The organism is Blautia sp. AF26-2, from assembly GCF_003460955.1.
GTDB lineage: Bacteria > Bacillota > Clostridia > Lachnospirales > Lachnospiraceae > Fusicatenibacter > Fusicatenibacter saccharivorans.
This window is the reverse complement of record NZ_QTWD01000004.1, coordinates 1-115,343: the sequence shown is the minus strand read 5'-3', so window position 1 is coordinate 115,343 and position 115,343 is coordinate 1. Positions and strand designations below refer to the sequence as shown.

The following is a 115,343-nucleotide window of genomic DNA, read 5'->3' as shown; positions in this document are numbered from 1 at the left end:
GGTATGATCAACATCCAGTTCATCGTATGCGGTGAGGATGTTTACGTCATCGAGGTCAACCCGCGTTCTTCTCGTACCGTGCCGTACATCAGCAAGGTAACCGGAATCCCGATCGTGCCGCTGGCAACGAAAGTCATCCTCGGCCACACGATCCGCGAGCTTGGCTACGAGCCGGGTCTGCAGAGAGAGGCAGATTACATTGCCATCAAGATGCCGGTATTCTCCTTCGAGAAGATCCGCGGCGCAGATATCGCCCTTGGACCGGAGATGAAATCCACCGGTGAGTGCCTGGGTATTGCAAAGACCTTCAACGAGGCTCTTTACAAAGCATTCCTCGGCGCCGGAATCAACCTGCCAAAAAATAAAAACATGATTATCACGGTAAAGGATGAGGATAAAAAGGATATCATTCCGATTGCGCAGAGATTCCAGGCTCTCGGCTACAAGATCTATGCGACGAGAAATACCGCGAAAGCCCTGAACGAGAACGGCGTCAATGCGATCCGCACCAACAAGATCGAGCAGCCGTCCCCGAACCTGATGGACCTGATCCTCGGCCACAAGATCGACCTCGTCATCGATACTCCGTCCCAGGGTGTTGAGCACTCCAAGGACGGATTCGTCATCCGCCGGAACGCGATCGAGACAGGTGTCAACGTACTGACCTCTCTGGATACCGCAACCGCACTCGTAACCAGTCTGGAAAATACAGATGTGAAGAAGCTGACCCTGATCGATATCGCAACGATCGACAAGAGATAAGCATGATAGAAGCATAAAGCAAAGAAAAGCTCTCTGCTGCAGAAACAAAGCGGCAGAGAGCTTTTTTGGCCGAATGTGGGTTTGAATGGATTTTACAAAAAAAGAAAACGTGACGCGCTTGTGTTTTTAGCATAAGTATGATAGATTTTTAATAGAATGCCAGAAAAGGGCATCCAATTCAAAAAGAGAAAGGTACATATCGTATGAACATCATTGAGTGGTTAAAGGTTATCCTGCTGGGTATCGTAGAGGGCATTACCGAGTGGCTTCCAATCAGCAGCACCGGCCACATGATTCTGGTAGATGAGTTTATTAAGCTGAATGTGACAGCTGATTTCAAGAATGTTTTTGAAGTTGTCATCCAGCTCGGTGCAATCCTTGCGGTTGTCGTCATCTATTTCTGGGATCTCTGGCCGTTTCATGGTAAAAGTAAAGCCAGAAGCCGGAGCTATTTTGCCAATCCAAGCGACAACAAGGTCTTTGCAGGTATTCAGAACTTTGTAGACAATTACTGTTATCTGGACAAAATCATCATGTGGTTTAAGATTGTTGTATCATGCCTGCCGGCAGCTGTCATTGGTCTGGCATTCAACGACTGGATCGAGGCACATCTGATGAATTACGTGGTTGTAGCCCTGATGCTGATTATCTATGGTGTGTTATTCATCGTTATTGAAAATTACAACAAGACGAGAACTCCGTCTGCAACGAAAATCAAAGAAATTACCTGGAAAAATGCACTGTATATCGGTGTTTTCCAGCTCCTTTCCATCGTACCGGGAACTTCCCGTTCGGGGGCAACCATCATCGGCGGTATCCTGCTGGGATGCTCGAGAGAGCTCGCATCGGAGTACACGTTTTTCCTTGCCGTTCCGGTTATGTTCGGCGCGAGCCTTTTAAAACTGGTAAAACACGGCTTTGCCTTTACCGGTGTTGAGGTGGCGATCATGATCGTCGGCATGCTGGTGGCATTTGCGGTATCGATTTTTGCCATCAAATTCCTGATGCAGTACATCAAGAAGCACGATTTCAAAGCCTTCGGCTGGTACCGTATCGTACTCGGTGTGATTGTGCTGCTGTATTTCGTAATCAAAACCGTAATTTTGAAAGCATAAAATCGAACAATTCCGAAAATTTACCGGGAAAAATAGAAGAAGAAGTATCGTAAAATGAAAAAAATTGTGCGATACTTCTTTTTTTACGCGAAAATTACAAAAAACCCTGTAAAAAGTAACCAAAAGCTGATATAATAAAACATAACAGGGGCACAGACGATACAGTTCACCCGCGCCATTCGCAAAACTGCGCTTTCAGCGCTTTCAGCGCTTTCCGCTGCTGCGCAGCTCCTTTTGCTCATTTCTCGGCGCTCCTTTCGTGTGTTCTTGCAAACAAATTTTCATGCAAGCATGAAATTTGCCCGCCAGAACACACGAGTGAACTGTAAATTAAAAAAAATACCGAAAATTTGCCATATTTTTATTGACTAAAGATATTCTTATGGTAAAATAAATGTGTGCGCCCGAGAATATCTTTCTTTTCGGTGCAATCAGTATAGGGTGAACGTATCATCCAGGGCAATCTGGAAATACTTTACTATAACCTATCAAAATTACAAGTAGGAGGAAAAGTAACAATGGCAAAATGGGTTTACATGTTCACTGAAGGTAATGCAGACATGCGTAACCTTCTCGGTGGAAAAGGCGCAAACCTGGCTGAGATGACAAACCTGGGACTTCCTGTACCACAGGGATTCACGGTAACAACCGAGGCTTGTACACAGTACTATGAGGATGGCAGACAGATCAACGACGAGATCATGGGTCAGATCATGGAAGCAATCGATAAAATGGAAGGAATCACAGGAAAGAAATTCGGAGACGCTAAGAATCCGCTGCTCGTTTCTGTACGTTCCGGAGCAAGAGCTTCCATGCCAGGTATGATGGATACCATCCTGAACCTTGGTCTGAACGAAGAGGTTGTTGAAACTCTGTCACAGGCTTCCGGCAACCCACGTTGGGCTTGGGACTGCTACAGAAGATTCATTCAGATGTTCTCTGACGTAGTTATGGAAGTTGGTAAAAAATACTTCGAAGAGCTGATCGACAAGATGAAAGAGGAGAAAGGCGTAAAACAGGACGTAGATCTTGACGCAGATGACCTCAAAAAACTGGCTGAGCAGTTCAAAGCTGAGTACAAAGCTAAAATCGGTGAGGATTTCCCGACCGATCCTAAGGTACAGCTGATGGAGGCTGTAAAAGCCGTATTCCGTTCCTGGGACAACCCGAGAGCAAACGTTTATCGTCGTGACAACGACATCCCGTATTCCTGGGGTACCGCTGTTAACGTACAGATGATGGCATTCGGAAACATGGGAGATGACTGTGGTACAGGTGTTGCTTTCACCCGTGATCCTGCTACAGGAGAGAACGGATTGTTCGGTGAGTTCCTTACCAACGCACAGGGCGAGGACGTAGTTGCCGGTGTTCGTACACCTATGCACATTTCTGAGATGGAAGAGAAATTCCCGGAAGCTTTCAAACAGTTCAAAGAAGTTTGCAAAACTCTGGAAACACACTACAGAGATATGCAGGACATGGAGTTCACTGTAGAGCACGGTAAACTGTACATGCTGCAGACACGTAACGGTAAGAGAACAGCAAAAGCTGCTCTGAAAATCGCCTGCGACCTTGTAGATGAGGGAATGAGAACAGAGGAAGAGGCAGTTGCAATGATCGATCCTCGTAACCTTGACTCTCTGCTTCATCCGCAGTTCGATGCAAAAGCACTGAAAGAGGCTACTCCAATGGCAAAAGCACTGGGAGCATCTCCGGGAGCTGCTTGCGGTAAAATCGTCTTCACAGCTGATGACGCTGTTGCATGGGCTGAAAGAGGAGAAAAAGTTGTTCTGGTTCGTCTTGAGACATCCCCAGAAGATATCACAGGTATGAAATCTGCACAGGGTATCCTGACTGTTCGTGGTGGTATGACTTCCCACGCAGCCGTAGTTGCCCGTGGTATGGGAACCTGCTGTGTATCCGGTTGCGGTGATATCGTAATGGACGAGGCAAACAAGAAATTCACACTGGCTGGCAAAGAGTTCCACGAGGGAGACTGCATCTCTCTGGATGGTTCTACAGGATGCATCTATGACGGACTGATCCCGACCGTAGACGCTACCATCGCTGGCGAGTTCGGAAGAATCATGGGCTGGGCAGATAAATACAGAACCATGAAAGTTCGTACAAACGCTGATACTCCGGCAGACGCTAAAAAAGCTCGTGAGCTTGGCGCAGAAGGTATTGGTCTTTGCCGTACAGAGCATATGTTCTTCGAAGGCAACAGAATCGATGCATTCCGTGAGATGATCTGTGCTGAGACCGTAGAAGAGAGAGAAGCAGCACTTGCTAAGATCCTTCCGGAGCAGCAGGGAGACTTCGAGAAGCTGTATGAAGCTCTGGAAGGCAACCCGGTTACCATCCGTTTCCTGGATCCGCCGCTTCATGAGTTCGTTCCGACTGAGGAAGAGGACATCAAGAAACTGGCTGACGCACAGGGCAAATCTGTTGAGCAGATCAAAGCAATCATCGCTGGTCTGCATGAGTTCAACCCGATGATGGGTCATCGTGGATGCCGTCTTGCTGTAACTTATCCGGAAATCGCTAAGATGCAGACAAGCGCAGTAATCCGCGCAGCCATCAACGTGAAGAAAGCTCATCCGGAGTGGAATGTAAAACCGGAAATCATGATTCCGCTTGTTGGCGATATCAAAGAGCTGAAATACGTTAAGAAATTCGTAGTAGAGACCGCTGACGCTGAAATCGCAGCAGCAGGCAGCGACCTTGAATACGAAGTTGGTACCATGATCGAGATCCCGAGAGCAGCTCTGACTGCAGATGAGATCGCAAAAGAGGCAGACTTCTTCTGCTTCGGAACCAACGACCTTACTCAGATGACTTACGGATTCTCCCGTGACGATGCTGGTAAATTCCTGAACGCTTACTATGACGCTAAGATCTTCGAGAACGATCCATTCGCAAAACTCGATCAGGACGGCGTTGGCAAGCTGATGAAGATGGCTATCGATCTTGGAAGACCGGTTAACTCTTCTCTGCACGTAGGTATCTGCGGTGAGCACGGTGGAGATCCGAGCTCCGTAGAGTTCTGCAACAAACTGGGTCTGGACTATGTTTCCTGCTCACCGTTCCGTGTGCCGATCGCCCGTCTGGCAGCAGCTCAGGCAGCTATCGCTCAGAAGAACGCTTAATTTAAGCAGAATCTGTCCGAATCAGGATTTTCATGCAGTAGCATGATTTGTGTTCAAACGTAAGGAGACCCCGGCGGTCTGTAGAAATACAGGCGCCGGGGTCTTTTTTATCAATCGTTTAAAATCAAAGTGGGAGGGAAAACGGATGCAGAATGAAACAGCCAAAGAAAACCTGCTGCGGCAGATCCGGGAATACCGTCCGTACAATGAGCAGGAAGAGCGGGATCGGGCGATTCTGCTGAAATGGATGGAGAGCGGATGCGATATTTTGACGCGGGAAAATGAGACCGCACATCTGACTGCCTCCGCCTGGGTCGTAAGCCCGGATCGGAAGCAGGTGCTGATGGCGTATCACAATATTTACCATTCCTGGGCATGGCTCGGCGGCCACGCGGACGGAGATGCGGATCTTTGCAGCGTGGCGGTAAGAGAAGTGAAGGAGGAATCCGGGATTGAAGAGGTGAAGCTCTTATCGGATCAGCCATTCTCGCTCGAAATCCTGTCGGTGGACGGCCATGTGAAGCGCGGAAAGTACGTGACGACACATCTCCATCTGAATGTGACATATCTCATGGAAGCAGACCCGGTACAGGAAATCCGCTGCAAGCCGGATGAAAACAGCGCAGTCGGCTGGATTCCGGTGGAGCGGATCGCAGAAAAATCGACAGAGCCGTGGTTTGTGGAGCGTGTGTATGGCAAGCTGTGTGAGAAAGTGAAAAGAGATTTCTGTGAAGTGTAATATGCAATCCGCGTATGAACTGCCATTTAGAATAAGCATTAGACAAATGAGCTGTTAGATGTCTAAAATAGAGACAGAAAGAAAAATGGCAGGAGGGGTTTTATGTTTACAAATCAGGATTTGAAAAAGCTGATTATTCCGCTTTTCCTAGAGCAGCTTCTGGTGGCTCTGGTCGGAATTGCGGACGTGTTTGTTATCGGATTTGTCGGAGAGGCGGCGGTTTCCGGTGTGTCACTGGTCAATGCGTTCAAAAGGTAGACTTAAGTTTCCAGAAAACGATCCTCTTTTTCTGACGACAGAAAAGTTGTTGGGAAAAGGGGATTTTTGGGGTAAAAGGGATTATTTCGGCGCGTTGAAAATCGTGCCGGGGTATGGTAAAATGGACTCCGAAAAACAGCAAAAGGAGGAAATGACAGAAGATGAATGATATGAAGCGTCTGCTCTCGTATGCAGGTCCCTACAAGCGGGATATGATTTTCGGAGCAGTGCTGGTATTGGTAGAAACGTGTTTTGAACTTTTTATTCCGATTCTGATTTCCAATCTGATTGACATCGGCGTTGCGAACGGCGATATCCCTTACATTTACCGCAAGGGAATCCAGATGGGAATCTGCGCGCTCTGTGCGCTTGTGACCGGAATTTTATACGCGCACTTTGCGGCGCGGGCGACGTACGGCTGGGGAGCTGAGATCCGGAAGGCGGAGTATGAGAAAATGCAGCAGTATGCATTTTCCAACCTCGACCACTTTGCGGTATCATCCCTGATCACCCGTATGACGACGGATGTTACCGTCATCCAGAATATGGTAAGCGCCGGCTTCCGCCCGATCACGCGCGGACCGTCGCTTCTGATTATGGGAGTCGGCCTTTCATTCTATATGAATCCGCGGCTGGCATTTGTATTCCTTGTATGTACCCCACTTCTTGGCTTTATTCTCTCCCTGATTGTGCGGAGAGTTGCCCCGATGTACACAAAACTGCAGTCCATGGTGGACCGCCTGAACAACGTTGTCCAGGAGGGGCTGACCGCGATCCGTGCCGTCAAAGCTTTCGTGCGGGATGAGTACGAGGAAGACAAATTCAACGAGGTCAACACCGACCTGACCGCAGCGAGCGAGCAGACGTTCCACTACGCCGTGCTGAATCTGCCGGCATTTCAGGGCGTCATGTATACCGCGATCGTGCTGATTCTGTGGTTCGGCGGAAATATGATTCTGAAAAAACAGCTTGCCGTCGGAAACCTGACCGGATTTCTAAGCTACGTCATGCAGGTCATGAACTCGATGATGATGATTGCAAACGTCTTCCTGCTTCTGACCCGTTCCATGGCGAGCGCACACCGGATTGTCGAGGTGCTCGATGAGAAAATCGTGCTCACCTCGCCGGAAAATGGTGTAACAGAAGTGACAGAGGGCAGCGTGGAGTTTGACAACGTATCGTTTAAATACAAAGAAGAAGCAAAAGAGTACGCACTCTCCGATGTTACGCTGAAGATCAAAGCTGGTCAGACGGTAGGAATCCTCGGAGGAACAGGTTCTTCGAAAACGACGCTGGTGCAGCTCATTCCGCGTCTGTATGATACCAGCCGCGGCACCGTCCGCGTCGGCGGAAAGGATGTGCGCGCGTACGATCTTGCCGCTCTCCGCGATGCAGTCAATATCATTCTGCAGAAAAACGTGCTGTTCTCCGGAACCGTGCGTGAAAACCTGAAATGGGGCAATGTGGATGCATCCGATGAGGAGATCTGGGAAGCATGCCGCGCGGCGTGTGCGGATGAATTTTTGAACCGCATGCCGGACGGCCTCGACACCGTGCTCGAGCAGGGCGCAAGCAACCTCTCCGGAGGCCAGAAGCAGCGTCTCTGCATCGCGCGTGCGCTGATCGGAAAGGCAAAAATCCTGATCTTCGATGATTCGACAAGTGCGGTCGACACGGCAACGGAGAAAAAGATCCGCGAGGCACTGGCGGCGCGGAAGAATGTCACAAAAATTATCATTGCGCAGAGAGTAACATCCGTCATGAATACGGATCAGATCATCATTCTTGATGACGGAAAAGTACACCGGATCGGCACGCACGCTGAACTGCTGGCGGATGACCCGATTTATCAGGAAATTTACGCCTCACAGATGAAAGGAGGAGACGAAAATGGCAGCGAGAGCTTATAGCGGAAAGAAACCAAAGAACCTGAAACACACGCTGCGCGTCTTCCTGTCTTATCTGGGACGGCACAAAAAAATGCTCGCAGTCGTAGCGGTACTGGTAACAATCAGCGCGGGAGCCAACCTCTTTGGAACGTATATGATCCGCCCGGTTGTCAACGGACTGGCGGACGGAGATGTGCACACACTGCTGCGCGGCGTGCTGATTACGGCACTCATTTTCGGGTGCGGCGCACTCGCAGCATACGGCTACACGCAGACCATGGTAAAAGCAGCACAGCAGGTTGTATTTGATATCCGCCGCGATCTGTTCGAACACGTCCAGACACTGCCGCTGCAGTTCTTCGACAGCAGACGCCACGGCGATATCATGAGTCTTTTCACGAACGATATCGACACGATGGCAGATGCCCTGAACAACAGTTTTGCGATGGTTATCCAGAGCTTCATCCAGATTGTGGGAACACTGACCTTGCTGTATATCCTAAACTGGCGGCTCTCGCTGATTGTAACGGTGTGCTACGGTATCATGTTCTGGTATATCAAGTTCAGCGGAAAGCGCAGCAAGGGTTATTATACGAAGCAGCAGAACAGCCTCGGAGAACTGAACGGCTATATTGAGGAGCTGATCACCGGACAGAAAGTCGTCAAGGTGTTCCACCACGAAGAAGAGAGCTTTACGGAATTCTGCAAAAAGAATGAGGAGCTCCGGAAAGCGGGAACCGGCGCGCAGGGGTATGCGGCGACGATGGTTCCTGTCGTTGTCAGCATTTCGTATGTCAATTATGCGATTGTGGCAGTGCTCGGCGGCCTTCTCGCCCTGCACGGAAAAGCCGATATCGGAAGCCTGGCAAGCTACCTTGTCTTTGTCCGCCAGGCGGCGCTTCCGATCAACCAGTTCACCCAGCAGAGCAACTTCCTTCTCTCAGCGCTCGCCGGTGCGGAGCGTGTCTTCGACGTGATGAGCCTGGAGCCGGAAATCGATGAGGGAAAAGTGGAACTGGTCAACGTAAAAGAAGAGAACGGCGCACTTGCCGTCTGCGAAGAGACAACAGGCCGCTGGGCATGGAAGCGCCCGGACGGAACGATGACGGAATTAAAGGGCGATGTGCGTTTTGAAAACGTGGATTTCGGCTACACGGCAGACCGTCTGATCTTAAAGAACATCAGCCTGTATGCCAAACCAGGCCAGAAAATTGCTTTTGTCGGTTCCACAGGAGCCGGAAAAACGACGATCACGAACCTGATCAACCGTTTCTACGACGTCCAGGGCGGCGCGGTTGTCTACGACGGCATTGACGTAAAAGATATCGAAAAAGACGCTCTGCGCCACTCCCTCGGTATCGTTCTGCAGGATACCCATCTGTTCACGGGAACCGTAGCAGAAAACATCCGTTTTGGAAAACTCGATGCCACGCAGGAAGAAATTGAACATGCGGCCAAAATTGCGAATGCGGATTCCTTCATCCGCCGTCTGCCGAATGGCTACGACACGATGCTGACCTCCGACGGAGCCAACCTCTCCCAGGGCCAGCGCCAGCTTCTCGCGATTGCCCGTGCCGCCGTTGCCGATCCGCCGGTGCTGATTCTTGACGAGGCAACATCCTCCGTTGACACCAGAACCGAGGCGCTGATCGAAAAAGGAATGGACCAGCTCATGGAGGGCAGAACCGTATTTGTCATCGCCCACCGCTTAAGCACCGTGCGAAACGCCAATGCGATCATGGTGCTGGAGCAGGGAAATATCGTAGAGCGCGGCGACCACGACGCACTTCTGGCACAGAAAGGAAAATATTATCAGCTCTATCATGGAATGTTTGAGCTGAGTTAAAAAGAAAGGAGTAAAGAGTATGAGAAAATATAACCGTATTTTTCTGATCGTCCTGGATTCTCTCGGAATCGGGGCGATGGCGGATTCGGAGAAGTTTGGGGATGTCGGTGTCAATACCTTCGGCCACATCTGGGAGAGTCAGGGAGGCCTTGAAATCCCGAACCTGCGCCGCCTTGGCATGGGAAATCTCTGCGGTGTGACAGAGGATGAGGCAAAGGGTTACGCCAGAAGGCTGAACGAGGCGAGCAACGGAAAAGACACCATGACCGGCCACTGGGAGATGATGGGAATTTACACGACAAAGCCGTTCGTTACGTTCACCGACCACGGATTTCCGAAAGAACTGATCGACGAGCTGGAAAAACGAACCGGCAGAAAGATCATCGGCAATAAGGCGGCGAGCGGAACGGAGATCCTCGATGAGCTGGCAGAGCGCGAGATCGAAAACGGAGAACTGATTGTCTATACCTCGGCGGATTCCGTACTGCAGATCTGCGGCAACGAGGAGACGATGGGACTGGAGACGCTGTATCATTACTGCGAGATTGCCCGTGAGCTGACCATGAAAGACGAGTGGAAAGTCGGCCGTGTCATTGCAAGACCGTACGTCGGAAAGAAAAAAGGAGAGTTCGTCCGCACCGCAAACCGTCACGACTACGCTGTCAAACCGACGGGAAAAACCGTGCTCAACGCGATGCAGGAGGCAGGATATGATGTCATCAGCATCGGAAAAATCAACGATATTTTCTGCGGCGAGGGCATCACGGAGAGTCTGAAATCCAAGAGCAGCGTCCACGGCATGGAGCAGACGATTGAGACGGCAGGAAAAGATTTTACCGGACTGTGCTTTGTCAACCTCGTCGATTTCGATGCACTCTGGGGCCACAGAAGAAACCCGGAAGGCTACGGAAAAGAGATTGAAAAATTCGATGTGAACCTTGGAAAGCTGCTGGAGCAGTTAAAAGACGACGATCTGCTCCTGATCACGGCAGACCACGGCAACGACCCGACTTATACCGGAACGGACCACACCAGAGAACAGGTGCCGCTCCTTGCGTACTCACCGTCTATGAAGGAGAGCGGCCTTCAGGAGACGAAGGACACCTTCGCTGTGATCGGCGCATCCGTTGCAGAGAACTTCGGCGTAAAAATGCCGGAGGGAACGATCGGAACATCGATCCTGGAATCGTGGAAATAAGGAAGCGATGGCGTTTTCAGCTGAGGCGGTAAGAACCTTTCGAAAGTTTCACAAGCTGTCCTTCTTCGAGCAGCTTCTTTAAAACTCGCTGGAGCTGGCGGCGGCTGCAGTGGAGCTGCATGGCCATCTTTTCCACGCCGGAAAACGTCTGATCCGGACAGCGCTCTGAGAGATAAGAGAGGAAGGATTCCTCGAGCGTGGAAAAATTCGACTGGGAGCTGGAATAAAGCATCAGCTTTTCGGTGACAGAGTTTAAAAGATATCGTAAAAAGCGGTTGTCGTTCAGCAGAAGCTCTTTCGTGGAAGCGAGCGGCAGAACAATACAAAGCGCGGTGGTGCGTGCCTCGATCTGGTGCGTATCATCGCGTTTTCCGCAGAATTCCATATCGCCGATGCAGGTAAAGCCGTCGAGATAGCCGATCGGGTAGCTCGTGCCGTCGGCGCGGTTGGCGCTGATCTCGATGGAACCGTCCACGAGGAACGAGAGGTATTCCTCCGGATTCAGCGTGTCGAGCCGTTCGCCTTTTTCAAACTGATACAGAGAAAATGCGAGATCCGGGGTATCGAAAAGAGATGAGATCTCATGTTTCTGAAGATAAAAGTCCAGCAGAGCCGGATCAAAAATTCGTTTCATAGGAAAATCCTTTCACAGAAAAATTTTTTGGAAAACTTTTTCTTTATTGTGACATATGACACAAGAAAAAGCAAGAAAGTCTGCTAAGATAAACCAGAATGAAAAAGGTTACTGTTCACTCAGCAGTGAAACACTTGCTGTTTCGCTGCGTAAGAAAGTGATTCAGGTGTGAGCAGTCCTCCTTTTGCACAGCAAAACTTTAAATGAGGGCTGCGAATGTTACAGTTCGCTGGGTACCAGTGAACTGTAACCGAAAAAGAGGAAAGGGGAGTTTTCAAAATGGAAAACGAATTATTTGAGAAAACAAAAGTGTCCAAAGCATATATGACGCTCGCACTTCCGGTCGTGCTCGGCATGGTCGTGTCGCTGATCTATAATATGGTAGATACTTTTTTCATCGCGCGGACCGGAAACACGGCACTGATTGCCGGCGTATCGCTCGGCACACCGATTTTCACGCTGATGATTGCACTCGGTGACATCTTCGGCGTCGGCGGCAGTTCCGTCATTTCGCGCCTCTTCGGTAAAAAAGAGTACGAGGACGGAAGACGGATCAGCGTATTCTGCTTTTACGCAGCGATTGCTGTCGGCATTGCGGTCAGCATCATCCTGCTTGCCGCCAAACAGCCGATCCTTGGCCTGCTTGGCTGTGATGAGACGACGTGGCAGTATGCGGGGGACTATTACCAGTGGATTGCACTCGGCGCACCGTTTATCATCCTGCAGCTGACGCCGAACAATCTTCTTCGGACCGAGGGCTTCGCAAAAGCCTCGATGATCGGAACAATGCTGGGAGCCGTTGTCAACATCATTTTTGACCCGATCTTTATTTACACGCTCGGCATGGGAGCAGCCGGAGCAGCGATTGCAACGGTGATCGGCAACATCTGCGGTGATATTTTCTATGTTATCTTTATGATAAAGAAATGCCGCTATCTCTCCGTCGATTTCCGAAAACTGAAAATGACCGGAGCAGAGGTGCTCGCCGTTCTTGCCATCGGCATTCCGGCATCCGTCACAAACTTCATGCAGAGCATCGGCGTGACGCTGACGAACCGATTTTTGCAGCCGTATGGAACGGACAAAGTTGCAGCGATGGGAATTGCTTTGAAAATTATTATGATTTCTGTTCTTGTGATGGTCGGTTTCGCTTTTGGCGGACAGCCGCTGGTCGGATACAATTATGGAGCGAAAAATAAAAAACGTCTCAGTGAGACGATCCGCTTTGCCTTCCTCCTGGAAGTGCTGACCGGTGCCGGAATGGCGGTTGTGCTCGGTGCGGCGGCTCCGCTTCTCGTGGGACTGTTCTTAAAAGAGGCGGATGTCATTGCAGTGGCCCAGCAGATCCTCCGCGTCCAGCTCATTGGTATGCCGTTTGTTGGTATCGTACTCGCATCGACCTGTATTTTCCAGGCGATCGGAAACGGGGCAGGAGCAATGATTCTTTCAGCAGGACGTCAGGGCGTGATTTTTGCCATTGTAATTTTCTGCGCTTCAAAACTTGCCGGTTTTTCCGGTGTTATTGCCTCCCAGCCGGTTTCTGATTTTCTGACCGCATTGGTGGCTGTGATGATTCTGCTTCAGTGGAAAAAGAAAGAATTTGCAAAATAAGAAAGAACAGCAAAGCGGCTGCGGCACAGCGTTCCGGAACGGGAACCTGCCGCAGCCGCTTTTGGCGTGCGCAAAAAAACAGAATTCCTGCACAGGCGGCCGCCATGTCAAAAACACGTAAAAGTGATGAAAAAACGTCTCTTAATTCGGCAGTATTACGGGATTGCATTCTGAGAAAACAAGATATAAAATGGCATGAGATTCGACAAAAAGGGGAAGCAAAAACATACGACAATAGGGAGGACATCACATGGCAACAAAGAAAAGTGCAGTAAAAGATCTGACAAACGGCAGCCCGGTAAAACTGATTCTGGGGTTTGCACTGCCGCTGCTGCTCGGCATGCTGTTCCAGCAGTTTTACAGCATGGTCGATACGATTATTGTAGGAAAATTCTTAGGCGCGAAAGCGCTCGCGGCTGTTGGAAGCACAGGTTCGATCAACTTTATGATCGTGGGATTCTGTATGGGAGTCTGCAGCGGATTTGCAATTCCGGTTGCGCAGATGTTCGGGGCAGGAGACCGGAAAGCGCTGTGCCGGTATGTAGGAAATGGAGCCGTCCTGGCCGGTATTCTTTCCGTGGTGATGACCGTTCTTGTCTGCATCTGGTGCCGCGACATTCTGATTCTGATGAAAACCCCGTCCGATATTCTGGACGGTGCATACGCTTACATCTTTGTTATTTTCCTCGGAATTCCGCTTATGGTGCTCTATAACCAGACATCAGCAATCATGCGGAGCCTCGGCGACAGCCGCTCCCCACTGATTTTCCTCGGTATCTCTTCAATACTGAATATCGTGCTAGATCTTGCGCTGGTCCGCCCGATGGGAGTAGCGGGAACCGCGTGGGCGACGATTATCGCGCAGGGAGTCTCTGGATTCCTGTGTCTCTTTTATATGAAGAAAAAATTCACCATCCTTGCTTTTACGAGAGAGGACTGGAAGCTGCACAAGCATTATGTGCTTAATCTGTGCAATATGGGAATCCCAATGGGACTGCAGTATTCAATCACCGCGATCGGAAGTGTTATTTTGCAGACCGCTGTCAACGGCCTTGGTTCCACTGCGGTTGCATCTGTTACGGCTGCCGGTAAAATTTCCATGTTCTGCTGCTGTCCGTTCGACGCGCTCGGCTCCACTATGGCGACGTATGCCGGACAGAACGTCGGTGCGAAGAAGATGGATCGTGTCAACACCGGTATTTTGACAAGTTCCATTATTGGAAGCGTGTATTCCGTGGTCATTTTAGGAGTCATGTTTCTGTGGTCCCGCCAGATTTCGCTTCTCTTTGTAGATGCATCTGAGACGGTCATCCTCGACCAGGCGCGTCAGATGCTGCTGATCAACATGGTATTTTACATTCCGCTGACCCTTGTCAATGTCGTACGCTTTACCGTGCAGGGCATGGGCTTCAGCAAATTTGCAATCCTTGCCGGCGTCTGCGAGATGATCGGCCGTTCGGTGGTAGCCTTTTTCCTGGTTCCGTATTTTGGTTACACCGCAGTCTGCTTCGCAAGCCCGGTGGCATGGATTCTCGCCGATCTGTTTCTCGTTCCGGCGTACCTGTACTGCGCAAAAACGCTTCGTTCTCTTTTTGAGAAAAATGCGCAGATGATGTAAGCCGTGCCGCAAGATGGACAAGCTGTTTCAATTCTGGTATAATGGAGCCTGGATTTTAGGAAAGCTGAAAAAGAATCCCATAGAAGAGAGGAAGATATCCTATGAAACAGTCGGTATTAGAATATAAGAAACTTCTGGAGCAGGAAGGCCTTCTGGTGGAATTTGCAGAGCCGGAAGGAAAAGAAGGAGAGGACAGACCCGTTACCCTCGTAACGTATTTTTCGGGCGGAGCTGATCAGGGAACGCTGTTTCTCTGCAAAGGAGCTGCATTCAAAGAGGCATACTTAAAAGACGCCGTAAACCGCGGTGCTGTTGCCTATGTAAGTGAAAAAAAATACGAAGCGGGAAAAGAAATTCCGGCGCTCATCGTCAACGATGCCAGAAAAGCACAGTTTGTGCTGGGTGAGGCGTTTTACGATTATCCGGCAAAGTCGCTGCATGTCACGGCGCTGACCGGAACAAAAGGAAAGACAACGACAGCCTACTACCTGCAGTCGATGCTCGATGCCTGCCTGAAAAAACAGGGCGGAAACGGATGTGCACTGTTAAGTTCGATTGAATATTACGACGGAAAGACGAGAGAAGCATCAACGCTCACCACGCCGGAATCCCTGGAGCTGTGCCGTCATATGCGCAATGCCGTAGATGCAGGCCTTTCCCATATGGTGATGGAAGTATCCTCCCAGGCGCTCAAATACGAGAGAGTCGGAAACACGCATTTTGATACCGCCATTTTCCTGAACATCTCCAAGGACCACATCAGCCCGACGGAGCACAAGGATTTTGATGATTATTTCCAGTCGAAATTAAAGATCTTCGACCGCTGCACCTGCGCCTGCGTGAACCTGGACAGCGACCATATCGGGGAAATCCTGAAAGCTGCGGCAAAATGTGAGCGCGTCGTTACGTTTGGATCGAAAGAAAATGCTGTAATCCGCGTGAGTGATATCAAGCCGGGCAGAGGAAAATTCTATTTCCATGTGGCAGGACCGGATTTCTCGGAAGATTTTACCCTGCCGGTGCACGGAGCCTTCAATGTGGAGAATGCCGTAGCTGCCATTGCGGCTGCCTGGTCGATGGGAATCCCGGTTTCGCTGATCAAGGAAAGCCTCCTTGGCGTCACCGTTCCGGGAAGGATGGAGACGTATGAGAGCAGCGCGGGCGAGGTCACGGCGATCGTGGATTTCGCGCACAATGGCCTGAGTTTTGAAAAAATGTTTGATACCGTAGCACTCGAATACCCGGGGAGCCGCGTAAGCGTTGTGTTCGGAACCCCGGGCGGAAAAGCATTCAACCGCAGAAAAGATATGGGTGAGATTTCCGGAAAACGGGCGGACCGGATTTTCCTCGTACCGGATGATCCGGGAAACGAAGATCCGCAGGCGATCTGTGAGGAGATCGGCGGGTACATAGCAAAGGAAGGTGCATCCTTCCAGATCCGCATGGACCGCGGAGCAGCAATCCGGGAGGCGATTCTTGGCGCCGTACCGGGAGAGGTTGTTCTGATCCTTGGAAAAGGCGCGGACGTGACGATGCACGTCGGAAACGGAAATGTGCCGTACCGGTCAGATGCCGTCTATGCAAAAGAGGCGCTTGCCGAATATGGAAATGCATTTGCCGAAGCGGCAACGGCTCGTGAAACAGAAGAATAGAAGCAAAAACAGAAAAAACAGAGCAAAAAAGACACGGAACAGAAAAATCCGTGTCTTTTTTGCGTCTGGCGGCAGCAGAAATGAAAATCAGACAGGAAATTTGGCGGATACATCCTACAAAATGTAGAAAAGAAGGACAGAAACTAGCCCGTATGACGAAAAGTTGTTAAAAATATAACGAACGAAAGTTAGACGTGTGAAACTAAACACAGAAAGCAAAAACCCGGGAACCATGCGGAAAAAGACGAATTCTGCGGGATGAAGGACAAAGCTGTAAGTTTTTGGAAAGAATTCTTGTGAAAAAGAACAAAAAATGGTATAATTGTATTGAAATATATCCAGAACACCCCTTCTGGAAGCGTACGGGCTCAGTGAGAAAAAAGATTTCACGAAAATGCTCGAAAAAAACACTTGTTAAATTCTTGTCATAGTGCTATGATAAGGAAAGTGAAAAATTTATCAATCACAAAAACCAACTAGGGGTATTTTAGAAAGGAGTATTTATGAGCAGCAAGATTACCATCATTGGAGCTGGAAGCGTTGGATCTACGATCGCCTATACACTGTCGAACGAAGACATCGCGTCTGAGATTGTTCTCATCGATATTAACAAGAAAAAAGTAGAGGGAGAGGTTATGGATATCGCGCAGGGTACCTGCTTCCGCGATCCGGTCTCCATCATCGCAGGTGAGTATGAGGATGCCAAGGACTCTGATATCGTAATTATTACTTCCGGTATTGCAAGAAAGCCTGGCCAGACCCGTATTGAGCTGACCCAGACCAACGTAAACATCTTAAAATCCATCACACCGGAAATCGTAAAAGCGGCTCCGAATGCCATCTATATCATTGTAAGCAACCCGGTTGACATCATGACCTATGTGTTTACAAAGATCTCCGGACTTCCGGAAAACCAGATCCTTGGTTCCGGTACTATGCTGGATTCCGCAAGACTTCGCTGCGGACTGTCTGAACACCTCAACATTGCACAGAAAAACATTCATGCTTACGTATTCGGTGAGCACGGTGATACTTCCTTCATTCCGTGGAGTGGTGCTTACGTTTCCGGTGTCAGCCTGGACGAGTACTACGACACCGTAGAAAAAATGGGCAGGAACGTAACCAAGATCGACAAAGATGCTATGCTGGAGTACGTAAGAACTTCCGGCGGACAGGTTATTGCAAACAAAGGAGCTACTTTCTATGCAGTATCTGTTGCAGTATGCAAACTGGTAGCAACCATTCTTTCTTCTTCCGATTCTGTAGCAACCGTATCTTCCATGATGCACGGTGAGTACGGCATCGAGGATGTATGCTTAAGCACACTGACCCTCGTTGGACCGAAAGGCGTACAGGGCAAGATTCCGATGCGTATGACAAAAGAGGAAGTAGAAAAACTCAAAGCAAGTGCCGACGCATTAAAAGCAGTTATCGCACAGATCGAGCACTAAGAGCGGGCAATAAGCTCAAAACATAAAATTTATGGCAGTGGCAGAAAGTGCGAAAGAGCGGTATCTCCCACTGCCTTAACGTGCGCCTGAAGAAATTTTCCGCCGGGTGTACATAAAAAGAGTACCGGAAACTTTTCCGGTGCCGGACAGAAGATACCGCAGGAAAAATGGAAACCAACAGGAGCAAGTAAGAAAGGAGCAATTCCATGACCTACAGTTATTTTCCGGGCTGTACGCTGAAGAACAAAGCAAAAGATCTGGATCATTATGCCAGAGAGTGCGCAAAAGTTCTGGGATTTGAACTGGAAGAAATTGAAAACTGGCAGTGCTGCGGAGCTGTGTATCCACAGGCATCCGATGAAATCGCCACAAAACTTTCTTCGGTTCGCGCCTTAGCAGACGCCAAAGAAAAAGGACAGGATCTGATCACAGTCTGTTCCGCCTGTCATCACGTGATCAAACGCGTAAACGATGACATGGCGAATGTAGAAGACATTCAGACAAAAGTAAACAACTACATGGCTCTTTCCGAGCCATATCTTGGCGAAACGAAAGTACTTCATTATCTGGAAGTGCTGCGTGACGTCGTTGGATTTGACAAGATCAAAGAGAAAGTGGTAAACCCATTAAGAGGAAGAAAAATCGGCGCATATTACGGCTGTATGCTGCTTCGTCCGAGCACCACAATGCAGTTTGACGATCCGGAAAATCCGACAATCATTGAAGACTTTATCAAGGCCCTTGGCGCAACACCGGTCGTATATCCGATGAGAAATGAGTGCTGCGGCGGCTACATATCCCTGAAAGAAAAGAAAATGGCATCCAACATGGTAGACCAGATCATGGCATCCGCATCCTACAAAGGAGCAGAAGAACTGATCACTGCATGTCCGCTTTGCATGTACAACCTGCGCAATAACGGAACAAAAGAAGGTCTTCCGGTTACCTACTTTACCGAGCTTCTTGCAGAAGCACTCGGCATCAAAGAGGAGGTGCAGGCATGAAAATTGCAACATCCGATGAAATCCGTGCCATCGCCGGTGTGGATACCAGAAAATGTATGAAATGCGGTAAATGTTCCGCATCCTGTCCTGCTTATAACGAAATGGACATCCGTCCGCATCAGTTTGTATCTTACGTACAGAACGGCGATGTGGAAGCACTGATGAACTCCAAGTCCATCTGGAAATGCCTCTCCTGCTTCGCATGTGTAGAGCGCTGTCCAAGAGACGTAAAACCTGCCAAACTGATCGAGGCAGTTCGTCTTTCCGTGATCCGTCAGAGAGGAGAGAATTATCTTTCTCCGGATGAAATTCCGGCTCTTCTGGATGATGAGACTCCGCAGCAGCTTTTGATGAGTGCATTCCGTAAATATAGAAAGTAAAAAACAACCCATCCACAGAAAGGTGAGAGAAAAGTGCAAAGAATAGGAGTATTTGTCTGCCACTGCGGTACAAATATTGCGGCTACCGTTGATGTCAAAAAAGTTGTTGACGTCATCAGCAAAGAGCCGGGTGTTGTACATGCAGAGGATTATCAGTATATGTGTTCCGAAACGGGTCAGCAGAAAGTAATCGATGCCATTCAGAACGAGCATCTGACCGGCGTTGTGATCTGTTCCTGCTCTCCGCGTATGCATGAAGGAACATTCCGCAAAGCAGCAGAAAAAGCGGGTCTGAACCCGTATCAGCTGGAGATTGCAAACATTCGTGAGCAGTGTTCCTGGATTCATAAAGACATGGAAGAGGCTACCGAGAAGGCCGTAATTCTGGCCCGTGCAGCCGTTGCTAAAGTTATGCTGGATACCCCGCTTACCCCGGGCGAGAGCCGCGTTGTAAAACGTGCGCTGGTGATCGGAGGCGGTATCGCAGGTATTCAGACTGCACTGGATATCGCAGATGCAGGCTATGAAGTAGATATCGTAGAGAAGACCCCGAGTATCGGCGGAAGAATGTCACAGCTTGACAAGACATTCCCGACCCTCGACTGTTCTTCCTGTATCCTGACTCCTCGTATGGGAGAGGTAAACGCGCATGAGAAGATTAACATCTATACCTACAGTGAGGTAGAGAGCGTTGGCGGATTCGTCGGTGATTTCAAAGTAGACATCCGTAAGAAAGCAAGATACGTAGATATGGACAAATGTACCGGATGCGGACTCTGTCAGGAGAAATGTCCTTCCAAGAAGAACCTGAGCGAGTTCAACAGAGGCCTGTCCAACCGTACTGCAATCTACACACCGTTCGCACAGGCAGTTCCGAACGTACCGGTTATTGATACTGCAAACTGTATCCACTTCAAAACCGGAAAATGCGGTATCTGCTCCAAAGTCTGTGCAGCAGGTGCAGTAAACTACGACCAGAAAGATGAAGTAATCACCAGAGAGTACGGCGCAATCGTTGTGGCAACTGGTTTTGATACCATCAGTCTGGACAAGTTTGACGAATATTATTACAACCAGAGCAAAGACGTAATTACCTCCCTTGAGATGGAGCGTCTGATGAATGCTGCCGGCCCGACAGGCGGTAAAGTAGTACGTCTTTCCAACGGCGAGCATCCGAAGGATATCGTGTTTATCCAGTGTGTCGGTTCCCGTGACGTGACCTGCAGAGGAAAGAGCTACTGCTCCAAGATCTGCTGTATGTACACCGCAAAACAGGCTATGCTGGTGCGTGACCATTATCCGGATGTCAACGTACATGTTTTCTACATTGATGTTCGTACTCCGGGTAAAAACTTCGATGAGTTCTATCGCCGTGCGGTAGAAGAGTTCGATGTAGACTACATCAAAGGCCAGGTAGGAAAAGTATCCGAGGCTCCGAACGGACGTCTTCTGGTACAGGGTTCCGACCTGCTTGACAACCGTCAGATCAAAATGGAAGCAGACCTTGTTGTCCTTGCAACTGCCATCGAGCCGAGCAAAGATGCAAGAAAACTGGCTACCATGCTGACCGCAAGTATGGATACCAATGATTTCTTTACTGAGGCACACGCAAAACTGCGTCCGGTAGAGTCCCCGACCGCAGGTGTCTTCCTCTCCGGCGTATGTCAGGGACCGAAAGATATCCCGGAGACCGTTGCACAGGCAGGAGCTGCTGCTGTCAAAGTAGTCGGACTGCTGGCAAAAGACAAACTGACCACCAACCCGTGTACAGCAGAATCCAATCCGCTGTTCTGTAATGGATGTGCATCCTGTGAAAAAGTCTGCCCATACGGCGCAATTTCCTACGAAGACCGTCAGGTCAACGACCATGGAATCCGTGAAACCAGACATGTGGCAGTCGTTAACGGCGCACTTTGCCATGGATGCGGTGCATGTACCGTTGCATGTCCGTCCGGCGCTATGGACCTGAAAGGATTCTCCAATAGACAAATTCTCGCGGAGGTAGATGCAATATGCCGATAGATAACAACGAAAACAAAGAATTTAAGCCAGTCATCGTGGCATTCTGCTGCAACTGGTGCTCCTACGCAGGAGCAGACCTGGCAGGTTCCAGCCGTCTTTCCTATCCGGCAGACGTAAAGATCATCCGTGTTCCATGTTCCTGCCGTGTCAATCCGCTCTTCATCTTAAGAGCATTCCAGAAGGGCGCTGACGGAGTCATCCTCTGCGGATGCCATCCGGGAGACTGCCATTACAGCACAGGAAACTATTATGCAAGAAGACGTATGACTCTGCTGTTCTCCATGCTGGATTACATGGGCATTGAGAACGGACGTACCCGTGTGGAATGGGTATCCGCCGCAGAAGGTGTGAAATTCTCCCAGACCATGAACGAGTTCATCGAGCAGGTTACAAGCCTTGGTAAGAATGTCAGATTGGAGGATTTACGATGCAAGAAAAATTAGTATCCCGCGCAAAAGAGCTTCTGTCTGACGGTACCGTAGTCCGTGTTCTTGGCTGGAGAAAAGGTGACACTGATTTCAGTGCAGAGCCTGCATTCTTCGAGACTGCCGAGAGCCTTTCCGAGTTTACCTACGACGGATTCTGCGGCGCAAATCTTAGCAAATACATGATTAAAGCATCGAAAGAAGAAGGAAAAACACTCGTTTTCTTAAAACCGTGTGATACTTACAGCTTTAATCAGTTAATCAAAGAGCATCGTGTGGATCGCGAGAAAACCTACATCGTCGGCATCGGCTGCGATGGAAAACTCGATATCGAAAAGATCCGTGAAGCAGGATGCAAGGGTATTACCGCTGTAACAGAAGACGGCGATACCATCAAAGTGGCAACTGTTTACGGCGACAAAGAGCTCGTAAGAGAGGATGTTATCCTGGAAAGATGCAAAGCCTGCAAGGGCGGAAAACACGTTGCCTACGACGAGCTGGCAGAGAACTGCGACGAAGAGAAGCCGGCAAAAGAAGGCCGTTTTGAACTGGTTGAGAAGCTCGAGGCAATGGCTCCGGAAGAGCGTTTCGCATTCTGGCAGAACGAACTGTCCCGCTGTATCCGCTGTAATGCATGCCGTAACGTATGTCCGGCCTGCAGCTGTATCAAATGTGTCTTCGATAATGACCGTTACGATACCGCACAGAAAGCAAATACGACTACATTTGAAGAGCAGATGTTCCACATTATCCGTGCATTCCACGTTGCCGGACGCTGCACCGACTGTGGCGAGTGTTCCCGTGTATGTCCGCAGCACATTCCGCTGCACCTGCTGAACCGTAAATTCATCAAAGATATCGACGAGTTCTACGGAGAGTATCAGGCAGGCGCCGATACCGACAGCCGTGCACCGCTCACCAACTTCACACAGGAAGATGTAGAGCCAAGTATCGTTAAGGAAAGGGGTTAAGGGATGTATCAGATTAGCAGAGAAAAAATGCCGGAGCTCCTTGCCGCTGTTGCAAAGGAGATGGATCTTTTCCTTCCGGTACAAAACAATGGAATTACCAATTTCGGTTTCTGGACCGAGGACGCAGACGTGGATCTCGATACCTTAAAAACCGTAAAATCCCCGAAAGATGCCTTTTTCCCGCAGAGTGAAATTCTTTACTCCTGCTATCAGAAGGCAAATAAAACCAGCATTGAACCGGCTGCATTAAAAGACGCACCGTTTGCTATCTTCGGCGTTCGTCCGTGCGATGTCAGAGCGTTCGATGTTCTGGACCGCGTTTTCTTAAGCGAGCCTGCAGACGTTTACTATGCAGCAAGAAGAGAGCACGGCATCGTTGTTTCCCTGGCTTGTCATGAGCCGGAAGACAGCTGCTTCTGTAAAACCTTCGGCATCGATGCTGCAGAACCGGCAGCAGATGTTGCTATGTGGCAGGTAGCTGACGGTTATGCATGGGAAGCAAAAACCGAAAAAGGCCAGAAACTGACCGAGCTTGTAAAAGCTTACCTGACCGAGCAGGATCTTACCAAAGAAGTAGAGGCTGAGAAAGAAGCAATCCGTACCCTGATCGACAAGATGCCAAACAGCAACCTTTCCCTCGAGGGATGGGGCGTAGGCAAGACAAAAGAGCGTTTCGATGATCCGAAGTGGAAAGAACTTTCCGATGCCTGCTTAGGCTGCGGAACCTGTACGTTCTCCTGTCCGACCTGCCAGTGCTACGATATCAAAGACTTTAACACCGGAAACGGTGTACAGCGTTACCGCTGCTGGGATTCCTGCATGTACTCTGATTTCACCATGATGGCAGCAGGAAACAACCGTACCACACAGCTGCAGCGTTTCCGTCAGCGTTTCATGCACAAACTGGTATACTTCCCGGACAACAACGACGGAATGTATTCCTGCGTCGGATGTGGACGCTGCGTAGAGAAATGCCCGCAGTCGCTGAACATTGTCAAAGTAATCAAACGCATGGGAGGTACCAAGTAAATGTGCAATTGTAGTTGTGGAAGCGAAGAAAAGAAAAACGCTTTGCTGCCGCAGGTCGGTATCATCACAGATATCCGCCGCGAAACACCGGACGTAAAAACATTCCGTATCGTTCGTCCGGACGGCACCAAGCTGTTTGAACATATGCCTGGCCAGTGCGCAATGCTCTGTGTACCGGGTGTCGGAGAGGCACTGTTTTCCATTACCTCTTCCCCGACAAACAAAGAGTACCAGGAGTTCTCCATCAAGGAGTGCGGTACTTTAACGAATTATCTTCACAACATGTCCGTAGGAGATGAAATCCTGGTTCGTGGACCGTACGGAAATCATTTTCCGGTAGAAACTGTATTAAAAGGACAGGACCTGCTGTTCATCGCCGGAGGTATCGGTCTTGCACCGCTGCGTTCCGTCATTAACTACGTACTGGACAACCGTGACAATTATGGAAAAGTAGATATCGTTTACGGTTCCCGTTCCAAAGACGATCTGGTACAGTTAAAAGAGATCCAGGAAGTATGGGCAAAAGCAAAAGATGTCAACGTACACCTGACGATTGACCGTGAACAGGAAGGCTGGGACGGCCATGTAGGATTCGTTCCGAACTATGTAAAAGAACTGAACATGTCCGTTGACAAAACAGCTCTGATCTGCGGACCGCCGATCATGATCAAATTTGTTCTTCAGGGACTTCAGGAGCTGGGCTATGAGAAAACACAGGTTTACACCACTTTGGAGCTTCGTATGAAATGCGGTATCGGAAAATGCGGCCGCTGCAACATCGGAGACAAATACGTCTGCAAAGACGGCCCGGTTTTCCGCTGCGACGAGATTGACGAATTACCGAACGAATATTAAACGGAGGTTGAAGAAAATGCAGGAAATGGTAAATATTTACGTTTACGGCAAAAAGTATTCCGTACCTGGCGATCTGACCATCATGACCGCTATGGAGTACGCCGGATATCAGTTAAAACGCGGATGCGGATGCCGTCACGGATTCTGCGGTGCATGTGCGACCATCTACAGAATCAAAGGAAAAAATGAACTGAAAACCTGTCTGGCATGTCAGACACAGGTAGAAGACGGCATGTATATCGCAAGCCTTCCGTTCTATCCGATCGACAAGAGAACCTACGATATTGAAGAGATCAGCGCAGAGCAGAGAGTCATGATGGATCTGTATCCGGAAATCTACAGCTGCGTTGGATGTAATGCATGTACCAAAGGATGTCCGCAGAGCCTGAACGTTATGCAGTATATTGCATATGCACAGAGAGGCGACTTCAAGAAATGTGCAGAAGAGTCCTTCGACTGCATCGGCTGCGGAATCTGTGCATCCCGCTGTCCGGCTGGTATCTCCCATCCGATGGTAGGAGAACTGGCAAGACGTCTGAACGGAAAATACATTGCTCCGAAGTCTGAACATGTAAAGAACCGTGTAGCAGAGATCAAAGAAGGAAAATTCGATGATCTGATCGAGCAGGTTATGCAGAAACCGATCGAAGAAATGCAGGAACTTTACAACAACCGTGAGATCGAGAAATAAGGAGGGAATTTCGAATGTATACACTGGCCAATATGCAGGACTCTATTAAAAAGGTAGAAGCTACCAGAGCCCAGAGAATGGCAACAGAGCCAAGAAGAATGACAGCGGATGAGAAAGATGCCCTTCTTGCAGCATATCATCCGGACTATAAAGAGGAAGGCTTCATCACCCTGAAAGTCGGTCCGAACAAAGGCGAGAAAGTTCCGACAGAGCTCGGCTATCTGCTGGAGTCCAACAGCCGTATCCTCGGTGTTGACATCGACCTTGACAAAGTAGATTATGACGTAGATGTACTGGTTATCGGTGCCGGTGGAGCAGGTTCTTCTGCAGCTATCGAGGCTCACGAGGCTGGCGCAAACGTTATGATTACCACCAAACTGAGAATTGGTGATGCAAACACCATGATGGCAGAAGGTGGAATCCAGGCAGCGGACAAAGAAAACGATTCCCCGGCACAGCATTATCTCGATGCGTTCGGCGGCGGACACTTTGCTGCAAGACCGGAACTGCTCCGCAAGCTCGTAATGGAAGCTCCGGATGCAATCTCCTGGCTGGAAAACCTCGGCGTTATGTTCGATAAAGATGAGAACGGCCGTATGGTAACTACGCACGGCGGCGGAACTTCCAGAAAACGTATGCATGCATGTCGTGACTACTCTGGAGCAGAGATCATGAGAACACTGCGTGATGAAGTCATCAACCGCGGTATTCCGGTAATCGAGTTCTCTTCCGCAGTAGAACTGATCAAAGACGATAAGGGACAGGTTGCAGGTGCTGTTCTCCAGAACATGGAGACTGGCGAGTACCAGGTAGCAAAGGCAAAAACCGTTATCATCGCAACCGGTGGTGCGGGACGTCTTCACTACAACAACTTCCCGACATCCAACCATTACGGTGCAACCGCTGACGGTCTGATCCTTGGATACCGTGCAGGCGCTCCGCTTCTGTATCAGGATACCATTCAGTACCATCCGACCGGAGCTGCTTACCCGGCTCAGATCTTCGGTGCTCTGGTAACCGAGAAAGTACGTTCTCTGGGCGCAATGCTCGTAAACGTAGACGGCGAAGCATTCATGCATCCGCTGGAAACCCGTGATGTATCTGCAGCAAGCATCATCCGCGAGTGCTCCGACGACCGCAACGAGGGCGTTGAGACTCCACAGGGCAAGGCTGTATGGCTGGATACTCCTATGATCGAGCTGATCCACGGAGAAGGCACCATTGAGAAGAGAATTCCGGCTATGTTCCGTATGTTCATGCAGTATGGTATCGATATGAGAAAAGAGCCGATTCTGGTTTATCCGACCCTGCATTATCAGAACGGCGGTCTGGAAATCAACGGCGAAGGCTTCACCAATACGGTAAACAACCTGCTTGTAGCAGGTGAGGCAGTTGGAGGAATCCACGGAAGAAACCGTCTGATGGGTAACTCTCTGCTGGACGTTATCGTATTTGGCCGTGATGCAGGAAAAGCTGCAGCAGCCAAAGCAAAAGACGTAACACTTGGAAAGATGAATCTGGATCATGTGGAGAAATATGCCGAGACCTTAAAAGAGGCAGGCATCGACACCGGTATGGTATCTCCGCAGCTTCTGCCGGATTATGCAGGTAAAAGACACCTGTAAAATGCAGTAACCGCGAAAAAGCGTGGCCCGGGGCAGAAATACTGTCCCTGGACACGCTTTCCGTGCTGAAAATCCATTGGATGATCGGTATGATAAAATAGCAAGGAAAGAAAGGTGGAGAATCCCATGCGTGAAATTCAGGCTAGTACCATTACGGATGTGGTAGAGAAACTTTGTATCGAAGCAAACTACCATCTTCCGGAAGACGTAAAATGTGCCATCACAGGCTGCCGTGCCTGCGAGGATGGCGAGATTGCAAAAGGTGTTCTGGACAAAATCGTAGAAAACTATGAGATCGCAGACGCACAGAACGTGCCGATCTGCCAGGATACCGGAATGGCATGTGTTTTCCTGGAAATCGGACAGGATGTGCACATTGCAGGAGGGGATCTTGCAGAGGCAGTCAACGAAGGTGTCAGAAGAGGATATGACAAAGGATACTTAAGAAAATCCGTTGTCAAAGATCCGGTCAGAAGAGGAAACACCGGCGACAATACACCGGCTATGCTCTACACCGAGATCGTTCCTGGCGAGCAGATCAAAGTTACCGTAGGCCCGAAAGGCTTCGGAAGCGAAAATATGAGTATGATCCGTATGTTCAAACCGTCCGCAGGTCTTCAGGGAATCAAGGATTTCATCCTGGAAGTTGTTGAGACAGCAGGCCCGAACCCATGCCCGCCTATGGTAGTCGGCGTTGGTATCGGCGGAACCTTCGATAAATGTGCACTGCTTGCGAAAAAAGCACTGATGCGCCCGATCGATTCCGAGAACCCGGATCCGTTCTACGCAGATCTGGAAAAAGAAATGCTGGAGAAAGTCAACAAACTCGGCATCGGACCGCAGGGCTTCGGCGGAAAAACCACAGCCATCGGCCTCAACATCGAGACAATGCCGACTCATATTGCGGGAATGCCGTGTGCAGTTAACATCAACTGCCATGTTACCCGTCATAAAACGGAGGTGATCTGATCATGGAAAAACATATTCAGCTGCCTTTAACAGAAGAACTGGCAAAAACACTGCATGCCGGAGATACCGTATATCTTTCCGGAACCATCTATACCTCCCGTGACGCAGGCCACAAGAGAATGTGTGAAGCGCTCGCAAGAGGAGAAAAAATCCCGTTTGATCCGACAGACGCTACGATTTACTACGTAGGACCGACCCCTGCAAAACCAGGCCAGGTCATCGGATCTGCAGGTCCTACCACCAGCGGCCGTATGGATGCGTATGCTCCGACCATGATGTCCGTAGGCGCAAGAGGAATGATCGGTAAGGGCGCACGTCTTCCGGAAGTTGTAGAAGCCATGAAGAAATATCATGGCGTATACTTCGGAGCCATCGGCGGAGCCGGCGCACTGCTTGCAAAATGCATCAAAAAAGCAGAGCTGATCGCATACGAAGATCTCGGTGCAGAGGCACTTCGCCGTCTGGAAGTAGAGGATATGCCGCTTTTCGTTATCATCGACTGTGAGGGAAATAACCTGTATGAGATGGGAAGAAAAGAATACTTAGAAGCGCATAAAGAAGACTAAAGGTTACATTTGTAACGACGAAATACAAGAGAGACCATAGACCCATCTGATTATTTCAGACAGGTCTCAAGCTGAAAAGACATCAGGGCATTAACACTTGCAAGCGACTTTCGGCAGAAAAAGAAATGAAAGAGGAAGAAAAACATGACTGTAGAAATGATAAGCCACTTACTGGAAGCACTGATGATCCTGTGCTTTGGCCTGTCCTGGCCGCTGTCCATTTATAAATCCTGGACTTCAAGAACAGCAAAAGGAAAGAGCCTTTACTTTGAGGTGTTCATCTGGATCGGATATATTTTCGGTATTGCCAACAAATTTATCAGCTATATGAACAACCCGGACAAAGACTGGATCTTTTTCCTTGCATGGGCTTTCTATTTCCTGAACATTGCAGAGATCACGGTAGATATGGTGCTGTACTTCCGCAATGTAAAACTGGATAAGAAAAGAGAAGCAGAGAAATAAGACAGCGGAATACAGTTAAACTTACAGAATCCCCGGCGGTGCGGCATTTGATGCGGCATCGGCGGGGATTCTTATTTCTATACGATGACTCACACTGCGAAAAGAAAACATTGCGGGAACGCAGAAAGCAGGGTATACTTGTGTATAGAATCTGCTTGACTTAAAGTGCACTTCATAGTTTAAAATAAAGAAAGCTGGAGATTTGCGGTGTCAGAAAAGAGAAGGTTCTGATAAAGCAGAGGTTTCGGCTTTCTTTTTATGTTGTATCGTATTTGGGTGTGAAAAAAAGGAAAAAACGAAAACGAGGTGAATGCTTTGGAGGCAAGAGAGGTATTAGAAAAAGTAAAAAACAACGAAATCTCGATCGAGGAGGCAGAGAAATATTTCAAAAAAGAGCCGTTCGAGGAGATGGGATATGCGAAGCTGGATACGCACCGTGAAATCCGGAGCGGATTTGCGGAGGTCATTTTCTGTGCACGGAAGGCGGATGAACATCTGCTGAAGATTTTTACGCGCCTGTATGAGCAGGACGGAGAGGTTTTCGGAACGAGAGCCAGTGAGCATCAGTATGAGCTGATCCGCGAAAAGTTTCCGGAAGTGGTGTATGATCCGCTGTCCCATATTTTAAAAATAGAAAAGAAAGACAAGAAGCGGATCGGAAAAATTGCGGTCTGTACGGCTGGAACTGCGGATATTTCCGTTGCCGAGGAGGCGGCGCAGACCGCAGAATACTTCGGTGCAAACGTTGAGCGTATCTACGATGTCGGTGTGAGCGGTATCCACCGCCTGCTGTCGCGTCTCGATACGATTCAGAGCGCCAACTGCGTTGTAGCCGTTGCCGGAATGGAGGGGGCGCTGGCGAGCGTGCTCGGCGGCTTGGTGGACAAGCCGGTGATTGCTGTTCCGACATCCGTTGGCTACGGGGCCAGCATGAACGGTCTTTCGGCGCTGCTTACGATGATCAATTCCTGCGCGAACGGAATTGCCGTCGTGAATATCGACAACGGCTATGGAGCCGGATATATTGCAACACAGATTAACAGAATGGGAGTACATCAAGATGAGTAAAAGTTTATATCTGGAGTGCGGGAGCGGAATCAGCGGAGATATGACCGTTGCAGCGCTGCTCGACCTGGGAGCAGACCGGGAAGTACTGGAGAAATCACTGGAAAGCCTGAAACTGCCGGGATACGAAATTGCGATTACAAGAGTGAAAAAGTCGGGGCTGGATGCCTGCGATTTCAATGTGATTCTGGATGCAGAGCATGAGAACCATGATCACGATATGGCGTATCTGCACGGGGATGGGGCGGAAGTGCATGACCATCCACATGATCACGAGCATCATCATGACCACGAGCATGCGCACAGCCATGACCACGATCACACAGGGGAGCATCATCACCATCATGAGCACCGCGGGCTGCCGGAGATTCTTGCGATTATCCGCAGCGGCGGTCTGACACCGGGAGCAAGAGCGCTGGCGGAGCGGATTTTCCAGATTCTTGCCGAAGCGGAAGCAAAAGCCCATGGCGTGCCGCTTGATCAGGTGCATTTCCATGAGGTGGGAGCTGTCGATTCCATCGTGGATATTGTGTCTGCCGCTGTCTGCCTGGATAACCTGGCGCCGGATGAAGTCATCGTGACGGGTCTCAGCGAGGGAAGCGGCTTTGTCAGATGCCAGCACGGCATGATCCCGGTTCCGGTACCGGCTGTTTTAAATATCGTACAGGCACATGGCCTGACCCTCGTTCCGACCGGAATCCAGGGTGAACTGGTCACACCGACCGGAGCAGCCATTGTTGCGGCAATCCGTACCAAAGAGACACTGCCGGCATCCTTCAAATGTACCAGAACAGGTCTTGGCGCCGGAAAACGGACGTATGAGCGCCCGTCACTGCTGCGTGCGATGATGCTCGAAACAGAAGAAAACGACGAGAAAGATACGATCTGGAAGCTGGAGTGCAACATTGATGACTGCACCGGCGAGGCGCTCGGCTACTGCATGGGAAAACTGCTGCGATCAGGCGCAAGAGATGTCCATTACATCCCGGTCTATATGAAGAAAAACCGCCCGGCTTACCAGCTGGATGTAATCTGTGATGATACAACGCGGGAGACGTTGGAAAATATCATATTCGCCGAGACCACCACAATCGGCATCCGCCGCTGCCGGATGGAGCGCACCGTGATGAAACGCGAGTTTGCGACAATCGCAACCGAGTACGGCCATGCGGCAGTCAAGATCTGCCGCCACGGCGAGATCGAAAAAATTTACCCAGAGTACGAGAGTGCCGCAGTAATTGCAGAAAAAAGCGGCATGCCGGTCGGCGAGGCTGGTGCGTGGATCGTACAGAAATATAAAGAAGGAAACAAAAAAGCATGAGATATTTAAAACCACATTTTTACGACCAGTTTGTATGCACCGCCGGAGACTGCCCGGATACGTGCTGTGCCGGCTGGCAGATCGTGATCGACGAGGATTCCCTGGAGCGGTATGGAAATGAGAAGAGTGAGTTTGGAAAGCGCCTGCGCAATTCGATCGACTGGGAGGAAGAGTGTTTTTACCAGAACAACCGCCGCTGTGCCTTTCTGAATGATGAAAATCTCTGCGATCTTTACAAGGAACTGGGGCCGGATTCCTTATGCGACACCTGCCGCCTTTACCCGCGCCATACGGAGGAGTATGAGGGTCTGCGTGAATTATCCCTGTCCCTTTCCTGCCCGGAAGCTGCACGGATTATCCTGTCCTGCAAAGAGCCGGTGCGCTTTCTGGAGGAGGAGACCGACGAGGAGGATGATTTTGAAGAGTTTGACTTCATGATGTTCTCCCAGCTGGAAGACACGAGAGATGTTTTGTTCCGGATTCTGCAGAACCGCGAACTGCCGCTGCAGGAGCGCATGACGGCGGCAGAGCAGCTCGCAGAACAGTATCAGATCTGTATGGAGGAGCAGCGGGAGTATGATATCGATGACCTGCTTCGGAAGTATGAAAAGCATCTGGAAGAGGGAACCTTAAGCGAGTGCGTGGCGGAGAGCCTTGCGGAAAAAGGTGTGGATGCTGCATCCTTTCATGCATATGACCGCCAGGTGAAGGAACTTGCCGTTCTCCGCGGTCTCGAGCGTCTTCGTCCGGAATGGGATACTGTGCTTGACGGCACAGAAAAAGCGCTGTATCAGAACGGAGAAACCGCTTATCAGGCCATCTGTGAAGAATTCCATCGCACCTGGGGCGCTGCAGGTGAACGCCGTGCAGAGTGGGAAAACATCGGTGAGCAGCTTCTGATGTTTTTCGTCTACACCTATTTTTGCGGCGCCGTCTACGACGATATGGTCTGTTCCAAAATGGAACTCGCGCTGTTCTCTGTCCGTTGGATTCAGGAAATCCTGGTTGCACGGTGGCTGGAAAATGGAAAAACGCTTTCCATGCACGACATCGAGGAGCTTTCCTGGCGCTATGCGCGTGAGGTCGAGCATTCCGATGATAATCTGAATGCGCTTGAGGACTGGCTTTTTGAAACTTATGCACCAGAAGGCTGTGTGCTGGAGGAGGAGTAATCCTGCATCCGATAGACTTACTGCACATTTTCCCTGATGTGTGTTAAGATAGAAGCGTTGTTACAGAAAGAAAAGAGGGAAAATTATGCAGGAAAAACAAAAGAAATGGATTCTGCGCATTGCGCTTTATCTGATTGGAATTATGGTGCTGGCACTCGGTATCACACTGAATACGAAGACGAACCTCGGCGTATCGCCCATCATCTCCATGCCGTACGCCGTGGCACAGATCTTCGGCTATGAAACAGGAACCGCCGTCTTCGTGGCGTATTTGATCTTCATCGTATTACAGATCGTACTGCTGAAAGGAAAATTCCCGCCGTTCCAGCTTCTGCAGGTTGCCGCAAGTTACCTGACGAGCGCCTTTATCACCATCTTCGACCGGATTTTCCCGGCACCTGACCAGATGGGAATGCGGCTTCTCGTTCTTGTCCTTGCCATCATTCTTACGGGAATCGGCGCCGCTGTGACCGTAGACGTCAACATCGTCCCAAACCCGGCCGACGGCCTGGCAAGAGTTCTCGGCGAGCGCTGCGGAAAGAACATGGGTTTCGGAAAAAATCTTTTTGATTTCTCCGCCATCGTCATTTCCCTTGCGATCGGCCTCATCGATGCCGGCCGCCCGGTAGGAATCGGAATCGGCACTGTTATAGCCATGGTCTGCACAGGAAGAGTCATCGCGGCATTCAATCATTTCGCAAAAAAGAAAATAGAAGAAATCACCATCGCCTGAGTGATCCATGCCCCTGTCGAAAAACCTTGAGTTTTCGGTGGGGGTTTGTTATAATAAAAGACAGCGAAAGAAAAATTTTTTGATTTGTCATAAGGCGTTTGTTTGCGTTATGAGAAGTGCGAAGGAGGAAGTGGCAAATGAACTTAGTTATTACGATGAGCCGCCGGTTTGGTACTGGGGCGAGTATTATTGCGAAAGAACTTTCCGAGAGACTGCATATCCCGGTATATGATAAGGACGATGTAGAGCACGGCATGCGTGAAAATGCCTTTGAATCTGAGGCGGATGCGATCCGCGAGCTGGCGAAACAGCCGTGTATTATCATTGGACGGTGTGCTTCGGAGTTTCTGAAAGATAAAAGCAACGTCATCAATATTTATGTCTGCGCGGACAAAGAGGACCGGATCAAACGTATCATGAAGCTGTTTTCCCTGACAAGAGAGGCGGCTGAGGTGATGCTGGAAGAGACAGACAAGCAGCGTGCCGAGTATTATTATAAAAATACCGGAAAGACATGGGGCGATGTCAATAACTACCATATGATCCTGAATACCTCGGATCTTGGCATCGAGAACTGTGCCGATATTCTGATGCGGTATTTTGAAATGAAAGATTATATCTAAGAGATATTTAAAAAGAAATACATAAAAAATCAGGTGCTTCCCGAAAAAGAGAAGCACCTGATTTTTTGTGCGGTTTAGTAAGCCTGATACGTATTGCCATAACTTCGGCTGGAGAAGTAATTCTGTTTCAGAACCAGGAACAGTTCGGCATCGGTTGCATATTTGTACGGATACAGATAGAAAATACCGACAAGATTGCAGGTGATTCCGGAAAGAATATACCATCCGATAAAGGAGAGATCAAGAATAAATGTATTCATCTTTTCACCGTTCATCATTTCACGGCTGATGCGGAATGCTTCTTCGGTCGAAAGTTCCGGGTAGTCGGCGAGAAGATAAGGAACCATGTGGTATTCATAAGCTTTCACAATTCCAGGAATCAGAAGAAGCAGCGACCAGAGGAATATATAAAGATTTTTTAAAAACAGAGTCCACACAGTTTTTCCATAGTAGCCGTTCTGGAATCCGAACAGTATGTTGCCAAGTCCCGCTTTTTCCATCGAGTTTTCAATGAAAAACCTCGAGCCTCCTACCTCAAATGGTGCAAGAACAAAAATACGGATCAGAATAAAGGCAAGACCAATGACAAGAAGTACAATGCCGCTGAAGACAGTAAAAACAAATTTAACCGGTCCAAGCGGGGTGAATCTTTCTGCAAAGGATTCCACATTGAAGTTATCGGAAGAAATCGTAAATCCAGATATACCGACCGAGTTAGTCTGATTGCTGTCATTGTTGGAATTTCCAGAATTAGAAGTACCGCTTCCGACCAGCAGAGTCAGAATCAGGGCGGCTACCACACAGATCCAGTAATTGCGTAAAAATGCGGCTTTTCCGCGGGTTTTCAGTTCCTCTCGAGTCCACATAAAAAAGACCTCCCTCTTAATGTAAGTGTAAACAGCAGATAATTCTGCTAAGTCACGATTATCTTACCATGGGGCAGGTGAAATATCAAGACAGCTTAAGGAAAGTTTAAGAAATTGGCAGAAAGATTAAAGTGGAAATGTGCATTCTTAAATAAAGATTTTACTTGTGAAGCGGGGATGAATGTGCTATAATCTCTCCGGTGCGTCAGAACGCAGCGGGGCCGGGTTTCTCCGGGGTGCGTTCTGAAAAAAAAGAAACCTGTACGTTGAATTGACAAAGAGAGCGAGGAATCTACGTGTATCTGACAAAGGGCGAGTTTCTGCAGAAATTTGGGATTCTGCCGCAGGAATTTGAAGAGGCAGATATTTCCTGGGAAGAACTGCTGGAAATTGCGGATGATTATGAACGGCGCCGGCCGACGCTGGAAAAGATCCGAAAAGAATTCGTAGCAGAATTTCTGCAGGACAAGGAAAAAGAGATCGGACTGCAGTCGTACCACAGCCGCCTGAAGGACACCGAACACCTGGTGGAAAAGCTGGTGCGCAAGCGTCTGGAAAATTATGCAAAATACCGGAAAATGGATGCGGCAAACTACATGCGTTATGTGACAGACCTGATCGGAATCCGGGGACTCTTGCTGTATCGGGAGGACTGGGTAAACTTCCATAAATACATTATCCACTGGTTTAAAAACGATCCGGAAAAATACATCCGTGATTACGGCCGTGACTACGACCAGAACGCATCGGGCTATATGGCAGAGCCGCCGAAAGTCCATACAAGACTTGGCGATTACGCCGATATTTATGTGAACTGGATTCCGGAGGAGAACATTCTGGACCGGAAACATTACCGTGCGGTGCATTACATTGTCGTTTACCGCGGCGTCTACATTGAAATTCAGATTAAGACGCTGTTCGAGGAGGGCTGGGGAGAGATTGACCACAGCATTCTTTATCCGCGGCGCAAGGGAAACGCCATGCTGACAGAGTTTTCCGAGCTGCTGAACCGTCTGGCGGGCATGGGAGATGAGATGGGATCGTTCTACCGCCGTCTCCAGGTTGTGCCGGATGAGAAGTTCCAGAGCAAGGAAACGATCGTGCGCAAGCGTGAATTAAAACCGCAGGTCAAGGCAGCGGTGGAAAAACGCGATCTGAACGAAATTCATACGATGGATGATGCCGTCTGGAGCATACTGAAAGAATAAAACTGCTTTTCAGACATGGGAAAGGATAAAAAATGGATGGAAGAAACACGGGCCGCATGGGCTTCTCTCATGCAGCAGAGGACTCTGCGGAGAATATGATGGCGGCAGTCAAAGCCGGAAAAATCCGAAAACATCTGATGGGAAATAACTCGCCGATCCGCTACGGAACAATGGAAAAACGCGAGATGACCGAATATACAGACTTTGTCCGGACGAAACTCTGCTATGAAATCCTGAATCTGCCCGGGGAGGAAAAATGAATACAATAGAAAAAATATACACAAACTACGACGGACTTCTGGAAGAATTTTCCGAGGAAGTAATCCAGAGCCGTTACGCTGTTTTTTACGAAGAAATCGAGGAATTTGCCAAGAGTCTCGGCATCCGCGAGAAAATTCAGATCAGCGAGTCGCTGTTGAGCCATGCAGTGCTGGACTATTTCACAGATATTTCCCGCCTGAAACATTTTCATCAGGCAAAGCATATCAATTCATTGAAAGTGATCTCCTATGAGACCTACTGGCTGCTGCGGAGAAAACCGATCCAGATCCTGGTGGAGGATGAGACATCGGATGCGATGGCATTTCTGAACGAAAAGTTCGTCTTTTCCCGGATTGCCAAATATCTGATGGGCGACGGAAAACGGGTGATTTTAAGTCCGGAGACGAAAAAAGGCTTTCTGAATTATCTCGATTCGCTGTTTTATTACCTGAAATACCGCAATTACGATGCGGAAATGCTCGAGATGATGCTGATGGGCTTCAAAGCGGGTGTTCTCGTGGCGGATGATTTAAAGGAGCAGGAGTCCTGAAAAACGGGCGGAAGCGGAATACAACAAAATAAGATGAAGATCGAAAGAACCGGACGGGTCGTAAGGCTGCTGTCGGGTTCTTTTTTTGTGCGGTGCTGCATAAAGTGCAGAGAAAACATTGCGATGCATGGACAGAAAACCGTTTAACAATGGAGGGACGGGAACTGCTTTCCTTTGGAACTTTGTACAGGGAGGAATGGATATGGCCACGCTCGAAAAAATCAATGCATTTCTAAAAGCGGTGAATGCAGCCGCCTGGGGACCGCCGCTTCTTTTTCTGCTGCTTGGGACAGGCATTTTTCTGACCATCCAGCTTCGCGCGCTACCCATTCGACGGTTGTTCTTTGCACTTCGTACAGCATTCGGCCGTGAGGCGAGGTACAGCGGGGAGAAAACAGAAGCGGGAGTTTCGCCGTTCGCATCGCTGATGACGGAACTTGCGGCGGAGATCGGGACGGGCAATATCGTGGGGGTTGCCTCCGCAATGGCGCTTGGAGGACCGGGAGCACTGGGATGGATGATGCTGGCGGCGGTTGTGGGACTTGCTTTGAAATTTTCTGAGAGTTTTCTCTCGGTGCAGTACCGGATGCAAAGAAAAGACGGAACATACTGCGGCGGTCCGATGGTGACGCTGACCAGAGCATTTCCGGGGGAGCGGCTGGCGAAGATGCTGGCTGTGTTTTTTGCCGGAAGCACCGTGCTGGTATCTCTCGGAATGGGCAATATGACGCAGGCAAACTCGATTGCGCTGGCGATGCAGGATACGTTTGGCGTGGCAAGAGAAAAAAGCGCGTTGGTGCTGACGATTCTTCTTCTGCTCGTGGTGACAGGCGGACTGCGTTCCATTGCAAAAGCGGCGGAGGTGCTGGTACCGGGAATGGCACTCTTTTATCTGGGCGGGGCAGGAATGGTAATCGGTCTGCACGCCGGAGAGCTTCCGCGGACACTGCTTGCGATAGTACGGGACGCGTTTTCTTTCCGGGCGGTATCGGGAGGAGCGGTGGGCGCGGGAATTTCCCTGCTGCCGCCGGCCTTGCGGTATGGAATTTCCCGCGGTGTGTTTTCGAATGAAGCAGGGCTTGGAGCAGGCGGAATCAGTGCTGCGGCGGCACAGACCGACGATCCCGTGCGGCAGGGGTACATCAGCATGACAGGTGTGTTCGTTGATACCATGGTGATCTGTCTTGTGACCGGCCTTGCCGTTGGAGTGACCGGGGCGGCAGAGGGGATACTGGAGGCGGAAAAAGCGGATGGAGCGGCGATGGTAATTCAGGCCTTTGAAAGTGTGTTCGGACCGGCGGGAGGCTATGTTGTCGCGGTCGGGATTCTGCTGTTCGCATTTGCAACGATGGCCGGCTGGGCATACCAGGGGGAGCAGGCGTTTCTCTGGCTGGTGAAAAAGGATAGCTTCGGAATGGTTTACCGTGTTTTCTTCTGCTTTGCAGCGTTTGCCGGGTGCGTCTGCATGGCGGAAACGGTCTGGAATTTTGCGGAGCTTGCCAATGCCTGCATGGCGGTGCCGAATCTGCTCTGTGTGCTGCGGCTCTGGAAGGAAGTAAAAGAGGAGGCATTCCGGTTTGAAAGCAGGATAAAAAAAGCAGAACAAAAGAAAGATAGAAATACATGAGAAACCGTATTTCCGGTCCTCAGGCAGATTTCGATGCGAGCTGATCGAGAGAGCCGAAAGAATATCCCATTTCTTCCCATTTCGTCAGCAGCTCATCGAGAATCTCCGCGTTGGTGGATGAGGTATTATGAAGCAGGACGATGGCACCGGGATGAATGCGTCCGGTCAACTTTTTGAAAGCCTCCTCGTGGGTTGGCTGCTGATCCTGGTACCAGTCTACATAGGCGAGACTCCAGAAAAACGTATGGTATCCGAGGTCCTTTGCCATCTGCAGGTTCTGTGTGCTGTATTTTCCCTGCGGCGGGCGGTAAAATTTCACCATTTCCTGGCCGGTGGTCTCCTGATAAAGAGTGGAGACTCGGTTCAGTTCTTCGGAGAAGGCTTCCTGCGTGGAGATTTTGGACATATCCGGGTGCGACCAGGTGTGGTTTCCGACGATATGGCCTTCTGCCGCCATGCGTTTGACAAGATCCGGCTGGTCGGAGAGAAAATTGCCGACGACAAAGAACGCTGCGGGTGCCTGATGCTTCTGGAGTGCGTCAAGGATCGCCGGGGTGTTGCCGTTTTCATAGCCGCAGTCAAACGTCAGATAGATGATGTTTTCTTCCGGTGAAGCGGCAAACCAGGCGTTGTAGGCGGCAAGCTCTTCGGATGTAGCATTGCCGACGGGAGTCTTCCCTTTTTCCGGGAAGGAGAGCCCCCAGTTTTCGGCAGCAGAGGAGAGGACGGGCATCGAAACGGAAGAAACAGGTGTCTCCGGCGCAGCAGAGAGAAAAACTGGGGCTGCCTTTCGGAGCGCGCGGCAGGTAAAGTGGGACAGAACAGAGCCAAAAAGGAAAGCGGAGCAGAAAAAAGCGGCGGCGATACCGGCTTTTTTCAGGATCCGGCGGGAAAGGGGTGAAAGAGAACGCATAAAATCCCCCTCCAGGACTTTTTGAGACAATATATGTATGGATGAAAGAAAACATGCGGCACACATCTGTTTGACTTTACCTGCAATCTATGTCACAATGGAGGTAGAGTGGATGGAAAGGGCAGAGAAAAACAAGATGACAAAATATGAGGTTTTAAAAAAGTACTTCGGTTACGATTCCTTCCGGGAGGGGCAGGAGATGCTGGTGGATGCGCTTCTGAACGGACAGGACGTGCTCGGCATCATGCCGACCGGAGCAGGAAAATCGCTGTGTTATCAGATTCCGGCGCTTCTGCTGCCAGGAATTACCCTGGTGGTATCACCGTTGATTTCTCTGATGAAGGATCAGGTATCGACCCTGAACCAGGCGGGGATTCACGCTGCGTTTCTGAACAGCTCCTTAAGTGCGGCGCAGTACCGGAAGGCACTCGGCTTTGCCATGGAGGGCCGGTACAAGATTATTTATGTCGCCCCGGAACGCCTTCTGACACCGGAATTTTTGTGCGCGGTGCAGTCGATGGAAATTTCGATGATTAGTGTTGATGAGGCACACTGTATTTCCCAGTGGGGTCAGGATTTCCGCCCAAGCTACCTGAAAATCACAGAGTTTGTCGAGCAGCTTCCCGCACGGCCGGTGATCGGTGCCTTTACGGCAACGGCAACAAAAGAGGTACGGGATGATATCGAAGCACTGCTGTCTTTGCGTGATCCGGTACGTCTGGTCACAGGCTTTGACCGGAAAAATCTGAAATTTACGGTACAGCAGCCGAAAGATAAATTCGCAGCCGTGGAATCATTCCTTGCAGAGCACGAGGCGGACTGCGGAATTATTTACTGTCTGACCAGAAAAAATGTGGAGGAGGTCTGTGAGAAACTCGAGCAGAAAGGATATTCTGTCACAAGATACCATGCGGGTCTCTCTGACCTGGAACGGAAGGAAAACCAGGAAGATTTTATTTATGACCGGAAGCAGATCATGGTAGCGACAAACGCTTTTGGTATGGGAATCGATAAATCGAATGTGCGGTACGTCATCCATTATAATATGCCGAAAAACATGGAAAGCTATTATCAGGAGGCCGGACGAGCAGGCAGGGACGGCCTTCCGGCGGAATGTATTCTGCTGTATGCGGGACAGGATGTGATCACAAACCAGTTTTTTATCGAAAACATGGCGCAGGAGAGTGAGGATCCCGAGACGACAGCGCTGATCCGTCAGCGGGAGGAGGAACGGCTGAAGAAAATGACGTTTTACTGTTTCACCCATGAGTGCCTCAGAGATTATATCCTGCGGTATTTCGGGGAATACGGTTCCAATTACTGTGGAAACTGTTCCAACTGCCTCTCGGAATTTGAAACGGTGGATGTGACAGCGGCGGCAAAGGCAATCCTTGGCTGTGTGCGGGAATGCCGTCAGCGCTACGGCACGACGGTGATTCTCGATACCCTGCACGGTGCGAATACCGCGAAAATCCGCCAGTACCGCATGGATGAAAACTCCCATTACGGGGAACTGGCAAAAGAGCCGGTCTACCGGCTGCGGCAGATCTTAAATGAACTGCAGGTCCGGGAATATCTCTATGTAACGGCCGACACATACAGCATTGTGCGCCTGTTGCCAAAAGCGGCGGAGCTGCTGGATGAGGACGGCACGATGCTGATGAAGATGGCAAAAGAAGAAAAACGGATTCCGAAAGCCGCAAAAGAGAAGACAAAGACAAAAACCTCGGCAGCGGCAAAGGATCTTTCCAACGAGGAGGCCGCGGTATTCGAAAAACTGCGGGCACTCCGGATGGAGCTTGCAAAGGAGCATAAAGTGCCTCCGTATATTATCTTCTCGGATAAAACACTGATCCAGATGGCGATGGAGAAACCGTCCAACAAAGAGGAAATGCTGGCGGTCTCTGGTGTCGGCGAGAGCAAATTTGAAAAGTACGGGGAACCGTTTCTTGCATGTCTTGCAGAAAGATAAAACAAGTCGTGTAAAAAAACGGGAAAACAACAGGAAAGGAAGAATACGCTTATGAAAAAAGAAAACGCAGTTATTTTTGGAGTGACCGGTGTTGTAGTTGCCGCCGTGCTGATTGGAGGCGGAATCTATATGAAAACGGAACGGGACCGAAATCTGAATGCAGATACAGCAAGTACTGCAGCGGACAGCAATAGGGCAGAAGAAGTACAGAAAGCCGTATTTCTTGCAGAAGATTCCGGGTTATGGTACCTGGGAGATCTGGAACACGGAAACATCTATGTGACACATACACCGTCCGACACACTTTACGATGAAAATGGAAATGCTATTGATCCGTCCGAGATCAAAAAAGGAGATTTTCTTCAAGTGGAGGGCGACGGTATTATGCTGAACTCCTATCCGGGACAATATCCGGGTATCAGCCGTATTATGAGAATCAGCGGCGGTACGGAGGCGGATGCAGAAAAATTCGATGAGGAACTTTCCCAGATTCTGCCGGAAAAGGATCCATCGGAAATTCCGTTTCTGAATCTGTGCTACACACAGCCAAATGCCCAGGTGACAGCTATGGCAACACAGGGAGGTTATACCTGGTCTTATGTTGATGAGGACGGCAATGGTCAGAACGTCGTTGCGGACAGTGCGTTCATTCTGGAATGGACGGAACTGAGTGATCTGCATACAGCAAATGACGAAGGAAAAACCGATCTGGAGCTTGTCTTCTCGGAGGAGCCGGATTCTGTCACAGCAGAAAGATGGCCGGCCGAAGACCGGGGGCAGAACTTTGGCAATGGTTACCCGGAGGGAGAAAGCGTTTCTGTGGAGCATGCGGAGAGCTGGAGCATTCCGGGAGCCGAGGCCGGCTACATCTACGAAGTGGACGCGGTATTCGAAAATGGAACCGTGTCATACGGATTTGAAGTGAAAAAGTAAAAAAAGACTTTCTTTTTCCGTGACATTATGCTATTTTTACTGTGAAAACAGAAAAATGCAATGTGCCATACGGCATAAGCAGCTGACTTTTCAAAAATCAGAATCCGTTTGACCGGAGGATGCGAGGAGGAATTTGTATGAAGTTAATTGTTGCTGTATTACGGAAAGAGGACGAGGCAGACACCATTGCCGAGTTGAACAAAAAAGGCTTTTTTGTGACGGAGCTTGCCACGACCGGCGGTTTCCTGAAGGAGAAGAACACAACACTGCTGATCGGAACCGATGATCATAAGCTCGACGCTGTGCTTGCGATCTTAAAACAGGAAGCAGGGCTTCGGAAAACAGTTACCTATGCGGCCACCCCGATGGAAAGCGGAAACTTCTGCCCGGGCGGAAATTACTCTGTTCCGATTGATACCCAGGCAGGAGGCTGTACTGTGTTTGTGCTGAACATGGAACAGCTGGAAAAATTCTAAGACTCTAAAGATTTTTAAATTCCGGCATATGATCCCGGTAGTGGAGCGGCAGATGCGTACGCTGACAGTCGGGATTGGAACGCTCTTTGATGGCAATTGCGGTGAAAAATCCTTTCCAGAGTTCTTCGTAAGGGTCCGAAGTGGATTCCGTGAGGGAAAGGCGTTCTATTTCATCCGGAGAAAGACGGGTCAGATAAAAGGGCCGGTCAGCGGGATGCACGACAGCAAGCTGCCGGTTATCATCGAGAATCATCCAGTTTTCTGAGGGGAGCCGGTCAGAAAAATGGGGAGCGACCAGGGTCAGCACATTGGCTTTCGGGGAAATATGCGAGACCAGGATCGGAAAACCGGAGGAAATATTTGCAAAACGGATAAATTCCCGGAACGAATGCGCTTCATTTGTGACCTGACGGGAAACTTCAAAAGCGTGGAATACCGCCGGTTCCTGCAGCATATGCAGGGTATCCTTTCCATAGGAAAAGCCGTAGAGCAGAAAACGATAAATGACGTCGGGAGCGTCGCTTCTCTCGGACATTGCACAGAGATAGACGAGCCGCCAGGCTGCTGCGCCGATCTTCTTTTGAATGGATTGCGTGACGCTGGCGGCTTTTTCTGTGTCCGGCTCAACATGGCAGTAATCGCAGAACAGCTCCAGATTGCCGACTGGTTCCGTCATCAGCCGTACATTGCGGTAGCCGAGACGGGAATTCCAGGCTTCATAGATGCAGGTCAGGATCGACGCAAGATCCGGACTGCAGGTGTAAACAGTCATAATAAAATCCTTTCTGAAATCAATTGATACAGACAACAGCCTTCTGCAAAAAAGCGCAGATACAGCAAAAAGGCTTTTCCGTGAGAAGAACGCCCGGGATTATATATGCCCAGGTACGGCAGCATCGAACAGAGAAAGCTGCTGATACTGTTCCGGATGGGAAACCTCCCAGTTGGAGGCGGCTTCCTCTCCCGTGAGCTGCCGGGTCAGAAACTGCTGTTCCAGCCGCATGTGATACATCATTTTTCCCTCGCAGGTGATAAAATATTTGGCGCGTTTCAGCACCACACCGATCTTTTTCAGGTGCTCAAAGGAAAGATGGGAGCTTCTGCGGCTCTTTACAATCCGCATGGCCGATTTCGGCCCGATGCCGGGAACGCGCAGAAGGTCGGCATACTCAGCCGTGTTGATCTCCACCGGAAACAGCTCCATATGGCGCAGTGCCCAGTCGCATTTCGGGTCGAGCTGTGCATGAAAGTTCGGGTGGGCTTCATCGAGCAGTTCATCCGCCTGAAAACCGTAGAAGCGGAGCAGCCAGTCTGCCTGATAAAGGCGGTGTTCCCGAAGAAGCGGCGGCTTGGTTTCACGTGAGGGCAGGGCGGAATCCTCGTTGACCGGAATGTAGGCGGAGTAAAAGACGCGCTTCAGGTCATACTGCTGGTAGAGAAGCTGTGAGGTGGAGAGAAGCTGGTAATCGTTTTCCTTTGTCGCACCGATGATCATCTGCGTGCTCTGGCCGGCAGGAACGAAGGGAGCAGAGCGTTCCTTTTCCGGCAGTGACCGCGCGGAGGAGGAAGAGATCCAGCCCAGATCGGCAGCGGAGGCGGAAATCTGCTTTCGTGTATCGAAAATGGAGTGGTAGAGATAGCGGTTTCCCGAGGAACGCTCTAAAAAAGCGCTTTTCCCTGCGGTCAGCCGGTAATCTACAATACCGGACTGGATCTGGCGCATGGGTTTTAAAATCGCTTTCTGTGTCTTCTGCGGGGCCAGTTTCTGCAGCCCTTCTCCGGTCGGGAGTTCCAGATTGACGCTCATGCGGTCGGCGAGATAGCCGGTCTTTTCGATCAGATCGGCGGGTGCGCCCGGGATAGCTTTGACGTGGATGTAGCCGTTAAAGCGGTAACGATTACGTAAAAGATGCAGAGTGCGGTACATGAGTTCCATCGTATGGGCAGGATTTTTGCAGACGGCGGAACTTAAAAAGAGTCCCTCAATATAGTTTCGGCGATAAAATTCCGTGACGAGTGTACAGACCTCCTCCGGTGTAAACGTGGCGCGCTGCCGGTCATTCCCGGCGCGGTTGACGCAGTATTTACAGTCGTAGATACAGTCGTTGCTCTGCAGAATTTTCAACAGAGAGATACAGCGTCCGTCGGAAGAAAAGCTGTGGCAGATACCGCAGGAGACCGAATTGCCGAGATGTCCCTGTTTTCCGGCACGGTTCACACCGCTGGAAGTGCACGCAACGTCGTATTTGGCCGCGTCAGCGAGAAGATTCAGCTTCTCGGAGAGAGAAAGTGTTTGTGATGATAACTGCATGGCAGAAAAATTCCTTTCTATGTCCAAATGAATACGAATAAAAGTAAAACAATAAGATAACAGGTATTTTATGAAAAGAACAACTGTTCGATAAAAGAAGTGTAACACAAATCGAACGAATGTTCAAGAGAAAAAATGAAAATAGTACAAGAAAATACTGGAAGAAAAGAAACAGAATTCGATCCGGAAAAACGTGAACAAGAAACAGCAGGGAAAATTTCTGTTAGAAAAAAGTTATACAAAAACAGCCGCACAGATCGGAAAAACAAATCTGTGCGGCTGTAAGCCAAATTTTATGGAATTGAAACGGAAGCAGAGCCGTTTACGCCAGAAGCGCCCCAATTGCCCCGAATACGCCGGAACTTGCAAGCAGCATGATGACGCTTGCAAGGAGAACACCGCCCATGACGGCGAGAACGCTGGTCTTAAAGTCCATATCGAGGATACTTGCGGCCAGTGTGCCAGTCCATGCGCCGGTTCCCGGGAGCGGGATGCCGACGAAGAGCAGCAGGGCGAGCGGAAGTCCGCGGCCGGCTTTTGCTTTCAGTTTTTCCCCGCCTTTTTCGCCTTTTTCCAGACACCAGGTGAAGAACTTTCCGATATACTTTTTATCACATCCCCAGACAAGAACCTTTCGAGCGAACAGGAAAATAACCGGAACCGGAAGCATATTTCCGATGACGGCGATCAGATAGGCCGGAAGCGTCGGAATATGGAAAGCTACCGCGTACGGAATCGCACCACGCAGCTCGATGAGCGGAACCATGGAAATCAAAAATACAATCAGATATTTGGTAATCATATACACCTCTCGTTTTTTACAAAGTGTTATCGTTTCTTAGTGCAACGCTCTTATTGTAGCGTGATGCCTGTCATTTGTCCAGTATAAAAAGAAAGAAAAGAGCGGGAGTAAAAGAAATCTTAAGAATTTCTGTATTTTTGTATAATTTTATAACCTTCAAAATTTGAATTTTAGAAAACGGTATGTTAGAATGAAGTGTACTGTTTGCAAAAGAACAGCAGAGATGCACCCAATGACAGGGGGCGTGGACTGAAATAACAAACGAGGAGGACCCACCTATGATTGCACTGATCGATTATGATGCCGGAAATATAAAAAGCGTGGAAAAAGCCTTTCAAAGCCTTGGAAAAGAGGTTGTACTGACCAGGGATCCAGACGTGTTAAAACGCGCAGATCACGTCGTTCTGCCGGGTGTCGGCAGCTTTGGAGATGCGATGGAAAATCTGAACCGCTATCATCTGGTGCCGGTTATTCATGAAATCGTAGAAAAAGGGACTCCGTTTCTTGGAATCTGTCTCGGGCTTCAGATCCTGTTTGAACGCAGCGAAGAGAGCCCGGGCGTTGCAGGCCTTGGTCTGTTAAAAGGAGAAATTCTCCGGATTCCGGACAAAGAGGGCTTAAAGATTCCGCACATGGGCTGGAATTCCATCCATCTGCAGAACGGTGGACGCTTATTCAAAGGCATCCCGCAGGAATCGTATGTTTACTTTGTCCACTCCTACTATCTGAAAGCAGAAGAGGAGGAAATTGTAAAAGCAACGACAGAGTACAGTACACACATCCATGCATCTGTGGAAAAAGAAAATCTGTTCGCCTGCCAGTTCCACCCGGAAAAGAGCTCAGATCTTGGGCTTGCCATTCTGAAAAATTTTGCGGAAATTGGAGAGGAGGACTGACGGATGTTTACAAAACGAATTATCCCATGCCTGGATGTAAAAAACGGAAGAGTCGTAAAAGGCGTTAATTTCGTCGATTTAAAAGATGCCGGTGACCCGGTGGAGATCGCAAAAGCGTACGACAAGGCAGGAGCCGATGAAGTTGTTTTTCTTGATATCACTGCTTCCTCCGATCAGAGAGGAACCGTCGTTGATATGGTACGCAAAGTAGCAGCAAACGTTTTTATCCCATTCACCGTTGGCGGCGGAATCCGTACCGTGGATGATTTCAAGATGCTGCTCCGCGAAGGAGCCGATAAAATCTCGATCAACTCCTCTGCCATCAACAATCCGCAGCTCATCCACGACGCGGCACAGAAATTCGGCAGCCAGTGCGTGGTCGTTGCGATCGATGCAAAGAAAAGAGCGGACGGAAGCGGCTGGAATATCTATAAAAACGGCGGCCGCATTGATGTCGGCATCGATGCCGTTGCGTGGGCAAAAAAAGCAGAAAGCCTTGGCGCCGGAGAAATCCTGCTCACCAGCATGGACTGTGACGGAACAAAGGCAGGGTATGATATTGAGCTGACAAGAACCATCGCAGAAAGTGTCGGCATTCCGGTCATCGCATCCGGCGGCGCAGGAACGCTGGAGCATTTCTATGACGCTTTAACCGAAGGAAAAGCCGATGCCGCACTTGCCGCATCTCTGTTCCACTACAAAGAACTGGAAATTCGTGAAGTCAAAGAATATCTGGCAGGCCGCAATGTGCCGGTCCGCCTGTAAAAGGAAGGGAGAAAACGATATGCCGCCTCTTAGCGGAAGCTGGGCCAATGCCCTGAAAGGAGAATTCTCCAAAGATTATTATAAAAAACTGTTTCAGACGGTGGGAGCGGAGTACAAAACCCGCACTATTTACCCGCCGGCTGATGATATTTTCAATGCGTTCCACTTTACCCCGCTCGAGCAGGTAAAAGTGGTCATCTTAGGCCAGGATCCGTACCACGAGCCGGGACAGGCGCACGGACTCTGCTTTTCCGTAAAACCGGAAGTAGACATTCCGCCGTCTCTGGTCAATATTTACAAGGAACTCGAAGACGATCTGGGATGCTACATCCCGAACAACGGTTATCTCGAAAAATGGGCACGGCAGGGTGTTCTGATGCTGAACACGGTGCTGACTGTGCGTGCGCATCAGGCAAATTCCCACAAGGAAATCGGCTGGGAGCAGTTCACGGACGCGGCAATCAAAGTGCTCGCCGGGCAGGACCGCCCGATGGTATTCATCCTCTGGGGACGTCCCGCACAGCGCAAAAAAGAGATGATCCACAATCCGAAACATCTGGTGCTGATGTCCGCTCATCCGAGTCCGCTCTCTGCATACCGTGGATTTTTCGGCAGCCATCCGTTTTCCAGAACAAACGAATATCTGGAAGAAAACGGTCTTGCGCCGATTGACTGGCAGATCGAAAACGTAATACGGGAGCAAAAGCATGAGTAAAAAGAAAAATACATTATTGAGAAATACTTCTATTTTAATGGCGGCAACGATTATCTCACGTGTGATCGGTCTTTTATACCGGTCACCGCTCGGCGAAACGATTGGAAATGAGGGACTTGGCTATTACAGTACGGCGAGTAATCTGTATACGATTCTGCTTCTGATCTCCTCCTATAGTATTCCGATGGCAGTGTCAAAAATCGTATCCGAACGTCTGGCATTAAAAGAGTACCGAAATGCACATCGCGTGTTCCACGGTGCCCTTCTTTACGCCGTGATCGTAGGTGGAGTTGCTGCACTGGTGGCATTCTTTGGCGGGAAATTCCTTCTGCCGTATAACCAGCAGAATGCACTCCTCGCCCTGCGTGTATTGGCGCCGACGATCTTTTTCTCGGCTGTTCTCGGCGTTCTGCGTGGCTATTTCCAGGCCCACAGCACGATGATTCCGACCTCAATTTCACAGATCATCGAGCAGGTATTCAACGCCGCATTCAGTATTGGCGCCGCCTGGTTCTTCATCCAGCAGTTCGCGACAAACGATACCGAACATGCCAAATTCGGTGCCGCCGGCGGAACCCTCGGAACAGGAGCCGGTGTCCTGGCAGGCCTCTGCTTCATGTTGATTGTCTATGGCGTAAATCGGAAAACCATTCTGCGGAAAGTGGCAAAGGACACGCGCCACCGCGAAGAATCCTACCGCGAAATTTTTCAGGTTCTTTTTCTGATGGTAACACCGGTTATCTTTACGACCTTTATTTATAACTGCAACGCTTACCTGGACAATTACCTGTTCTTCACCATCCTCGGATGGCACGGAGAGAATCAGAAAGCACTGAATGCCGCATATGGAGAGTTTTCCAACTATTATGTTACCCTGATCAACGTCCCGCTTGCTATGGCAAGTGCATCCGCATCCGCGATGATGCCGGAGGTATCCTCGTGTTATGCGACCGGTGATCTCGATGAGGCAAACGACAAGATTCTTGAGACGATCCGTCTGACGATGTTCATCTCCATCCCGGCAGCTGTCGGTCTTGGCGTCCTGGCATTCCCGATCACAGGAGTTCTGTTCCCGTCAAGCTCGAGCCTTTCCGGCAAACTGTTGATGATGGGTGCAGTCTCAGTTGTGTTTTCGGCACTGTCCACCATTACCAACAGCGTCCTGCAGTCCATCGGCCAGCAGAAAAAAGCCCTGCACAACGCTGCCATTTCCCTTGGAATGGATCTTGCCATCCTGGCTTTGATTCTCGCAGTCTTCCCGAAGACAAATATCTATGCTGTTGTCTTTGCGGGAATCCTGTTTTCCTTAAGCATGTGCATACTAAATAATCTATCAATCCGCAAACACTTGAATTTCCGCAACGAATTCAAAAACACCTACGTAAAACCATTGATTGCAGCTGCAATCATGGGCGTCGTAACCTGGGTTGTTTACTATGGGCTCTTTGCCATCACCAAACGCCCATCCATCAGCATGCTGATCGCAATCCTGATTGCAATTGTTGTATATTTGATTGCTTTTGTGGTTGTAACCGGGACAACCGAGGCCGAAATGCGCCGCATGCCAATGGGAACAAAACTGGTAAAGGTTCTCCGTATCCTGCGGATTTACCGCTAAAACCAATAGAAAAGGCGGTCAGAGTTTTTCGACTCTGACCGCCTTTTCGGTTAACTGAATCAAGCAAATAGCAAAGCGGATTGCGAATATCCGCTTTGCTTGAAACTATGTAAATTTACACGTCTTTTTCTTCACGCAATTTCTGCTTCAGATTCTTATTTGCAGTAGAAAGCATCAGTTTAATACGGTTCAGCTGATTCACCTCCGAAGCACCGGGATCGTAGTCGACAGCCACGATATTTGCCTTCGGATACTCCTTACGGATTGCCTTAATCACACCCTTACCAACAATGTGGTTCGGCAGGCATGCAAACGGCTGGATACAGACGATGTTGTAAACATCACTGTGAATCAGCTCCATCATCTCGCCCGTCAGGAACCATCCCTCACCGGTCTGGTTACCACAGGATACAATCGGGGAAGCATATTTTGCCAGATCCCGCACATCGGCCGGTGGATCAAAATGCTCACTCTTCTTGAACTCCGCAACCGCCGCACTGCGCAGCCAATTGATCAGTTTAATACCGGTATTTCCCAGCATCGAAGAACTTTTTTTGAATCCCAGGTGCTCTACCTTGAAGTTCGTATTGTAGAAGCAGTAACAGAAGAAGTCGATCAGATCCGGGACAACCGGTTCCGCGCCTTCACTCTCAAGCAGCTCCGCCAGATGGTTGTTAGCCGCCGGAAGGAACTTAACAAGAATCTCGCCGACAATACCGACACGCGGTTTCTTTTCATCGGTGATCGGAATGTGGTCGAAATCGCGAATCATCGTGCGGCAGATCTGTTTGAAGCGGGTATGGCTTAAGCGTTTTGCTGAAATAAAATCAATACAGATCTTTTCCCATTTCTGATGAATCCGGTCTGTTGTACCCTTCTTCTGCTCATAAGGACGCATCCGGTAAATACATTTCATCATGATATCGCCGAATTCTGCCGCATAGCAGAGACGGATCGCAAGATCCGGTGTAATCTTAAAGCCCGGATTTTCCTCCAGACCGCTCAAGTTAATCGAGATGACCGGAATCTGCGTCATATCGGCCTTCTCCAGCGCACGGCGGATAAATCCGATGTAGTTCGAAGCACGGCAGCCGCCGCCGGTCTGGCTCATGATGACAGCCACTTTGTTCAGGTCATACTTGCCGGAGAGCAGCGCCTGCATAATCTGTCCGACTACCATCAGAGACGGATAGCAGGCATCGTTGTTGACGTATTTCAGTCCGACATCAACCGCCTCTTTGTTGTCGTTCGGAAGCACTTCCAGATTGTATCCGGCTGCGTTGAACGCCGGCTGCAGAATCGAGAAGTGGATCGGTGACATCTGCGGGCAGAGGATGGTGTAGTCTTTCCGCATTTCTTTCGTGAAGACCGGTTTCTGGATCGAGGACGGAAGAATCTCGCGTACCGCCTGTTTCCGGTCATGTGCACGGAGGGCAGCGAGCAGAGAGCGGACACGGATTCTGGCAGCGCCGAGGTTGTTGACCTCATCAATCTTCAGGCAGGTATAAATCTTGCCGCTTCTGGTCAGAATCTCATAAACCTCATCGGTGGTAACGGCGTCGAGACCGCAGCCGAACGAGTTCAGCTGAATCAGGTCAAGATCGTCGCGTGTCTTTACATAGTTTGCAGCTGCATACAGACGGGTGTGGTACATCCACTGGTCATTGACACGGAGCGGACGCTCGAGCGGTGCCAGATGGGAAACAGAGTCCTCCGTCAACACGCACAGTCCGTAGGAGTTGATCATATCCGGGATACCGTGATGGATTTCCGGATCGATGTGGTACGGCCGGCCGGCAAGCACGATGCCTCTGCGGCCGGTTTCTTTCATATACTGAAGCGTTTCCTCGCCTTTTTTCTGCATATCGCGTCTTGCAGCGCCAAGCTCTTCCCATCCGGCATGAACAGCAACACGGACTTCATCCTCCGGCAGACCGGAGAACTCTTTGACAAGACCATCGGCAAGCACCTTTTCACTCGTAAACGCAAGGAACGGATTGCGGAACGTAATGGAATCGTCCTGCAGCTCGTCCACGTTGTTTTTGATATTTTCCGCATATGAGGTAACGATCGGGCAGTTGTAGTGGTTGATGGCTTCCGGGAACTCGGTGCGCTCGTACGGGATACACGGGTAGAAGATGAACTTCACACCGTGGCGTAAGAGCCAGGTCACATGGCCGTGCGCCAGTTTGGCCGGATAGCACTCGGATTCACTTGGAATCGACTCAATACCGAGCTCGTAGATCTTGCGGCTCGAGGTCGGAGAGAGTACCACGCGGTATTTCAGCCGCGTAAAGAAGGTGTACCAGAACGGATAATTCTCAAACATATTGAGGACTCTCGGAATGCCGACCTCTCCGCGGATCGCTTCATCCTGCGGCAGCGGCTGGTAGCCGAAGATCCGTTTGTATTTGTATTCGAACAGGTTCGGAATATGATCTTTGTTTTTCTCTTTTCCGATACCGCGCTCGCAGCGGTTTCCGCTGATGTACTGACGGCCGCCGGAGAATTTGTTGATGGTCAGACGGCAGCTGTTCGTACATCCCTTACAGTTTGCCATCGTGGTCGAATATTTCAGCTCGTTGATCTTTTCAATGGAGAGCATCGTGGTCTCCTGATCGGCGGAGTAGCGCTCTCTTGCGATCAGCGCCGCACCGAACGCACCCATGATGCCGGCGATGTCCGGGCGGATGGCTTCGCAGTTGGCGATCCGCTCAAAGCTTCGGAGAACAGCGTCGTTGTAGAACGTACCGCCCTGTACGACGATGTGGCGTCCCAGCTCGGTGGCATCCGAAACTTTAATTACCTTATATAATGCGTTTTTAATAACGGAGCAGGCAAGTCCGGCAGAAATATCGGCGACGGATGCGCCCTCTTTCTGCGCCTGTTTTACCTTGGAATTCATAAATACGGTACAGCGGGTACCAAGATCGATCGGGTGTTTTGCAAACAGCGCCTCATGCGCGAAATCCTGCACGCTGTAGTTCAGGGACTGCGCGAACGTCTCGATGAAGGAACCGCAGCCGGAGGAACATGCCTCGTTCAGCTGTACGCTGTCTACGGTGCCGTTTTTGATCTTGATGCACTTCATATCCTGGCCGCCGATGTCGAGAATACAGTCGACTTCCGGATCGAAGAATGCGGCAGCGTAATAATGGGAAATCGTCTCTACCTCACCCTCGTCCAGCATCAGTGCAGCTTTGATGAGCGCCTCGCCGTAACCGGTCGAACAGGACCAGGCGATCTGTGCGGAATCCGGCAGTTTGGAGTAGATCTCCTGGATCGCGCGGATCGATGTGCCGAGCGGATTTCCGTGGTTGTTGCTGTAGAAGGAATAGAGAAGAGCACCGTCTTCGCCGACGAGAGCAGCTTTGGTCGTCGTGGAACCGGCATCAATACCGAGATAGCAGTTTCCTTCGTAGGTGGAAAGATCGGCGGTCACGACGTTGTTGACACTCTGGCGCGCCAGAAATTCGTCATACTCGGCCTGATCTTTAAACAGCGGCTCAAGACGGGCAACCTCAAAATCGATAGCAACTTTCTCTTCGAGCCGTTTTTTCAGTGCGAGAAGGGAAATTTCGGTTTTTCCGTCTGCATTCATCGCAGAACCGATGGCTGCAAACAGGTGGGAGTTGTCCGGTACGATTGTATGCTCGTCATCCAGTTTTAAGGTACGGACGAATGCTGTCTTTAATTCCGAGAGGAAGTGCAGCGGGCCGCCGAGAAAGGCAACGTGGCCGCGGATCGGTTTACCGCAGGCAAGACCAGAAATGGTCTGGTTGACAACTGCCTGGAAAATGGAAGCGGAAAGATCCTCTTTTGTTGCACCATCGTTGATGAGCGGCTGGATATCGGTTTTTGCGAATACACCGCAGCGTGCTGCGATCGGATAAATCGCCTGGTAATGCTTCGCGTATTCGTTGAGTCCGGTTGCATCGGTCTGCAGAAGAGAAGCCATCTGGTCGATGAAAGAACCGGTGCCGCCGGCGCAGATACCGTTCATACGCTGCTCCACATTGCCGCCCTCAAAATAGATGATCTTGGCATCCTCACCGCCGAGCTCGATGGCAACGTCGGTCTGCGGAGCGAGTGCTTTTAACGAAGTGGAAACCGCGATAACTTCCTGCGTGAACGGGATGCCGAGGTGGTTGGCAAGCGCAAGTCCGCCGGAACCGGTGATGACCGGCTGCAGGGTCAGTTCGCCCAGCTTTTCGTGTGCTTCCCCGAGCAGGTGGGCAAGGGTTTCCTGAATGTTTGCAAAATGGCGCTCGTAATCGGCAAAGAGAAGCTGGTTCTCTTCGTCGAGAATCGCAATTTTAACAGTGGTGGAACCGATGTCGATTCCGAGAGTATATTTTTTATCAGTCATGAATCAAACTCCTTTTATAATAAGAAACAATCTCAACACATTATACGACAAAAAATAAGGAAATACAATTGGAAAAAGGGCGATGTCTTACGAAAAAAGTATAAAGTCCTTGTGAAAAATGGAGAAACCAGGAGGGAAAAAAGGCAGAAAAATAAAATTCAGGCATTGTCAAAAACGGGTTTTGCCTGTATACTAAAAATAGTATGCCCTGCATGAAAAACAGGCGGCAGGGATCATGAGAAAGGATGAAAAGCGTTATGTATAAAATTCTGAAAATGGAAGGAAGAGCGAAGCGCGCCCACATGGAAACCGTGCACGGCAATATTGAGACACCGGTATTCATGAATGTCGGAACCGCGGCAGCGATCAAGGGAGCCGTTTCCACTGAGGATCTCCAGCAGATCGGCACGCAGGTAGAGCTCTCCAACACGTACCACCTCCACGTGCGTCCGGGCGACGAGGTTGTAAAGAAGATGGGCGGACTCCACAAGTTTATGGTCTGGGATAAACCGATCCTGACCGACTCCGGCGGATTCCAGGTATTCTCTCTTGCAGGCCTTCGGAAAATCAAGGAGGAGGGTGTTTATTTCCACTCCCACGTAGACGGAAGAAAGATCTTCATGGGACCGGAGGAGAGTATGCAGATCCAGTCCAATCTGGCATCCACGATTGCGATGGCCTTCGACGAGTGCCCATCGAGTGTGGCAGACCGCCGTTATGTGCAGAATTCCGTGGACCGTACGGCAAGATGGCTGCAGCGATGTAAGGATAAAATGCAGGAACTGAACCAGAGAGAGGATACCATCAACAAGCACCAGCTGCTGTTTGGTATCAATCAGGGAGCAATCTATGAAGATATCCGTATCGATCATGCAAAACGGATTTCCGAGATGGATCTTGACGGATATGCCGTCGGCGGTCTTGCGGTAGGAGAGACACACGAGGAGATGTATCATATTCTCGATGAAGTGGTTCCGCATCTGCCAAAAGAAAAACCGACATATCTGATGGGTGTCGGAACACCGGCCAATATTCTCGAGGGTGTAGAGCGCGGCGTTGATTTCTTCGACTGTGTATATCCGAGCCGGAACGGACGTCACGGTCACGTTTATACAAATCATGGAAAAATGAATTTGTTCAACCAGAAATACGAATTGGATTCGCGTCCGATCGAGGAAGGCTGCCAGTGCCCGGCGTGCCGTCACTACAGCAGAGCCTACATCCGTCATCTGCTGAAAGCAAAAGAGATGCTCGGCATGCGGCTCTGTGTTCTGCACAACCTGTATTTCTACAACAATATGATGACAGAAATCCGGACCGCGCTGGACGAGGGCAATTTTGCTTCCTACAAACGGGCAAAACTCGCAGGATTTGAGGAATACGACAAAAAGTAATCGGGAAAGTATGAAATCTTTGGAAAATATCCGAAAAAGACTTGCCCATCGGTTCCGGATTGTGTATTATGATAGGTGTGTCTAAAGAACGGGATGTACTCTCGAATAACAGGAGGAAAGAAAATGTTTTTAGCAACAACAACAGCAGCAAACAGCGGTGTGATGAGCACTGGTATGTTAATTATGTGGCTGGTCATCATGTTCGGTATGATGTATTTCTTAATGATCCGCCCGCAGAAGAAAGAGCAGAAAAAACTGCAGGCAATGCTGAATGACCTCGCAGTCGGCGATGCAGTCATCACAACAAGCGGTTTCTACGGCGTAGTCATCGATATCACAGACGACGATGTCATCGTAGAGTTCGGAAACAACAAAAACTGCCGTATCCCGATGCGCAAAACAGCCATCACAGAGGTTGAAAAACCGGAGACAGCAGTCGTTGAAGAGAAAACAGAAAAGAAAAAATAATTTCACACGGCGAAAAGCCAGGAAAAACGCAGGTATTCAAAAAGAACGAATGCCTGCGTTTTTTTCGCCCCCGAAACTTCTTCGGCGGAACACGGCGAAAACGGGGAAAAATGCCGCGTATTTTTCTTTTAAATGGCAAAAAAGCAAAAAGATTATTGCGTTTCGTCCGATGCAAAGAAATTTCGTGTTGAAATTACCGGAAAAATGGCGTATAATTTAGAAATGCTATAGACGCAGAGAAAATAGAACGGTTTTTCAGCCGGAAGAAAAGAGGGAGAAAGATATGGAATACCGTATTGGATTAATTCACGGTGACGGAATCGGACCGGAAATTGTAAAGGAAGCAAAAAAAGTTCTGGACGCTGTCTGCGAGAAATATGGACATAAGTTTGAATATACCAACCTTCTGCTGGGCGGAGCCTCCATTGATGTGCACGGCGTGCCGCTGACAGATGAAACCATAGAAGAAGCAAAGAAATGCGACGCTGTCCTGATGGGCTCCATCGGGGGAGATGCAAAAACATCCCCATGGTACAAATTAAGCCCGGACAAGCGCCCGGAGGCAGGACTCTTAAAAATCCGGAAATCGTTAGGTCTGTTTGCAAACCTGCGTCCGGCTTACCTGTATCAGGAATTGAAAGATGCCTGCCCGTTAAAAGAAGAGATCATCGGCGAGGGCTTCGACATGCTGATTATGCGTGAGCTGACCGGCGGCCTGTACTTTGGAGAGCGCAGCACTGTAGAAGAAAACGGCATCCGGAAAGCAACCGATACGCTGACCTACAGCGAGACCGAAATCCGCCGCATTGCAATCCGTGCATTCGACATCGCCATGAAGAGAAAGAAAAAAGTAACGAGTGTAGATAAAGCAAACGTTCTCGATTCCTCCCGTCTGTGGAGATCCGTGGTAGAGGATGTTGCAAAAGATTACCCGGAAGTTACCTTAGAGCATATGCTGGTCGACAACTGTGCGATGCAGATCGTCCACAATCCGTGCCAGTTTGACGTCGTTCTGACCGAGAACATGTTCGGAGATATTCTTTCCGATGAGGCAAGTATGGTAGCAGGCTCGATCGGAATGCTTTCTTCCGCCAGCCTGAACGAGACAAAATTTGGTCTGTACGAGCCAAGCCACGGCTCTGCACCGGACATCGCAGGAAAGAACATCGCAAACCCGATTGCAACGGTTCTGTCCGCAGCCATGATGCTCCGCTATTCCCTGGATCTCGATCAGGAGGCAGAGGCAGTCGAAAATGCTGTACAGAAAATTTTAAAAGACGGATACCGCACCGTAGACATTATGTCTGAGGGATGTACCCAGGTATCTACATCCGAAATGGGAGATCTGCTGGTAAAAGCACTGGCATAAAACTGTAAGATAAGAAAAGAGGAAAAAATCATGAGAAGTGATGCTGTAAAAAAAGGAATCGCACAGGCGCCACAGCGTTCTCTGATGCGTGCGCTGGGTCTGACCGAAGAAGAAATGAAAAAACCGCTCGTAGGAATTGTAAGCTCCTACAATGAGATCGTACCGGGTCATATGAACCTGGATAAAATTACAGAAGCTGTAAAAATGGGCGTTGCCATGGCAGGCGGAACACCGATCGTGTTCCCGGCCATTGCAGTCTGTGACGGTATTGCCATGGGCCACATCGGAATGAAATATTCCCTCGTTACCCGTGACCTGATCGCCGATTCCACCGAGTGTATGGCAATGGCTCACCAGTTTGATGCACTGGTATGTATCCCGAACTGTGATAAGAACGTACCTGGCCTTCTGATGGCAGCAGCAAGAGTCAATGTTCCGACCGTATTTGTCAGCGGCGGTCCGATGCTTGCCGGCCATGTAAAAGGTGAGAAGAGAAGTCTTTCCAGCATGTTCGAGGCGGTTGGATCCTACGCAGCCGGAACTATGACAGAGGAAGATGTTTATGATTTTGAGTGCAATGCATGCCCGACCTGCGGTTCCTGCTCCGGTATGTACACGGCAAACAGCATGAACTGTCTGACCGAGGTTCTCGGCATGGGCTTGAAAGGAAACGGAACGATTCCGGCCGTATATTCCGAGCGTCTGCGCCTGGCCAAGAGAGCCGGTATGCAGGTTATGGAGCTGTTAAAACAGAATATCCGTCCAAGAGACATTATGACAAAAGAAGCATTCTTAAATGCGTTGACCGTCGATATGGCACTTGGATGTTCCACCAACAGTATGCTGCATCTGCCGGCCATCGCGCATGAGGCAGGCGTAGAGCTGAATCCGGAGATGGCAAATGCCATCAGTGAGAAGACCCCGAACCTCTGCCATCTGGCTCCGGCAGGATACCACTACATTGAGGAGCTGAACGAGGCCGGCGGTGTTTATGCCGTTATGAACGAGCTGAATAAACTGGGACTTCTGCACACCGAGTGCATGACCGCAACCGGAAAGACCGTTGGCGAGAATATCAAAGGCTGTGTCAACAAAAACCCGGAGATCATCCGTCCGGTAGAAAATCCATACAGCAAGACCGGCGGTATTGCTGTCCTGAAAGGAAACCTGGCACCGGATACCGCAGTCGTCAAACGTTCTGCCGTTGTACCGGAGATGCAGGTTCACGAAGGACCGGCCAGAGTCTTCGACTGTGAGGAGGATGCCATCGAGGCAATCCGCGGCGGCAAGATTGTGGCAGGCGACGTTGTTGTCATCCGTTATGAGGGACCAAAGGGAGGCCCTGGTATGCGTGAGATGCTGAATCCGACCTCTGCGATTGCAGGTATGGGACTTGGCTCTTCCGTAGCTCTGATTACAGACGGCCGTTTCTCCGGCGCATCCCGCGGTGCATCCATCGGTCATGTCAGCCCTGAGGCAGCAGAAGGCGGTCCGATCGCGCTCGTTGAGGAAGGCGACCTGATCCGCATCAATATTCCAGAGCACAAGCTGGAGCTTGCCGTATCGGATGAAGAGCTGGCACGCAGAAAAGCTGCATGGACTCCGAGAGAGCCGAAAGTAACCACAGGCTATCTGAAACGCTACGCAAAGATGGTTTCCAGCGCAAATAAGGGAGCCATTCTGGAGTTCTAATAGAAAAAAATCATATCAGCCGTCCGAACGTGCATTTTCATCGGATGGCTGATTTCATACACAAAGCCAAAAGATAAGGAAGGAATCATACAGACATGGAATTAACTGGATCACAGATTGTTATTGAGTGCCTGAAGGAGCAGGGCGTGGACACCGTGTTCGGCTATCCGGGGGGAACGATTTTGAATATCTATGATGAGCTTTACCGTCATCCGGAAATCCACCACATCCTGACCTCCCACGAGCAGGGTGCTGCCCATGCGGCAGACGGGTATGCGCGTGCGACCGGAAAAACAGGCGTATGTATGGCAACAAGCGGCCCTGGTGCGACAAATCTTGTCACTGGAATTGCAACTGCCTACATGGATTCCACCCCGATGGTAGCCATCACCTGCAACGTAGGAAAGGCACTGCTTGGAAAAGACAGCTTTCAGGAGATTGACATTGCAGGCGTTGCGATGCCGATCACAAAATACAGCGTGATCGTAAAAGATATCACGGTTCTCGCAGACACGCTGCGCCGTGCGTTTTCGATTGCAAAGAGCGGAAGACCGGGCCCGGTTCTGGTGGATATCACGAAAGATGTCACGGCGGCAACGTATGAATATGAGCCAAAGACACCGGAAGCAATCGCACCGTCTATCGAAAAAATCACAGAAGAAGGACTGGATCACGTTGTATCTCTGATTCGGGAGTCGAAAAAACCGTATATTTTCGTGGGCGGCGGCAGTATCATCTCCGGCGCGTCCGAGGAAGTGCGCGAACTGGCACACCATATACAGGCGCCGGTCTGCGATACCCTGATGGGAAAAGGCGCTTTCCCGGGAACTGATCAGCTGTACACCGGTATGCTCGGTATGCACGGAACAAAAACATCGAACTATGGCGTGACGAAGTGCGACCTGCTGATCGTGCTCGGTGCAAGATTTTCCGATCGTGTCACCGGAAACGCCGCAAAATTTGCAAACAACGCGAAAATCGTTCAGATCGATGTAGATGCGGCAGAAATCAACAAGAATGTTGTTGTCGAGTCGAGCATCATCGGAGACGTCAAAGAAGTCTTAAAACGCCTGAATGCGAAGCTGGAGCCGATGCATCATGACGAGTGGATTGCCGAAATCGAGGCAATGAAAGAAAAATTCCCGTTAAAGCATGAAGAAGGCCTTACCGGACCGTTTGTGATCGAGGAGATCTATAAGGCAACCGACGGCCAGGCTGTCATCACGACCGATGTCGGACAGCATCAGATGTGGGCGGCGCAGTATTACCGTTATACGAGCCCGAGAACGCTTCTGACCTCCGGCGGTCTTGGAACGATGGGATTCGGTCTTGGAGCAGCCATGGGCGCAAAAATGGGACGCCCGGACAAGGTTGTCATCAACATCGCAGGAGACGGCTGCTTCCGTATGAACATGAACGAGCTGGCAACCCTTTCCAGACATAACATTCCGGTCATTGAGGTTGTTGTCAATAACCACGTGCTCGGTATGGTGCGCCAGTGGCAGACTCTGTTCTACGGAAAGCGGTATTCCAACACGGTTCTGCAGGATCAGGCAGACTTTGTGAAGGTTGCCGAGGCGCTCGGTGTAAAGGGAATCCGTGTGACAAAAAAAGAGGAGATGGGTCCGGCGATCCGTGCAGCAATCGAGAGCGGAAAACCGGCGCTGATCGATGTGTGGATTGACTGTGATGAGAAGGTATTCCCGATGGTTCCGGCCGGAGCACCGATCGAGGATGTTTTCGATGCGGAGGATCTGGCAAAAAAGGAGCAAGAAAAGGATTGACAGATTTCTGACAAAGGGGTATCATAGTTTCAACGTGGTAAAGCAATACCGTATTACCATATGAATTGCAGACTTGTAAGAAAAGATGTAAAGGAAATACATAAGATTACAATGGAAACCACCGGTATAGAAACGGTGGTTTCCAAGTAATATAAAGCAGTAAGAGAAACAGGAGGACAAAAAAATGAGCAGAGTCTATAATTTTTCCGCAGGACCGGCGGTTCTGCCAGAGGAAGTGTTGAAAGAAGCCCAGGAGGAAATGCTGGATTACCGTGGATGCGGCATGTCCGTCATGGAGATGAGCCACCGTTCCAAAGTATTCCAGAACATCATCGATGAGGCAGAAGCAGATCTTCGTGACCTGATGGGAATCCCGTCAAATTACAAAGTTCTGTTTCTTCAGGGCGGTGCCTCCCTGCAGTTTTCCATGATTCCGATGAACCTGATGAAAAACGGTGTCGCTGATTACATCGTAACGGGCCAGTGGGCAAAGAAAGCATACGCAGAAGCACAGAAATACGGAAAGGCAAACAAAATTGCCTCCTCTGAGGATAAAACATTTTCCTACATCCCGGACTGCAGCGATCTTCCGATCAGCCCGGATGCCGATTATGTTTATATCTGTGAAAACAACACCATTTACGGAACCAAATACAAAAAACTGCCGAATACCAAGGGCAAAACCCTGGTGGCAGATGTCTCCTCCTGTTTCCTCTCCGAACCTGTTAATGTCTCCGATTACGGCATCATCTACGGCGGTGTCCAGAAAAACATCGGACCTGCCGGAATGGTCATCTCCATTGTCCGTGACGATCTGATTACCGACAATGTCCTGCCGGGAACACCGACCATGATGAAATTCAAAACGCATGCAGACGCAGGCTCTCTGTATAACACGCCGAACTGCTACTGCATCTACATGTGCGGCAAAGTGTTCAAATGGCTGAAGAAAATGGGCGGACTGGAAGTCATGAAACAGCGCAACGAAGAAAAAGCAAAACTGCTGTATGATTTCCTGGATCAGAGCAAGCTCTTCAAAGGAACCGTTGTACCGGAAGACCGTTCTCTAATGAACGTTCCGTTTATCACCGGAAATGCAGATCTGGATGCCAAATTCGTCAAAGAGTCCAAAGAAGCCGGACTTGAGAACCTGAAAGGTCACCGTACCGTCGGCGGTATGCGTGCAAGTATCTACAATGCAATGCCGAAAGAAGGTGTAGAAGCACTCGTAGCCTTCATGAAAAAGTTCGAGGAGGAAAATCTCTAATGTTTCAGTATCATTGCTTAAATCCGATTGCAGGCGTAGGCCTTGTAAATTTTAATGAAAACTATCAGCAGAGTGAAAGCCTGGAGGGAGCCGATGCGGTTCTCGTCAGAAGTGCAGCCATGCACGGTATGGAGCTGCCGAAAAGTCTTCTTGCCGTAGCAAGAGCAGGAGCCGGTGTCAACAACATTCCGCTTGCCGACTGCGCAGAGCAGGGTATCGTTGTATTCAACACACCGGGAGCCAATGCAAATGGCGTCAAAGAGCTGGTGCTTGCCGGCATGCTGCTTGCATCCCGCGATATCGCAGGCGGTATTGAGTGGGTGAAGAGCGACAAAGAAGACGGCGACATTGCAAAGACAGCAGAAAAACAGAAAAAGAAATTTGCCGGCTGTGAGATCAGCGGAAAGAAGCTCGGTATCATCGGACTTGGCGCGATCGGTCAGCTTGTAGCAAATGCAGCAACCCATCTTGGCATGGAAGTATACGGATACGATCCGTACATTTCTGTCGATGCGGCATGGAATCTGTCCCGTGACATCCATCACATCCAGAATGTAGAAGATATCTACCGTACCTGCGATTATATCACCATCCATGTTCCGCTGATGGACAGCACAAAAGGTATGATTAACAAGGCAGCGATCGATGAGATGAAAGACGGCGTGGTTCTTCTGAACTATGCAAGAGACCTCCTGGTTGATGAGGATGCTGTTCTGGAAGCATTAAAGGCCGGAAAAATGAAAAAATATGTGACTGACTTTGCAAACCCGAAGGTAGTCGGCGCAGAGGGAACCATCGTTACTCCGCATCTTGGAGCATCGACCAAAGAATCCGAAGATAACTGTGCTGTCATGGCGGTTAAAGAAATCCGTGATTTCCTGGAGAACGGAAACATCAAAAACTCCGTCAACTTCCCGAACTGTGATATGGGTGTATGCACAGGAGCAGGCCGTGTGACCATCTGCCATAAGAATATTCCTGGTATGCTGGGTGCATTTACCACCGTTATGGGTAACGCCGGTGTCAACATCAGCGACATGACAAACAAAGGTAAAGGCGATTACGCTTACACAATGATGGATCTGGAAAGCGAAGCAACAGAAGAGATCGTAAAAGCGCTGGAAGCAGTAGACGGCGTATTAAGGGTTCGTATTATTAAATAAAGAAACAGCCATCCGAAAGAAACAAAAAAGGCGGTATCCGGAAAATGGATGCCGTCTTTTTTTCGATGCCATGCATCCGAAGGAAGCCGCAAGCAGCAGGTGAAAAAGCATAAAAAAGAGAACTGCCGCATCAGAGCAGTTCTCTTTGGAAGAAGTTTAATAGAAAGTGCAGCCGCGTTTTCACAGGTAATATACTGGTCGGTTGTTGCTTTCAGCACATGAAATTCCCTGTTTCCTTCGTAGGAAATGAAGAAGAAAATCAGAGTTCCTCTTTCGTGCAGATCAGATCCGTTTCCAGACGGCTCCGCCGCGTACATCAGCAACTTCAATGCCCTGGGCTTTCAGGTCATCGCGGATTTTATCTGCTTCTGCAAAGTTTTTGGCTTTTTTTGCCTCATATCGTTTCAGAACGAGCGCATCAATTTCCGGATCTCCTTCACCGGTAATCTGATAGCCGGACGCGGTGGAAGCAGAAGTTGTCTTTGCAGCCTCCTTTCTCTTCGCATCTGCATGAGCGAGAAGGGAAAGACCGAGTACCTGATCGAAACTGTCGAGAAGCGCCAGCTTTGCAACATCATGCATGTCTGCTTTTAACACATCGTACAGCGTTGTGATGGCAAGCGAGGTGTTGAGGTCGGCATCGAGCGCTTTCTGGAATTTCTCTTTTAAAGCAGTCATAGAAGCTTCCTCGGCCGGTCCGTCTTTCGGGTCTAAAGCGGCGATGCGGGCGATCAGCTTGTCGTAGGCAATTTTGGCGTTGTCCAGGTTTTCCCAGGTGAAGACAAGCGCCTTACGGTAATGGGACTGGAGGCAGAAGAAACGGTAGACGAGAGGATCATAACCTTTTTCCTCAAGAAGAGAAACGGTTAAAAACTCACCTTTCGATTTCGACATCTTTCCAGTCGATGTATTCAGGTGATGCACATGGAACCACTGCGGGCACCAGGCGTGGCCAAGGTAGCTTTCGGACTGCGCAATCTCGTTGGTGTGGTGCGGGAATGCATTGTCTACGCCGCCGCAGTGCAGGTCAAGGTATTCGCCATTGTATTTCATGGAGATACCGGAGCACTCGATGTGCCATCCCGGATAACCGACGCCCCATGGAGAATCCCATTTGAGCGCCTGGTTCTCGAATTTTGATTTGGTAAACCAGAGAACGAAATCGTTTTTGTTGCGTTTGTTGGTATCTTCCTCTACGCCCTCGCGGACACCAACGGCAAGATCATCCTCATCGTGGTCGTTGAATACATAGTAGTGGTCGAGACGGCTGGTGTCAAAGTAAACATTTCCGCCGGCAAAGTAAGCGTAGCCGGTGTCCATCAGTTTTTCAATGATTTTGATATATTCGTCAATGCATCCCGTTGCCGGCTGTACGACATCCGGGCGCTTGATGTTCAGCTTTTTGCAATCCGCAAAGAATGCATCGGTGTAATACTGTGCGATTTCCATGACTGTTTTGTGCTCGCGCTTTGCACCTTTGACCATCTTGTCCTCGCCGGTGTCCGCATCGGAGCTTAAATGGCCGACATCGGTGATGTTCATGACACGGTTGACGTCGTAGCCTTCATAGCGGAGTGCCTTTTCCAGGACATCCTCCATAATATAACTGCGCAGGTTTCCGATGTGCGCAAAATGATAAACGGTAGGTCCGCAGGTGTACATTTCTACACGGCCCGGTGTGTGTGTCAGGAATTCAGCTTTTTTATGGGTTGCAGAATTATAAAGATACATAAAAGAAGTCTCCTTTTTTCTTTTCGTGCGGATACGGATGCAGAAGTGATGATACACAAGAAAGCAAAAAAGCAAAAAAGCGTCTGCTGTATCCGACAAGGATATCAGAGACGCCGCGTGCGGTGCCTGTTTTCCGTGTACTGCACTGGTTCCTTATTAAAATTAATATTAGCAGGATTTTTTTTTGATGTCAATAGTCCGGAGACTGTCGAAGACAAAAAGTAAGAAAGTGTTACTGTTCACACGCTACTATCCCGCGAGGCGTTTTGGCATGAATATGCCAAAATCCCGAGACATACAGCGCGAATTTATGCGGTTAGCATAAATTCTGTGCATCGCGAAGCGTGTTACTGAGAACGGAGTGAACAGTAACAAGAAAGTGATTTCGGTGTGAGCGGTCTTCATGGAAGGCTTTGCTTTGTAAAAGAAGGAAACGAAAGTAAAAAACGAAAGTAAAAAACAGTATGACGCTTTTAGATAAGAAGAAATGTGATTTTCAGAAGTCTGTTTTTTCGTCCAGCAGGATTCTTTCCCGGAGCAAAATCTGAAACAAATACAAAAAGACAGTGCTGCAGAACGCAAATGGAAAGAAACAATTATTTGTGTAATCTTTTTTTCATTATAAAACCGAAGAATACAGGAAAATAGAAAAACGGCATCAGAACAATACCCAAAAAGAGAAAAATAGAGGATTTTGATTACTTTAAATGCAGTTTATACACTTTTCCCCTGCATCGGATATTGACAAATGGAGCGAGTTCTGGTTATAATGAACCCAGTTGTTTTTGGACAAACGGACAAATGTACGGGCATGAGGGATGAAGAAAACAAATCTTGTTGGACGCATCTCCTTTTTGTACTATTCGTTTTAATGTGGTAAAGTGCCAAAATGAAAAACGGTGGAATGGCGAAGCCGTTCCGGTAAATGTCCGGATGATGCAAAACAACGCGAATCCATGAAAGGAGTTAGGAAGAAATTATGAAAAGAAAAATTGTAAGCGCATTACTTGTTATGAGTATGACTGCAAGCCTGGTTGCCTGTGGAAATTCCGGCAGCGGAAGTTCTGATCCGGCAGATGAGAGTGTAAGCGTAAGCAGCAGCGCATCTTCCGAAAGTGATGCAAGCGCATCTGCAAGCAGTGAGAGCGAAGCCGAGGCAGAGGAATCCGAAATGCCGGAAGGATACGACGAGACCAGCACAGAGCTCTACAATGAGGCACTGGGAGATTTCAACGATGCACTTGCTACTGCAAAGGAAGCAGAAACGGTGGATGAGAGATATGCCCTGATGGCAGTTGCCGAGGGAAAACTGATGGAGTCCGCCATGATGTACCCGCTCACCTCAAGAGGTGGTATGTACGCGATGTACAGAATGGCTCCGCGCACCAAGGACTATACACTTTGGGGAAGCGATAACGACCGTTATCATCAGTATGTTGTAACAACTGACTTTATCAAGGCAGAAGATTACAACGAAATGAGAGCAAAATGGGATGAGCTTAAAGGAACAGGAACCTATGAGAGCTGGGTAAAAGAATATCTGGCAGGAAAAGGTTACACCTTAAAAGACAGCTTCTCCATGCCGTATGCGAGCGATCCGGTAACATGGGACGGACTTGCAACTTCCCGTGCGGCAGATACCGATGCGATCATCAATACCTATGACGGACTGATGGAGTACGATGTAGAGGGAACTCTGCAGCCGGCACTGGCAGAATCCTATGAAGTATCCGATGACGGACTGACCTATACCTTCCACCTTCGTAAAGATGTAAAATGGACCGATTCCCAGGGACGTGAAGTGGATACTGTAAAAGCAGATGACTTCGTGGCCGGAATGCAGCACATGTGTGATGCACAGGGCGGTCTGGAATACCTGGTACAGGGCGTGATCAAAAACGTATCCCAGTACATCAGCGGTGAAGTTACCGATTTCGACGAGGTTGGTGTAAAAGCTGTTGATGACTATACCGTAGAGTACACACTGGAAGAGCCATGCAGCTACTTCATGACCATGCTGGGCTACACCATCTTCATGCCGATGAGCAGAAGCTACTATCAGTCCCAGGGTGGTAAATTCGGTGCTGAGTACGATTCTTCCGCAGCAGATTATCAGTACGGAAAAGATTCCAACTCCATCGCATACTGCGGACCGTACCTGGTAACCAACGCTACAGCGAAAAATACCATCGTATTTAAACTGAGCGATTCTTACTGGAACAAAGACAACGTAAACATTAAAACCCTGACCTGGCTGTTCAATGACCAGTCTGATGTTACCAAAATGTACACAGATGCAAAAGCAGGTACCGTTGACTATGTAAACCTGAACACCTCCACTATGGAGACAGCAAAATCCGAAGGTCTGTACGACCAGTACGCAGTAGTTTCAGATACCAACGCTACTTCCTTCATGGGATTCTACAATATCAACCGTACTGCGACTGCAAATGCCAACGACGGAACAACAGCAAAGAGTACAAAGTCTGACGAAGAAATCCAGAGAACAAACAAAGCACTGCAGAACGTTCACTTCAGAAGAGCGATCAGCTTTGCAGCAGATCGTGGCGCTTACAATGCACAGCAGGTTGGCGAGGATCTGAAGTATACTTCCCTTAGAAATACCTTTACCCCGGGATATTTCGTAAGCCTGTCAAAAGACACTACCATTCAGATCAACGGAACCGACACAACCTTCCCGGCAGGCACCTACTATGGTGAAATCGTACAGAAACAGATCGACGCCGACGGCGTGAAGATCAAAGTATGGGATGCCGAAAACAAGACCAGCGATGGTTTTGATGGATGGTACAATCCGGAAAACGCAGTAGAAGAACTGAATACCGCAATCGAGGAGCTCGCAGAAGACGGTATCACCATCGATGAGAGCAACCCGATCCAGATTGAGTATCCATATCCGTCTGCAGTAGAAGTTTACACCAACAAAGCAAACTCCTACAAGAAATCAGTAGAGGCTGCCCTTGGCGGAAAAGTTGTGATCAATCTGGTTGATGCCGTAGACCTGGATGGATGGTACTATGCAGGATACTATGTAAACTATGGTTATGAACAAAACTACGACGTATATGATGTCTCCGGATGGGGTCCGGACTTTGGTGATCCGTGCTCTTATCTGGATACCATGCTTCCGGACTACGAAGGATACATGACCAAATGTTTCGGTATCTTCTAATTTTGGAAAAGGTAAAATTGGAAAGACCAGAACAGTTGAAAGCCAATGAATAAACCGGCAGGGGGATGGGGACAAAAAAAGCCATTCCCCTGTCATATTGTGTTAAGGAATGAGAGAATATGACAAAATATCTTTTTAAGCGTTTGTTGCATGGCCTTGTTTCCGTAGTAATCGTCGTTGGATGCGTTATGACTATGATCTATTCTCTGATGGACCGAAATCTGATTTTCGCACAGGATACCACCTATTCCCATCAGAGCAATAACCAGAAAAAGGTGTACAAATATCAGAAGTGGGAGACATACGGATATCTTGATTATGTAACCTATGCAGATTATTTGAACGCTCTCAAAGCAAAAGGCGAAATTGACGAGGATACGAGATCCAAAGCAGTAGCATTCGGAAGAACGAAAGACCAGGATTCAGAACTGGTATCTGAATATGTAAAGGAATTTACAGCTTATTATAAAGCAAAAGGTTACACCGTAAGAAGATACGATGCGATCATGATGGGTAAGAAAAAATATGCCAACGGCGGACAGCAGCAGCTGTTTGCATACAGGGATATTCCGCTTGCAACACGTCTCGGAAAATATTTTTCCGGTTTGATTGACATCGACAGCATTCACGATGCTGCAAAGGTAGAAGGTAAGAGGGGGATTACATTTACCTTACACGATCCGGTATATGGGGGAAAGAAATTTTCACCGGCCATCATGGGAAATGGCACAACACACAAGTACCTGATGTACTTTGACTCAAAATTCCCATATTTCCATCAGAATATAATCACCATAAATTTAGGAAAGTCCTATTCCGTAAATGAGGGTGTGGATGTAGCACTGACCATGACCCGCGCGCAGGGATCCTACGTAAAATCGGAGATTACCTACCCAAGCGGTCTGGTGGAATACAGTGCAGACGATCTGCACAGCGCAACGTATATGAGCGAATCTCAGGATGCAAGCGCTGTTCATTCCGATCGGTTCACAGATGACTATACCAACGTGGATACAGTTAAGAGTGGTAAATCAAAAATCGGCTATTCCTTTGTGATCGGTATCATTGCCGTGATTCTTTCCTATCTCATCGCAGTGCCGCTTGGCATTCTGATGGCGAGAAAGAAAGACAAACTGGTTGACCAGCTTGGAACCATCTATATTGTATTCATTATAGCAGTACCTTCACTGGCCTATATCTTCCTGTTTAAGGCAATCGGAGGAAAAATGGGTCTGCCAACCACCTTTGACATGGATTCGAAGAGCAAGCTGATGTATATTCTGCCGATCGTTTCTCTGGCACTGCCGCAGGTGGCAAACCTGATGAAATGGCTGCGTCGATACATGATCGACCAGATGAACTCCGATTACGTAAAATTCGCAAGATCCGGTGGACTGACAGAGGGAGAAATCTTTACGAAACACATTTTGAAGAACGCAGCGATTCCGATCGTGCAGGGTGTTCCGGCGAGCGTACTGTTCGCACTGACCGGCGCCATCATCACCGAGCGTGTGTACGTAGTACCTGGTGCCGGTAATCTGCTGACGGAAGCAATCAGCAAATACGACAATGGTGTTATCGTAGGTGTTACACTGTTCTACGCAGTGCTCTCCGTGATTTCCATCATCCTGGGCGACGTTTTGATGTCCATGGTGGATCCTCGAATCTCATTCTCAACGAAAGACAGGTAGGGACTTATGAATTATGATTTAGATAAATTCGGTCTGTCTGAGGAAGAACTGTTTTCTCCTGTAGATAACAGCTCTCTGGAGTCTGAGAAAATTACGGCTCCGAGATATTCCTACTGGCATTCCGTGTTCCGCGTATTTTTTAAGAAAAAAATCAATATTGCCGTACTTTGCCTCCTGGGTGTGATTCTGCTGATGACGTATGTGTATCCGCTCTTTGTGGAGTACGACCGTTTCGCCAATCTGATGAACGGCGCGACAAAACATCTGTCTCCAGGCAAAGCATTGCAGCAGCTTGGATTCAATATTCACTGGATTTTAGGATCCGGTGCTTCCGGACAGTCGACCTTTGATGCTGTCTGGTTTGGTTCCAGAATTTCAGTTTCCCTGGCATTTATCTGTGCGCTCATCAACCTTTCGATTGGTGTGATTGTCGGATCTGTCTGGGGATTTTCGAAGAAGGTTGATGTCTTCATGATGGAGGTTTACAACATCATCGGGAATATTCCGTATGTACTTCTGATCTCCGTCCTGGTGCTTATCTTTTCTCCGAGCTTCTGGACCATGGTATTTGCACTGACCGTTACCGGATGGCTTGCCATCGCGTACTTTATCCGTACACAGGTCGTTATCATCCGTGACAGAGAGTATAATCTGGCATCAAAATGTCTCGGAACCTCGATTTTCCGCATTGCGATGAAGAATATTCTTCCGTTTATGACATCTGTCATTGTTACTCTGGCGGCAACTGAGATTCCGTCCTACATCTCTTACGAGGTGTTCCTGGCTTACATCGGTATGGGTCTTTCTGACATGTCTCTGGGAAGACTGATCTATGAGGCTGAGGGTGCCATGCTGACACCGGGATGGGGATTCGAGTTCTGGAGCCCGGTTGTTGTCGCTTCAATCATCACCGTAGTATTATATGTAGTTGGACAGAACCTTGGAGATGCGTCCGACCCGAGAACACATATGTAGGAAGGAAAGCCGCATGGAAGATAAAAAAGTATTATTATCGATTAAGGACTTACAGGTAAAATTCCGTGTCCGCGGCCGTATCCTGACGGCAATCCGGGGCGTAACGCTGGATATTTACGAGAATGAGTCCATTGCTATCGTAGGAGAGTCCGGTGCCGGTAAATCCGTATTCACAAAAGCGTTTGCGGGCATGCTGGACAGCAACGGTTTCATCGATCAGGGAGATATCGTTTTTCATGATGCCGAGCTGAGCGATACCGTTGTGCCGCTGAACTCTTATGCGAAAAAGACCATCGCATCCACCTGGGAAAAACTGAATGAGTATTCCAAACTGGAATATGGTTCAGAAGTATTCCTGAAAATGAAGGATCTGGAGCAGGAAAAAAAAGAAAAAATGACGCTGAGCGAGGAAGAGCGTGAGAAAGCAGATGCTGAAATCAAGGAACTCGTAGTAAAGAGAACCGAACTTTTCAACTATAAGCAGACACTCGATACTTCCAAAGAAAAAGCGAAAATCAAAGAGACATCTGCCGAGATTTCCAGACTGGATGGAGAGATTAAGGCTCTGCAGAAAGCAAAAGAAGAAAAAATTAAGGCACACAAACAGGCTGCCATGAACGATACGGCTTACAATCAGGCATATGATGCAAAGATGGCAGAGTACAAAAAAGAGTACGAAGGCCTGACAGCAAAAGAAATTACGGACGAGACAAGAAAGAGAAATGAGATTCTTGCCAAAGAGATCTATCTTTCCGTTGGACGTTACAAACTGCGCAAAAAAGTCCGCATGATCAAAAAGCTGCACGAGGCATTCAAAGCTGCAATGGAGCGCGGTGTGGATCTGAACGATGAGCAGAAGCGAAACGGCGTTTTTGACCAGGCTACCTTCCGCGTACGCTATCTGGATGAGACACCGGAGCAGCTTCATGGAACCTGTATCATCAATCTGGCAAAAATCCAGGATCCGAATGACTGGGGTCAGATCCGCGGTAAGAAAATTGCAACCGTATTCCAGGATCCGATGACTTCCCTGAACCCGATCATCACAATCGGAAAACAGATTACGTCTGTTATCATGAAGCATCAGCATGTCAGCGAAGTGGAAGCAAGGGCACAGGCGCTTGAGCTGATGGAAAAGGTTGGTATTCCGAACGCAGAGCAGCGTTTCGATGATTATCCGTTCCAGTATTCCGGCGGTATGAGACAGCGTATCGTTATCGCGATTGCACTTTCCTGCCGTCCGAAGATCCTCATCTGCGATGAGCCGACAACTGCGCTGGATGTTACGATTCAGGCGCAGATCCTGAAGCTGATCAAGGACCTTCAGAAAGAGTACAACTATACCATCGTGTTTATTACCCACGACCTTGGTGTCGTAGCGAATATCGCTGACCGTGTTGCCGTTCTGTACGCAGGACAGATCATCGAGTTTGCGAATGTAGAAGAGCTGTTCTACGACCCGCGCCATCCGTACACCTGGGCACTGCTTTCTTCCCTGCCGCAGCTTGCGGAGCGGAATACAAAGCTGTTCTCGATTACCGGTACCCCGCCGTCTCTGTACAACAAGATTATCGGAGACCCGTTCGCACCGCGTAACCAGTACTGTCTGAAAATCGACACACTGGAAGAGCCGCCGATGTTCAAAGTAACGGATACCCATTACGCCAAAACCTGGCTGCTGGATCCGAGAGCACCGAAGACGGAGAAGCCGGAGGCAATTCAGAATATTCACGAAAAATTATTAAAAGCATACAACTTATAGGAGAGTTTGAAAGTGTCTACAAAGCAGGAAAGCAAGACCACTGTTTCGCATCTGCCGGAGCATGGTCCGATTGACGAAAATGGAAGAGAAATCTTACTGCAGGTAAAAAATGTAGATATCACTTTCGGCAAGGGCGATGACGCAGTCAAAGCGGTAAAAAATGCTTCTTTTGACATCTACAAGGGAGAAACCTTCTCCCTCGTAGGCGAGTCCGGTTCCGGAAAGACCACGATCGGCCGTGCGGTCATTCGTGTCAACCCGTGTTCCGCAGGAGAGATCCTGTACAAGGGTGTTAAAATTTCCGGCAAGATTCCGCATTCCCTGGACCGGGAGGTTATCCGAAACATTCAGATGGTATTCCAGGATCCTGCCGCATCGTTAAATGAGCGTGCGACGGTCGATTACATCGTATCCGAGGGTCTTTACAACTTCCATCTGTACGAGAACGAGGCAGACCGTGTGAAAAAGGTAGAGAACATGATCAACGAAGTTGGTCTTCTGCCGGAGCACCTGACCCGTTACCCACATGAGTTCTCCGGCGGACAGCGCCAGCGTATCGGTCTGGCCCGTGCCATGGTTATGGAGCCGGAGCTGGTTGTAGCCGATGAGCCGATCTCCGCACTGGACGTATCGATTCGTGCCCAGGTCCTCAATCTGCTGAAGAAATTCCAGAGAGAAAAACAGGTTACTTATCTGTTTATCGCCCATGACCTTTCCATCGTACGGTTCATTTCCGACCGTATCGGTGTTATCTACAAAGGAAATATCGTAGAGGTTGCGGACGCAGAGGAGCTGTTTAACTTCCCGCTGCACCCATACACGCATTCTCTGATTTCTGCGATTCCGATTCCGGATCCGCAGCTCGAGAAGAATAAGGTGCTGTACACCTACGACCCGTCCATCCATGATTATTCCGTGGACAAACCGGAATTCGTGGATATCGGACACAACCACTTTGTATATGGAAATAAAAAAGAGATCGAAGAGTACAAGGCACTCCGTGAAAAGGGAGAGCCGCTGCAGCCGATCACCATCCGAAAGCCTGGCGAGGAAGTAAAAGAGGAGAACCACGAGGTTCATCTTTCCAAGGCAGAAGATGAATTCCTGAAAACTCCGGTTCACGATACCGGAAGCGTCTGGTACAAAGTGCTGTCATTCTTCTTCCCGATCATCGGTATCATCGCAGCGATGGTATACAAAAAGAAACAGTACTATCACAACTACAAAGCATGCAAGCAGGGCGCGCTGTACGGATTTGCCGTACTTGCCGTGATTCTCCTGATCTTTATCATTGCATTGATTTTAGTTGCCCTATAGTGGACAGGAAAGAAAAAGTGGCCCGGAACCAGAAAAAAGGTTCCGGTGCCGCTTTTTTTGATTTACGCGAGCAACGAGCCAAAGTCCGTGCTTGCACGAGACCTTGGCGACTGCCGCGATAACTTGAGAAACTCGCGGAGCGTGTTTCTCATAGTTTACAGGAAGCTTCGTTGAACTTTCCTGCAAATCAAAAAGCCTTCCGGGCAGAACGCTTTCTTATGCCGGTTCACAAAAGAGAAGCGTGAGAAGAATTCCGTTCCGATTTTACTTGACGGGAGATGTGTTTTTTGGGACAATAAATCACAGCAAAAAAGAAAATAAAAGGAAAGAGGAGCAACAGAATGGGAAGAACAGTAAAAGATCCGAACAGACGGCTGCCAAAGCCGGTACAGAAGGTCTGGCTTTCCGAAAAAAATGTCGGACGGCGCATCCTGCTTGTAGTACTGCTTCTGGCGATTGGATCCGGTTTTCTGGTGTATGGTTTTATGAACTTTCTGCACGGAGATTCCGGCTGGCGTGAGATCAGTGTAAAGGCAGGCGCGGATTTGAACTGCGGTGAGGATTTTACCTTGAAATATAACGTTGGCGCAAGCGGGGTTTCCGCAGGCGGGGAGGCAAAGGCACTTTCGCTGCTTTACACAGATGCGGCGGTGAAAGGCTACCGGCTTTTCAATATAGATGAGAGCTTTGAGGATGTGACAAACCTGTATGATATCAACCAACATCCAAATGAAGTGCTGACGGTAGATCCGGTTTTATACGATGCACTGAAAAAAGTATCCGATGCCAATTGCCGGGAAATTTATCTGGGACCGCTGTATGCGTCCCTGGAAAATCTCTGCGCCAGCAATGATGATGCGGCTGCAGCGCAGTTTGATCCGAACCGGAACGATGCGGCAGCAGAAGAAACGGCAGCAGTTGCTGCCTTTACACAGAACCCGGATGATATTTCACTGGAGCTGTCAGGGGAAAACCAGGTCTGTCTGCATGTGTCAGACGCGTATCAGGCGTATGCCGCAGAGATGGGCTATACCGCATATCTCGACTTTTTCTGGATGAAAAATGCTTTTTTGATTGATTATCTGGCGGATACGATTCGCGGCGAGGGCTATCAGCTCGGCATTATTTCCAGTAAGGACGGTTTCGTGCGCTGTCTCGATGAAACGGGAGAAAAAGAGTACCGGTATCCGCTGTATCATCTTTCCGGGAACGAAATCCAGTCATACGGAACAATGACGTATGAAGGACCGAAAAGCATCGTGTTTTTCCACGCTTACCAGGCGGGCAGCCCGGATACGTACCGCTATTATCAGTATCAGGACAAAACGATGTGCACGCCGTATCTTAGCGCGGCAGACGGAAAAGACCACACAGCAGCATCCGAACTGATTGCCTATTCCGGTGAATATGGCTGTGCCGATACGCTGCTTGCAGCATTTTCTGATTATCAGGCCGAATCGCTTTCCAGGGAGTCCCTGGAAACACTGACTTCACAGAACATTTACAGTATCTGGTTTGAGGACGATGAGATGCAGACGACAGATGAAGATCTTGCCGTAATCGTAGGAAATGAATAAAAAACAAACCAGATTTGCATTGTACAATCGCAGTTAGGATGGTAGAATAAAAACAGAATTTGAAAAATCATTTCCACAATCTGCAAGCCCCACTTCGCGATCTGTTTTGACCTTATCCGGTTGCTGCAGACCGTTTGGGCTGAAAATGGGACTCGCAGCTCACGAAAAGCTTTTTTCAAACACGCTCTGGCATGAATGAGTGCTTTTTTATGCGATTTTGTATGGGGGAAGCAGCAGCGAGAGCACGTAAAATAAAAAAGGAGGGGTTATAATTTTGAAAATGGAAGAAAAATTATACGATTATATGGATTGGGCGGAAATAGAAGCCGTGGTCTATTCCGAGGAAAATCATCCAAGAGACATCTTGGGACCGCGCGTAACGGAGGATGGTATTTTGATTCAGGCGTTTTTCCCGGGCGCAACCCGTGCAGCCGTACATACGATCCGCGACGGAAAACAGACCGAGATGGTTTGCGAGGATGAGGCGGGATTTTTCGCTGTGCTGCTTCCAGGGAAGAAAATTCCGTCCTATACGCTGATCTACTGGGACGGCGACGGAAACCAGATGGAGCATTACGATCCGTACGCCTATCCGATGCAGTTCACCGAGCAGGAACAGAAACAGTTTGAAAACGGTATCTGCTATTCCATCTATGAGAAGCTGGGTGCACACCCGGTCAAAATTGATGGGATCAGTGGCGTTTACTTCGCTGTCTGGGCACCGAATGCGATCCGTGTCAGTGTTGTCGGAAATTTCAATAACTGGGACGGAAGAGCATATCAGATGAATCTTCTGGAGTCCGGAATCTACGAGCTCTTTATCCCCGGTGTTCGCGCGGGCGACATCTATAAATATGAAATTAAGGCAAAGGGCGGTCTGACGTATCTGAAATCGGATCCATACGCGAATGCAGCACAGCTGCGTCCGAACAATGCGAGTGTTGTGGTTGATCTTGGAAAATATGCCTGGCAGGATGAGAACTGGATGAAGAAGCGTGGTGTCACACAGGGCGACAAAGCGCCGATTTCTGTTTATGAAGTGCATCTTGGCTCCTGGAAAAAACCGGACGATGGCCGTGAATTTTATAACTACCGTGAGATCGCTCCGATGCTGGCTTCTTATGTGAAAGAGCTCGGCTACACCCATGTTGAGCTGATGCCGGTGATGGAGCATCCACTCGATGAATCCTGGGGTTATCAGGTAACGGGCTATTACGCACCGACAGCACGATACGGAACGCCGGATGACTTCCGCTATTTTATGGATACGATGCACCAGAACGACATTGGTGTTATTCTCGACTGGGTACCGGCACACTTCCCGCGCGATACCTTCGGACTTTCTGCGTTTGATGGAACGTGTCTGTACGAGCATTTTGACCCGAGACAGGGATCCCATCCACACTGGGGCACGCTGATTTACAATTACGGCAGACCGGAAGTAAAGAACTTCCTGATCGCCAATGCGCTTTTCTGGGCAAAAGAGTACCATGCCGACGGAATCCGTATGGATGCGGTTGCATCGATGCTGTATCTTGATTATGGCAAGCAGGACGGGGAGTGGGTCGCAAATATCTACGGCGGAAATGAGAACCTTGAGGCAATCGAATTTTTAAAACATCTGAACTCCATCTTCAAAAAAGAGTTCCCGGATGCGCTTCTTATCGCAGAGGAATCGACCGCATGGCCGAAGGTGACGGGAGAACTCGACGATGAAGGACTTGGCTTCGACTACAAGTGGAACATGGGCTGGATGAATGATTTTACGGAATATATGAAAAACGATCCGGTATACCGCGGGGCACATCACGACCAGCTGACTTTTTCTATGGTATATGCATACTCGGAGAAATTCATGCTGAGTCTGTCGCACGATGAAGTGGTTCACCTGAAAGGGTCTATGTATACCAAAATGCCGGGTACACCGGAGCAGAAAATGGCAAATCTTCGTCTGGCGTACGCTTATCAGATGGTGCATCCCGGAAAGAAGCTTCTGTTTATGGGACAGGAATTTGGACAGGAAAAAGAGTGGAATGAGAAACAGTCCCTGTCCTGGGAGCTTCTTGAGGACAAGGAACATCTGCAGCTAAAAAACTATATGGCGGCACTTCATGCATTCTACAAAGCAAATCCGGCATTGTATCAGCTTGACGAAAAGCCGGAGGGCTTTGAGTGGATCAATGGCATGGAGTGGGAAAAGAATCTTCTGATCTTCCTTCGCAGAACAAGGAAGAAAGAAGACACGCTGCTTGTCGTATGCAACTTCTCGAATGTCGAGTACGATGATTTCCGCATTGGTGTGCCGTATCCAGGAAAGTACAAAGAGATGTTCAACAGCGATGCGGAAAGCTATGGCGGAACAGGCGTCGGAAATCCACGCGTGAAAATGTCGAAAAAGACAGAATGCGACGAACGGAAAAACTCGATTACCGTGAAACTCGCACCGCTTTCTGTTCAGGTATTTTCTTATACGAAGCCGGAGACGGGCGCTGCAAGCAATAAGAGCGCAAAGGCAAAAACTGCAGCGAAGGCGGCAGCAGAGAAGAAAACCGGAAAGAAGGGAAAACCGGCTGGAAAAACGGAAGAAGCAGTAAAAGCAGTAAAAGCAAAGAAAACAACAAAGACTGCCCAAAAAGCAGAGAAAAAGGTATCGGAAAAAACGGTGAAAACCGCAGAGAAAAAGCAGGGAACTACGACTGCGACAGAGAAGGTGGAGAAAGTCGTAAAGCAGGCGATCGACAGCAAACCGGTGAAAACGGTAGAGCAGACGGTGGACAAGCTGGTGAAAGCCGGAAAATCCGCAGCGGCAGAGGCAGCAAAAGCCGTGGAAAAATACCGCGCAGCCGCCGATCCGGAAAAGAAGCCGGCGACAAAGCCGGAAACCAAGTCAGAAGCAAAATCAGAGGCAAAACCAGAGACAAAAACGAAAAAAAGCACAGGCATGAGTGAACTCGGCGAGGAGCTGCAGAGAAAATTCGAGACAGAGGAGAGATAACACATGGTGAATCTGACAGCGGCGGAACGCGTCTATGAATACTGGATCGACAAGGCCTCTTCGGCTGCCGATCTGGTGCTGAAGATCGTGTTTGCAGTAATTCTGTTTCTGGTTGCACGCAAACTGATCCTGTGGCTCTGTGGTCTGATCCGGAAAAACATGCGGCGTTTTCACACGGAGGAGGCGGTGGTCAGTTTCACCGTTTCCATGGTGAAATACAGTCTGAACACGCTGCTGGTGCTGACCATTATCGTTCAGCTCGGTATCGTATCCGAAGCGTCGATCGCAGCAGCTATCGCCTCCGCCGGCGTTGCCGTATCCCTGGCATTGCAGGGCGGTCTCTCGAACTTTGCAGGCGGGGTGATGATTCTGCTGCTGAAGCCATTTAAGGTCGGTGACTACATTATCTTCCCGGGCGAAGGCCAGGAGGGAACGGTCAAAAAGATTGAGATGTATTACACGACAATCAACAGCATCGACAACCGTACCATCATGATCCCGAACGCCAATCTGACGAACCACACCATCATCAACGTGACGGCGATGGACCGGAGAAAGCTGGAGATCAAAGTCGGCATTTCTTATGAGTCCGATATCAGAAAAGCGAAGGACATCCTGCGCCGCCTCGTTGAGGAGGAGCCGCATTTTCAGTCGGAGGAACAGCAGTTTTTCGTAGATGAGCTGGGCGAGAGCGCGATTACGGTCGGTCTGCGCGCCTGGGTCGCAACGGAAAATTACTGGCCGGTCAAATGGAAAATGAATGAGCGCATCAAAGAAGAGTTTGACGCGGCGGGAATTTCCATCCCGTATAACCAGCTCGATGTCCACATCTGCCCGGAACCGGCGAACAAAAAAGCCGGAAAAGGCGATAAATAAAGGATATTTTGAAAATTAGCCCTTGCAATTGCACGGAAAAGGTGCTATAGTAAAGTTGTTAATAAGTGACTGTTAAGGAGTGGACGATTTCGTCCACTCTTTCTTGTGTACAGGGAAATGAAAGAATTTTTCGAAAGTTTCCCTGAATCAAAAAGGTGGTGAGGATTTGAGCAGAAGAGAAGAATACGAACAGAAGGCAGAAGAACTGATCACTCCGATTGTAGAAGCCAATGGTTTTGAACTGGTGGATGTGGAGTATGTCAAAGAGGGCGGTACCTGGTACCTGCGTGCTTACATCGACAAAGAAGGCGGAATTACCGTGGATGACTGCGAAATCGTCAGCCGTGCATTTTCTGACCGGCTGGACGCAGAGGACTTTATCGATGACGCCTATATCATGGAGGTCAGCTCCCCGGGTCTTGGACGTCCGCTGAAAAAAGAGAAAGACTACAAGAGAAGCATGGGAAAAGAGCTGGAAATCCGGACATACCGTGCGATCGAGAGAAACCGGGAATTTTACGGAATACTCACCGCATATGATGATAACAGTGTGACCATTTTGGAGGAGGACGGAACAGAGCGCGTCTTCCAGAAAAGCGATATTGCATTGATCCGTTTAGCATTTGATTTCTAAACAGACGCAGATACAGGAGGAAAAGAGAAAAATGAATACAGAATTAATGGAGGCCCTTGAAGTTCTTGAGAAAGAGAAGAATATCAGCAAAGATACCCTGCTTGAGGCAATTGAGCAGTCGCTGATCCAGGCCTGTAAAAACCATTTTGGCAAAGCAGATAATGTAAAGGTAAGCATTAACGCCCAGACTGGTGATTTCAAAGTCGTAGCAGAGAAAACCGTTGTTGATCTGGTACAGGATCCGATCATGGAGATCGCCCTTTCCGATGCAAAACGTGCAGACTCCCGCTATGAACTCGGCGATATCGTTCCGGTAGAAATCAAATCCAAAGAGTTCGGCCGTATTGCAACCCAGAATGCCAAAAACGTCATTCTTCAGAAGATCCGTGAGGAAGAGCGTAAAGTTCTGTTTGATCAGTACTTCGAGAAAGAGCACGATGTGGTTACCGGTGTGGTACAGCGCTATGTAGGACGCAACGTCAGCATCAACCTCGGTAAAGTAGACGCTCTGCTGACCGAGAACGAGCAGGTCAAAGGCGAGAAATTTGAGCCGACCCAGCGTGTGAAAGTATACGTTCTGGAAGTAAAGAATACAACCAAGGGACCGAAAGTCATGGTATCCCGTACCCATCCGGAACTCGTAAAACGTCTCTTTGAGTCTGAGGTTTCCGAGGTTGCAGAAGGCATCGTAGAGATCAAGAGCATTGCCCGTGAGGCAGGAAGCCGTACGAAAATGGCAGTATGGTCCAACGATCCGAACGTCGATGCAGTCGGCGCATGCGTCGGTATGAACGGAAGCCGTGTCAACGCGGTTGTCAATGAGCTGAACGGAGAGAAGATCGACATCATTACATGGGATGAGAACCCGGCACTCCTGATCGAGAACGCACTGAGCCCGGCAAAAGTTATCTCCGTTATGGCAGATCCGGATGAGAAGACCGCAAAAGTAATCGTTCCGGATTACCAGCTTTCCCTTGCCATCGGTAAAGAGGGACAGAACGCAAGACTTGCCGCACGTCTGACCGGATTCAAGATCGACATTAAGAGCGAGACCCAGGCACGCGAGGCAGGAGACTTCGACTACGTAGACGAAGAGGAATACGAGGAGGAGGACAATTACGATGAGTCCGCAGCAGAGGAGGAAACCATCTCTGCAGAAGAAAACTTCGACGAGAATGATGTAGAAACAGCAGAGAAAGCCGGAGACGAAGAGTAATTAAAATAAAAACAAAGGCGGGATGAGCATTTGAGTACAGTTCGTAAAGTGCCGCTGCGTAAATGCATTGGCTGCAATGAAATGAAAAACAAAAAAGAAATGATCCGCGTGGTGAAAACCACCGAAGGAACGATTGTTCCGGACACAACCGGAAGAATGAACGGACGCGGTGCTTATGTCTGCTCTCTGGAATGTCTGGGGAAAGCAATGAAAAACAAAGGACTTTCCCGTTCTCTGAAGGCAGAAATTCCATCAGAGGTTTATGAGCAGTTAAAGGAGGCATTTGCGAAGATTGAACAGTCAAAGTAAAGGATTATCCATGCTGGGCCTTGCCATGAAGGCGGGTAAGGTATCGAGCGGCGAATTTGCGACCGAGCAGGCCGTAAAGAGCGGCAGCGCATACCTTGTCATTCTGGCGGAAACGGCGTCGGCCAATACACAGAAGAAATTTCGCAATATGTGTGCATACTATAAAGTGCCATGCATTCTTTTTGGGGACAAAGAGCAGCTTGGAAGAGCCATCGGAAGAGAATACCGTTCTTCCCTTGCCGTATGTGAAGCGCATTTTGCAGAAAAAATAGCAGCATTGTTGGCAGAAGCGTAAGGCGTAAGGCCGGAAAGGTCGGTGGATGGATGCAGGAAACACGAAAACCGCAGAAAGAGGAGAAAAGATCATTGGAAAAGAAAGATACAGAAAATATGGAAATGAAGAAACCGGAAGAGCAGGCAAAACCGAAGAAAAAGAAAATTATTTCCGTTGTGCGTCCGCAGAACGCAACAAGTAAAGAAGCAAAAGAGTTCACAAAGAACCAGGGACAGAAAAAAGACCGTCCGTCCCGCGGAAACGGCCGTCCGGAAGGAAACCGCAATGGAAACGGAAGAAGCGAGGACCGTCCGAACCGTGGAAACGGAAACGGCGGAAATGGAGATCGTCCGAACCGCAATGGAGACCGTCCGCAGGGAGAGCGCCGTTTCAACAATAACGGAGACCGTCCGAACCGCAATGGAGACCGTCCGCAGGGAGAGCGCCGCTTCAACAATAACGGAGACCGCCCGAACCGCAGCGGAGACCGTCCGCAGGGAGAACGCCGCTTCGGCGGAAACAATGGAGACCGCCCGAACCGCAGCGGAGACCGTCCGGGAGGAGACCGCAATAACGGCGGAAGAAGCGGAAACGGTGAGAGAAGCGGAAGACCATTCGGTGAGCGTTCCGCACGTCCAAACGGAGGCAGACCGGGAAATAATGGCGGAAGACCGTTCGCAGGAAAGGATGATGATTCCCAGAATCAGAACCGCCGTCCGGGAGGAGACCGCCGCAGAACCGAGCATAAGAGCTCTGCAGGCGATACAATGAGCCTTGGCATCAAGAAGCCAGGCCGTGATACAGGAAGAAAAGAAAAAGACAAAAACAAAGATTCTTTAAGAGAAAATAAATTCAGTGAAGACAGAGGAAGAGGCGGAAACCGTCCGAACCAGGGACATCATCAGCAGTCCAGACTCCCGAAAGCGCTCCAGAAACCGGTCAACAAACCGAAACAGGAAGCTCCGAAGGATGAGGTAAAGGAGATTACCCTGCCGGAGAAAATGACTATCCGCGAGCTGGCTGAGAAGATGAAAATGCAGCCGGCAGTCATCGTAAAGAAACTGTTCATGGAAGGAACGATGGTTACCGTAAACCATGAGATCGATTTCGAAAAAGCACAGGAAATCGCGCTTGATTATAACATCATCGCTGAGCCGGAAGAGAAAGTCGATGTGATCGAAGAGCTCTTAAAAGAGGACGAAGAGGATGAAAAAGACATGGTTCCGCGTCCGCCGGTAGTCTGCGTTATGGGACACGTTGACCACGGTAAAACATCTCTTCTGGACTGCATCCGGAACACCCATGTCACCGACCGCGAGGCTGGCGGTATTACCCAGCACATCGGTGCATACACCGTTTCGATCAACAAACAGAAGATTACGTTCCTCGATACCCCGGGACATGAGGCATTCACTGCTATGCGTATGCGTGGAGCCAATGCAACGGATATCGCCATTCTCGTTGTCGCAGCAGACGACGGTGTGATGCCGCAGACCGTTGAGGCAATCAACCATGCAAAAGCAGCCGGCGTTGAGATCATCGTTGCGATCAATAAGATCGATAAACCAGGCGCAAACGTAGAGCGTGTAAAACAGGAGCTCTCCGAGTACGAACTGATTCCGGAGGACTGGGGCGGAAGCACCGTATTTGTTCCGGTATCTGCAAAGAACAACGAAGGTATCGACGATCTGCTGGAAATGATCCTTCTGACTTCCGAAGTGCTCGAGCTGAAAGCAAACCCGAACCGGAAAGCAAGAGGTCTTGTCATCGAGGCTGAGCTGGATAAAGGAAAAGGACCGGTTGCTACCATTCTGGTACAGAAAGGTACCCTGCATGTCGGCGATTACATCGCAGCAGGCGCATGCTCCGGTAAAGTCCGTGCGATGATGGATGATAAGGGACGCCGCGTCAAAGAGGCAGGCCCGTCTACTCCGGTTGAGATCCTCGGACTTTCCGATGTTCCGAACGCAGGAGAGATCCTCGTTCAGACCGATAACGATAAAGAAGCAAAGAACTTCGCAGCAACCTTCGTGGCAGAGAACAAGAAGAACCTGCTTGAGGAGACAAAAGCGAAGATGTCCCTGGATGATCTGTTCAACCAGATTCAGGAGGGTAACTTAAAAGAACTGGCACTCGTTGTCAAAGCCGATGTACAGGGATCTGTCGAGGCAGTAAAACAGAGTCTTGTCAAACTCTCCAACGAGGAAGTTGCCGTACGCGTCATCCACGGAGGTGTCGGTGCGATCAACGAGTCCGACGTTATGCTGGCAACCGCATCTTCCGCCATCATTATCGGATTTAACGTACGCCCGGATGCGAACGCAAAATCCATGGCAGAGCAGAACGGCGTAGACATCCGTCTGTACCGTGTCATCTACCAGGCAATTGAGGATGTTGAGGCAGCCATGAAGGGTATGCTTGAGCCGGTTTACGAAGAGAAAGTTATCGGCCATGCCGAGGTACGTCAGCTCTTCAAGGCATCCGGTGTCGGAACGATCGCCGGAAGCTATGTACTGGACGGAACGTTCCAGAGAGGCTGCAAAGTTCGAATCAGCCGCGAAGGAAACCAGATCTTCGAAGGAAATCTGGCATCCCTCAAACGTTTCAAAGACGATGTCAAAGAAGTGCGCTCCGGCTATGAGTGCGGTCTTGTATTTGAAGGATTCAACGATCTTCAGGAGTTCGATCAGGTCGAGGCTTATATCATGGTAGAAGTGCCGAGATAGAAATGAGGAATTAAGTTGAGAAAAAACAGTATTAAAAACACCAGGATCAACGGGGAAGTACAGAAAGAGCTTTCCAACATCATCCGGAACGAGATCAAGGATCCGCGCATCGGAATGATGACCTCTGTCACAGCGGCAGAGGTAGCGCCGGATCTGAAGACGTGTAAAGTATATATCAGTGTGTTTGGCGATGATGAGGCGAAGAAAGAAACCATCCGCGGCTTAAAGAGCGCGGAGGGCTTCATCCGCCGTATGCTGGCCAAGACCATTAACCTCCGCAATACACCGGAGCTGACCTTTGTCCTGGATGAGTCGATTGAATATGGCGTTACGATGTCGAAACTGATTGATGAAGTAACACACAAAGAAGACAAAAAGGATGAGGAAAATGAAGAAAATTGATGAAATTCTAAACGGAGTCTCCTGCATGGCCATCGCCGGACACGTTCGTCCGGACGGTGACTGCATCGGTTCCTGCCTGGGATTATACCAGTATCTTCGCGACAATCGGCCGGAGATTCAGGCAGATGTCTATCTTGAGGATCCACGGCCGGAATTTTCCTATCTTCCGGGCTTTTCTGAGGTAAAGACAAGCTGTGAAGAGAAAGCGTACGACCTTGTGGTCCTTCTGGATGTATCCAGCGAGGACCGCATCGGCGTTGCCGCACCGCTTCTTGCAAAAGCGGGAAAGACGATCTGCATCGATCACCATGTGACGAATACAGAATATTGCGAAATCAATCACGTAGAGCCGGATGCAAGCTCTGCCTGCGAGGTGCTGTTCGGACTTTTGGAGGAAGAAAAGATCTCCGAGCCGTGCGCCGAGGCGCTGTACACCGGTATTGTGACCGATTCCGGCGTATTCCAGTACAGCAGCACCTCTCCGCACACGATGCGGGTTGCGGCCGCTCTGATGGAAAAGGGAGTTCCGTTTACCAGAATCATCGAGGATGCATTCTTCAAGAAAACATACGTACAGAACCAGATTATGGGACGCACGCTGACAGAGAGCATCATGCTTCTCGACAAGCAGTGTATTGTCGGTATCGTGCGGAAGAAGGTCATGGACTTCTATGGCCTGACATCGGGAGATATGGACGGCATTGTCATCCAGTTAAAAAATACAGAAGGCGTTCACGTAGCGATTTTTCTGTATGAGCTGGAGCCGCAGGTCTTCAAAGTAAGCCTCCGCTCCGACGAGCTGGTTGATGTGAGCAAAATCGCAGCCGTATTCGGCGGCGGCGGCCATATCCGTGCGGCTGGCTGCACGATGTCAGGTTCTCCGTATGATGTAATCAACAATCTGACTCTGTATATCGAAAAACAGCTTCTTGCAGAAGAGGAAGAAGAGACGACAGAGGAAGAAGCATAAACAGGAAACAGCCGGGCGCAGAAAATATATCCACGCCCGGTTTTCTTGTGAAAAAGAGGGAGACAAAACAACATGATAAACGGAGTTCTGAACGTATGGAAAGAGGCGGGATTTACGTCGCATGACGTGGTTGCGAAGCTGCGCGGCATCCTGCACCAGAAAAAAATCGGCCACACCGGAACCCTAGACCCGGATGCGACGGGCGTGCTTCCGGTCTGCCTTGGAAAGGGAACGCGTCTCTGCGATATGCTGACCGATGAAACGAAGACGTATGAAGCGCTGCTTCACCTTGGAATCGCAACGGATACGCAGGACATGAGCGGAACCGTGACAGCAGAAGCGCCAGTGACCGTGACGGAAGAAGAGGTGCGGGACTGCATCGCCTCGTTTGTCGGGGAGCAGCAGCAGGTGCCGCCGATGTATTCCGCGCTGAAGGTTAATGGAAAGAAACTCTACGAGCTGGCGCGGGAAGGCATCGAGATCGAGAGGAAGGCCCGCACGGTGCACTTTTACGAGATCAGCATTCTGGAAGTGAAGCTTCCGCTGGTGCGCATGGAGGTAACGTGTTCGAAGGGAACGTATATCCGCACCCTGTGCCACGATATCGGCGAAAAACTGGGCTGCCACGGATGTATGGAGCAGCTGATCCGCACGAGAGTCGGCCAGTTTGACCGAAACGGAGCGCACACGCTTGACGAGATCGCAGCGATTGTCGGTGAGGGCCGCCTTTCGGAGATCCTCGTGCCGGTCGATGAAATGTTTGCCGCGCTGCGCAGCTTTGCGACAGCGGACGATCATGCGAAAAAGCTTGCGGAAAACGGAAATCCGCTGAAACCGGCGCAGATCCGCGAAATCGGGGAAACTGCTTCCGGCGGGGACTTCGCAGAAGACGAGGAGTTCCGCCTTTATCTCGATGGCGGAACGTTTGTCGGTATTTATCAATACAGACCATCACAAAACTTAACCAGACCGGTCAAGTTATTTCTGGAGAGAACATGAGATATCTAACAAAAACACTGGATTTTGATAGCAGAGGGGACAGCGTTGTAACCCTGGGAAAATTTGACGGCCTCCACCGGGGGCATATGCTTCTGATCCGTCGTGTCCTTGCAATCGGCAGAACGGAAGGACTGGAAACGGTTGTGTTTACGTTTGACGTGCCGCCGCAGTCGAAAGTGCAGCATGTCAAGCCGCATCAGCTGCTGACGAATGAGGAGAGAAGAGCCCGGCTCGAACAGCTTGGCATGGACTGCCTTGTGGAATGCCCGTTTGTGGATGAAGTGATGCACATGACGCCGGAAGCCTTTATCAAAGAGATTCTGGTGGATAAGCTGCACGCGAAAAAAGTTGTTGTGGGAAAGGATTTCGGTTTTGGCTACAAGAGAAGCGGCACAGCCGAAATGCTGAAAGAAATGGGCCCGTCCCTTGGTTTTGAAACCGAGATCATCGAAAAAGCAGAGGAAAACGGCCGCGAGATCAGCAGCACCTGGGCACGGGAAGAGCTGGAACAGGGCAATATGGAAGCCGTGAGCGGTCTGCTCGGCTACGATTACGCGGTTCACGGCGAGATTGTCCACGGTCATGCACTCGGCAGAACGATCGGCGTGCCGACCATCAATCAGATCCCGCCGGCAGAAAAGCTGCTTCCGCCGTTCGGCGTCTACGTTTCCGAGGTGAAAATCGAAGGAAAAATTTATTACGGTATCACAAACATCGGTGTTAAGCCGACGGTACAGGAAAAATTTACCGGCGTGGAGACGAATCTTTTTGACTGCAGCGAGGATCTCTATGGAAAACAGGCGGAGGTTTCTCTGTTAAAATTTCTGCGCCCGGAGCAGAAATTTGTTTCGATCGACGCGCTGAAAAACCAGCTCGATCATGATGTTGCGGCAGGAAAAAAATATGTAGAAAAAAAGTTCGCTCAGCAGTGAAACACTCGCTGTTTCGCTGCGTAAGAAAGTGATTCAGGTGTGAGCAGCTCTCCTTTTGCGAAGCAAAACTTAAAATGAGAGCTGCGAAAGTTACAGTTCGGAGAACTGTAACTACGTGAAAATTCATCGCGAAAACATCTGATTTTAGTATTTACAATTCGAAAAGCGTATGCTATACTAATCGAGTATGTGGGACAAAAAAGATCCCCGGACCCTGATTCAGAGGCAGGACACTCCGACCACTTCTTAGTCAGCGGTGCAATCAAAATAATAGGAGGAATTTAAAATGATTTCGAAAGAAAAAAAACAGGCAATCATCAAAGAGTATGCAAGAACTGAGGGAGATACAGGATCACCGGAAGTACAGGTAGCTGTTCTTACCGCAAGAATCGAGGAGCTCACTGAGCATCTGAAAGTTCACCACAAAGATCATCACTCCAGAAGAGGTCTTCTGAAAATGGTTGGTCAGAGACGTGGTCTGCTTGACTACTTAAAGAAAACTGATATTGAAAGATACCGTGCTTTAATCGAGAAGTTAGGAATCAGAAAATAATCAGCTTGGAACAACGGGCGGGATACATTTTCCGCCCGTTTCTTTGCTTGTAAGATCAAAGACAGCAAACGACATGGAGCCATTCTGGGCGCAGGAATTTTATCCGAGACCACTGAAAAACACATTGAAAGCTGCATCTTGTCCGTATTCCGGTGTGCTTTTCAGTTGTTTCGGAAATTCTGCTCAGAAGAAAAAAAGGAGATTATTTATGTACAAGAGTTTTTCTATGGAACTGGCAGGCAGAACCCTGACCGTAGACGTAGGCCGTGTAGCAAAACAGGCAAACGGCGCAGCATTTATGCATTATGGCGATACTGTAGTTCTTTCTACAGCAACCGCATCTGAGAAACCGCGTGATGGCATCGACTTCTTCCCATTAAGCGTTGAGTACGAAGAGAAGATGTACGCCGTTGGAAAAATCCCGGGCGGATTCAACAAAAGAGAAGGAAAAGCAAGCGAGCACGCAATTCTGACCAGCCGTGTCATTGACCGTCCGATGCGTCCGCTGTTCCCAAAAGATTACCGCAACGATGTTACCTTAAACAACATGGTAATGTCCGTAGATCCGGAGTGTGATCCGGAAGTAGTCGCAATGCTGGGTTCCGCAATCGCAACCTGCATTTCCGACATCCCGTTTGACGGTCCGTGTGCCATGACTCAGATCGGTATGATCGACGGCGAGTTCATCGTAAACCCGACTCTCGCACAGAAAGCAGTATCCGACCTGAAACTGACCGTAGCTTCCACCAGAGAGAAAGTCATCATGATCGAAGCCGGAGCAAAAGAGATTCCGGAAGCAAAAATGATCGACGCCATCTACAAAGCACACGAAGTAAACCAGGAAATCATCAAATTCATCGACAGCATCGTAGCAGAGGTTGGAAAACCGAAACACGCTTATGAGAGTTGCGCTATTCCGGAAGAGCTGTTTGCAGCGATCAAAGAGATCGTTCCTCCGGCCGAGATGGAAGAGGCTGTTTTCAGCGATGACAAACAGACAAGAGAAGAAAACATCCGTGTCATCACCGAGAAACTCGAGGAGGCATTTGCCGACAACGAAGAGTGGCTGGCAGTATTAGGCGAGGCTGTTTACCAGTATCAGAAAAAGACTGTTCGTAAGATGATCTTAAAAGACCACAAACGTCCGGACGGCCGTGCGATCACAGAAATCCGTCCTCTGGCAGCAGAGGTTGACATTATCCCGCGTGTTCATGGTTCCGCTATGTTCACCCGTGGACAGACTCAGATCTGCAACGTAACAACACTGGCTCCGCTTTCCGAAGCACAGAAACTGGACGGACTGGATGAGTTCGAGACCTCCAAACGTTACATGCATCAGTACAACTTCCCGTCCTACTCTGTAGGTGAGACAAAACCGTCCCGCGGACCGGGACGCCGTGAGATCGGCCATGGTGCTCTGGCAGAACGTGCCCTGGTTCCGGTACTTCCGACCGAGGAAGAGTTCCCGTACGCAATCCGTACCGTATCCGAGACCTTCGAGTCCAACGGTTCTACTTCCCAGGCAAGTATCTGTGCATCCACCATGTCTCTGATGGCTGCCGGTGTACCGATCAAAAAACCGGTTGCAGGTATCTCCTGCGGTCTGGTAACAGGCGAGACCGATGATGATTACCTCGTACTGACCGATATCCAGGGTCTCGAAGACTTCTTCGGCGACATGGACTTTAAGGTAGCTGGTACCCACGACGGAATCACTGCAATCCAGATGGATATCAAGATCCATGGACTGACCCGTCAGATCGTAGAAGAGGCGATTGCCAGAACGAAACAGGCAAGAGAGTACATCCTGACCGAGGTTATGGAGAAAGCGATCGCAGAGCCGCGTAAGACGGTCGGCGAGTTCGCTCCGAAGATCATCCAGATGATGATCGACCCGCAGAAGATCGGTGAAGTTGTCGGCCAGAGAGGAAAGACCATCAACGCCATCATCGATGAGACCGGCGTAAAGATCGACATCACAGATGACGGTGCAGTTTCCATCTGCGGAACCGAGCAGGCTATGATGGATCAGGCAAAGAAATATATCGAGATCATCGCAAGCGACTTTACCGAGGGACAGATCCTGACCGGAAAAGTTGTCAGCATCAAAGACTTCGGTGCTTTCCTTGAGTTCGCACCTGGAAAAGAAGGTCTGGTACACATCTCCAAGCTCGCCAAACAGCGTGTTGAGAAAGTAGAAGACGTTGTCAGCCTTGGCGATGTTGTAAAAGTAGTCTGCATGGGCAAAGATAAGATGGGCCGTGTAAGCTTCAGTATCAAGGATGTTCCGGCAGACGCGAAATAAATAGATCTGCCAGACGATAAAGAGCGGGGAACACAGAAAAAGGGATCTGCAAAACGGTTCGTTTTTCTGTGTTTTCTTATGTCCAATAGGAGTGAAAGCTATGAGATACCATAATATAACGAAAGACGATATGCTGAACGGAGACGGCCTGCGCGTCGTGCTCTGGGTCGCCGGATGCGGTCATCACTGCAAGGGATGTCAGAATCCGATTACCTGGGATCCAAATGGCGGCATCCCGTTTGATGACGCGGCAAAGGCAGAAATTTTTGAACAGCTGGACAAGGACTACATTTCCGGCATCACCTTTTCCGGCGGAGATCCGCTGCATGAGGCAAACCGGGCGGATGTGACGGCTCTGGCAAAAGAGATCAAGGAAAGATATCCGAAAAAAGATATCTGGGTTTACACCGGATATGAGTGGGAATCCGTCTGTGATCTGGAACTGATGGATTACACGGACGTGGTTGTGGACGGCCGCTTTATTCTTGCCCAGAGGGACGTTACCTTGGAATGGAAGGGCAGCCCGAATCAGAGAGTCATTGATGTGAAAAAGACGAGAGCACGCGGCGAAGTCGTACTGTTCGGCGAAAAGTAGTCACGCAAAAAGAAAAGGAGACGCTTTATGGAAACCATTAAAATTCAGTATTTAAACGATGAAATTGAGCGCCTGCGCTATATCGACGGAAAGTCCGACTGGATCGACCTGCGCGCGGCAGAAGAAGTAGAGTTAAAGGCCGGAGAATTCAAGCTGATCCACCTCGGCGTTGCCATGCAGCTGCCGGAGGGCTACGAGGCGCATATTGTGCCGAGAAGCAGCACCTTCAAGAACTTCGGTATTATCCAGACGAACCACTGCGGTATCATCGATGAGAGCTACTGCGGACCGAACGACTGGTTCTACATGCCGGCGTATGCCCTGCGCGACACCGTGATTCATGTGAATGACCGCATCTGCCAGTTCCGCATCGAGAAACACCAGCCGACCATCGGCTTTGAAGAAGTTGACCACTTAAACGGCGAGGACCGCGGCGGAATTGGAAGTACAGGAAAAAGATAACAACAGACGAAATAAAAAGAGCCTCCGGGTGTCAGAAAATCTGACATTTCCGGGGGCTTTTTGTTGCGGGCACACCAAACATGTACATGGTATATCAAGCACGATCCGGATCCGGCGAATCTGGTTTATGTTTTAAATGCTATTGTTTCATCTGTACCGTATTGTTTGTGATTTTGAATTTTTTGAAACTGTTGATAAAACTTGAAATCCTGCTATATCCATACTGCTTCACATCGAAGCCCGGGAAACGGTTCCGCAGGGCATCGTGAATAATGCTGAGGTTGTCGATATGGCCTCCGTTGGAGCAGATCAGATCCGTGATACATTTTTCAATCTGCTGGCGCGATACGGTGTTCTGGCGTTCCTTTACGAGGTAATTATGACCGGTTTTCAGCACTTCGATATCGTTCATGCTTTCTAGAAACGTGGAAAGTTTGGAATAACCGTAATTTCGAACGTCAAACTCTGAGAATTTCTTCTGCAGGATACTGCCGATCTCACTAAGTGTCGTATTTTTTCCGTGATCATTGTTCTCTGTCAGTACACGGGAAACCGTCCGCTCGATTTCTGCCTTGCTTGTAATGGAAGGGGGTTCGTCCTGAGAAGTGCCGTAGCGCGCCGGATTTTCCGAGACAGCGGTAATCGCAGGGGAGATATCGTCCTCGTTCTGGGAAATGATTTCGAGAATTTTAAAGGCATCGCACGCAACGCGGAAGGAAGAAGGGGTTTTCTGCTCGCCCATGCCGAGCACAAACATGCCGGATTCACGCAGACGCTGCGCCAGCTTGGTAAAATCAGAGTCCGAAGAAACCAGGCAGAAGCCCTCCACATTTCCGGAGTAGAGGATGTCCATGGCATCGATGATCATTGCGGAGTCGGTTGAGTTCTTTCCGTTCGTATTGCTATACTGCTGGATCGGGTTGATTGAGTAGCGTAAGAGCTGCTCCTTCCAGCTTTTCTTCGAGATATCGGTCCAGTCCCCGTAGATTCTCTTGTAAGTAGCGACGCCCTGGTCCGAAACCTCGTCCAGGATATATTTGATGTATTTCGGGGAAACATTGTCCGCATCGATCAATACGGCAAACCGGCTGTCTTTCTGTTCCATAGATTCTGTCCTTTCTGCGGCTTGAATAGTTACGAAAATAGATACCTCTAGTTTAGTACATTTCAGCCCACAAATCAACTGGGAGTTTAACCGAATCAAGTAAGTCCCCTGCTTCCATTGCGAATATCTGCTTGACAATGACAAAAAAACTTGTCAAAACTATTGACAAATAAAGTTGTCAATAGTAGAGTAGTAGATGACAAGAAAAGTTGTCAAATAGAGAGCTCATCTAAAAATAAAGTGAAAGGAGATACTGCGATGCCGCTGTACAATCAGTTAAAAGAGTACCGTTCGAAGCTTGGCATCAACCAAACCGACCTTGGAAAAATGGCGGGAGTATCGAGACAGACCATCAGCCTGATTGAGCGGGGAGACTATTCACCGTCGGTGACACTGGCATTAAAACTTGCAAAAATCTGTGAAGTAAAAGTAGAAGATATTTTTCAATATGAGGAGGATGAACCATGAAAGAAAAACAGGGGAACAAACCAAATTCCTACGGAAAGCTGACGAAGCGGATGCTGATTTATCTGGGAATCGGCGGAGTCTGCGGTTTTTTTGTCGGAATTTTTATGACGTTCGGTGTGAAAAATGGCATGAGTGATCTGAGCGATCTGGTCCGCCCGCTGGCACTGCCGATCATTGCGGTAATTTTCGTTGTAAGCATTGTCCTGATGGAATTTTACAGCCGGAAATTAAAGGATACGATGAAGCATCTCGAAGAAGCAGAGGATGAACAGTACGAAGTCTTAAGCTATGAAGAAGAGAAATACGGCGCGATGCTGATGAACTGCAATGTGATTTCGCAGGTCTGCGATATCATCGTGCTGACATTTACCTTTTCCCGTTCTTGGCTGGAAGAAGCATCGGGAAAAGAGCTCGCCGGATTCCTGGCAACCTGTGCTCTGTTTTGTATCAACTTCTTTCTCTATGGCTATTATCAGATGCGTTATGTAAAAATGGTTCAGGCAGCTCACCCGGAGAAGAGAGGCGATATGAACTCAAAAAACTTCCAGAAAGACTGGATGGCAAGTTGCGATGAGGCAGAAAAAGAGATGGTATATCAGAGTGCCTATAAGGCCTATATGGCGCTGGGCAAGATGATTCAGATCCTGCTGTGTGCGACGATGATCCTGCATCTGGTGTTCCATACCGGTATTCTCGCAGTCATTGTCGTGGGCGTCATTTATCTGACGATGACACTCACATATCATCGTTCCTGTGTAAGTCTGCAGAAAGCAAAACTGAATCTGTAATCCTGTAAATACAAAAAACTGCGTGGAATGCATTTCAGAATCGTGCATTCCGCGCAGTTTTGCGTTTGGTATGAAAAATGTCAGCTGATCGGAGCCGTCGGTATCTTTGAATTATACTTTTTGTCGATATCCTTCATGACAAACAGATACGAAACACCGGTAAAGACAGCTGCCGTCACCCAGGCTGCCGGGTCACAGAAGCAGGCGAGCGGATAGCTGATGACTTTTATGGCAATCACAGCTACAATAAGGCGCGCAAAGAGTTCAGAAACACCGCCCATCATAGGTAGAAAGCCGTAGCCGCAACCCTGCATTGCATTTCGGAAAATAAAGATGGTGCAGAGCGGTACATAAAAAAGAGCACACATATAGGAATAAGTCTTTGCCCATGGCATCATGGCGGCCATATCGACATCACCCGAGAAGAAGAGGGAAAGACATGGCTTCAGAAGAAGGAAGACGAGAACAGCGGCTGCGATCGAATATGTGATGGAAGTCAGAAGTGCAGCGCGAACTCCCTTTTTAATCCGTGGAATATCGCCCTTTCCGAAATTTTGCCCGCTGTAGGTTGCCATCGTCTGTCCCATTGCGGAAAAGCCCTGTGTGACCAGATTCTGCAGCTTACAGGCCGCCGTAAAAGCGGCAACTGCCTCCGAGCCGAACAGGTTAATGGCAGCCTGCATAATCATTGTACCGGATGCGGTGATGGCAAACTGGAGTGCCATCGGAATGCCCATCGAGAGCTGATGGCGGGAATCTGCCGCATGAAGCTTCCAGTGGTGTTTTTCCGGCCACATATCCGGCATGGAGCGATAAATATAAAAAAGACAGAGCACAGCAGAAATTCCCTGGGAGAAAACGGTTGCATATCCGGCTCCCGCAACGCCCATTTTAAAACGAATGATGAGAAGCAGATCCAGAAGAACATTTAATACAGCCGAAAAAATCAGGAACATCAGCGGAGTCTGGCTGTTTCCTACTGCACGCAGATAGGAGGAAAGCAGATTGTAAAAAATCGTAGCGATCAGGCCACCGCAGATAATCATAATATAGGTATAAGCGTCCTGAAAAATATTTTCCGGTGTGTTCATGAGATGCAGCAATGGCCGCATGGAGATCATGCTGAAGAATGTCAGGACAACTGTGAAAAGGAGAGCCAGTAGAATGCCGTTTGCCACACTTCGCTTTACTCCGCGCGTATCCTTTGCACCGAACCGTTGCGATGTCAGAACCGTAAAGCCTGCTGTGATGCCCTGCGCAAATCCAAGCACCAGGAACATAATCGTTCCCGTAGAACCAACTGCAGCCAGTGCATCCGCTCCGACATATCGGCCAACGATAATCGTGTCTGCCATGTTGTAGAGCTGCTGGAAAATATTTCCGATAATCAGCGGCAGCGTAAACTGCAGAATGACCGGAAGCGGACTTCCCTTTGTCATGTCTTTTTCCATGAGAAAACCTCCTCGAAATGATGGTAAAATAAGTTTTATCTTCGCTTAAAACGAAAGTTATTTTATCACATTCTGAAGAGGTTGTCATATCCTTATTTTGACATTTTTTCTGCGAAATTTGACGAAGGGAAAAGTGAACGACTTGAATAGACAGTTATAAAAATTTGTCATATGCAGACTTTATTTTTTCCGCCATTTGCTGCAGCCTTTGCGCGCGTAGACCGAAAATACGAACTGCAAGATCACCGCAGGAAAGTATAGTTGCGCCGCCGTCAATTTTCGGATCGGAGGCAAGAAATTCCCGGATTTCATCCAGAAGGGTATCTGCGTGCTCCGATCGTGAGAGAAAGAGATTTACGTCTCGAGTCCCTGCGAGTGTGAATACGTACCGATTGGAAATAAAGCATCGTTGATCTGAAGAAGATAAAAATTAAGTTCGGACATAAAAAGTCTCCTGAAAATCATAAGATACGGAATGAGCCTGCCCGCGAAAAGAGGTCGGCCCATTCTTCCGAAGGTACGGACAAAAACCGCATCAGTGATGATGGTTGTGGATGGATGCGGAAATCCGCTGGTCAAAATCGAGCTTTTTCACCTCTTTTTCTTCACCGGGCTCAAAACGGACCGAAGTTCCGGAGGGAAGAATCACCGGACTTATCGGAAAAAACGGAGCAGGAAAGAGCACGGCGATCCGCCTGATGCTCGGCCTTGTAAAAGCGGAGAGCGGAACGATCGAACTCTTTGGAAAACCGATCACAGAGATCACACTGCAGGACCTGCAGAAAATCGGTGTATCGCTGGCAGAGTCGGGCTTCAACGGGCAGTTTACGATCGCGGAGCTGCTTGGCACCATCACGGGAAACGTTCCTGGACAGGCGGGAATTTTTGCGGTAAGCATCGCAGTTGTGCTGATTTCGTATGGGATCAGTGTAAGATTTATGGAGAAACGGGAGATTTAGAGAAATTCAAAGACGCCGGATTTCATGTTTGTATGTGAAATCCGGCGTTTTTGACGTGAGGAAAAACAATACGGAAACTTGAAAAAACTGCCGTGATATGGTATTCTCATAGAGTCGTTGACTCGAAAATAATAGAAGAAACAAGAGGAAAAACATGAAGAAATTATTTGCACAGATTGTGAAATTCGGTATCGTCGGCGTTATCAGCTTCGGCATCGACTACGTGACCGGTCTTATTGTCCTGAATCTTGTGATGGCGCTGACTTCCAGCTCTTACTTTGAAGCGGCATCCCTCATCGGTTCCGTTGCCGGATTTACCGTATCGGTCATTGCAAATTACATTTTAAGCTTCAAATTTGTCTTTGAGCGGAAAGAAGAAATGAACAAAAAAGTCGAGTTCATCACCTTTGTCGTCCTTTCCCTGATCGGCATGCTGCTCAACAGTTTCCTGATCTGGATCGTCGTAGGCCCGATCTACGGCGGTAATGTTGCACTGCAGCAGAACATAGGCCATAACCTGATCTACACAATCGCGAAAGTATTCGCGACGGCGATTGTTATGGTATACAATTTTGTGACCAGAAAAATATTTCTGGAGAAAAAGTAATTTTGAAAAGAGTTTGAAAAAGGCAGCGCAGAAAAACGCTGCCTTTTTTGAAAAAAGAAAGGCTGGTGCGTAAAAAATGGAACATTCGATCTTACAGACAGTATTGTGGAGTTACCTGATTTGTATTAATATCATTACCATAGCAGTCTATGGAATCGACAAACGAAGTGCGGTGCGGGGAAAATGGAGAATCCGCGTTTCCACCTTGCTTGGACTTGCGGCAGCCGGCGGCTCGGTGGGAGCCTTGCTGGGCATGCACCTGTTTCATCACAAGACAAGAAAAAAGAAATTCACGATTGGAGTCCCGCTGATGCTGGCGGCGCAGATCCTTCTTCTTTTCTTTCTGGCAAAAGCAGGTCTGCTGTTTTTTGCATAGAGAGCAGCAGAATTTGAAAGAGGGTTAAAAAAATGAGAGAAGAACAAACGAAGGCGACAACAGAACGCCTGATTTTTCACGTAGATGTCAACAGCGCCTTTTTATCCTGGGAGTCGGTGCGGCGGATCAAAGAGGGACTGCCGGATCTGCGGGACATTCCTGCCTGTATCGGCGGCGATCCGACGAAGCGGACAGGAATCGTTGTGGCAAAGTCGATCCCGGCGAAAAAATGCGGTGTCCAGACCGGTGAACCTGTGGCAATGGCACTGCGGAAATGTCCGAACATGGTCATTGTCCCGAGTGATTTCGACCTCTACGTCAGGTGTTCCCGTGCCTTCAAGAAAATCTGCGCCGCCTACACCCCGGTCATGGAATCCTTTTCGATCGATGAGGTATTCCTCGATATGACGGGAACTTCCCTTCTGTATCCGGACCCGATTGCGGCGGCGCACGAAATCAAGGACCGGATTTACGAGGAGCTTGGATTTACCGTCAATATTGGAATCTCCACAAATAAACTCCTGGCCAAAATGGCATCTGATTTCGAAAAACCAAACAAAGTACACACTCTGTTCCCAGAAGAAATCCCCGAAAAAATGTGGCCGCTTCCGGTACGCGAGCTGTTGTTCCTCGGAAAAGCATCCGAAAAGAAACTGATCGAGGCCGGAATCCGCACAATCGGAGACTTGGCGCATGCGCGCGAAGCGGATATCCAGACGCTGATCGGCAAGAAAAACGGTCATCAGCTCTACCAGTACGCCCGCGGCATCGATGATTCCCCTGTAAAAGCGCAGCCCGACGAGGCCAAAGGCTTCAGCGCCGAGACGACCTTCAACGAGGACATCATCTCCATCGAACAGGTGAATCCGATCCTTCTCGCCCAGTGCGATATCGTAGCCGCCCGCATGCGTCGGAAAAAGAAAAAATGCACCTCCGTTTCCGTAACGTTTCGCACTCTCGAGTTTCGAAACCGTTCACACCAGACCAAACTCCCCAATGCGACAGATGTGACAGATGAAATCTACCGCTGCGCCAAACAGCTCTTCCGCGAATCCTGGAAAGGCGAGCCCCTCCGCCTGATCGGCGTCGCCGTGACCGGTCTTACCGAAGACGATTTCGAACAGCTCTCCCTCTTCGAAGATCCCGAAAAGAAGGAGAAAAGCCGTAAACTCGATGCCGCCCTCGACGCGATCCGCCAGAAATACGGCAACGACAAAGTCACCCGCGCGAGCATCCTGAACGGCACACAGGGGATTGCGAGAAAAGCGAAGGCAGAGATGAAAAATGATGACAATATTCGGAAAAATATAAAACATTAATTGATATATTTCCGAAAATAATATAGAATAATCAGAAAGAAGAATGCCGGAAAGGAGGATACAGATGAAAAGCTGTAAAGAAATGGCAAAACAGTGGGGCGTTACAGAGCGTACCGTAACAACTTTCTGTAAAACAGGTAAAATTCCAGGTGTCGTAAAAGAAGGAAAGAGCTGGCGGATTCCAGATGGAGCAGAAAAACCTGCAGACGGCAGAGTACTGTCAGGAAAGTATGTAAAAAAAGAGGAAAAAGAAGCAAGAAAGCCACTCCCGATCGGAATATCTGATTACGTACGGGCACAGTCGGAATATTATTATGTGGACAAGACAGGAATGATCAAAGAATTTCTGGATCGAAAACCACTGGTATCACTGTTTACGCGGCCGAGACGATTTGGAAAGACGTTGAATATGGATATGCTTCGCGTTTTCTTTGAAATTTCCGATACAGATACCAGCCAGTATTTCCGGGACAAAGAAATCTGGAAATGTGGAGAAGAATACCGAGAGCATCAGGGAAAATATCCGGTTATTTTTCTGACGTTTAAAGATATAAAATTTGCGTCCTGGGAACTGACTTTTGCAAAAATTGCAGAGCTGGTACAGGAAGAGTTTGGCAGACATAAGGAATTGGGGATGAGTGAGAAACTGGAACCATACGAGAAGGAGTATTTTCGGAAAATAATGGCAGGTCAGGCGAATGAAGTAGAGCTCTCCTCGTCTCTGCAGAAACTTTCCAAAATGCTTCATGAACATTATGGAAAAGCACCGATCATTATGATCGATGAATATGATGCACCGATTCAGGAAGGCTATTCGAAAAAGTTTTATGAAGAAATTGTTGGATTTATGCGGAATTTCTTTTCCGGCGCATTCAAAGACAACCGGCATCTGTCGTACGGTTTTTTAACTGGAATTCTGCGGATTGCACAGGAAAGTATATTCAGTGGTCTGAATAATCTGACGGTAAATTCCATTCTGGATGAGACATATGATAAATACTTTGGATTTACCCGTGCAGAAGTCCATAAAATGCTGCGGGATTACGGTGCTCTCGAAAAAGAAGCAGAGCTTAAAACCTGGTATGACGGATATCTTTTTGGCGCAGAAGAAATTTACAATCCCTGGTCCGTGGTCAACTATATTGCACAGGGGTGTATTCCAAAGGCATATTGGGTAAACACCGGAAAGAATGAAATTCTGGAAGAAGTTCTGAAGGCAGCGACAGAGGATGTCATAGAGAAATTGTATGCATTGCTGCAGGGAGAGCGAGTGGTTGCGAGAATCGATCAAAATGTAGTTTACCGGTCTCTGCTGGAAGAATCCTCCAGTATTTACAGTCTGCTTCTGGTTGCTGGATATCTGAAAACACCAAAAAAGGAGTTGCAGACAGACGGATCGTATCTGTGTGAGGTATCTATTCCCAACTGGGAGATTGCGGCAGTTTACAAAGCAGAGATTTTATCCCATCTGCTGCAGATTGGAGCAGTAACCAGAACGACAGCAGACCGGATTGCGGAAAGCCTGTATACGAATGATGTGAAAAAACTGCAGAGTGCGATTGCAGAGTATATGGACAAGTCGATCAGTTTTTACGATGCGGGCGCAGAAGGTTTTTACCATGGACTGGTACTGGGACTGATTGCATTGCTGGATCAACAGTATAAAATCACATCCAACTGGGAATTCGGAGTTTCCCCAACAAAAGGATATTAGAAACAATCCATGAAACACCTGCTTGCGTTAAAGGAATTACAATAGAATACTATATTTTTTAACATGCATTTCTATATTGATTTGCATGTTTTTAATTTCAAAAGAAAATTTAAAACAAACACTATATAACACTTGACAACAGTTTGTAACTGTTATATACTGTTATCAAGAAAAGAAGGAAGGATATAAAGAATGAAAATTATAATCAATACTTCCCTAATGGTTCCCATATATGAACAGATTGTTGACCAGATTAAAATGCTCATACGCAACGGGGAACTAAAGGAAAACGACAATCTTCCATCTGTCCGTACACTTTCTAAGGAACTAAAAATAAGTGCTTTAACTGTAAAAAAAGCTTACGACAATTTGGAAAGTGAGGGTTTTACGGTTACAGTACATGGAAAAGGCACTTATGTAGCGGCTACAAATACAGAACTGCTTTTGGAAGAACAGAAAAAAGAATTGGAAGCGGATTTGGAGCAGGCTATCCAAAAAGGCAGACGATGTGGTATTAGTGATGAAGATATAAAAAGTTTATTTGAGCTGATATTGGAGGGTTGATGTATGTTAAAAATTGAACACTTGAAAAAGCATTATGATAATTTTTCTCTTGATTGTTCATTAGAGCTTATGTCTGGATGTGTAACAGGCTTGATTGGACAAAATGGTGCTGGAAAAAGCACAACATTTAAGGCGATATTAGGTTTGATTTCAACTGACGGCGGAAATATTACCATACTTGGAAAGGACAGAAAAGACTTCACAGCAAAAGATAAAGAGGAATTGGGTGTAGTATTGTCGGATTCTGGTTTTAGTGGGTATCTGAAGATAAAAGATATTATCCCTATATTGCAGAATATGTACTCAAAATTCGACAAATCACTATTTATAGAACAGGTACAGAAATTTCAACTACCTATGAATAAACAGATAAAAGAATTTTCAACAGGAATGAAAGCAAAATTAAAAGTGCTGGTTGCAATTTCACACAATGCAAAACTGCTGATACTGGACGAACCGACAGCAGGTTTAGATGTAATCGCAAGAGACGAATTGCTTGAAATGTTAAGAGAATTTCTGGAAAAAGATGAAGAACGCTCCATTTTAATCAGCTCTCATATATCCAGTGATTTGGAGTCGCTATGTGATGACCTTTATATGATACATGACGGAAAAATTATTCTGCATGAAGATACGGACGTTCTTCTTAGTGACTATGCTTTATTAAAAGTAGACGCAGAACAATACAGCAAGCTGGATAAACAGTTTATATTGCGTTCCAAAAAAGAAACATATGGATATAGCTGTCTGACAAATCAGAAACAGTATTATATGGAGAATTATCCTAAAATTGCCATTGAAAAAGGTACAATAGATGAAGTCATTACCATGATGATAAGGGGGACAGAACAATGAAAGGCTTATTCGTAAAAGATTTGAAATTGATGATGTTACAGAAAGATTTTCTGTTGCTCATTTTGGCGATTGTAATCGGAATGATGATATTTACTGATGATGTGATATTCCCATTAGGTTTTCTGAGTTTCATTGTATCACTTTTTACAGTAAGCACAATCAGTTATGATGATTTTGATAATGGAAATGCGTTTCTGTTTACATTACCTATTACACGTAATCATTATGTGAGTGAAAAATACTTTCTTGGTCTATTATTGGGGTGTATGGCTTGGGTTTTGGCAACTGTTTTAGGAATAATTACAACTGTATTGAAAGATACATTACCTATTACAGACTTAGTACAGAATTCATTGATGATTTTACCTATTATGATTGTCGTTCAAGCAATCATGCTTCCTTTTCAGCTAAAATTCGGTGGAGATAAAGGAAGAATTGCTATGATTGGTGCATTTGGCGGTCTGGCAGTAATCACTCTCGTTATCGTGAAAGGAGCAGAAGCCATTTTCAATATTGATTTAGTTAGTCTGTTAGATAATATGCCAACTGTAAGCATGGGAGTTCTTATCGCTATTGCAATTATTATCGCTTTGTTGATGTTATTGGTTTCAATGAAAATCAGTTTGTCAATTATGAACAAAAAAGAATTTTAAAAAGGAGCAATTATATGGACTTTACAATATTGGCTGTTGTACTACTGCTGTGCGGTGGTATTCCTTTAAGGAATAAGATATATAAGGAACGCAAAAAGAAAAAAGAGGATAAAAAGAAAGGTATATAAAGTGGGTGATTTCATGGATAGTATTTTATGTGTTCTTGCCTTGATTGTATTTGCATATTGGTTTTTTATCAAACGTAACAAAAAATAATTGCTGTTGTGAGGAGAATATAAATGAAAAATACTAAATCATGTCCTAAATGTGGCTCAACCGATATTGTTCGTATTACAGATAACCCTAACCGCCATGCCAGCGGAAATAATATTTACACAAGCACTTATACGCTATTTGGGAAAATCCCTGTAATACGTTATGTTTGTTGTTCATGTGGATATGCAGAAAATTGGGTTGAAAACGAAGAAGAATTAGAAGAAATTAGAAAAACATTTAGATAATTGAAAGGCGGTATTGATGACTATGAAAGAATATAAGTATGTAGAAGTGAAATTTGAGGCAAAAGGTGTGCTATTCCATTCTGCTTCTGAACCAAAAGAAATAATCAACAAATATGCTAAAGAGGGATATTCCTATGTTGGTTTTATTCCTACTTTAATAGATGCACATGGCGGTTTTAGAAGAATTGATTTGATATTTGAAAAATAATCTTTAAAAGCGCAGGTGATACTATGGGAAGATATTAGTAGCAGAATTTTGGGATAATGAAGAACATTATTTCCAGCAAACAGTTGAATGGCTATCGAAAAAGATATGTACCACTCCTGCTTATATACAACAAGACAGGACAGATTTTATAATCAATCCTTTTACTCGTACTGTATCAAACAAAACAGGCAATATCATACAGCTTACAGCAAAAGAGTTTGATTTACTTTATTTTCTCATTTCTCATAAGGAGCAGGTTTTTACCAAAGAACAGATTTATGAAAATGTATGGGGATATGACTATCCGGAAGACCCTAATAATCTGACTTCATTCATACGAAAATTAAGAAAGAAGATTGAGCCGGAGCCGGACAGACCACGCTATATCGTCATTGTCAGAGGTGTTGGATATAAGTACACGGAAAATGAGGAAATGGTAGGCAAGACAGCAACACCGCCGGAGTGATCCAGACGTGGTGGCGGTCGTAAGACATCAAGCCATGCCAGTTTTGCTGGCAAACGGCTGGTTCACTCTGACGGTGGGGCGAGCGTCAGCGAGCCATAAAGCCCCCGTTATCTAACAGGGGGGTACTATTACAAAGGACAAGAGAAAAAATAAATACAAAACTGCTGATATGCAACGATTTATAAGGTTATAAGAACTTATTTCACTTCACACCATATTCTTTTTACCCGACAGGTCTAAAACAGCATATCAATAGAAAATAAATATAAGATACAAGGTGTATGCTCCTATGAGTATATGCCTTTTTTGATTGGAGGAATGAAGCATGAATGATATAGAATTTATTGAAACATTAAAGCAAAAGAGAAATGCCTGTGATTATTCTCAATCACGACTGGCACAGGAATTGCAAATTAGCAGGCAGAACTTAAATGAAATTGAAAACGGAAAAACAAAAGCCAGTAAAGAAATGAAACATATACTTTTACATTATCTTGATTATTGTAATTGTACACAGCCTTTCACTTTAACGATTGACTATCTGCGTGTTCGTTTTCCTACCACAGACGCATTGGAAATTATAAAAAATGTACTGGCAATGAAAAGCGAATATTTTATACATGAAGATTACGGAATGTTTGGTTATGAAGAACAGTATATCTATGGGGATATTAGTGTAAATGCTTCTAAAGATAGTTCTATGGGTGTTTTATTGGAATTAAGAGGTATGGGGTGTCGAAACTTGGAATATGTTTTACAGGCAAGAGGGATAGACTGGTATTACTTTTTAAGCAGTTGTATAGATTATCAAGGTGTTTTTAAACGCATAGATTTGGCGGTCAATGATATGGGCGGATTGCTGGATATAGAAATTCTAAGAGAACGTTATTATGCCAACAAGGTATGGAAACGTTCAAGAACCCATGAAGCAGTAGACAGCGGAAAATTATCGGGTACACATGGAGATACTGCAAAAACTTTTTATATCGGTTCAAAGAATAGTTCTATTTACTTTTGCTTGTATGAAAAAGAAAAGGAACAAAAAAGCAAAGGTATAAAAACAGACATTAAGAACCGATTTGAAATTCGTTTAAAAAGTGGAAAAGCAGAACAAACGATAGAACAACTTGTTTTTTCAAGAAATCCCGAACAGATCATAGCAAGCCTTATCCTCACACAGATAGATTTTCCCGTTTATATTTTATGGGATATATTTTTAGATAATGTAACGACTTCACTTCCGTTTATTATGACGCCTGTTGCTGTCAATATGGATAAAACAAAACGTTGGTTAGAAAGACAGGTCATGCCCTCTTTATTGATGATAAAAGAGATTGAAAAGCAAACAGGAGCAAATTATCTGGAAGAAATCGACAGACATACAAGACTAACAGAAAAGCAGGAATTAAAAATTAAACAAATGACAACAGACATAGCAGATATGATTGAGAAAGATACCGCTGTTCCACAAGGGAATGACGGTATTTTTTAATTTCTTCAAAAAATCTGCAACAAAACGGCTACTTGCGTACAGATATGGTGCGAGGAAAGGAAATCTAACTTTTTTTCAAAACTACTCATTAAATCGAGGTTTCCATTCCCTATATGGAGTGAAAGAAGAAAATATTTTCATTCTCAACTTAACCTTTGGCAGTTGCCGTTCCCTATATGGAGCAAAGAAAATCTTTCATTCCATAGTTGGCAATAACGGTGTTGCATGGGTAGTTAGGGTATGAAAAGAAGTTTTTTCATCAGCAACTTAGCAGAATGACACTTTCTTTCCCTATATGGTACAGGAAAAGAAAAAAGTTTTGAATATTGGTTACGCTTTTGCTCTTTTCCAACGCGATATATAGGAAAGACGATTTTCTTCTTTTGTGTTCTTTGACAACTGAATAAAGCAATTCAATACCTTAGACAGACAGCGAGCCGTTGAAACAGATACGCCATGACCTTTCTCCAGCAAAAGCGAGCGATAACCTATTTGTGTTCCTGTAAAAGATTTGTCCTCTTTTATCGCCATGACCTGTCCTGTCTGATAATGATACTCCCGTACAGCCACAGCTTGAGCGTTCAGAGCGTCGCACGCAATGGGTACGGCTACATAAGAACTATGCAGAGGTGGAACTCCTGTGGGCTATGACAAATGCCATTGAATTGTTTAGAAAAGATTTTTACAGAAAAGGGGGGGTATGTGTTATTGCTGATATTGTAAAAACAAGGCAAGAAAAGACAAATAATAAGCGTGGCATTGGCAACAGAGGAAAAACAAAGATTGTTGTAAAAGAGCATTTTTCTGAAAATGGAAAGACAATGGAAGAACTTCTGACTGATGTTATGCTTGAAAAGGCAAAGCAGACAATCGCATAAATTCGGTGCAGTTGTAAGAAATAGATTGAATGTGAAAAATAACCCATGTTATACTTTACTTGCAAGCAGGTATTGTAAACATGGGTTAGTTATAAAGGAGGATAACTGACAATGAAACAACAGATTTACAATACTGCACTTTATCTTAGGTTAAGCCGAGATGATGAATTACAGGGCGAAAGTTCCAGCATTACCACACAAAGAAGTATGTTGCATCTATATGCAAAAGAACATCATTTGAATGTGATTGATGAGTATATTGATGACGGCTGGTCGGGAACAAATTTTGAAAGACCGAGTTTTCAAAGAATGATTGAAGATATAGAGGCAGGAAAAATCAACTGTGTTGTAACGAAAGACCTTTCCCGACTTGGCAGAAATTATATTATGACAGGACAATATACAGAATTGTATTTTCCCAGCCATAATGTCCGTTACATAGCGATTGACGACGGGGTAGACAGCGAAAAAGGCGAAAGTGAGATTGCACCATTTAAAAATATCATCAATGAATGGGTGGCAAGAGATACAAGCCGTAAAGTGAAATCGGCATTTAAGACAAAATTTGCAGAGGGTGCGTATTATGGGGCTTATGCTCCGTTAGGATATAAGAAACACCCCGACATTAAAGGAAAACTGCTGGTTGATGAGGAAACAAAATGGATTGTTGAAAAAATCTTCTCCCTAGCCTATCAAGGTTACGGTAGTGCAAAAATCACAAAGGTACTGCGAGAAGAAAAAGTTCCGACAGCGTCTTGGCTGAATTTCACAAGGTACGGTACTTTTGCACATATCTTTGAGGGAAAGCCCGAAAGCAAGCGTTATGAGTGGACGATTGCTCATGTCAAGGCAATTTTAAAAAGTGAAGTCTATATCGGAAACAGCGTTCATAATCGACAATCAACAGTTTCATTCAAGAGCAAGAAAAAAGTGCGTAAGCCCGAAAGTGAATGGTTTCGAGTAGAAAATACCCACGAACCGATTATTGACAAAGAAGTGTTCTATCGTGTGCAGGAACAGATAAAATCAAGGCGTAGACAGACAAAGGAAAAAGCAACGCCGATATTTGCAGGGCTTGTCAAGTGTGCGGATTGTGGCTGGTCTATGCGGTTTGCGACAAATAAGGCAAATAAAACGCCATACAGTTATTATGCTTGCAGTTACTACGGACAGTTTGGCAAAGGTACTTGTTCTATGCACTATATCCGTTATGATGTGTTGTATCAAGCCGTATTGGAACGATTGCAGTATTGGGCTAAGGCAGTACAGCAAGACGAAGAAAAGGTGTTGAATAAGATACAAAAGGCTGGGAATGCAGAGCGAATACGGGAAAAGAAGAAAAAGGCAAGTGCCTTGAAGAAAGCCGAGAACCGACAAAATGAGATTGACCGCTTGTTTACGAAAATGTATGAAGATAGAGCCTGTGAGAAGATAACGGAACGAAACTTCATCATGCTGTCGGGGAAATATCAAAAAGAACAGATAGAACTGGAACAGCAGATAACCAACCTAAGAGAAGAATTAAGTAAAATGGAACAGGATATGATAGGTGCTGAAAAGTGGATTGAGTTAATTAAGGAGTATTCCGTACCAAAGGAACTGACAGCACCGTTGTTAAATGCAATGATAGAAAAAATCCTTATTCACGAAGCAACAACGAATGAGGATAACGAAAGAATACAGGAAATAGAGATATACTACCGATTTATTGGAAAAGTAGACTGATAATGAGGGGTCATATCTTTAACTAAGGGAAACTGGAGAGGGACGGTACGATATCAGCCTGTTCCCGCGAGAACTCCGGTATCCTGGCATTCTGATGGAACTAAAATGGAAAAAGGGGATTACAGAAGACACACTGAAAAAATTAGCGAAAGAAGCATTAAACCAGATTGAAACACAGCGATACGATACAGAAATGCGGCAGGAAGGGGTTACGGAAGTCATCAAACTTGGAATCGCCTTTTCTGGAAAAAATGTAAAAATTTGGACGGTATAAAAACAGGAGAAGACAAAACAGGGGGAAGCAAAATGAAAAAATTAACAACGGCAAAGATATGGCAGTTCGCAGCAGGCCAGTTTGGATGGGCGCTGCTGTCTGGTATCATATCGAACTGGCTGGTGTACTTTTATCAGCCGGATGAAACCGCAATCAGCCAGGGACAGACGGTATTCATTCCTCAGGGTCTGGTGATTTTCGGGGTTTTTACCATCATTGGAGGGATCACAGCCTTCGGAAGAATTTTTGATGCATTCACTGATCCGATGATTGCGTCCTGGTCAGACCGGTGCACTTCAAAAAACGGACGGCGGATCCCGTTCTTAAAAGGCGCGTCCCTGCCGCTGGCACTTTCCACCGTGCTGGTGTTCTGGTCACCGGCGAATGAAAACAGCTGGGTCAATGCTGCGTTCTTATTTGTGATGATTCTGGCATACTATCTTTCGATCACGGCATATTGTACCCCATACAATGCTCTGATTCCGGAGCTTGGCCACACACAGCAGGAACGCCTGAACATATCCACCATCATTTCCTTTACCTTTATCGCAGGAACAGCCGTGGCCTATCTGGCACCGACGATCTGGGGTGCGTTGATTCCTTCCTTTGGAAGAGTAAATGCGATCCGGGTCACCTTCACAGCCATGGCGCTGGCAGCTTTCGTATGCATGCTCGTGCCGGTATTCTGTATTCGGGAAAAAGATTACGTAGATACCGTTCCTTCGAAGGATTCCGCCTTCCGTTCCCTTGCGGCAACCTTTCGAAACGGAGAATTCCGAAAATTCGTGGGATCCGATATCTTTTACTGGATCGCACTTACCATGTTCCAGACGGGCCTTCCGTTTTTCGTTACCAGCCTGCTGAAACTCCCGGAGACGATGACAACGCTGTACTTTGTGGGAATGACGGCACTGTCGCTCGTCTTTTACATTCCGGTCAACAAACTGACACCGAAACTGGGCAAGAAAAAGATGATTCTGTTTGCCTTTGCTGTTTTCAGCCTTGCATATTTTTACACAGGCTTTATGGGAAACATCCCGTTCATCCCGGAAGCCGTACAGGGCCTGATTCTGACAGCCGCGGCAGCACTTCCCATGGCGATTTTCGGTATTCTGCCGCAGGCGGTTGTCGCAGATATTGCACAGAGCGATGCGATTACCTCGGGAAGCAGCCGCGAGGGAATGTTCTACGCAGCCAGAACTTTCGCCTTCAAGCTGGGGCAGAGCCTTTCCATGCTGATCTTTACGGCGGTCTCCACCATTGGAAACGGCAGTGGAGCCGGATACCGGATTGCAGCATTCGGTGCAGCTGTATTCTGCGGCGCAGGCGGACTGATACTGATGTTTTACGATGAGAAAAAGATTAACTGCGTGATGAACGGAAAAGCATAGGTCAGTACTCAGCACGGCGGCCTTTTTTATGTGTAGAAGCTATCTGGCATAAAGGAGAAAGGATCACAGGTGATACAGACCAGATGCTGCGGCAGCTGCAGTTTCACATTATCTCGAAATCAGCTCCTCCGCATGCTTTAATGCATCCGAAATATTTGAACAGAAATTTTCTTCCCCGACAAGCTCCACAAAGCCGGATTTTTTCATCACCTTCATCGGCTGCTCATTCACATGAGAGAAGACGAGGGTGATCCCTTTCGATTCGCAGAGCTTCGTCAGATTCTGGAGTGCATTCATGGCTGTACTGTCGATCGCCGGTACGCTCCGCATCCGGAGAACGAGACATTTTGTGAAATCCTTTACCACGATGTGCTCAATCGCATCCGCCGCGCCAAAGAAGAGCGGTCCTGTGATCTCGTATACACGGATTTCCAGCGGCAGCTTCTGCAGATGTTCATCCACCGCCGGGGAATCATCGTCTACATAGACCCAGCTGTCGGCGTGCGTTTCCTCGCTCATCCGCTTGATGAAAAGCAGGCAGGCCAGAACCATGCCGATCTCGATTGCGACAACGAGGTCAAACACAACGGTCAGCACAAACGTAGTAAAAAGAACGATAATATCACTCTTCGGAGCCGTGCGTACAAGATGCACGAAGGTTCTCCACTGGCACATATTGTAGGCAACAAGGAACAGAATCGCGGCAATCGTCGGCATCGGAATCATGCCCGCAAACGGCATCAGCACAACAAGAACGATGACGAGCGTAATGGAATGCACCATACCCGCAACCGGCGTGCGTCCGCCGTTTTTGATATTTGCCGCCGTTCTGGCAATCGCTCCCGTAGCCGGAATACCGCCGAAAAGCGCAGAAGCAATATTTCCGGCACCCTGTGCAATCAGCTCTGTATCCGAACGATGCTTGCTGTTGATCATGCCGTCTGCAACAACACAGGAGAGAAGCGACTCAATCGCCGCAAGCACCGCGATCGTAAACGCATTTGGAATCGCCGACTGAATCAGTTTCATGTCAAAAACCGGCAGATGAAGCGTCGGAAGCGCATTGCTGATTGTGTACAGATTTCCAATCGTAGAAACGTGCAGCGGCAGAAACTGAACCATCAGAATACCGGCAATAACAGCAATCAGCGATCCCGGGATTTTCTTGAAAATCAGCGGAGACACAATCAAAATGGCAAGGCTGACCCCTCCGACAATCAGCGCATCCGGTGAAATCGTGGAAAAATTCTCCGCAAATGCCTTTAGTTTTTCCATCGTTTCAATCGGCTTTACCCCGTCAGGATACGTAACGCCGCAGAAATCCTTCAGCTGTCCGATCACGATCGTCACCGCAATACCGGAAGTAAAACCCGTTGTAATCGTATAAGGAATAAACTTGATCAGACTTCCAAAATGACAGAAGCCCATGATAATAAGGAAGACACCGGCAAGAATGGTCGCTGTCATCAGCCCCTCGAGGCCGTCCCGCGCGACAATACCGGCAACAATCGTGGCAAACGCGGCCGTCGGACCGGCAATCTGGACACAGCTTCCGCCGAGCGCGGAAATCACAAAGCCCGCCACAATCGCGGTGAAAATACCAGCCTCCGGTCCCACGCCGGAAGCAAGAGCCAGTGCAATAGAAAGAGGAAGTGCAATGATCGCAACGATGATACCGGCAGTCACATCTTTGGCAAACTGCGCGCGGTCATAGGACTTCAGAGAAGTGAGTAGCATTGGTTTGAACGAATTCATTTGAAAAGCTCGCTTTCTGTATTAGATTTGTATTACTGTTAGAACAACCTTTCAAGTATAGCATAAGAGACGGGAAGCAGGAAACCTTAAAAGGAATTGTTTGCCTTTCTATACAATCATGTTATGCATGACATTGCACACAGCCGGCAGAAAAATCCGAATGGAAAATTTTTCTGTCACTTTTTTGATTTTTTCAGTGACTTTCCTCTATGATCTATGGTACACTAATCCATGCGCGTTAAAAACGAGAATAGAATATCAAATGGAGGAAATCTCAAAATATGAGCAAAAAGAAAGGCGAAGGCCTGAAATCATTCAACAGGGGATTTAACGTGCCGGATACCTACATTATCATCTTTTTTGTGGTGGTTATCGCGGCCGTCATGACTTTCCTCGTCCCGAAAGGCTATTACGAGACAGAAGATGTCACATACCTGATGAACGGGGTAGAAAAGACCCGTACCGTCATCAAAGACGGAAGCTTCCAGTATCTGACCGATGCTGCAGGAAAACCGGTCACAGAAGGCGTTTCACTGTTCAGCGGCGACGGCGGAACCGGATTTTTCAATTACATGTATAACGGAATTATCAGCATCTCCGCTATCGAAATCATCGCATTTCTGATGGTAGTCGGCGGTGCTTTTGGCATCATGATCCGCACCGGAGCCGTTGAAGCCGGTCTGATCGGCCTGATCCGTAAAGCAAAAGGAGCCGAAAAACTGCTGATCCCGGTCCTTTTCGTCCTGTTTTCCCTCGGCGGAGCCGTGTTCGGAATGGGAGAAGAGGCCCTTCCGTTCACCATGATCCTCTGCCCGCTGTTCGTCGCTGTCGGATACGACACGGTCATTGCCGTGCTTGTCACGTACGTCGCAACACAGATCGGCTTCGGATCCTCCTGGATGAACCCGTTCTCTGTCGGAATAGCACAGGGAATCGCCGGCGTTGACGTCTTCTCCGGCGCAGGTTTCCGTATGGTGATGTGGGTCGTATTCACCGCTCTTGGTTGCGGCATGACCATGTTCTATGCAGCGAAAGTCAAAAAGACCCCGGAAATCTCTGTTGCTTACGAAAGCGACCAGTATTTCCGTGATCAGAACGAAAAAACAGGCATCGACGAGGGCCATTCCTTCGGCATCGGCCATATCTTAGTTCTGGTAACACTGGCCGTTACCGTTGTCTGGGTCATCTGGGGCGTTATGGCAAAAGGCTATTACATGGCCGAAATCGCAACCCAGTTCTTCATCATGGGAATTGTGGCAGGTGTGATCGGTGTCATTTTCCATCTGAATGACATGAAAGTGAACGACATTGCCGTTTCCTTCAAAGACGGCGCAAAAGACCTGATCGGCGCAGCACTCGTTGTTGCGATGGCACAGGGCATCATGCAGGTGCTCGGCGGTTCCGATCCGACCACACCGACCGTTATCAACACCATTATGTACGGCATCTCACAGGCACTGGCCGGTCTTTCCGGTGCAGCCGCAGCCGTGCTGATGTACGTGTTCCAGTCGGTCTTCAACTTTTTCGTCGTGTCCGGCTCCGGCCAGGCGGCGATCACCATGCCGATCATGGCACCGCTCGCGGACCTTCTCGGCGTATCCCGCCAGACATCCGTCCTTGCGTTCCAGCTCGGTGATGCTTTCACAAATCTGATTGTCCCGACCTCCGGCTGTCTGATTGGCTCCCTGGCGATTGCAAAGATCGAGTGGTCGAACTGGATCAAATTCATGTGGAAATTCTTAGGGATACTGATGATTGGAGCAGTCATTACGATTCTGATTGCGGTTGCCATTGGATTTTAAGAGGAGTGAGAGAAAATGATATTATTTCAGAACATAGACGTCTATGCGCCGGAACACCTCGGAAGAAAAGACGTTCTTACTGTGTATGATAAAATTGTCAAGATCGCAGATGCCGGCACGATAACGGCAGACGGCCTGCTCTTTGACGCGGAGACCGTAGACGGAACCGGACTTGTCCTGACACCTGGTTTTGTTGACTGCCATGTTCACGTGCTCGGCGGAGGCGGTGAGGGCGGCTTTGCCAACCGCACCCCGGAGGCGACGATGGAAGGCCTGAACAAGTTCGGTGTGACAACCGTTGTCGGCTGCCTCGGAACTGACGGCATTGGCCGTGACATGTGCGCGCTCGTGGCAAAAACAAAAGGCCTCCGGGAGCAGGGCATGTCCGCCTGGTGCTACACCGGCAGCTATCAGGTTCCGGTGCGTACACTGACGGATGGAATTACGAAAGATATCATGATGATCGAAGAAATCATCGGAACCGGCGAAATCGCCATCTCGGACCACCGATCTTCACAGCCGACCTTCGAAGAATTCGCCCGACTGGCAGCAGACACGCGCCTCGGCGGTGTTCTTTCCGGGAAAGCGGGAGTGATCAATGTCCACCTTGGCGACGGTGCAAGATGTATGGAGCTGATCGAACGCGTCATCAGCGAAACCGAAATCCCGGCCAGCCAGTTCCTCCCGACCCATGTCAACCGGAACGAGAAGCTGTTCCAGAAGGCAATTGAATACGCCGTAAAGGGCGGTGCAGTCGATTTCACCGGAAATGAAGAGATCGATTACTGGGAAACTGTCTGTGATGAAGTCCGCGTGTGCAAAGGAATCCGCCGCATGCTGGATGCAGGCGTGAACCCGAAACACATCACCATCTCATCCGATGGTCAGGGCAGTCTGCCGATCTTTAATGAGAAGGGAGAATTTCTGCGGATGGGCATGGGCCAGTCGAGCTGTTTGCTGAAAGAAGTAAAAGAATGCGTGGAGAAAGCGGGAATTCCGCTGGAAACCGCAATTTCGACGATTACGGCAAACCCGGCAGAGATCCTGTCACTGAAAGGAAAAGGCAAGGTCCGGGAAGGATATGATGCGGATCTTTGCGTACTGGATCAGGGACTAGAGATTCAGGAAGTCGTTGCACGGGGGAAGACGGTGTATCGGAAATAGCATATTGGTAATATTGGGAAAAGGTCACAGCTTTGCGGAGCTGCGGCCTTTTTTGATGGGAATGCCTGCGGAAAGAATGTTTTACAATAGTATTTTGTAAGAAGGTACGATATAATGAACATATATCTTGCGACAGGGAAGGAGAAATTGCAGTGTCGGAAATAAAACTTTTTGAGGTCGGAACGGTTGTGAAAGAGCGCACCTCTTCCACGGTAGTATTGGAGAAACAACTGCAAACAACGATAGAGCAGAACATGGAGACATTTTTCGGCGTTCGTTTTCTGAAAAGTGAATATATGATCACATCCGGAAGAATGGACAGCATCGGAATTGATGAAAATAATAGCCCAGTGATTTTTGAGTATAAGAGAAGCTCGAGCGAGAACGTAATTAATCAGGGATTATTCTATCTGGATTGGCTTTTGGATCACAAAGCGGATTTCAAACTGCTTGTGATTGAAAAACTGGGTATGGAAGTAGCAGACCAGATTGATTGGTCGGTGCCTTGTGTGATTTGTATTGCAAATGATTTTACGAAATACGACGTGCATGCAGTGAATCAGATGCAGAGGAATATCAAGTTGGTGAAATATCGGAAATATGGGGAAGATCTGTTGCTGTTTGAACATCTGAACACACCGGTGGCAAAGCCAGTAACGGAAACATCAACCATTTCAACAACAAGTAGTACATACACACAGAAAACACATTTAGAGAAGCTGTCATCAGCAAGCAGCCATTTCAAAACATTATATACGGCGCTTTGTGACTACATCGAATCGCTGGGAGACGATCTTGTTCCAAACCAATTGAAGCTGTATTTGGCCTATAAGAAAGTGCAGAACATTTTCTGCATTGAAATTTATAACAAACAGATCCTGCTCCGAATGAAACTCGACCCGGACACTGTTGAACTGGAAGAAGGATTCACAAGAGATACCCGCGGGATTGGACATTACGGAACGGGGGAGCTAGAAGTGTCAATCAAGACGGCAGAAGACTTTCAGAAGGCAAAGAAGCTGATTGATCGGGCGTATCAGGAGACGTTATAAAGCATGGTAAAAACTGGACTGTGATAGAATGAGAATGGTGTCGCAAGCCAAACTCAAAATCAAAG

Annotated in this window: 103 protein-coding genes and 2 pseudogenes (1 of these 105 running past the window's edge); 92 read left to right on the top strand and 13 right to left on the bottom strand. The window is 48.3% G+C overall.

Annotation, left to right across the window (positions count from 1 at the left end; translation table 11 throughout):
- The 9 genes and pseudogenes from carB to DWY63_RS06880 form a co-directional block, all read left to right on the top strand.
- On the top strand, window positions 1–762 hold the 3' end of the coding sequence (gene carB, locus DWY63_RS06920; protein WP_117801708.1) for a carbamoyl-phosphate synthase large subunit. Its footprint begins 2,445 nt before the window's first position; the window shows 762 of its 3,207 coding nt (coding positions 2,446–3,207); its start codon lies off the left edge, out of view; it ends in the stop codon at window positions 760–762.
- 203 nt (window positions 763–965) lie between these two features.
- Complete coding sequence (locus DWY63_RS06915; RefSeq protein ID WP_117801707.1) at window positions 966–1,877, top strand: undecaprenyl-diphosphate phosphatase; 912 nt, start codon at window positions 966–968, stop codon at window positions 1,875–1,877.
- Between the two features lie 518 nt (window positions 1,878–2,395).
- Complete coding sequence (gene ppdK / locus DWY63_RS06910; RefSeq protein ID WP_117801706.1) at window positions 2,396–5,026, top strand: pyruvate, phosphate dikinase; 2,631 nt, start codon at window positions 2,396–2,398, stop codon at window positions 5,024–5,026.
- A gap of 145 nt (window positions 5,027–5,171) precedes the next feature.
- Window positions 5,172–5,765 carry an NUDIX hydrolase gene (locus DWY63_RS06905; protein ID WP_117801705.1) on the top strand — a complete coding sequence of 198 codons (594 nt, stop codon included), beginning with the start codon at window positions 5,172–5,174 and terminating at the stop codon, window positions 5,763–5,765.
- A 102-nt stretch (window positions 5,766–5,867) separates the two neighbouring features.
- Window positions 5,868–6,011 (top strand): annotated as a pseudogene (locus DWY63_RS06900) (MATE family efflux transporter); the annotation flags it as partial.
- Entirely contained in the window at window positions 6,007–6,192 is a 186-nt protein-coding gene (locus DWY63_RS17945; RefSeq protein ID WP_117801704.1) for a hypothetical protein, read from the top strand. The pseudogene DWY63_RS06900 and the gene DWY63_RS17945, both read left to right, overlap by 5 nt.
- 1 nt (window position 6,193) lies before the next feature.
- Window positions 6,194–7,933, top strand: coding sequence for an ABC transporter ATP-binding protein (locus DWY63_RS06890; protein ID WP_334294733.1), 1,740 nt, complete (start codon window positions 6,194–6,196; stop codon window positions 7,931–7,933).
- Entirely contained in the window at window positions 7,914–9,758 is a 1,845-nt protein-coding gene (locus DWY63_RS06885) for an ABC transporter ATP-binding protein (RefSeq protein WP_055219380.1), read from the top strand. The genes DWY63_RS06890 and DWY63_RS06885 overlap by 20 nt, the downstream gene beginning before the upstream one ends.
- A 19-nt stretch (window positions 9,759–9,777) precedes the next feature.
- The gene (locus DWY63_RS06880; RefSeq protein ID WP_055219378.1) at window positions 9,778–10,956 is read left to right on the top strand and encodes a phosphopentomutase; all 1,179 of its coding nucleotides are present in this window, start codon (window positions 9,778–9,780) and stop codon (window positions 10,954–10,956) included.
- Between the two features lie 16 nt (window positions 10,957–10,972).
- Here the strand turns inward: DWY63_RS06880 and DWY63_RS06875 are convergent, their stop codons facing one another.
- Window positions 10,973–11,590, bottom strand: a complete 618-nt coding sequence (locus DWY63_RS06875) for a hypothetical protein (RefSeq protein ID WP_117801702.1) — start codon at window positions 11,588–11,590, stop codon at window positions 10,973–10,975.
- Window positions 11,591–11,869: 279 nt separating this feature from the next.
- Between DWY63_RS06875 and DWY63_RS06870 the strand changes: the two genes are divergently transcribed.
- The 22 genes from DWY63_RS06870 (at window position 11,870) to DWY63_RS06770 (ending at window position 33,838) form a co-directional block, all read left to right on the top strand.
- Complete coding sequence (locus DWY63_RS06870) at window positions 11,870–13,201, top strand: MATE family efflux transporter (protein ID WP_117801701.1); 1,332 nt, start codon at window positions 11,870–11,872, stop codon at window positions 13,199–13,201.
- Window positions 13,174–13,476: a hypothetical protein gene (locus DWY63_RS17865; protein ID WP_147326094.1), complete on the top strand. Its 303-nt coding sequence runs from the start codon at window positions 13,174–13,176 to the stop codon at window positions 13,474–13,476. Before DWY63_RS06870 ends, DWY63_RS17865 begins: the two co-directional genes overlap by 28 nt.
- Window positions 13,452–14,819, top strand: coding sequence for an MATE family efflux transporter (locus DWY63_RS06865; RefSeq protein WP_055219374.1), 1,368 nt, complete (start codon window positions 13,452–13,454; stop codon window positions 14,817–14,819). Before DWY63_RS17865 ends, DWY63_RS06865 begins: the two co-directional genes overlap by 25 nt.
- Window positions 14,820–14,920: 101 nt before the next feature.
- The gene (locus tag DWY63_RS06860; protein WP_055219372.1) at window positions 14,921–16,471 is read left to right on the top strand and encodes a Mur ligase family protein; all 1,551 of its coding nucleotides are present in this window, start codon (window positions 14,921–14,923) and stop codon (window positions 16,469–16,471) included.
- A gap of 503 nt (window positions 16,472–16,974) precedes the next feature.
- Window positions 16,975–17,922 carry an L-lactate dehydrogenase gene (locus tag DWY63_RS06855; RefSeq protein ID WP_117801700.1) on the top strand — a complete coding sequence of 316 codons (948 nt, stop codon included), beginning with the start codon at window positions 16,975–16,977 and terminating at the stop codon, window positions 17,920–17,922.
- A gap of 206 nt (window positions 17,923–18,128) precedes the next feature.
- Window positions 18,129–18,926, top strand: a complete 798-nt coding sequence (locus tag DWY63_RS06850; protein WP_117801699.1) for a CoB--CoM heterodisulfide reductase iron-sulfur subunit B family protein — start codon at window positions 18,129–18,131, stop codon at window positions 18,924–18,926.
- Window positions 18,923–19,306 carry a 4Fe-4S dicluster domain-containing protein gene (locus DWY63_RS06845; RefSeq protein WP_055219367.1) on the top strand — a complete coding sequence of 128 codons (384 nt, stop codon included), beginning with the start codon at window positions 18,923–18,925 and terminating at the stop codon, window positions 19,304–19,306. Before DWY63_RS06850 ends, DWY63_RS06845 begins: the two co-directional genes overlap by 4 nt.
- 33 nt (window positions 19,307–19,339) lie before the next feature.
- Window positions 19,340–21,328: a CoB--CoM heterodisulfide reductase iron-sulfur subunit A family protein gene (locus DWY63_RS06840; protein ID WP_055265381.1), complete on the top strand. Its 1,989-nt coding sequence runs from the start codon at window positions 19,340–19,342 to the stop codon at window positions 21,326–21,328.
- Window positions 21,319–21,771, top strand: coding sequence for a hydrogenase iron-sulfur subunit (locus tag DWY63_RS06835; protein ID WP_117801698.1), 453 nt, complete (start codon window positions 21,319–21,321; stop codon window positions 21,769–21,771). Before DWY63_RS06840 ends, DWY63_RS06835 begins: the two co-directional genes overlap by 10 nt.
- Window positions 21,756–22,724 carry a 4Fe-4S dicluster domain-containing protein gene (locus DWY63_RS06830; RefSeq protein WP_117801697.1) on the top strand — a complete coding sequence of 323 codons (969 nt, stop codon included), beginning with the start codon at window positions 21,756–21,758 and terminating at the stop codon, window positions 22,722–22,724. Before DWY63_RS06835 ends, DWY63_RS06830 begins: the two co-directional genes overlap by 16 nt.
- Before the next feature lie 3 nt (window positions 22,725–22,727).
- Entirely contained in the window at window positions 22,728–23,753 is a 1,026-nt protein-coding gene (locus tag DWY63_RS06825) for a 4Fe-4S dicluster domain-containing protein (RefSeq protein ID WP_117801696.1), read from the top strand.
- Window positions 23,754–24,608 (top strand): FAD/NAD(P)-binding protein, encoded by an 855-nt coding sequence (locus DWY63_RS06820; RefSeq protein ID WP_117801695.1) that lies wholly within the window; start codon window positions 23,754–23,756, stop codon window positions 24,606–24,608. It begins immediately after the preceding gene.
- Window positions 24,609–24,624: 16 nt separating this feature from the next.
- The gene (locus DWY63_RS06815) at window positions 24,625–25,299 is read left to right on the top strand and encodes a 2Fe-2S iron-sulfur cluster binding domain-containing protein (RefSeq protein WP_055265389.1); all 675 of its coding nucleotides are present in this window, start codon (window positions 24,625–24,627) and stop codon (window positions 25,297–25,299) included.
- 14 nt (window positions 25,300–25,313) lie between these two features.
- Window positions 25,314–26,924: an FAD-binding protein gene (locus DWY63_RS06810; protein ID WP_117801694.1), complete on the top strand. Its 1,611-nt coding sequence runs from the start codon at window positions 25,314–25,316 to the stop codon at window positions 26,922–26,924.
- A gap of 126 nt (window positions 26,925–27,050) precedes the next feature.
- Window positions 27,051–27,893, top strand: a complete 843-nt coding sequence (locus DWY63_RS06805) for a fumarate hydratase (protein WP_022461177.1) — start codon at window positions 27,051–27,053, stop codon at window positions 27,891–27,893.
- 2 nt (window positions 27,894–27,895) lie between these two features.
- Window positions 27,896–28,459 (top strand): Fe-S-containing hydro-lyase, encoded by a 564-nt coding sequence (locus DWY63_RS06800; protein ID WP_117801693.1) that lies wholly within the window; start codon window positions 27,896–27,898, stop codon window positions 28,457–28,459.
- 144 nt (window positions 28,460–28,603) lie between these two features.
- Window positions 28,604–28,924, top strand: a complete 321-nt coding sequence (locus DWY63_RS06795) for a hypothetical protein (RefSeq protein WP_022461179.1) — start codon at window positions 28,604–28,606, stop codon at window positions 28,922–28,924.
- A gap of 315 nt (window positions 28,925–29,239) precedes the next feature.
- Complete coding sequence (gene larB / locus DWY63_RS06790; RefSeq protein ID WP_055219567.1) at window positions 29,240–29,992, top strand: nickel pincer cofactor biosynthesis protein LarB; 753 nt, start codon at window positions 29,240–29,242, stop codon at window positions 29,990–29,992.
- A complete protein-coding gene (gene larC, locus DWY63_RS06785) occupies window positions 29,985–31,310 on the top strand; it encodes a nickel pincer cofactor biosynthesis protein LarC (RefSeq protein WP_117801692.1) in 1,326 nt (441 codons plus the stop codon). Before larB ends, larC begins: the two co-directional genes overlap by 8 nt.
- Window positions 31,307–32,482, top strand: coding sequence for a flagellin lysine-N-methylase (fliB, locus tag DWY63_RS06780; RefSeq protein WP_055265399.1), 1,176 nt, complete (start codon window positions 31,307–31,309; stop codon window positions 32,480–32,482). Before larC ends, fliB begins: the two co-directional genes overlap by 4 nt.
- Window positions 32,483–32,567: 85 nt before the next feature.
- Window positions 32,568–33,215 (top strand): YczE/YyaS/YitT family protein, encoded by a 648-nt coding sequence (locus DWY63_RS06775; RefSeq protein ID WP_117509208.1) that lies wholly within the window; start codon window positions 32,568–32,570, stop codon window positions 33,213–33,215.
- A 137-nt stretch (window positions 33,216–33,352) separates the two neighbouring features.
- Entirely contained in the window at window positions 33,353–33,838 is a 486-nt protein-coding gene (locus DWY63_RS06770) for a cytidylate kinase-like family protein (RefSeq protein ID WP_022461910.1), read from the top strand.
- Window positions 33,839–33,912: 74 nt separating this feature from the next.
- Here DWY63_RS06770 and DWY63_RS06765 read toward each other — a convergent pair whose 3' ends face one another.
- On the bottom strand, window positions 33,913–34,704 hold the full coding sequence (locus DWY63_RS06765; RefSeq protein ID WP_117801691.1) for a DUF975 family protein: 792 nt from the start codon (window positions 34,702–34,704) through the stop codon (window positions 33,913–33,915).
- Window positions 34,705–35,000: 296 nt separating this feature from the next.
- Here DWY63_RS06765 and DWY63_RS06760 point away from each other — a divergent pair, with 296 nt between their 5' ends.
- The 4 genes from DWY63_RS06760 (at window position 35,001) to DWY63_RS06745 (ending at window position 38,350) form a co-directional block, all read left to right on the top strand.
- Complete coding sequence (locus DWY63_RS06760) at window positions 35,001–35,912, top strand: RelA/SpoT domain-containing protein (protein ID WP_227093914.1); 912 nt, start codon at window positions 35,001–35,003, stop codon at window positions 35,910–35,912.
- Window positions 35,913–35,944: 32 nt separating this feature from the next.
- On the top strand, window positions 35,945–36,172 hold the full coding sequence (locus DWY63_RS06755; RefSeq protein ID WP_117801690.1) for a hypothetical protein: 228 nt from the start codon (window positions 35,945–35,947) through the stop codon (window positions 36,170–36,172).
- The gene (locus DWY63_RS06750) at window positions 36,169–36,723 is read left to right on the top strand and encodes a hypothetical protein (protein ID WP_022461914.1); all 555 of its coding nucleotides are present in this window, start codon (window positions 36,169–36,171) and stop codon (window positions 36,721–36,723) included. The genes DWY63_RS06755 and DWY63_RS06750 overlap by 4 nt, the downstream gene beginning before the upstream one ends.
- A gap of 202 nt (window positions 36,724–36,925) precedes the next feature.
- Window positions 36,926–38,350 carry an alanine/glycine:cation symporter family protein gene (locus DWY63_RS06745; protein WP_158554960.1) on the top strand — a complete coding sequence of 475 codons (1,425 nt, stop codon included), beginning with the start codon at window positions 36,926–36,928 and terminating at the stop codon, window positions 38,348–38,350.
- 19 nt (window positions 38,351–38,369) lie between these two features.
- On the opposite strand, the gene DWY63_RS06740 is transcribed toward DWY63_RS06745, so the two are convergent.
- Entirely contained in the window at window positions 38,370–39,263 is an 894-nt protein-coding gene (locus DWY63_RS06740) for a polysaccharide deacetylase family protein (protein ID WP_243001856.1), read from the bottom strand.
- Window positions 39,264–39,399: 136 nt separating this feature from the next.
- Here DWY63_RS06740 and recQ point away from each other — a divergent pair, with 136 nt between their 5' ends.
- From recQ to DWY63_RS06725, 3 genes are all read left to right on the top strand, one after another.
- A complete protein-coding gene (gene recQ, locus DWY63_RS06735) occupies window positions 39,400–41,235 on the top strand; it encodes a DNA helicase RecQ (protein ID WP_117509420.1) in 1,836 nt (611 codons plus the stop codon).
- A gap of 51 nt (window positions 41,236–41,286) precedes the next feature.
- Window positions 41,287–42,168, top strand: a complete 882-nt coding sequence (locus DWY63_RS06730) for a hypothetical protein (RefSeq protein ID WP_117509205.1) — start codon at window positions 41,287–41,289, stop codon at window positions 42,166–42,168.
- Window positions 42,169–42,305: 137 nt separating this feature from the next.
- On the top strand, window positions 42,306–42,644 hold the full coding sequence (locus tag DWY63_RS06725) for a cyclic-di-AMP receptor (RefSeq protein ID WP_117801689.1): 339 nt from the start codon (window positions 42,306–42,308) through the stop codon (window positions 42,642–42,644).
- Window positions 42,645–42,648: 4 nt separating this feature from the next.
- On the opposite strand, the gene DWY63_RS06720 is transcribed toward DWY63_RS06725, so the two are convergent.
- The 3 genes from DWY63_RS06720 to DWY63_RS06710 all read right to left on the bottom strand — a co-directional run bounded on the left by DWY63_RS06720 (window position 42,649) and on the right by DWY63_RS06710 (window position 45,757).
- Window positions 42,649–43,416 carry a TIGR03915 family putative DNA repair protein gene (locus DWY63_RS06720; protein ID WP_117801688.1) on the bottom strand — a complete coding sequence of 256 codons (768 nt, stop codon included), beginning with the start codon at window positions 43,414–43,416 and terminating at the stop codon, window positions 42,649–42,651.
- Window positions 43,417–43,515: 99 nt separating this feature from the next.
- Window positions 43,516–44,955 carry a putative DNA modification/repair radical SAM protein gene (locus DWY63_RS06715; RefSeq protein WP_117801687.1) on the bottom strand — a complete coding sequence of 480 codons (1,440 nt, stop codon included), beginning with the start codon at window positions 44,953–44,955 and terminating at the stop codon, window positions 43,516–43,518.
- Between the two features lie 322 nt (window positions 44,956–45,277).
- Complete coding sequence (locus DWY63_RS06710; protein WP_055219345.1) at window positions 45,278–45,757, bottom strand: COG2426 family protein; 480 nt, start codon at window positions 45,755–45,757, stop codon at window positions 45,278–45,280.
- 278 nt (window positions 45,758–46,035) lie between these two features.
- Here DWY63_RS06710 and hisH point away from each other — a divergent pair, with 278 nt between their 5' ends.
- From hisH to DWY63_RS06690, 4 genes are read left to right on the top strand one after another with little or no spacing between them, the layout of a single operon-like run.
- A complete protein-coding gene (gene hisH / locus DWY63_RS06705; RefSeq protein ID WP_055265413.1) occupies window positions 46,036–46,653 on the top strand; it encodes an imidazole glycerol phosphate synthase subunit HisH in 618 nt (205 codons plus the stop codon).
- A 3-nt stretch (window positions 46,654–46,656) separates the two neighbouring features.
- Window positions 46,657–47,418, top strand: a complete 762-nt coding sequence (gene hisF, locus DWY63_RS06700) for an imidazole glycerol phosphate synthase subunit HisF (protein WP_055265415.1) — start codon at window positions 46,657–46,659, stop codon at window positions 47,416–47,418.
- A 19-nt stretch (window positions 47,419–47,437) separates the two neighbouring features.
- Window positions 47,438–48,133 carry a uracil-DNA glycosylase gene (locus DWY63_RS06695; RefSeq protein ID WP_055265417.1) on the top strand — a complete coding sequence of 232 codons (696 nt, stop codon included), beginning with the start codon at window positions 47,438–47,440 and terminating at the stop codon, window positions 48,131–48,133.
- Complete coding sequence (locus tag DWY63_RS06690; RefSeq protein WP_117801686.1) at window positions 48,126–49,751, top strand: putative polysaccharide biosynthesis protein; 1,626 nt, start codon at window positions 48,126–48,128, stop codon at window positions 49,749–49,751. Before DWY63_RS06695 ends, DWY63_RS06690 begins: the two co-directional genes overlap by 8 nt.
- Window positions 49,752–49,866: 115 nt before the next feature.
- Here DWY63_RS06690 and DWY63_RS06685 read toward each other — a convergent pair whose 3' ends face one another.
- Window positions 49,867–54,120 (bottom strand): 2-hydroxyacyl-CoA dehydratase, encoded by a 4,254-nt coding sequence (locus tag DWY63_RS06685; protein ID WP_117801685.1) that lies wholly within the window; start codon window positions 54,118–54,120, stop codon window positions 49,867–49,869.
- A gap of 257 nt (window positions 54,121–54,377) precedes the next feature.
- On the opposite strand from DWY63_RS06685, the gene tgt reads away from it, so the two are divergent.
- The 8 genes from tgt to DWY63_RS06645 all read left to right on the top strand — a co-directional run bounded on the left by tgt (window position 54,378) and on the right by DWY63_RS06645 (window position 63,257).
- Entirely contained in the window at window positions 54,378–55,514 is a 1,137-nt protein-coding gene (gene tgt / locus DWY63_RS06680) for a tRNA guanosine(34) transglycosylase Tgt (RefSeq protein WP_117801684.1), read from the top strand.
- 123 nt (window positions 55,515–55,637) lie between these two features.
- A complete protein-coding gene (gene yajC / locus DWY63_RS06675) occupies window positions 55,638–55,982 on the top strand; it encodes a preprotein translocase subunit YajC (RefSeq protein ID WP_117509198.1) in 345 nt (114 codons plus the stop codon).
- Window positions 55,954–56,202, top strand: a complete 249-nt coding sequence (locus DWY63_RS18140) for a hypothetical protein (protein WP_117509197.1) — start codon at window positions 55,954–55,956, stop codon at window positions 56,200–56,202. Before yajC ends, DWY63_RS18140 begins: the two co-directional genes overlap by 29 nt.
- Before the next feature lie 63 nt (window positions 56,203–56,265).
- On the top strand, window positions 56,266–57,351 hold the full coding sequence (leuB, locus tag DWY63_RS06665) for a 3-isopropylmalate dehydrogenase (protein ID WP_117801683.1): 1,086 nt from the start codon (window positions 56,266–56,268) through the stop codon (window positions 57,349–57,351).
- A 30-nt stretch (window positions 57,352–57,381) separates the two neighbouring features.
- Window positions 57,382–59,043: a dihydroxy-acid dehydratase gene (ilvD, locus tag DWY63_RS06660; RefSeq protein WP_117801682.1), complete on the top strand. Its 1,662-nt coding sequence runs from the start codon at window positions 57,382–57,384 to the stop codon at window positions 59,041–59,043.
- A gap of 95 nt (window positions 59,044–59,138) precedes the next feature.
- Complete coding sequence (ilvB, locus tag DWY63_RS06655) at window positions 59,139–60,827, top strand: biosynthetic-type acetolactate synthase large subunit (protein ID WP_117801681.1); 1,689 nt, start codon at window positions 59,139–59,141, stop codon at window positions 60,825–60,827.
- 184 nt (window positions 60,828–61,011) lie between these two features.
- A complete protein-coding gene (gene serC, locus DWY63_RS06650) occupies window positions 61,012–62,094 on the top strand; it encodes a 3-phosphoserine/phosphohydroxythreonine transaminase (protein WP_117801680.1) in 1,083 nt (360 codons plus the stop codon).
- Window positions 62,094–63,257: a phosphoglycerate dehydrogenase gene (locus DWY63_RS06645; protein ID WP_117509193.1), complete on the top strand. Its 1,164-nt coding sequence runs from the start codon at window positions 62,094–62,096 to the stop codon at window positions 63,255–63,257. Before serC ends, DWY63_RS06645 begins: the two co-directional genes overlap by 1 nt.
- 282 nt (window positions 63,258–63,539) lie before the next feature.
- On the opposite strand, the gene cysS is transcribed toward DWY63_RS06645, so the two are convergent.
- Complete coding sequence (cysS, locus tag DWY63_RS06640) at window positions 63,540–64,988, bottom strand: cysteine--tRNA ligase (RefSeq protein WP_117509192.1); 1,449 nt, start codon at window positions 64,986–64,988, stop codon at window positions 63,540–63,542.
- 979 nt (window positions 64,989–65,967) lie between these two features.
- Here cysS and DWY63_RS06635 point away from each other — a divergent pair.
- From DWY63_RS06635 to DWY63_RS06610, 6 genes are all read left to right on the top strand, one after another.
- Window positions 65,968–68,181: an ABC transporter substrate-binding protein gene (locus DWY63_RS06635; protein ID WP_117801679.1), complete on the top strand. Its 2,214-nt coding sequence runs from the start codon at window positions 65,968–65,970 to the stop codon at window positions 68,179–68,181.
- A gap of 119 nt (window positions 68,182–68,300) precedes the next feature.
- On the top strand, window positions 68,301–69,872 hold the full coding sequence (locus DWY63_RS06630) for an ABC transporter permease (protein ID WP_022461047.1): 1,572 nt from the start codon (window positions 68,301–68,303) through the stop codon (window positions 69,870–69,872).
- A gap of 6 nt (window positions 69,873–69,878) precedes the next feature.
- Window positions 69,879–70,847: an ABC transporter permease gene (locus DWY63_RS06625; protein ID WP_055228618.1), complete on the top strand. Its 969-nt coding sequence runs from the start codon at window positions 69,879–69,881 to the stop codon at window positions 70,845–70,847.
- A gap of 13 nt (window positions 70,848–70,860) precedes the next feature.
- Window positions 70,861–72,609 (top strand): oligopeptide ABC transporter ATP-binding protein OppD, encoded by a 1,749-nt coding sequence (gene oppD / locus DWY63_RS06620; protein ID WP_117801678.1) that lies wholly within the window; start codon window positions 70,861–70,863, stop codon window positions 72,607–72,609.
- Window positions 72,610–72,621: 12 nt separating this feature from the next.
- Window positions 72,622–73,926, top strand: coding sequence for an ATP-binding cassette domain-containing protein (locus tag DWY63_RS06615; protein ID WP_270423095.1), 1,305 nt, complete (start codon window positions 72,622–72,624; stop codon window positions 73,924–73,926).
- A 341-nt stretch (window positions 73,927–74,267) separates the two neighbouring features.
- Window positions 74,268–75,503: a hypothetical protein gene (locus DWY63_RS06610; RefSeq protein ID WP_117801677.1), complete on the top strand. Its 1,236-nt coding sequence runs from the start codon at window positions 74,268–74,270 to the stop codon at window positions 75,501–75,503.
- Here DWY63_RS06610 and DWY63_RS19065 read toward each other — a convergent pair.
- Complete coding sequence (locus tag DWY63_RS19065; RefSeq protein ID WP_442857751.1) at window positions 75,428–75,682, bottom strand: DUF6783 domain-containing protein; 255 nt, start codon at window positions 75,680–75,682, stop codon at window positions 75,428–75,430. The two genes, DWY63_RS06610 and DWY63_RS19065, sit on opposite strands and share 76 nt — an antisense overlap.
- Before the next feature lie 101 nt (window positions 75,683–75,783).
- Here DWY63_RS19065 and glgB point away from each other — a divergent pair, with 101 nt between their 5' ends.
- From glgB to DWY63_RS06535, 15 genes are all read left to right on the top strand, one after another.
- Window positions 75,784–78,498 (top strand): 1,4-alpha-glucan branching protein GlgB, encoded by a 2,715-nt coding sequence (gene glgB / locus DWY63_RS06605; RefSeq protein WP_117801765.1) that lies wholly within the window; start codon window positions 75,784–75,786, stop codon window positions 78,496–78,498.
- A 3-nt stretch (window positions 78,499–78,501) separates the two neighbouring features.
- The gene (locus DWY63_RS06600; protein WP_022462926.1) at window positions 78,502–79,374 is read left to right on the top strand and encodes a mechanosensitive ion channel family protein; all 873 of its coding nucleotides are present in this window, start codon (window positions 78,502–78,504) and stop codon (window positions 79,372–79,374) included.
- 166 nt (window positions 79,375–79,540) lie between these two features.
- Window positions 79,541–80,008, top strand: coding sequence for a ribosome maturation factor RimP (rimP, locus tag DWY63_RS06595; RefSeq protein ID WP_022462927.1), 468 nt, complete (start codon window positions 79,541–79,543; stop codon window positions 80,006–80,008).
- Between the two features lie 31 nt (window positions 80,009–80,039).
- Complete coding sequence (gene nusA / locus DWY63_RS06590) at window positions 80,040–81,224, top strand: transcription termination factor NusA (protein ID WP_117801676.1); 1,185 nt, start codon at window positions 80,040–80,042, stop codon at window positions 81,222–81,224.
- Window positions 81,225–81,254: 30 nt separating this feature from the next.
- On the top strand, window positions 81,255–81,533 hold the full coding sequence (rnpM, locus tag DWY63_RS06585; protein ID WP_022462929.1) for an RNase P modulator RnpM: 279 nt from the start codon (window positions 81,255–81,257) through the stop codon (window positions 81,531–81,533).
- Entirely contained in the window at window positions 81,517–81,828 is a 312-nt protein-coding gene (locus DWY63_RS06580) for a L7Ae/L30e/S12e/Gadd45 family ribosomal protein (protein WP_055221524.1), read from the top strand. Before rnpM ends, DWY63_RS06580 begins: the two co-directional genes overlap by 17 nt.
- 29 nt (window positions 81,829–81,857) lie before the next feature.
- Window positions 81,858–84,533 carry a translation initiation factor IF-2 gene (gene infB, locus DWY63_RS06575; RefSeq protein ID WP_082424733.1) on the top strand — a complete coding sequence of 892 codons (2,676 nt, stop codon included), beginning with the start codon at window positions 81,858–81,860 and terminating at the stop codon, window positions 84,531–84,533.
- 15 nt (window positions 84,534–84,548) lie between these two features.
- Window positions 84,549–84,935 carry a 30S ribosome-binding factor RbfA gene (rbfA, locus tag DWY63_RS06570; RefSeq protein ID WP_022462931.1) on the top strand — a complete coding sequence of 129 codons (387 nt, stop codon included), beginning with the start codon at window positions 84,549–84,551 and terminating at the stop codon, window positions 84,933–84,935.
- A complete protein-coding gene (locus tag DWY63_RS06565) occupies window positions 84,922–85,905 on the top strand; it encodes a DHH family phosphoesterase (RefSeq protein ID WP_117509186.1) in 984 nt (327 codons plus the stop codon). Before rbfA ends, DWY63_RS06565 begins: the two co-directional genes overlap by 14 nt.
- Before the next feature lie 72 nt (window positions 85,906–85,977).
- On the top strand, window positions 85,978–86,904 hold the full coding sequence (truB, locus tag DWY63_RS06560; RefSeq protein ID WP_117509185.1) for a tRNA pseudouridine(55) synthase TruB: 927 nt from the start codon (window positions 85,978–85,980) through the stop codon (window positions 86,902–86,904).
- On the top strand, window positions 86,901–87,836 hold the full coding sequence (locus tag DWY63_RS06555) for a bifunctional riboflavin kinase/FAD synthetase (RefSeq protein ID WP_117760893.1): 936 nt from the start codon (window positions 86,901–86,903) through the stop codon (window positions 87,834–87,836). Before truB ends, DWY63_RS06555 begins: the two co-directional genes overlap by 4 nt.
- A 286-nt stretch (window positions 87,837–88,122) precedes the next feature.
- Complete coding sequence (gene rpsO, locus DWY63_RS06550) at window positions 88,123–88,389, top strand: 30S ribosomal protein S15 (RefSeq protein ID WP_022462935.1); 267 nt, start codon at window positions 88,123–88,125, stop codon at window positions 88,387–88,389.
- Window positions 88,390–88,597: 208 nt separating this feature from the next.
- The gene (locus DWY63_RS06545) at window positions 88,598–90,694 is read left to right on the top strand and encodes a polyribonucleotide nucleotidyltransferase (protein ID WP_022462936.1); all 2,097 of its coding nucleotides are present in this window, start codon (window positions 88,598–88,600) and stop codon (window positions 90,692–90,694) included.
- Between the two features lie 100 nt (window positions 90,695–90,794).
- Complete coding sequence (gene nrdG / locus DWY63_RS06540; RefSeq protein WP_022462937.1) at window positions 90,795–91,289, top strand: anaerobic ribonucleoside-triphosphate reductase activating protein; 495 nt, start codon at window positions 90,795–90,797, stop codon at window positions 91,287–91,289.
- Between the two features lie 27 nt (window positions 91,290–91,316).
- Window positions 91,317–91,751 (top strand): dUTP diphosphatase, encoded by a 435-nt coding sequence (locus DWY63_RS06535; protein ID WP_022462938.1) that lies wholly within the window; start codon window positions 91,317–91,319, stop codon window positions 91,749–91,751.
- Between the two features lie 139 nt (window positions 91,752–91,890).
- Here DWY63_RS06535 and DWY63_RS06530 read toward each other — a convergent pair whose 3' ends face one another.
- Complete coding sequence (locus tag DWY63_RS06530; RefSeq protein ID WP_022462939.1) at window positions 91,891–92,856, bottom strand: NYN domain-containing protein; 966 nt, start codon at window positions 92,854–92,856, stop codon at window positions 91,891–91,893.
- A gap of 258 nt (window positions 92,857–93,114) precedes the next feature.
- Here DWY63_RS06530 and DWY63_RS06525 point away from each other — a divergent pair, with 258 nt between their 5' ends.
- Both DWY63_RS06525 and DWY63_RS06520 read left to right on the top strand, forming a co-directional pair.
- Window positions 93,115–93,324, top strand: a complete 210-nt coding sequence (locus tag DWY63_RS06525) for a helix-turn-helix transcriptional regulator (RefSeq protein ID WP_055228608.1) — start codon at window positions 93,115–93,117, stop codon at window positions 93,322–93,324.
- Window positions 93,321–94,112, top strand: coding sequence for a DUF3169 family protein (locus DWY63_RS06520; RefSeq protein ID WP_117509183.1), 792 nt, complete (start codon window positions 93,321–93,323; stop codon window positions 94,110–94,112). The genes DWY63_RS06525 and DWY63_RS06520 overlap by 4 nt, the downstream gene beginning before the upstream one ends.
- Window positions 94,113–94,192: 80 nt before the next feature.
- Here DWY63_RS06520 and DWY63_RS06515 read toward each other — a convergent pair whose 3' ends face one another.
- Complete coding sequence (locus tag DWY63_RS06515; RefSeq protein ID WP_117760895.1) at window positions 94,193–95,563, bottom strand: MATE family efflux transporter; 1,371 nt, start codon at window positions 95,561–95,563, stop codon at window positions 94,193–94,195.
- Window positions 95,564–96,117: 554 nt separating this feature from the next.
- Between DWY63_RS06515 and DWY63_RS06500 the strand changes: the two genes are divergently transcribed.
- The 12 genes from DWY63_RS06500 (at window position 96,118) to DWY63_RS06445 (ending at window position 105,237) form a co-directional block, all read left to right on the top strand.
- Entirely contained in the window at window positions 96,118–96,522 is a 405-nt protein-coding gene (locus tag DWY63_RS06500) for an ATP-binding cassette domain-containing protein (RefSeq protein ID WP_117760897.1), read from the top strand.
- A 154-nt stretch (window positions 96,523–96,676) separates the two neighbouring features.
- Entirely contained in the window at window positions 96,677–97,129 is a 453-nt protein-coding gene (locus DWY63_RS06495) for a GtrA family protein (protein ID WP_117509180.1), read from the top strand.
- 76 nt (window positions 97,130–97,205) lie between these two features.
- Window positions 97,206–97,505, top strand: coding sequence for a DUF1294 domain-containing protein (locus DWY63_RS06490; protein WP_055228600.1), 300 nt, complete (start codon window positions 97,206–97,208; stop codon window positions 97,503–97,505).
- Window positions 97,506–97,537: 32 nt separating this feature from the next.
- Window positions 97,538–98,824 carry a DNA polymerase Y family protein gene (locus tag DWY63_RS06485; RefSeq protein ID WP_117801675.1) on the top strand — a complete coding sequence of 429 codons (1,287 nt, stop codon included), beginning with the start codon at window positions 97,538–97,540 and terminating at the stop codon, window positions 98,822–98,824.
- 64 nt (window positions 98,825–98,888) lie between these two features.
- On the top strand, window positions 98,889–100,538 hold the full coding sequence (locus DWY63_RS06480; RefSeq protein WP_117801674.1) for an AAA family ATPase: 1,650 nt from the start codon (window positions 98,889–98,891) through the stop codon (window positions 100,536–100,538).
- Window positions 100,539–100,730: 192 nt separating this feature from the next.
- Window positions 100,731–101,102 carry a GntR family transcriptional regulator gene (locus tag DWY63_RS06475; RefSeq protein ID WP_004611555.1) on the top strand — a complete coding sequence of 124 codons (372 nt, stop codon included), beginning with the start codon at window positions 100,731–100,733 and terminating at the stop codon, window positions 101,100–101,102.
- Window positions 101,103–101,105: 3 nt separating this feature from the next.
- A complete protein-coding gene (locus DWY63_RS06470) occupies window positions 101,106–101,957 on the top strand; it encodes an ATP-binding cassette domain-containing protein (RefSeq protein WP_004611556.1) in 852 nt (283 codons plus the stop codon).
- Entirely contained in the window at window positions 101,954–102,610 is a 657-nt protein-coding gene (locus DWY63_RS06465) for an ABC-2 transporter permease (protein WP_117801673.1), read from the top strand. Before DWY63_RS06470 ends, DWY63_RS06465 begins: the two co-directional genes overlap by 4 nt.
- A 239-nt stretch (window positions 102,611–102,849) precedes the next feature.
- Window positions 102,850–103,071 (top strand): hypothetical protein, encoded by a 222-nt coding sequence (locus DWY63_RS06460; protein ID WP_117801672.1) that lies wholly within the window; start codon window positions 102,850–102,852, stop codon window positions 103,069–103,071.
- Between the two features lie 22 nt (window positions 103,072–103,093).
- Window positions 103,094–103,279 carry a DUF4177 domain-containing protein gene (locus DWY63_RS06455; RefSeq protein ID WP_044929481.1) on the top strand — a complete coding sequence of 62 codons (186 nt, stop codon included), beginning with the start codon at window positions 103,094–103,096 and terminating at the stop codon, window positions 103,277–103,279.
- 31 nt (window positions 103,280–103,310) lie between these two features.
- On the top strand, window positions 103,311–103,745 hold the full coding sequence (locus DWY63_RS18700; RefSeq protein ID WP_117801764.1) for a winged helix-turn-helix domain-containing protein: 435 nt from the start codon (window positions 103,311–103,313) through the stop codon (window positions 103,743–103,745).
- Between the two features lie 325 nt (window positions 103,746–104,070).
- On the top strand, window positions 104,071–105,237 hold the full coding sequence (locus DWY63_RS06445) for an XRE family transcriptional regulator (RefSeq protein WP_117801671.1): 1,167 nt from the start codon (window positions 104,071–104,073) through the stop codon (window positions 105,235–105,237).
- Between the two features lie 330 nt (window positions 105,238–105,567).
- Here DWY63_RS06445 and DWY63_RS06435 read toward each other — a convergent pair whose 3' ends face one another.
- A complete protein-coding gene (locus DWY63_RS06435; RefSeq protein WP_154266806.1) occupies window positions 105,568–105,768 on the bottom strand; it encodes a hypothetical protein in 201 nt (66 codons plus the stop codon).
- A gap of 116 nt (window positions 105,769–105,884) precedes the next feature.
- Between DWY63_RS06435 and DWY63_RS06430 the strand changes: the two genes are divergently transcribed.
- The 4 genes and pseudogenes from DWY63_RS06430 to DWY63_RS06415 all read left to right on the top strand — a co-directional run bounded on the left by DWY63_RS06430 (window position 105,885) and on the right by DWY63_RS06415 (window position 109,505).
- A complete protein-coding gene (locus DWY63_RS06430; protein WP_442857750.1) occupies window positions 105,885–106,115 on the top strand; it encodes a tRNA wybutosine-synthesizing protein 3-like protein in 231 nt (76 codons plus the stop codon).
- Window positions 106,116–106,226: 111 nt separating this feature from the next.
- Window positions 106,227–107,840: a recombinase family protein gene (locus tag DWY63_RS06425; protein ID WP_117801670.1), complete on the top strand. Its 1,614-nt coding sequence runs from the start codon at window positions 106,227–106,229 to the stop codon at window positions 107,838–107,840.
- 40 nt (window positions 107,841–107,880) lie between these two features.
- A pseudogene (locus DWY63_RS18875) lies at window positions 107,881–108,114 on the top strand (PD-(D/E)XK nuclease domain-containing protein); the annotation flags it as partial.
- A gap of 32 nt (window positions 108,115–108,146) precedes the next feature.
- Complete coding sequence (locus DWY63_RS06415; protein WP_117801668.1) at window positions 108,147–109,505, top strand: MFS transporter; 1,359 nt, start codon at window positions 108,147–108,149, stop codon at window positions 109,503–109,505.
- 108 nt (window positions 109,506–109,613) lie between these two features.
- On the opposite strand, the gene DWY63_RS06410 is transcribed toward DWY63_RS06415, so the two are convergent.
- Window positions 109,614–111,260 carry a SulP family inorganic anion transporter gene (locus tag DWY63_RS06410; protein ID WP_117801667.1) on the bottom strand — a complete coding sequence of 549 codons (1,647 nt, stop codon included), beginning with the start codon at window positions 111,258–111,260 and terminating at the stop codon, window positions 109,614–109,616.
- Between the two features lie 281 nt (window positions 111,261–111,541).
- Between DWY63_RS06410 and yfcC the strand changes: the two genes are divergently transcribed.
- From yfcC to DWY63_RS06395, 3 genes are all read left to right on the top strand, one after another.
- Window positions 111,542–113,062 carry a putative basic amino acid antiporter YfcC gene (gene yfcC / locus DWY63_RS06405; protein ID WP_117801666.1) on the top strand — a complete coding sequence of 507 codons (1,521 nt, stop codon included), beginning with the start codon at window positions 111,542–111,544 and terminating at the stop codon, window positions 113,060–113,062.
- Between the two features lie 15 nt (window positions 113,063–113,077).
- Complete coding sequence (gene iadA / locus DWY63_RS06400) at window positions 113,078–114,226, top strand: beta-aspartyl-peptidase (RefSeq protein ID WP_117801665.1); 1,149 nt, start codon at window positions 113,078–113,080, stop codon at window positions 114,224–114,226.
- A gap of 152 nt (window positions 114,227–114,378) precedes the next feature.
- Complete coding sequence (locus tag DWY63_RS06395) at window positions 114,379–115,278, top strand: endonuclease NucS domain-containing protein (RefSeq protein ID WP_117509176.1); 900 nt, start codon at window positions 114,379–114,381, stop codon at window positions 115,276–115,278.
- The last annotated feature ends 65 nt before the right edge of the window (window positions 115,279–115,343 follow it).

Excerpts from the sequence above, each read along its gene's own strand:
- DWY63_RS06915 (WP_117801707.1), top strand. The coding sequence starts at position 966 with ATGAACATCATTGAGTGGTTAAAGGTTATCCTGCTGGGTATCGTAGAG.
- ppdK (WP_117801706.1), top strand. The coding sequence starts at position 2,396 with ATGGCAAAATGGGTTTACATGTTCACTGAAGGTAATGCAGACATGCGT.
- DWY63_RS06905 (WP_117801705.1), top strand. The coding sequence starts at position 5,172 with ATGCAGAATGAAACAGCCAAAGAAAACCTGCTGCGGCAGATCCGGGAA.
- DWY63_RS17945 (WP_117801704.1), top strand. The coding sequence starts at position 6,007 with ATGCGTTCAAAAGGTAGACTTAAGTTTCCAGAAAACGATCCTCTTTTT.
- DWY63_RS06890 (WP_334294733.1), top strand. The coding sequence starts at position 6,194 with ATGAAGCGTCTGCTCTCGTATGCAGGTCCCTACAAGCGGGATATGATT.
- DWY63_RS06885 (WP_055219380.1), top strand. The coding sequence starts at position 7,914 with ATGGCAGCGAGAGCTTATAGCGGAAAGAAACCAAAGAACCTGAAACAC.
- DWY63_RS06880 (WP_055219378.1), top strand. The coding sequence starts at position 9,778 with ATGAGAAAATATAACCGTATTTTTCTGATCGTCCTGGATTCTCTCGGA.
- DWY63_RS06875 (WP_117801702.1), bottom strand. The coding sequence starts at position 11,590 with ATGAAACGAATTTTTGATCCGGCTCTGCTGGACTTTTATCTTCAGAAA.
- DWY63_RS06870 (WP_117801701.1), top strand. The coding sequence starts at position 11,870 with ATGGAAAACGAATTATTTGAGAAAACAAAAGTGTCCAAAGCATATATG.
- DWY63_RS06865 (WP_055219374.1), top strand. The coding sequence starts at position 13,452 with ATGGCAACAAAGAAAAGTGCAGTAAAAGATCTGACAAACGGCAGCCCG.
- DWY63_RS06860 (WP_055219372.1), top strand. The coding sequence starts at position 14,921 with ATGAAACAGTCGGTATTAGAATATAAGAAACTTCTGGAGCAGGAAGGC.
- DWY63_RS06855 (WP_117801700.1), top strand. The coding sequence starts at position 16,975 with ATGAGCAGCAAGATTACCATCATTGGAGCTGGAAGCGTTGGATCTACG.
- DWY63_RS06850 (WP_117801699.1), top strand. The coding sequence starts at position 18,129 with ATGACCTACAGTTATTTTCCGGGCTGTACGCTGAAGAACAAAGCAAAA.
- DWY63_RS06845 (WP_055219367.1), top strand. The coding sequence starts at position 18,923 with ATGAAAATTGCAACATCCGATGAAATCCGTGCCATCGCCGGTGTGGAT.
- DWY63_RS06835 (WP_117801698.1), top strand. The coding sequence starts at position 21,319 with ATGCCGATAGATAACAACGAAAACAAAGAATTTAAGCCAGTCATCGTG.
- DWY63_RS06830 (WP_117801697.1), top strand. The coding sequence starts at position 21,756 with ATGCAAGAAAAATTAGTATCCCGCGCAAAAGAGCTTCTGTCTGACGGT.
- DWY63_RS06825 (WP_117801696.1), top strand. The coding sequence starts at position 22,728 with ATGTATCAGATTAGCAGAGAAAAAATGCCGGAGCTCCTTGCCGCTGTT.
- DWY63_RS06820 (WP_117801695.1), top strand. The coding sequence starts at position 23,754 with ATGTGCAATTGTAGTTGTGGAAGCGAAGAAAAGAAAAACGCTTTGCTG.
- DWY63_RS06815 (WP_055265389.1), top strand. The coding sequence starts at position 24,625 with ATGCAGGAAATGGTAAATATTTACGTTTACGGCAAAAAGTATTCCGTA.
- DWY63_RS06810 (WP_117801694.1), top strand. The coding sequence starts at position 25,314 with ATGTATACACTGGCCAATATGCAGGACTCTATTAAAAAGGTAGAAGCT.
- DWY63_RS06805 (WP_022461177.1), top strand. The coding sequence starts at position 27,051 with ATGCGTGAAATTCAGGCTAGTACCATTACGGATGTGGTAGAGAAACTT.
- DWY63_RS06800 (WP_117801693.1), top strand. The coding sequence starts at position 27,896 with ATGGAAAAACATATTCAGCTGCCTTTAACAGAAGAACTGGCAAAAACA.
- DWY63_RS06795 (WP_022461179.1), top strand. The coding sequence starts at position 28,604 with ATGACTGTAGAAATGATAAGCCACTTACTGGAAGCACTGATGATCCTG.
- larC (WP_117801692.1), top strand. The coding sequence starts at position 29,985 with ATGAGTAAAAGTTTATATCTGGAGTGCGGGAGCGGAATCAGCGGAGAT.
- fliB (WP_055265399.1), top strand. The coding sequence starts at position 31,307 with ATGAGATATTTAAAACCACATTTTTACGACCAGTTTGTATGCACCGCC.
- DWY63_RS06775 (WP_117509208.1), top strand. The coding sequence starts at position 32,568 with ATGCAGGAAAAACAAAAGAAATGGATTCTGCGCATTGCGCTTTATCTG.
- DWY63_RS06770 (WP_022461910.1), top strand. The coding sequence starts at position 33,353 with ATGAACTTAGTTATTACGATGAGCCGCCGGTTTGGTACTGGGGCGAGT.
- DWY63_RS06765 (WP_117801691.1), bottom strand. The coding sequence starts at position 34,704 with ATGTGGACTCGAGAGGAACTGAAAACCCGCGGAAAAGCCGCATTTTTA.
- DWY63_RS06755 (WP_117801690.1), top strand. The coding sequence starts at position 35,945 with ATGGATGGAAGAAACACGGGCCGCATGGGCTTCTCTCATGCAGCAGAG.
- DWY63_RS06750 (WP_022461914.1), top strand. The coding sequence starts at position 36,169 with ATGAATACAATAGAAAAAATATACACAAACTACGACGGACTTCTGGAA.
- DWY63_RS06745 (WP_158554960.1), top strand. The coding sequence starts at position 36,926 with ATGGCCACGCTCGAAAAAATCAATGCATTTCTAAAAGCGGTGAATGCA.
- DWY63_RS06740 (WP_243001856.1), bottom strand. The coding sequence starts at position 39,263 with ATGCGTTCTCTTTCACCCCTTTCCCGCCGGATCCTGAAAAAAGCCGGT.
- recQ (WP_117509420.1), top strand. The coding sequence starts at position 39,400 with ATGACAAAATATGAGGTTTTAAAAAAGTACTTCGGTTACGATTCCTTC.
- DWY63_RS06730 (WP_117509205.1), top strand. The coding sequence starts at position 41,287 with ATGAAAAAAGAAAACGCAGTTATTTTTGGAGTGACCGGTGTTGTAGTT.
- DWY63_RS06725 (WP_117801689.1), top strand. The coding sequence starts at position 42,306 with ATGAAGTTAATTGTTGCTGTATTACGGAAAGAGGACGAGGCAGACACC.
- DWY63_RS06720 (WP_117801688.1), bottom strand. The coding sequence starts at position 43,416 with ATGACTGTTTACACCTGCAGTCCGGATCTTGCGTCGATCCTGACCTGC.
- DWY63_RS06715 (WP_117801687.1), bottom strand. The coding sequence starts at position 44,955 with ATGCAGTTATCATCACAAACACTTTCTCTCTCCGAGAAGCTGAATCTT.
- DWY63_RS06710 (WP_055219345.1), bottom strand. The coding sequence starts at position 45,757 with ATGATTACCAAATATCTGATTGTATTTTTGATTTCCATGGTTCCGCTC.
- hisH (WP_055265413.1), top strand. The coding sequence starts at position 46,036 with ATGATTGCACTGATCGATTATGATGCCGGAAATATAAAAAGCGTGGAA.
- hisF (WP_055265415.1), top strand. The coding sequence starts at position 46,657 with ATGTTTACAAAACGAATTATCCCATGCCTGGATGTAAAAAACGGAAGA.
- DWY63_RS06695 (WP_055265417.1), top strand. The coding sequence starts at position 47,438 with ATGCCGCCTCTTAGCGGAAGCTGGGCCAATGCCCTGAAAGGAGAATTC.
- DWY63_RS06690 (WP_117801686.1), top strand. The coding sequence starts at position 48,126 with ATGAGTAAAAAGAAAAATACATTATTGAGAAATACTTCTATTTTAATG.
- DWY63_RS06685 (WP_117801685.1), bottom strand. The coding sequence starts at position 54,120 with ATGACTGATAAAAAATATACTCTCGGAATCGACATCGGTTCCACCACT.
- tgt (WP_117801684.1), top strand. The coding sequence starts at position 54,378 with ATGTATAAAATTCTGAAAATGGAAGGAAGAGCGAAGCGCGCCCACATG.
- yajC (WP_117509198.1), top strand. The coding sequence starts at position 55,638 with ATGTTTTTAGCAACAACAACAGCAGCAAACAGCGGTGTGATGAGCACT.
- leuB (WP_117801683.1), top strand. The coding sequence starts at position 56,266 with ATGGAATACCGTATTGGATTAATTCACGGTGACGGAATCGGACCGGAA.
- ilvD (WP_117801682.1), top strand. The coding sequence starts at position 57,382 with ATGAGAAGTGATGCTGTAAAAAAAGGAATCGCACAGGCGCCACAGCGT.
- ilvB (WP_117801681.1), top strand. The coding sequence starts at position 59,139 with ATGGAATTAACTGGATCACAGATTGTTATTGAGTGCCTGAAGGAGCAG.
- serC (WP_117801680.1), top strand. The coding sequence starts at position 61,012 with ATGAGCAGAGTCTATAATTTTTCCGCAGGACCGGCGGTTCTGCCAGAG.
- DWY63_RS06645 (WP_117509193.1), top strand. The coding sequence starts at position 62,094 with ATGTTTCAGTATCATTGCTTAAATCCGATTGCAGGCGTAGGCCTTGTA.
- cysS (WP_117509192.1), bottom strand. The coding sequence starts at position 64,988 with ATGTATCTTTATAATTCTGCAACCCATAAAAAAGCTGAATTCCTGACA.
- DWY63_RS06635 (WP_117801679.1), top strand. The coding sequence starts at position 65,968 with ATGAAAAGAAAAATTGTAAGCGCATTACTTGTTATGAGTATGACTGCA.
- DWY63_RS06630 (WP_022461047.1), top strand. The coding sequence starts at position 68,301 with ATGACAAAATATCTTTTTAAGCGTTTGTTGCATGGCCTTGTTTCCGTA.
- DWY63_RS06625 (WP_055228618.1), top strand. The coding sequence starts at position 69,879 with ATGAATTATGATTTAGATAAATTCGGTCTGTCTGAGGAAGAACTGTTT.
- oppD (WP_117801678.1), top strand. The coding sequence starts at position 70,861 with ATGGAAGATAAAAAAGTATTATTATCGATTAAGGACTTACAGGTAAAA.
- DWY63_RS06610 (WP_117801677.1), top strand. The coding sequence starts at position 74,268 with ATGGGAAGAACAGTAAAAGATCCGAACAGACGGCTGCCAAAGCCGGTA.
- glgB (WP_117801765.1), top strand. The coding sequence starts at position 75,784 with ATGGAAGAAAAATTATACGATTATATGGATTGGGCGGAAATAGAAGCC.
- DWY63_RS06600 (WP_022462926.1), top strand. The coding sequence starts at position 78,502 with ATGGTGAATCTGACAGCGGCGGAACGCGTCTATGAATACTGGATCGAC.
- nusA (WP_117801676.1), top strand. The coding sequence starts at position 80,040 with ATGAATACAGAATTAATGGAGGCCCTTGAAGTTCTTGAGAAAGAGAAG.
- infB (WP_082424733.1), top strand. The coding sequence starts at position 81,858 with ATGCAGGAAACACGAAAACCGCAGAAAGAGGAGAAAAGATCATTGGAA.
- DWY63_RS06565 (WP_117509186.1), top strand. The coding sequence starts at position 84,922 with ATGAAGAAAATTGATGAAATTCTAAACGGAGTCTCCTGCATGGCCATC.
- truB (WP_117509185.1), top strand. The coding sequence starts at position 85,978 with ATGATAAACGGAGTTCTGAACGTATGGAAAGAGGCGGGATTTACGTCG.
- DWY63_RS06555 (WP_117760893.1), top strand. The coding sequence starts at position 86,901 with ATGAGATATCTAACAAAAACACTGGATTTTGATAGCAGAGGGGACAGC.
- rpsO (WP_022462935.1), top strand. The coding sequence starts at position 88,123 with ATGATTTCGAAAGAAAAAAAACAGGCAATCATCAAAGAGTATGCAAGA.
- DWY63_RS06545 (WP_022462936.1), top strand. The coding sequence starts at position 88,598 with ATGTACAAGAGTTTTTCTATGGAACTGGCAGGCAGAACCCTGACCGTA.
- nrdG (WP_022462937.1), top strand. The coding sequence starts at position 90,795 with ATGAGATACCATAATATAACGAAAGACGATATGCTGAACGGAGACGGC.
- DWY63_RS06535 (WP_022462938.1), top strand. The coding sequence starts at position 91,317 with ATGGAAACCATTAAAATTCAGTATTTAAACGATGAAATTGAGCGCCTG.
- DWY63_RS06530 (WP_022462939.1), bottom strand. The coding sequence starts at position 92,856 with ATGGAACAGAAAGACAGCCGGTTTGCCGTATTGATCGATGCGGACAAT.
- DWY63_RS06525 (WP_055228608.1), top strand. The coding sequence starts at position 93,115 with ATGCCGCTGTACAATCAGTTAAAAGAGTACCGTTCGAAGCTTGGCATC.
- DWY63_RS06520 (WP_117509183.1), top strand. The coding sequence starts at position 93,321 with ATGAAAGAAAAACAGGGGAACAAACCAAATTCCTACGGAAAGCTGACG.
- DWY63_RS06515 (WP_117760895.1), bottom strand. The coding sequence starts at position 95,563 with ATGGAAAAAGACATGACAAAGGGAAGTCCGCTTCCGGTCATTCTGCAG.
- DWY63_RS06500 (WP_117760897.1), top strand. The coding sequence starts at position 96,118 with ATGGATGCGGAAATCCGCTGGTCAAAATCGAGCTTTTTCACCTCTTTT.
- DWY63_RS06495 (WP_117509180.1), top strand. The coding sequence starts at position 96,677 with ATGAAGAAATTATTTGCACAGATTGTGAAATTCGGTATCGTCGGCGTT.
- DWY63_RS06490 (WP_055228600.1), top strand. The coding sequence starts at position 97,206 with ATGGAACATTCGATCTTACAGACAGTATTGTGGAGTTACCTGATTTGT.
- DWY63_RS06485 (WP_117801675.1), top strand. The coding sequence starts at position 97,538 with ATGAGAGAAGAACAAACGAAGGCGACAACAGAACGCCTGATTTTTCAC.
- DWY63_RS06480 (WP_117801674.1), top strand. The coding sequence starts at position 98,889 with ATGAAAAGCTGTAAAGAAATGGCAAAACAGTGGGGCGTTACAGAGCGT.
- DWY63_RS06475 (WP_004611555.1), top strand. The coding sequence starts at position 100,731 with ATGAAAATTATAATCAATACTTCCCTAATGGTTCCCATATATGAACAG.
- DWY63_RS06470 (WP_004611556.1), top strand. The coding sequence starts at position 101,106 with ATGTTAAAAATTGAACACTTGAAAAAGCATTATGATAATTTTTCTCTT.
- DWY63_RS06465 (WP_117801673.1), top strand. The coding sequence starts at position 101,954 with ATGAAAGGCTTATTCGTAAAAGATTTGAAATTGATGATGTTACAGAAA.
- DWY63_RS06460 (WP_117801672.1), top strand. The coding sequence starts at position 102,850 with ATGAAAAATACTAAATCATGTCCTAAATGTGGCTCAACCGATATTGTT.
- DWY63_RS06455 (WP_044929481.1), top strand. The coding sequence starts at position 103,094 with ATGAAAGAATATAAGTATGTAGAAGTGAAATTTGAGGCAAAAGGTGTG.
- DWY63_RS06445 (WP_117801671.1), top strand. The coding sequence starts at position 104,071 with ATGAATGATATAGAATTTATTGAAACATTAAAGCAAAAGAGAAATGCC.
- DWY63_RS06435 (WP_154266806.1), bottom strand. The coding sequence starts at position 105,768 with ATGGCGATAAAAGAGGACAAATCTTTTACAGGAACACAAATAGGTTAT.
- DWY63_RS06430 (WP_442857750.1), top strand. The coding sequence starts at position 105,885 with ATGACAAATGCCATTGAATTGTTTAGAAAAGATTTTTACAGAAAAGGG.
- DWY63_RS06425 (WP_117801670.1), top strand. The coding sequence starts at position 106,227 with ATGAAACAACAGATTTACAATACTGCACTTTATCTTAGGTTAAGCCGA.
- DWY63_RS06415 (WP_117801668.1), top strand. The coding sequence starts at position 108,147 with ATGAAAAAATTAACAACGGCAAAGATATGGCAGTTCGCAGCAGGCCAG.
- DWY63_RS06410 (WP_117801667.1), bottom strand. The coding sequence starts at position 111,260 with ATGAATTCGTTCAAACCAATGCTACTCACTTCTCTGAAGTCCTATGAC.
- yfcC (WP_117801666.1), top strand. The coding sequence starts at position 111,542 with ATGAGCAAAAAGAAAGGCGAAGGCCTGAAATCATTCAACAGGGGATTT.
- iadA (WP_117801665.1), top strand. The coding sequence starts at position 113,078 with ATGATATTATTTCAGAACATAGACGTCTATGCGCCGGAACACCTCGGA.